The sequence below is a fragment of the Streptomyces sp. NPDC001980 genome, from assembly GCF_040296885.1.
Taxonomy (GTDB): Bacteria; Actinomycetota; Actinomycetes; order Streptomycetales; family Streptomycetaceae; genus Streptomyces.
The window spans coordinates 282,832-393,733 of record NZ_JBEOYD010000003.1 but is presented as its reverse complement, the minus strand read 5'-3'; the positions used below and the strand labels follow the sequence as shown (position 1 = coordinate 393,733).

At 70.5% G+C, this 110,902-nt stretch carries 112 protein-coding genes, 1 tRNA gene and 1 riboswitch (2 of these 114 running past the window's edge); of the genes, 63 read left to right on the top strand and 50 right to left on the bottom strand.

Annotated features, from left to right (window positions below; all coding sequences use genetic code 11):
- Together ABT137_RS06505 and ABT137_RS06500 are read right to left on the bottom strand one after the other, a co-directional pair.
- On the bottom strand, positions 1–140 hold the 5' portion of the coding sequence (locus tag ABT137_RS06505; protein WP_351703398.1) for a DUF7848 domain-containing protein. 94 nt of this gene lie to the left of the window's left edge; the window shows 140 of its 234 coding nt (coding positions 1–140); the start codon lies at positions 138–140; its stop codon lies off the left edge, out of view.
- The gene (locus ABT137_RS06500) at positions 137–505 is read right to left on the bottom strand and encodes a hypothetical protein (RefSeq protein WP_351703395.1); all 369 of its coding nucleotides are present in this window, start codon (positions 503–505) and stop codon (positions 137–139) included. Before ABT137_RS06500 ends, ABT137_RS06505 begins: the two co-directional genes overlap by 4 nt.
- A gap of 176 nt (positions 506–681) precedes the next feature.
- Between ABT137_RS06500 and ABT137_RS06495 the strand changes: the two genes are divergently transcribed.
- Genes ABT137_RS06495 through ABT137_RS06485 form a run of 3 tightly spaced genes read left to right on the top strand, consistent with a single transcriptional unit; the run spans position 682 to position 2,566 of the window.
- Positions 682–1,524 carry a helix-turn-helix domain-containing protein gene (locus ABT137_RS06495; RefSeq protein WP_351703392.1) on the top strand — a complete coding sequence of 281 codons (843 nt, stop codon included), beginning with the start codon at positions 682–684 and terminating at the stop codon, positions 1,522–1,524.
- Positions 1,506–1,787: a DUF397 domain-containing protein gene (locus ABT137_RS06490; RefSeq protein WP_351703389.1), complete on the top strand. Its 282-nt coding sequence runs from the start codon at positions 1,506–1,508 to the stop codon at positions 1,785–1,787. The genes ABT137_RS06495 and ABT137_RS06490 overlap by 19 nt, the downstream gene beginning before the upstream one ends.
- Before the next feature lie 5 nt (positions 1,788–1,792).
- On the top strand, positions 1,793–2,566 hold the full coding sequence (locus ABT137_RS06485; protein WP_351703386.1) for a TIGR03084 family metal-binding protein: 774 nt from the start codon (positions 1,793–1,795) through the stop codon (positions 2,564–2,566).
- Between the two features lie 6 nt (positions 2,567–2,572).
- Here the strand turns inward: ABT137_RS06485 and ABT137_RS06480 are convergent, their stop codons facing one another.
- The gene (locus tag ABT137_RS06480) at positions 2,573–3,421 is read right to left on the bottom strand and encodes a LysR family transcriptional regulator (RefSeq protein ID WP_351703632.1); all 849 of its coding nucleotides are present in this window, start codon (positions 3,419–3,421) and stop codon (positions 2,573–2,575) included.
- A 98-nt stretch (positions 3,422–3,519) separates the two neighbouring features.
- Here ABT137_RS06480 and ABT137_RS06475 point away from each other — a divergent pair, with 98 nt between their 5' ends.
- The 9 genes from ABT137_RS06475 (at position 3,520) to ABT137_RS06435 (ending at position 11,412) form a co-directional block, all read left to right on the top strand.
- Positions 3,520–3,993 (top strand): cupin domain-containing protein, encoded by a 474-nt coding sequence (locus ABT137_RS06475; RefSeq protein WP_351703383.1) that lies wholly within the window; start codon positions 3,520–3,522, stop codon positions 3,991–3,993.
- Positions 3,990–4,349, top strand: a complete 360-nt coding sequence (locus ABT137_RS06470) for a DoxX family protein (RefSeq protein WP_351703380.1) — start codon at positions 3,990–3,992, stop codon at positions 4,347–4,349. The genes ABT137_RS06475 and ABT137_RS06470 overlap by 4 nt, the downstream gene beginning before the upstream one ends.
- Before the next feature lie 251 nt (positions 4,350–4,600).
- Complete coding sequence (locus ABT137_RS06465; protein ID WP_351703377.1) at positions 4,601–5,338, top strand: hypothetical protein; 738 nt, start codon at positions 4,601–4,603, stop codon at positions 5,336–5,338.
- Positions 5,335–6,222 (top strand): hypothetical protein, encoded by an 888-nt coding sequence (locus tag ABT137_RS06460; protein ID WP_351703374.1) that lies wholly within the window; start codon positions 5,335–5,337, stop codon positions 6,220–6,222. The genes ABT137_RS06465 and ABT137_RS06460 overlap by 4 nt, the downstream gene beginning before the upstream one ends.
- Positions 6,219–7,127 (top strand): hypothetical protein, encoded by a 909-nt coding sequence (locus ABT137_RS06455; RefSeq protein ID WP_351703371.1) that lies wholly within the window; start codon positions 6,219–6,221, stop codon positions 7,125–7,127. The genes ABT137_RS06460 and ABT137_RS06455 overlap by 4 nt, the downstream gene beginning before the upstream one ends.
- Positions 7,128–7,359: 232 nt before the next feature.
- Positions 7,360–7,935 (top strand): heme-binding beta-barrel domain-containing protein, encoded by a 576-nt coding sequence (locus ABT137_RS06450; RefSeq protein WP_351703368.1) that lies wholly within the window; start codon positions 7,360–7,362, stop codon positions 7,933–7,935.
- A 34-nt stretch (positions 7,936–7,969) separates the two neighbouring features.
- Positions 7,970–8,446 (top strand): Fur family transcriptional regulator, encoded by a 477-nt coding sequence (locus tag ABT137_RS06445; protein ID WP_351703365.1) that lies wholly within the window; start codon positions 7,970–7,972, stop codon positions 8,444–8,446.
- A gap of 10 nt (positions 8,447–8,456) precedes the next feature.
- On the top strand, positions 8,457–9,422 hold the full coding sequence (gene ygfZ / locus ABT137_RS06440) for a CAF17-like 4Fe-4S cluster assembly/insertion protein YgfZ (RefSeq protein WP_351703362.1): 966 nt from the start codon (positions 8,457–8,459) through the stop codon (positions 9,420–9,422).
- Between the two features lie 169 nt (positions 9,423–9,591).
- A complete protein-coding gene (locus ABT137_RS06435) occupies positions 9,592–11,412 on the top strand; it encodes a helix-turn-helix domain-containing protein (RefSeq protein WP_351703359.1) in 1,821 nt (606 codons plus the stop codon).
- On the opposite strand, the gene dtd is transcribed toward ABT137_RS06435, so the two are convergent.
- The gene (gene dtd / locus ABT137_RS06430; RefSeq protein ID WP_351498148.1) at positions 11,390–11,815 is read right to left on the bottom strand and encodes a D-aminoacyl-tRNA deacylase; all 426 of its coding nucleotides are present in this window, start codon (positions 11,813–11,815) and stop codon (positions 11,390–11,392) included. The genes ABT137_RS06435 and dtd overlap by 23 nt on opposite strands.
- Before the next feature lie 157 nt (positions 11,816–11,972).
- On the opposite strand from dtd, the gene ABT137_RS06425 reads away from it, so the two are divergent.
- The 3 genes from ABT137_RS06425 to ABT137_RS06415 all read left to right on the top strand — a co-directional run bounded on the left by ABT137_RS06425 (position 11,973) and on the right by ABT137_RS06415 (position 15,218).
- Entirely contained in the window at positions 11,973–12,566 is a 594-nt protein-coding gene (locus tag ABT137_RS06425; protein WP_351703356.1) for an RsiG family protein, read from the top strand.
- 132 nt (positions 12,567–12,698) lie between these two features.
- Positions 12,699–13,943: a GNAT family N-acetyltransferase gene (locus tag ABT137_RS06420; RefSeq protein WP_351703353.1), complete on the top strand. Its 1,245-nt coding sequence runs from the start codon at positions 12,699–12,701 to the stop codon at positions 13,941–13,943.
- 354 nt (positions 13,944–14,297) lie between these two features.
- A complete protein-coding gene (locus tag ABT137_RS06415) occupies positions 14,298–15,218 on the top strand; it encodes a winged helix-turn-helix domain-containing protein (protein WP_351703350.1) in 921 nt (306 codons plus the stop codon).
- Between the two features lie 28 nt (positions 15,219–15,246).
- Here ABT137_RS06415 and ABT137_RS06410 read toward each other — a convergent pair whose 3' ends face one another.
- Positions 15,247–15,438, bottom strand: a complete 192-nt coding sequence (locus ABT137_RS06410) for a hypothetical protein (protein WP_351703347.1) — start codon at positions 15,436–15,438, stop codon at positions 15,247–15,249.
- A gap of 144 nt (positions 15,439–15,582) precedes the next feature.
- On the opposite strand from ABT137_RS06410, the gene ABT137_RS06405 reads away from it, so the two are divergent.
- The 8 genes from ABT137_RS06405 to ABT137_RS06370 all read left to right on the top strand — a co-directional run bounded on the left by ABT137_RS06405 (position 15,583) and on the right by ABT137_RS06370 (position 24,783).
- A complete protein-coding gene (locus ABT137_RS06405; protein ID WP_351703344.1) occupies positions 15,583–16,452 on the top strand; it encodes a FadR/GntR family transcriptional regulator in 870 nt (289 codons plus the stop codon).
- A gap of 29 nt (positions 16,453–16,481) precedes the next feature.
- On the top strand, positions 16,482–17,195 hold the full coding sequence (locus tag ABT137_RS06400; RefSeq protein ID WP_351703341.1) for an HAD family hydrolase: 714 nt from the start codon (positions 16,482–16,484) through the stop codon (positions 17,193–17,195).
- 328 nt (positions 17,196–17,523) lie between these two features.
- A complete protein-coding gene (locus ABT137_RS06395; protein WP_351703338.1) occupies positions 17,524–18,414 on the top strand; it encodes a winged helix-turn-helix domain-containing protein in 891 nt (296 codons plus the stop codon).
- A gap of 246 nt (positions 18,415–18,660) precedes the next feature.
- Positions 18,661–20,850, top strand: coding sequence for a phosphotransferase family protein (locus tag ABT137_RS06390; protein ID WP_351703629.1), 2,190 nt, complete (start codon positions 18,661–18,663; stop codon positions 20,848–20,850).
- 23 nt (positions 20,851–20,873) lie between these two features.
- Entirely contained in the window at positions 20,874–21,479 is a 606-nt protein-coding gene (locus ABT137_RS06385; protein WP_351703335.1) for a TetR/AcrR family transcriptional regulator, read from the top strand.
- Positions 21,480–21,575: 96 nt separating this feature from the next.
- The gene (locus ABT137_RS06380) at positions 21,576–23,582 is read left to right on the top strand and encodes a HelD family protein (protein WP_351703332.1); all 2,007 of its coding nucleotides are present in this window, start codon (positions 21,576–21,578) and stop codon (positions 23,580–23,582) included.
- Positions 23,583–23,597: 15 nt separating this feature from the next.
- Entirely contained in the window at positions 23,598–24,074 is a 477-nt protein-coding gene (locus ABT137_RS06375; RefSeq protein WP_351703329.1) for an HAD domain-containing protein, read from the top strand.
- 199 nt (positions 24,075–24,273) lie between these two features.
- A complete protein-coding gene (locus tag ABT137_RS06370) occupies positions 24,274–24,783 on the top strand; it encodes a DUF6817 domain-containing protein (RefSeq protein WP_351703626.1) in 510 nt (169 codons plus the stop codon).
- Between the two features lie 82 nt (positions 24,784–24,865).
- On the opposite strand, the gene ABT137_RS06365 is transcribed toward ABT137_RS06370, so the two are convergent.
- Both ABT137_RS06365 and ABT137_RS06360 read right to left on the bottom strand, forming a co-directional pair.
- A complete protein-coding gene (locus tag ABT137_RS06365) occupies positions 24,866–25,483 on the bottom strand; it encodes an HAD family hydrolase (protein ID WP_351703326.1) in 618 nt (205 codons plus the stop codon).
- Positions 25,484–25,608: 125 nt separating this feature from the next.
- Positions 25,609–26,811, bottom strand: coding sequence for an MFS transporter (locus tag ABT137_RS06360; RefSeq protein WP_351703323.1), 1,203 nt, complete (start codon positions 26,809–26,811; stop codon positions 25,609–25,611).
- A 90-nt stretch (positions 26,812–26,901) separates the two neighbouring features.
- Between ABT137_RS06360 and ABT137_RS06355 the strand changes: the two genes are divergently transcribed.
- From ABT137_RS06355 to ABT137_RS06340, 4 genes are all read left to right on the top strand, one after another.
- Positions 26,902–27,663, top strand: a complete 762-nt coding sequence (locus ABT137_RS06355; RefSeq protein ID WP_351703320.1) for a DeoR/GlpR family DNA-binding transcription regulator — start codon at positions 26,902–26,904, stop codon at positions 27,661–27,663.
- 95 nt (positions 27,664–27,758) lie between these two features.
- Entirely contained in the window at positions 27,759–28,247 is a 489-nt protein-coding gene (locus ABT137_RS06350; RefSeq protein ID WP_351703317.1) for a helix-turn-helix domain-containing protein, read from the top strand.
- A 77-nt stretch (positions 28,248–28,324) separates the two neighbouring features.
- A complete protein-coding gene (locus ABT137_RS06345) occupies positions 28,325–28,957 on the top strand; it encodes a hypothetical protein (protein ID WP_351703314.1) in 633 nt (210 codons plus the stop codon).
- Positions 28,958–29,066: 109 nt separating this feature from the next.
- Positions 29,067–29,417, top strand: a complete 351-nt coding sequence (locus ABT137_RS06340; RefSeq protein WP_351703311.1) for a DUF2516 family protein — start codon at positions 29,067–29,069, stop codon at positions 29,415–29,417.
- A gap of 156 nt (positions 29,418–29,573) precedes the next feature.
- On the opposite strand, the gene ABT137_RS06335 is transcribed toward ABT137_RS06340, so the two are convergent.
- The 3 genes from ABT137_RS06335 to ABT137_RS06325 form a co-directional block, all read right to left on the bottom strand.
- Positions 29,574–30,884, bottom strand: coding sequence for a PP2C family protein-serine/threonine phosphatase (locus ABT137_RS06335; protein WP_351703308.1), 1,311 nt, complete (start codon positions 30,882–30,884; stop codon positions 29,574–29,576).
- A 289-nt stretch (positions 30,885–31,173) separates the two neighbouring features.
- Positions 31,174–32,292 (bottom strand): C40 family peptidase, encoded by a 1,119-nt coding sequence (locus ABT137_RS06330; protein ID WP_351703305.1) that lies wholly within the window; start codon positions 32,290–32,292, stop codon positions 31,174–31,176.
- A gap of 185 nt (positions 32,293–32,477) precedes the next feature.
- Entirely contained in the window at positions 32,478–33,272 is a 795-nt protein-coding gene (locus ABT137_RS06325; RefSeq protein ID WP_351703302.1) for a class I SAM-dependent methyltransferase, read from the bottom strand.
- A 278-nt stretch (positions 33,273–33,550) separates the two neighbouring features.
- Between ABT137_RS06325 and mshA the strand changes: the two genes are divergently transcribed.
- The 3 genes from mshA (at position 33,551) to ABT137_RS06310 (ending at position 37,202) form a co-directional block, all read left to right on the top strand.
- Positions 33,551–34,888 carry a D-inositol-3-phosphate glycosyltransferase gene (gene mshA, locus ABT137_RS06320; protein WP_351703299.1) on the top strand — a complete coding sequence of 446 codons (1,338 nt, stop codon included), beginning with the start codon at positions 33,551–33,553 and terminating at the stop codon, positions 34,886–34,888.
- Entirely contained in the window at positions 34,881–35,390 is a 510-nt protein-coding gene (locus ABT137_RS06315; RefSeq protein ID WP_351703296.1) for a type III secretion system chaperone family protein, read from the top strand. Before mshA ends, ABT137_RS06315 begins: the two co-directional genes overlap by 8 nt.
- A gap of 144 nt (positions 35,391–35,534) precedes the next feature.
- Complete coding sequence (locus ABT137_RS06310) at positions 35,535–37,202, top strand: glycosyl hydrolase family 28-related protein (RefSeq protein WP_351703293.1); 1,668 nt, start codon at positions 35,535–35,537, stop codon at positions 37,200–37,202.
- Here ABT137_RS06310 and ABT137_RS06305 read toward each other — a convergent pair.
- Positions 37,181–37,987, bottom strand: coding sequence for a helix-turn-helix transcriptional regulator (locus tag ABT137_RS06305; RefSeq protein ID WP_351703290.1), 807 nt, complete (start codon positions 37,985–37,987; stop codon positions 37,181–37,183). The genes ABT137_RS06310 and ABT137_RS06305 overlap by 22 nt on opposite strands.
- Between ABT137_RS06305 and ABT137_RS06300 the strand changes: the two genes are divergently transcribed.
- Positions 37,986–38,471 carry a DUF2000 family protein gene (locus ABT137_RS06300; protein ID WP_502984478.1) on the top strand — a complete coding sequence of 162 codons (486 nt, stop codon included), beginning with the start codon at positions 37,986–37,988 and terminating at the stop codon, positions 38,469–38,471. The two genes, ABT137_RS06305 and ABT137_RS06300, sit on opposite strands and share 2 nt — an antisense overlap.
- A 98-nt stretch (positions 38,472–38,569) precedes the next feature.
- The gene (locus ABT137_RS06295; RefSeq protein ID WP_351703284.1) at positions 38,570–39,697 is read left to right on the top strand and encodes a right-handed parallel beta-helix repeat-containing protein; all 1,128 of its coding nucleotides are present in this window, start codon (positions 38,570–38,572) and stop codon (positions 39,695–39,697) included.
- Positions 39,698–39,758: 61 nt separating this feature from the next.
- Here the strand turns inward: ABT137_RS06295 and ABT137_RS06290 are convergent, their stop codons facing one another.
- Entirely contained in the window at positions 39,759–41,015 is a 1,257-nt protein-coding gene (locus ABT137_RS06290; protein ID WP_351703281.1) for an MDR family MFS transporter, read from the bottom strand.
- A gap of 164 nt (positions 41,016–41,179) precedes the next feature.
- Here ABT137_RS06290 and ABT137_RS06285 point away from each other — a divergent pair, with 164 nt between their 5' ends.
- Complete coding sequence (locus ABT137_RS06285) at positions 41,180–41,941, top strand: phosphoglyceromutase (RefSeq protein ID WP_351703278.1); 762 nt, start codon at positions 41,180–41,182, stop codon at positions 41,939–41,941.
- 132 nt (positions 41,942–42,073) lie between these two features.
- Here ABT137_RS06285 and ABT137_RS06280 read toward each other — a convergent pair whose 3' ends face one another.
- Positions 42,074–43,171 (bottom strand): barstar family protein, encoded by a 1,098-nt coding sequence (locus tag ABT137_RS06280; RefSeq protein ID WP_351703275.1) that lies wholly within the window; start codon positions 43,169–43,171, stop codon positions 42,074–42,076.
- A gap of 69 nt (positions 43,172–43,240) precedes the next feature.
- The gene (locus tag ABT137_RS06275; protein WP_351703272.1) at positions 43,241–44,158 is read right to left on the bottom strand and encodes an ADP-ribosylglycohydrolase family protein; all 918 of its coding nucleotides are present in this window, start codon (positions 44,156–44,158) and stop codon (positions 43,241–43,243) included.
- Between the two features lie 148 nt (positions 44,159–44,306).
- On the opposite strand from ABT137_RS06275, the gene ABT137_RS06270 reads away from it, so the two are divergent.
- Entirely contained in the window at positions 44,307–45,491 is a 1,185-nt protein-coding gene (locus ABT137_RS06270; RefSeq protein ID WP_351703269.1) for a CapA family protein, read from the top strand.
- Between the two features lie 217 nt (positions 45,492–45,708).
- Here the strand turns inward: ABT137_RS06270 and ABT137_RS06265 are convergent, their stop codons facing one another.
- The 4 genes from ABT137_RS06265 to ABT137_RS06250 are packed head-to-tail and all read right to left on the bottom strand — an operon-like array spanning position 45,709 to position 47,445.
- Positions 45,709–45,876, bottom strand: a complete 168-nt coding sequence (locus ABT137_RS06265) for a hypothetical protein (RefSeq protein ID WP_351703266.1) — start codon at positions 45,874–45,876, stop codon at positions 45,709–45,711.
- Positions 45,873–46,295: an arsenate reductase ArsC gene (locus ABT137_RS06260; RefSeq protein ID WP_351703263.1), complete on the bottom strand. Its 423-nt coding sequence runs from the start codon at positions 46,293–46,295 to the stop codon at positions 45,873–45,875. The genes ABT137_RS06265 and ABT137_RS06260 overlap by 4 nt, the downstream gene beginning before the upstream one ends.
- 29 nt (positions 46,296–46,324) lie before the next feature.
- Positions 46,325–47,068 carry an aquaporin gene (locus tag ABT137_RS06255; protein WP_351703260.1) on the bottom strand — a complete coding sequence of 248 codons (744 nt, stop codon included), beginning with the start codon at positions 47,066–47,068 and terminating at the stop codon, positions 46,325–46,327.
- Positions 47,065–47,445, bottom strand: coding sequence for an ArsR/SmtB family transcription factor (locus ABT137_RS06250; RefSeq protein ID WP_351703257.1), 381 nt, complete (start codon positions 47,443–47,445; stop codon positions 47,065–47,067). The genes ABT137_RS06255 and ABT137_RS06250 overlap by 4 nt, the downstream gene beginning before the upstream one ends.
- 79 nt (positions 47,446–47,524) lie before the next feature.
- Between ABT137_RS06250 and ABT137_RS06245 the strand changes: the two genes are divergently transcribed.
- Positions 47,525–48,001: an ArsI/CadI family heavy metal resistance metalloenzyme gene (locus tag ABT137_RS06245; protein WP_351703254.1), complete on the top strand. Its 477-nt coding sequence runs from the start codon at positions 47,525–47,527 to the stop codon at positions 47,999–48,001.
- A 270-nt stretch (positions 48,002–48,271) separates the two neighbouring features.
- Here the strand turns inward: ABT137_RS06245 and ABT137_RS06240 are convergent, their stop codons facing one another.
- The 4 genes from ABT137_RS06240 to ABT137_RS06225 form a co-directional block, all read right to left on the bottom strand.
- Complete coding sequence (locus tag ABT137_RS06240; protein WP_351703251.1) at positions 48,272–48,889, bottom strand: DUF6415 family natural product biosynthesis protein; 618 nt, start codon at positions 48,887–48,889, stop codon at positions 48,272–48,274.
- 146 nt (positions 48,890–49,035) lie between these two features.
- The gene (locus ABT137_RS06235) at positions 49,036–50,223 is read right to left on the bottom strand and encodes a helix-turn-helix domain-containing protein (protein ID WP_351703248.1); all 1,188 of its coding nucleotides are present in this window, start codon (positions 50,221–50,223) and stop codon (positions 49,036–49,038) included.
- A gap of 105 nt (positions 50,224–50,328) precedes the next feature.
- Entirely contained in the window at positions 50,329–50,970 is a 642-nt protein-coding gene (locus ABT137_RS06230) for an HAD family hydrolase (RefSeq protein WP_351703245.1), read from the bottom strand.
- Positions 50,971–51,647: 677 nt separating this feature from the next.
- Positions 51,648–53,903 carry a protein kinase domain-containing protein gene (locus tag ABT137_RS06225; RefSeq protein WP_351703242.1) on the bottom strand — a complete coding sequence of 752 codons (2,256 nt, stop codon included), beginning with the start codon at positions 53,901–53,903 and terminating at the stop codon, positions 51,648–51,650.
- Between the two features lie 777 nt (positions 53,904–54,680).
- Between ABT137_RS06225 and ABT137_RS06220 the strand changes: the two genes are divergently transcribed.
- Positions 54,681–55,046, top strand: a complete 366-nt coding sequence (locus tag ABT137_RS06220) for a hypothetical protein (protein WP_351703239.1) — start codon at positions 54,681–54,683, stop codon at positions 55,044–55,046.
- A gap of 1 nt (position 55,047) precedes the next feature.
- Here ABT137_RS06220 and ABT137_RS06215 read toward each other — a convergent pair whose 3' ends face one another.
- Positions 55,048–56,316, bottom strand: a complete 1,269-nt coding sequence (locus tag ABT137_RS06215) for a lanthionine synthetase LanC family protein (protein ID WP_351703236.1) — start codon at positions 56,314–56,316, stop codon at positions 55,048–55,050.
- A gap of 174 nt (positions 56,317–56,490) precedes the next feature.
- Here ABT137_RS06215 and ABT137_RS06210 point away from each other — a divergent pair, with 174 nt between their 5' ends.
- Positions 56,491–57,462 (top strand): alpha/beta fold hydrolase, encoded by a 972-nt coding sequence (locus ABT137_RS06210; RefSeq protein WP_351703234.1) that lies wholly within the window; start codon positions 56,491–56,493, stop codon positions 57,460–57,462.
- 80 nt (positions 57,463–57,542) lie between these two features.
- Here ABT137_RS06210 and ABT137_RS06205 read toward each other — a convergent pair whose 3' ends face one another.
- From ABT137_RS06205 to phoU, 3 genes are all read right to left on the bottom strand, one after another.
- Entirely contained in the window at positions 57,543–57,791 is a 249-nt protein-coding gene (locus tag ABT137_RS06205; protein WP_351703231.1) for an SCO4226 family nickel-binding protein, read from the bottom strand.
- Positions 57,792–57,932: 141 nt separating this feature from the next.
- Positions 57,933–58,088: a hypothetical protein gene (locus ABT137_RS06200; RefSeq protein ID WP_177233040.1), complete on the bottom strand. Its 156-nt coding sequence runs from the start codon at positions 58,086–58,088 to the stop codon at positions 57,933–57,935.
- A gap of 156 nt (positions 58,089–58,244) precedes the next feature.
- Positions 58,245–58,934: a phosphate signaling complex protein PhoU gene (gene phoU / locus ABT137_RS06195; RefSeq protein WP_351703228.1), complete on the bottom strand. Its 690-nt coding sequence runs from the start codon at positions 58,932–58,934 to the stop codon at positions 58,245–58,247.
- A 222-nt stretch (positions 58,935–59,156) separates the two neighbouring features.
- Here phoU and phoR point away from each other — a divergent pair, with 222 nt between their 5' ends.
- A complete protein-coding gene (gene phoR, locus ABT137_RS06190; protein WP_351703225.1) occupies positions 59,157–60,413 on the top strand; it encodes a two-component system sensor histidine kinase PhoR in 1,257 nt (418 codons plus the stop codon).
- Between the two features lie 5 nt (positions 60,414–60,418).
- Entirely contained in the window at positions 60,419–61,090 is a 672-nt protein-coding gene (gene phoP / locus ABT137_RS06185) for a two-component system response regulator PhoP (RefSeq protein WP_018568744.1), read from the top strand.
- A gap of 179 nt (positions 61,091–61,269) precedes the next feature.
- On the opposite strand, the gene ABT137_RS06180 is transcribed toward phoP, so the two are convergent.
- On the bottom strand, positions 61,270–61,953 hold the full coding sequence (locus ABT137_RS06180; RefSeq protein ID WP_351703222.1) for a copper chaperone PCu(A)C: 684 nt from the start codon (positions 61,951–61,953) through the stop codon (positions 61,270–61,272).
- 641 nt (positions 61,954–62,594) lie between these two features.
- Between ABT137_RS06180 and ABT137_RS06175 the strand changes: the two genes are divergently transcribed.
- The 6 genes from ABT137_RS06175 (at position 62,595) to ABT137_RS06150 (ending at position 68,964) form a co-directional block, all read left to right on the top strand.
- A complete protein-coding gene (locus ABT137_RS06175) occupies positions 62,595–63,077 on the top strand; it encodes a CarD family transcriptional regulator (protein ID WP_003953493.1) in 483 nt (160 codons plus the stop codon).
- Positions 63,078–63,350: 273 nt separating this feature from the next.
- Positions 63,351–64,115, top strand: coding sequence for a 2-C-methyl-D-erythritol 4-phosphate cytidylyltransferase (gene ispD, locus ABT137_RS06170; protein WP_351703219.1), 765 nt, complete (start codon positions 63,351–63,353; stop codon positions 64,113–64,115).
- Complete coding sequence (ispF, locus tag ABT137_RS06165; RefSeq protein WP_351703216.1) at positions 64,105–64,596, top strand: 2-C-methyl-D-erythritol 2,4-cyclodiphosphate synthase; 492 nt, start codon at positions 64,105–64,107, stop codon at positions 64,594–64,596. Before ispD ends, ispF begins: the two co-directional genes overlap by 11 nt.
- A 141-nt stretch (positions 64,597–64,737) precedes the next feature.
- On the top strand, positions 64,738–66,135 hold the full coding sequence (cysS, locus tag ABT137_RS06160; protein WP_351703213.1) for a cysteine--tRNA ligase: 1,398 nt from the start codon (positions 64,738–64,740) through the stop codon (positions 66,133–66,135).
- 99 nt (positions 66,136–66,234) lie between these two features.
- Positions 66,235–67,176 carry a 23S rRNA (guanosine(2251)-2'-O)-methyltransferase RlmB gene (rlmB, locus tag ABT137_RS06155; RefSeq protein ID WP_351703210.1) on the top strand — a complete coding sequence of 314 codons (942 nt, stop codon included), beginning with the start codon at positions 66,235–66,237 and terminating at the stop codon, positions 67,174–67,176.
- Between the two features lie 117 nt (positions 67,177–67,293).
- Positions 67,294–68,964, top strand: a complete 1,671-nt coding sequence (locus ABT137_RS06150; RefSeq protein WP_351703207.1) for a DoxX family membrane protein — start codon at positions 67,294–67,296, stop codon at positions 68,962–68,964.
- A gap of 154 nt (positions 68,965–69,118) precedes the next feature.
- Here the strand turns inward: ABT137_RS06150 and ABT137_RS06145 are convergent, their stop codons facing one another.
- From ABT137_RS06145 to ABT137_RS06135, 3 genes are all read right to left on the bottom strand, one after another.
- Positions 69,119–69,850: a nucleotidyltransferase family protein gene (locus tag ABT137_RS06145; RefSeq protein WP_351703204.1), complete on the bottom strand. Its 732-nt coding sequence runs from the start codon at positions 69,848–69,850 to the stop codon at positions 69,119–69,121.
- 84 nt (positions 69,851–69,934) lie between these two features.
- Positions 69,935–70,396 (bottom strand): hypothetical protein, encoded by a 462-nt coding sequence (locus ABT137_RS06140; RefSeq protein WP_351703201.1) that lies wholly within the window; start codon positions 70,394–70,396, stop codon positions 69,935–69,937.
- Between the two features lie 265 nt (positions 70,397–70,661).
- Positions 70,662–71,798: an ABC transporter ATP-binding protein gene (locus ABT137_RS06135; protein WP_093501415.1), complete on the bottom strand. Its 1,137-nt coding sequence runs from the start codon at positions 71,796–71,798 to the stop codon at positions 70,662–70,664.
- 229 nt (positions 71,799–72,027) lie between these two features.
- Between ABT137_RS06135 and ABT137_RS06130 the strand changes: the two genes are divergently transcribed.
- Positions 72,028–72,101: transfer RNA gene (locus ABT137_RS06130), tRNA-Thr, on the top strand.
- A gap of 3 nt (positions 72,102–72,104) precedes the next feature.
- On the opposite strand, the gene ABT137_RS06125 is transcribed toward ABT137_RS06130, so the two are convergent.
- From ABT137_RS06125 to ABT137_RS06115, 3 genes are all read right to left on the bottom strand, one after another.
- Positions 72,105–73,511 carry an NAD(P)/FAD-dependent oxidoreductase gene (locus ABT137_RS06125; RefSeq protein ID WP_351703198.1) on the bottom strand — a complete coding sequence of 469 codons (1,407 nt, stop codon included), beginning with the start codon at positions 73,509–73,511 and terminating at the stop codon, positions 72,105–72,107.
- A gap of 9 nt (positions 73,512–73,520) precedes the next feature.
- Positions 73,521–74,177 (bottom strand): rhomboid-like protein, encoded by a 657-nt coding sequence (locus ABT137_RS06120; protein WP_351703195.1) that lies wholly within the window; start codon positions 74,175–74,177, stop codon positions 73,521–73,523.
- A 171-nt stretch (positions 74,178–74,348) separates the two neighbouring features.
- On the bottom strand, positions 74,349–75,323 hold the full coding sequence (locus ABT137_RS06115; RefSeq protein WP_351703192.1) for a zinc-binding dehydrogenase: 975 nt from the start codon (positions 75,321–75,323) through the stop codon (positions 74,349–74,351).
- A 159-nt stretch (positions 75,324–75,482) separates the two neighbouring features.
- Between ABT137_RS06115 and ABT137_RS06110 the strand changes: the two genes are divergently transcribed.
- Positions 75,483–76,169, top strand: a complete 687-nt coding sequence (locus ABT137_RS06110) for a pentapeptide repeat-containing protein (protein WP_351703189.1) — start codon at positions 75,483–75,485, stop codon at positions 76,167–76,169.
- A gap of 20 nt (positions 76,170–76,189) precedes the next feature.
- On the opposite strand, the gene ABT137_RS06105 is transcribed toward ABT137_RS06110, so the two are convergent.
- The 6 genes from ABT137_RS06105 to ABT137_RS06080 form a co-directional block, all read right to left on the bottom strand.
- Positions 76,190–81,286, bottom strand: a complete 5,097-nt coding sequence (locus ABT137_RS06105) for a hypothetical protein (protein WP_351703186.1) — start codon at positions 81,284–81,286, stop codon at positions 76,190–76,192.
- 238 nt (positions 81,287–81,524) lie between these two features.
- Complete coding sequence (locus tag ABT137_RS06100) at positions 81,525–82,025, bottom strand: hypothetical protein (RefSeq protein WP_351703183.1); 501 nt, start codon at positions 82,023–82,025, stop codon at positions 81,525–81,527.
- A gap of 204 nt (positions 82,026–82,229) precedes the next feature.
- Positions 82,230–82,754 (bottom strand): GNAT family N-acetyltransferase, encoded by a 525-nt coding sequence (locus tag ABT137_RS06095; protein ID WP_351703180.1) that lies wholly within the window; start codon positions 82,752–82,754, stop codon positions 82,230–82,232.
- Positions 82,755–82,773: 19 nt separating this feature from the next.
- Complete coding sequence (locus ABT137_RS06090; RefSeq protein WP_351703177.1) at positions 82,774–83,376, bottom strand: Uma2 family endonuclease; 603 nt, start codon at positions 83,374–83,376, stop codon at positions 82,774–82,776.
- A 49-nt stretch (positions 83,377–83,425) separates the two neighbouring features.
- A complete protein-coding gene (locus ABT137_RS06085) occupies positions 83,426–84,280 on the bottom strand; it encodes a helix-turn-helix domain-containing protein (RefSeq protein WP_351703174.1) in 855 nt (284 codons plus the stop codon).
- A gap of 256 nt (positions 84,281–84,536) precedes the next feature.
- Complete coding sequence (locus ABT137_RS06080; protein ID WP_351703623.1) at positions 84,537–84,911, bottom strand: ATP-binding protein; 375 nt, start codon at positions 84,909–84,911, stop codon at positions 84,537–84,539.
- A 193-nt stretch (positions 84,912–85,104) separates the two neighbouring features.
- Between ABT137_RS06080 and ABT137_RS06075 the strand changes: the two genes are divergently transcribed.
- Both ABT137_RS06075 and ABT137_RS06070 read left to right on the top strand, forming a co-directional pair.
- Positions 85,105–85,962, top strand: a complete 858-nt coding sequence (locus tag ABT137_RS06075; RefSeq protein WP_351703172.1) for a helix-turn-helix domain-containing protein — start codon at positions 85,105–85,107, stop codon at positions 85,960–85,962.
- A complete protein-coding gene (locus ABT137_RS06070) occupies positions 85,959–86,252 on the top strand; it encodes a DUF397 domain-containing protein (protein WP_351703169.1) in 294 nt (97 codons plus the stop codon). The genes ABT137_RS06075 and ABT137_RS06070 overlap by 4 nt, the downstream gene beginning before the upstream one ends.
- Before the next feature lie 76 nt (positions 86,253–86,328).
- Here ABT137_RS06070 and ABT137_RS06065 read toward each other — a convergent pair whose 3' ends face one another.
- Positions 86,329–86,904 (bottom strand): TerD family protein, encoded by a 576-nt coding sequence (locus tag ABT137_RS06065; RefSeq protein ID WP_351703166.1) that lies wholly within the window; start codon positions 86,902–86,904, stop codon positions 86,329–86,331.
- A 182-nt stretch (positions 86,905–87,086) separates the two neighbouring features.
- On the opposite strand from ABT137_RS06065, the gene arfB reads away from it, so the two are divergent.
- From arfB to ABT137_RS06040, 5 genes are all read left to right on the top strand, one after another.
- The gene (gene arfB / locus ABT137_RS06060) at positions 87,087–87,515 is read left to right on the top strand and encodes an alternative ribosome rescue aminoacyl-tRNA hydrolase ArfB (RefSeq protein WP_351703163.1); all 429 of its coding nucleotides are present in this window, start codon (positions 87,087–87,089) and stop codon (positions 87,513–87,515) included.
- A 545-nt stretch (positions 87,516–88,060) separates the two neighbouring features.
- On the top strand, positions 88,061–90,733 hold the full coding sequence (locus ABT137_RS06055) for a nitrate- and nitrite sensing domain-containing protein (RefSeq protein WP_351703160.1): 2,673 nt from the start codon (positions 88,061–88,063) through the stop codon (positions 90,731–90,733).
- On the top strand, positions 90,730–91,161 hold the full coding sequence (locus tag ABT137_RS06050) for a roadblock/LC7 domain-containing protein (RefSeq protein WP_351703157.1): 432 nt from the start codon (positions 90,730–90,732) through the stop codon (positions 91,159–91,161). The genes ABT137_RS06055 and ABT137_RS06050 overlap by 4 nt, the downstream gene beginning before the upstream one ends.
- Positions 91,158–91,556, top strand: coding sequence for a DUF742 domain-containing protein (locus ABT137_RS06045; RefSeq protein ID WP_351703154.1), 399 nt, complete (start codon positions 91,158–91,160; stop codon positions 91,554–91,556). Before ABT137_RS06050 ends, ABT137_RS06045 begins: the two co-directional genes overlap by 4 nt.
- 16 nt (positions 91,557–91,572) lie before the next feature.
- Positions 91,573–92,193, top strand: coding sequence for a GTP-binding protein (locus tag ABT137_RS06040; RefSeq protein ID WP_351703620.1), 621 nt, complete (start codon positions 91,573–91,575; stop codon positions 92,191–92,193).
- 90 nt (positions 92,194–92,283) lie between these two features.
- On the opposite strand, the gene ABT137_RS06035 is transcribed toward ABT137_RS06040, so the two are convergent.
- Complete coding sequence (locus ABT137_RS06035; RefSeq protein ID WP_351703151.1) at positions 92,284–92,748, bottom strand: GNAT family N-acetyltransferase; 465 nt, start codon at positions 92,746–92,748, stop codon at positions 92,284–92,286.
- Positions 92,749–92,812: 64 nt separating this feature from the next.
- The gene (locus tag ABT137_RS06030; protein WP_351703148.1) at positions 92,813–93,331 is read right to left on the bottom strand and encodes a flavin reductase family protein; all 519 of its coding nucleotides are present in this window, start codon (positions 93,329–93,331) and stop codon (positions 92,813–92,815) included.
- A gap of 380 nt (positions 93,332–93,711) precedes the next feature.
- Here ABT137_RS06030 and cdgB point away from each other — a divergent pair, with 380 nt between their 5' ends.
- On the top strand, positions 93,712–95,385 hold the full coding sequence (gene cdgB, locus ABT137_RS06025) for a diguanylate cyclase CdgB (protein ID WP_351703145.1): 1,674 nt from the start codon (positions 93,712–93,714) through the stop codon (positions 95,383–95,385).
- A gap of 118 nt (positions 95,386–95,503) precedes the next feature.
- The gene (locus ABT137_RS06020; RefSeq protein WP_351703142.1) at positions 95,504–96,454 is read left to right on the top strand and encodes a carbohydrate-binding protein; all 951 of its coding nucleotides are present in this window, start codon (positions 95,504–95,506) and stop codon (positions 96,452–96,454) included.
- On the opposite strand, the gene ABT137_RS06015 is transcribed toward ABT137_RS06020, so the two are convergent.
- The 3 genes from ABT137_RS06015 to ABT137_RS06005 all read right to left on the bottom strand — a co-directional run bounded on the left by ABT137_RS06015 (position 96,451) and on the right by ABT137_RS06005 (position 99,653).
- The gene (locus ABT137_RS06015) at positions 96,451–97,380 is read right to left on the bottom strand and encodes a 1-phosphofructokinase family hexose kinase (protein WP_351703139.1); all 930 of its coding nucleotides are present in this window, start codon (positions 97,378–97,380) and stop codon (positions 96,451–96,453) included. The two genes, ABT137_RS06020 and ABT137_RS06015, sit on opposite strands and share 4 nt — an antisense overlap.
- A gap of 105 nt (positions 97,381–97,485) precedes the next feature.
- A complete protein-coding gene (gene nagA, locus ABT137_RS06010; protein ID WP_351703618.1) occupies positions 97,486–98,616 on the bottom strand; it encodes an N-acetylglucosamine-6-phosphate deacetylase in 1,131 nt (376 codons plus the stop codon).
- 95 nt (positions 98,617–98,711) lie between these two features.
- Positions 98,712–99,653, bottom strand: a complete 942-nt coding sequence (locus tag ABT137_RS06005; protein ID WP_351703136.1) for an ROK family protein — start codon at positions 99,651–99,653, stop codon at positions 98,712–98,714.
- A gap of 131 nt (positions 99,654–99,784) precedes the next feature.
- Between ABT137_RS06005 and ABT137_RS06000 the strand changes: the two genes are divergently transcribed.
- The 3 genes from ABT137_RS06000 to otsB all read left to right on the top strand — a co-directional run bounded on the left by ABT137_RS06000 (position 99,785) and on the right by otsB (position 102,247).
- Positions 99,785–101,053, top strand: a complete 1,269-nt coding sequence (locus tag ABT137_RS06000; protein ID WP_502984482.1) for an extracellular solute-binding protein — start codon at positions 99,785–99,787, stop codon at positions 101,051–101,053.
- A gap of 17 nt (positions 101,054–101,070) precedes the next feature.
- Positions 101,071–101,304 (top strand): DUF3263 domain-containing protein, encoded by a 234-nt coding sequence (locus ABT137_RS05995; RefSeq protein WP_351703130.1) that lies wholly within the window; start codon positions 101,071–101,073, stop codon positions 101,302–101,304.
- 91 nt (positions 101,305–101,395) lie between these two features.
- The gene (gene otsB / locus ABT137_RS05990) at positions 101,396–102,247 is read left to right on the top strand and encodes a trehalose-phosphatase (RefSeq protein ID WP_351703127.1); all 852 of its coding nucleotides are present in this window, start codon (positions 101,396–101,398) and stop codon (positions 102,245–102,247) included.
- Between the two features lie 17 nt (positions 102,248–102,264).
- Here otsB and ABT137_RS05985 read toward each other — a convergent pair whose 3' ends face one another.
- From ABT137_RS05985 to ABT137_RS05965, 5 genes are all read right to left on the bottom strand, one after another.
- Positions 102,265–103,326, bottom strand: a complete 1,062-nt coding sequence (locus ABT137_RS05985) for a threonine aldolase family protein (protein ID WP_351703125.1) — start codon at positions 103,324–103,326, stop codon at positions 102,265–102,267.
- Positions 103,327–103,345: 19 nt separating this feature from the next.
- Positions 103,346–103,921, bottom strand: coding sequence for a helix-turn-helix domain-containing protein (locus tag ABT137_RS05980; protein WP_351703122.1), 576 nt, complete (start codon positions 103,919–103,921; stop codon positions 103,346–103,348).
- Positions 103,921–104,643, bottom strand: a complete 723-nt coding sequence (locus ABT137_RS05975) for an alanyl-tRNA editing protein (RefSeq protein ID WP_351703120.1) — start codon at positions 104,641–104,643, stop codon at positions 103,921–103,923. Before ABT137_RS05975 ends, ABT137_RS05980 begins: the two co-directional genes overlap by 1 nt.
- 128 nt (positions 104,644–104,771) lie before the next feature.
- Complete coding sequence (locus ABT137_RS05970) at positions 104,772–106,208, bottom strand: alpha,alpha-trehalose-phosphate synthase (UDP-forming) (protein ID WP_351703118.1); 1,437 nt, start codon at positions 106,206–106,208, stop codon at positions 104,772–104,774.
- Positions 106,209–106,338: 130 nt separating this feature from the next.
- Entirely contained in the window at positions 106,339–107,283 is a 945-nt protein-coding gene (locus tag ABT137_RS05965) for a glucosyl-3-phosphoglycerate synthase (protein ID WP_351703116.1), read from the bottom strand.
- Positions 107,284–107,440: 157 nt separating this feature from the next.
- Positions 107,441–107,602, top strand: a riboswitch (SAM riboswitch).
- Positions 107,603–107,620: 18 nt separating this feature from the next.
- Here ABT137_RS05965 and thrC point away from each other — a divergent pair.
- From thrC to groL, 4 genes are all read left to right on the top strand, one after another.
- Positions 107,621–108,904 carry a threonine synthase gene (gene thrC, locus ABT137_RS05960; RefSeq protein WP_351703114.1) on the top strand — a complete coding sequence of 428 codons (1,284 nt, stop codon included), beginning with the start codon at positions 107,621–107,623 and terminating at the stop codon, positions 108,902–108,904.
- A 42-nt stretch (positions 108,905–108,946) separates the two neighbouring features.
- Positions 108,947–109,222 (top strand): MoaD/ThiS family protein, encoded by a 276-nt coding sequence (locus ABT137_RS05955; RefSeq protein WP_351703111.1) that lies wholly within the window; start codon positions 108,947–108,949, stop codon positions 109,220–109,222.
- Between the two features lie 468 nt (positions 109,223–109,690).
- Entirely contained in the window at positions 109,691–109,897 is a 207-nt protein-coding gene (locus ABT137_RS05950; RefSeq protein ID WP_019057200.1) for a cold-shock protein, read from the top strand.
- Between the two features lie 319 nt (positions 109,898–110,216).
- Positions 110,217–110,902, top strand: the 5' end (the start) of a protein-coding gene (gene groL / locus ABT137_RS05945; RefSeq protein ID WP_351703108.1) for a chaperonin GroEL. The gene runs 937 nt beyond the window's last position; the window shows 686 of its 1,623 coding nt (coding positions 1–686); it begins with the start codon at positions 110,217–110,219; its stop codon lies beyond the right edge, outside the window.

Below are 110,902 nucleotides of genomic sequence, written 5' to 3'. Positions count from 1 at the left end.
TCCGCCGGATGCCCGCGCGCCCCCGACTCGGCCCCGCAGTCCTCCTCGTCGCCCGACACGCACCGCGCCGCGTACTCGGGTGCGGCACCCGCGTCCTGCACGATCACGTACGGCACGTACCGGAAGACACGGCGGGTCACGGGTGCTCCGCCCGCTGGTGCTGCCGCAGCAGCACGTTCGCGTCGGTGGCCGCGCTGTGGTCGTGGGTGGCGCGGGCGGTCTCCCGCCGGTCGTCGAGGTGCGTGCACTCGGCGCAGCCGGGCACGGGCCACGGCGGGCGGCTGAGGTCCTCGGGGTCCGGCGGCACGGCCCAGGTACGGTCGTTCGCCGCCCGTACGCCCGCACTGAGCCGCTCTCTGTCGGTGGCGGGCCGCAGCGTCGACGGATGGGCCTGCCACTCTCTCCCTCCCCCCACGGGACGCAGCATCGCGTACGGCCCCGACTGGTCCCGGTACTCGCCGACCTGGTCGGTGGCGGTGTCGTAGAGCAGGGTTCCGGGCTCCATGGCATTTGCTCCTTTTGTCCAACATCTATACGAAATGCGAGAGTTGGACTACTCTGCGTGTCGAGGCTGCTACGAGGATGGCCGGGAGGTGGGGTCGGCGCGCCGAGGAGGAGCGGTTCTTCCCCGTCTGGCGGCGCTAATTCCACAAATTCCACGGGGAGTCAGGGAGGGGTGCGGTGCCGCAGAGGCGGGTGGTGACGGGGCGCAGTCAGGAGCCGAGGCAGCGGTTCGCGGAGGAGTTGCGGTTGCTGCGGGCGGACAGGGGGGTGAGCTTAAAGGGGCTGGCCGAGGAACTGGGCTGGGACGCGTCCAACTTCGGGAAGATGGAGAGCGGCCGGACTCTGGGGAGCCCGGAGGTCGTGGAGGCGCTGGATCAGTTCTATGGGACGCCTGGGCTGTTGCTGGCCTTGTGGGAGTTGGCGGTTGGGGATCCGTCGCAGTTCAAGGAGCAGTACCGGCGGTACATGGTGTTGGAGGCGGAGGCGGTGAGTCTGTGGCACTACGCCGTGAGTTCACCGCCGGGCCTGCTTCAGACGGCCGGATACGCCCGTGAGGCACTCTCGGTGGGGTGGATCGAGGGTGCCGAACTGGAGCAGCAGGTGGAGGCGCGCGTAGGGCGCCGTCAACTGCTGGAGGGTGACGACCCGCCGATGTTCCGAGTCATCCTGTCTGAGGCCGTGCTGCACACGTCACTGCGCGACTTGAGGGCGTGGCGGGAGCAACTGGAGCACCTGGCAGAAGCCGCCGAGCGCCCGAACATCACGCTTCAGGTGCTGCCGTTCAGCTCTGGACCGCACGGCCTGATGAATACCTCTGTGAAGTTCCTACGGTTGCCGGATGGCCGTACGGTCGCCTACACCGAGAACGACTTACGTGGTGAACTGGTGGAAGAAAACGCCTCAGTTGAGCTGCTACTGCGTAGGTACGATGCGATGCGCGACCTCGCGCTTTCACCGGCCGAGTCACGCGAGTTCATCCTGCGGATGTTGGAGGAAGTGCCGTGCGAGCCGTCGACCTGAGTGGTGTCACGTGGCGCAAGAGCAGCTACAGCAACACGAGTGGCGGCGATTGCGTCGAGGTCTCCGACGATCTCCTGGCCACCGCCTCCTGGCACAAGAGCAGCTACAGCAACACAGCTGGCGGCGAATGCCTCGAAGCAGCCGCCGGTCTCCCCTCCCTCGTCCCCGTCCGTGACAGCAAGGCCCCCTCCCGCGGAACCCTCCTCTTCGAAGCCTCCGCCTGGTCGGCGTTCGTCGACTTCGCCGCCCGCACACGAAAGTGACACCGATGTTGGACTACGGCCTCGACACGTCCGGATTGGATCGCGACCTCGCCCTGCCCGACCTGGTGGCCGAAGGCGACGAGCTCGACGCGCTGGTGTCGGCGCACACCGACTGGTCGCTCCCCACGCCGGCCGAGGGGTGGACGATCGCCCACCAGATCGCTCACCTCGCTTCGGCCGATGCGAACGTACTCATAGCCATACGGACCCCGGACGCCTTCGAGGCCGTGCTGAAGCAGGCGGAAGCCGCAGGCAGCAAGTACGCGGATCTCGACGCGGCCGAGGGCGCGGCCAAACCGAGGTCGGCGCTGCTGGAGGAATGGCGCGCGGGGCGGGCCGAGGTGGCGGCGGCGCTATGTGACATAGCACTGGACCACGGCTTCCCCTGGTACGGCTCACAGCTGACCGCATCGCTCATGGTCCCGCTCCGGCTGATGGAGACCTGGGCGCACGGGCAGGACGTCTACGACACGCTGGGCGTCCCGCACCGCGCCACGGGCCGGCTGCGGCACGTGGCCTCGCTGGGAGTAATAGGACGTGAGCTGTCCTTCTACGCCGCCCAACTGCCCCTGCCGACCGAGCCGTTCCGGGTCGAGCTGACCGGTCCCGACGGCCGGACCTGGGCGTGGGGCCCCGAGGACGCCGCGCAACGGGTTCGGGGCAGCGGCCTCGACTTCTGCCTCCGGGTCACGCACCGCAGGTCCCTCGCCGAGACCGACCTCACCGCGGTCGGCGAAGACGCGCAGAAGTGGCTCGACATCGCTCGCGTCTTCCTCTGAATCCGATCAACCGTAGGCCGCGACCGCCACCCGCACGAACGACCGCAGCAACGGATTCCCGTCCCCCGCGGCCCACGCCACCACCACCCGGCTCGGCGGCATGTCGGTGACCGGTACGACCGTGAGCCCGGCCCCCGGGTCGTGGCCGGCCAGTGTCATGCCCACCGTGCCGTTCCAGAGCACCGCCTGCCGGCATTCCTGGACGGCCCGCACGACCGGCCCCTCCCGCGCCTCCCCGCCGCTCCAGTACGACTGCCACAGCGGGTCCGTGCCCTCCGGGAACCGGAACCACCGCCGGTCGGCGAGGTCGGCCAGCTCCAGGTTCGCCCGGCCGGCCAGCGGATCGTCGGCACGGAGCAGCGCCCCCACCGGATCGGCACGCAACTCCGCCACCACCAGCCCTGTTTCGTCGAACGGCGCGCGGGTGAGAGCGACGTCGACGGCACCGGCGTGCAACCCGCACGTGGGGTCCGTCAGGTCGGTCTCGCGGATGCGGATCTCGACGCCCGGGTGGCGTTCGCGGTACGCGCGGGCCAGGCGCCGTACGCCCGGATCCGTGCTGTCGCCCAGGAGGCCGACGGTCAGAACGGCGGTCCCCGCCGCCGTCGCGACCCGCACGCGCAGCCGGTCGGCCTGGTCGAGGAGCCCGCGGGCCTCGTCCAGCAGGACCGCTCCCACCGGGGTCAGGGCGACCCCGGCCGGCGACCGCTCGAACAGCCGCGCGCCGATCTCGGTCTCCAGCGCCTTGATCGCACGGCTCAGCGGGGGCTGGCTCATATGGAGCCGTGCGGCGGCCCGGCCGAAGTGGAGTTCCTCGGCGACCGCCACGAAATAACGCAGCGTGCGTAGCTCCATCCGCTCCATGCGCTCCATACAGCAACGATACCGATCGGGTATCGGGCCGGCGGAACAGGTCTTGGACAGCCGGACCACCCCGGCCGTCGAATCGGAACATGACGACTCACGACAACACTCCCGCGGTATCCGTCGTCGGCCCCGGCGACGGCGAGGTGCTGATGCTCGGCACCACCCGGATGCGCGTCCTGGAGGACGGCCGTACCACCGGCCACCGCCTCGGCCTCGCCGAGTCCGTCCTCGCGCCGCACACCCCCGGCCCGCCGCAGCACCGGCATGCCCGCCACGACGAGGGGTTCTACGTCATCTCCGGCTCGGTGCGTTTCACCGTCGGGGACGAGGAGTACGACGCCACGGCCGGGACGCTCGTCATGGTGCCGCCCGGTGCCCCGCACACGTTCGCCAACGTCACCGGCGAACCGGCCGTCATGCTCAGCACGTTCACCCCCGACCTGTACGTGCAGTACTTCCGGGACCTGCGGGACCTGTACGCCGGCGGCGAGGCGCCGGGCCCGCGGGCGAGCGCCGAGATCATGAGCCGGTACGCCACCGAGCCGGCCACCGCCTCATGAGCGTCGCGTACTGGATCGTGGCCGGTCTGCTCGCCCTCTTCTACCTCTACGGGGGCGGGCTGAAGGTCGTGGGGAGCAGGGAGCGGCTGCTGCCGATGATGGCGTGGGTGGACGGTACGCCGATGCCGGCCGTGCGGGCGATCGGGAGCGTCGAGGTCCTCGGCGCGGTCGGCCTCGTCCTCCCGCGCCTGACCGGCGTCGCGCCCTGGCTGGGCCTGGCCGCCGCCGTCGGGTTCGTCGTGCTCCAAGTCGGCGCGATCCGGGTTCACCTGCGGATGGGGGACCGCCAAGTGGCCCTCAACCTCACGCTCTTGCTTGCGGCGGGGGCGACTGTCTGGCTCGCGGCGGTGTCCTGATCGTAATTAATCCTTGTACAACTCATTGAGCGGACCATGAGTCTCCTGTGGCGCGCGGATCAAGGAATCCGTGCTCCCGTTGTGCACAGGGGGACGAAATGGACGTACCAGAGACACCGCCGGAACCCCGGCCAGAACCACCGCCAGAAACACCACAAGAAACACCTCAAGAAACATCTCAAGAAATAACGCCGGAAACGATGCCGGAAACGACGCCGGAAACGTCAGCGGAAACGCCGCCGGAATCGCTTTTGGAAGCATCGCCCGAACGTGAGCGAAAGACGACGCGCCGTACCGCCGCGCTGATCGCCGGTGCCGCCGTGCTCGGCGTCGTGGCCGGTTCCTGCGTCGGCTACCTCGTCCAGGCCGACCGTGCGCCCACCGCCCTGCCGTCCCTCTCCCAGCCGTCGGTCGTGCAGGCGAAGGGCGCCGGTCCGGAGCCGCTGTCGGCCGCCGAGGACCGGAAGGTCAAGGTCGACGGCGACCTGCGCAAGCTGCTGCTGAAGAAGCCGAGCGGGGCGCGCAAGGGGCTGTACACGGTGGGGACCGACGGCTGGATGGACCTGACCGAGTACGCGGAGACCTTCGACAAGCCGGCCGGGGCCTTCCGCACCCTGATCGCGCAGGACGATTTCCGGCGCGCGGCCGCCACCACCTGGCGGGAGGGCAGCACCTACAACGTCGAGATCCGGCTGATCCAGTACCGCCAGGAGGAGAGCAGCTCGACGGCCGAGGACGCGGCGGCGGACGCGTACTACTGGGCCGACTCGGGGGCCCGGGACACCGAGAGCTGGCCGGTCCCCGGCACCGGCGACGGCATGGCGTACGTCCACCACAAGCCCGACAGCGGGTACGGCGTGAGCGTGTACTCGGCCGAGGCGCACGCGTGGCGCGGGGACATCGCCATGGAGATCTGGATCAGCGACACGAAGCCGATCTCCAGGACGAAGGTGCTGGATCTGGCGAAGCGGCAGATGGAGCGGCTGTGAGCGAGCAATCCGTGACCCCCGAGCCCACGGCGCCGGAAGCGGCCGTTTCCGAGCAGCCGACGGCCCCCGAGGCCGTTTCCGAGGCCGTTTCCGACGCGCCCCTCCCTGCCCCCGCCCCTGCCCCCGACCTCGCGCCCGCGGCTCCGGCGGCGCGGCCCCGGCGTCGTATCGGCGTCTTCGCAGCCGTCGGCGTCCTCGCCGTGGCCGTCGTCGCGGGTGCCGCCTACACGGTCGTGACCGTGCGTTCCGCGGACCGCGATCCCGGTGCCCCGCTCTGGAGCCTGCCCAAGGAGTCCAAGGGCGCGCGGGCGGCGACGGAGACCGGTCTCCAGGGAATGCTGCTGCCGTACGACAAGGACCGGTACGGGCGGGGCCCGGACCTGGCCGGGTTCGGCTCGGACGTGCGGCTGACCGGCGCCCAGGCCACGGCGCTGCGCAAGGAGTCGATCCAGGACCTGCCGCGTTCGCAGCGCCAGCAGCTGGACCGGCAGATCGACAAGAACCCGGTCAAGGGCATGGTGATGCGCAGCTACGTGTACACCGCCGGGGCCGAGGGCGACGAGTACACGATGGACGTCCAGCTGGCCCAGATGGAGAACCGGGCCACGGTCCGTACCATCGCCACCGCCGAGCGGGAGCTCTTCGACGCGCTGGACATCTTCCGGAAGGGCCCGGAGATCGCGGGGTACAAGGACTCGACCTCGTGCTTCCTGCCACCGGCCGCATCGGACGAGAAGCTCGACACGATGCTCTGCTACGGCTACGTGGGGGACGTCCTGGTCACCGCCACGGCCACCGCGGCCAAGCCGCTGGACACGAAGAGCGCGGCGGACATGCTGCACGCCCAGCTCGAACGGATCAAGGACCCGGGGGCGGCCGTATGACCACCGAGACGAACATGAACGCGGACCCGAGCGCGCACACAGGCCCGGTCACGGGCACGGAAGCGGACCGGGCGGAGGTCGTCGGTGATCTCCCCGCGGTCGCGATACCGGTACCGGCCGCCGCGCAGCCCGCGAAGAAGGACCGCCGGCTGCTGCGGGCCACCCTCCGCTGGGTCGCCGCCGTCGCCGTCTTCGGCGTCGTCGGGACCGGCACGGCGTACGGGATCACGCGGCTCGACCGCACCGACGTACCCGGTCTCGCCACGCACCCCGACGGCCGCTGGGCGTACCCCGTCCTCGTGAAGCCCCCGCTGCCCTCCGGCAGCCCCGGCCCGAACGACGACGCCCGCAACCCGGCCGGCACCCACTACGCCGACCTGCGGAAACTGGTCCTGCCGGCCCCGCAGGGCGCCACCGCCGACGCCTCGCTCAAGGGCACGGACGGCTGGCTGCCGACGAAGGGCTTCCTCGCCGAGTTCGCCACCGCGGACGACCGCGACGAGCTGCGCCAGACGCTCGTAGACAACGGCCTGCGGCACATCACCGCCCGCGGCTGGACCACCCCCGACGGCACGCACACCCGGATCTACCTGCTCCAGTTCGACACGGCCGCCGTCGCGGAGGCGATCCTCAACGGGAAGCTGATGAGCCAGGCGGCGCCGACCTACGCGCTGCGCGACGGCGACCAGTACGAACTCGACGGGAAGTTCCCGGACCCGGCCAGGATCGAGCACGTCCTGCTGGCGCCCTACACGGAGCTCAAGCCGTACGGCGCCCGGCAGGCCCGGCAGGCCTACCTCGCCTCCGGCGACACCGTCGGCGTGATCATCCAGTCCCGCAAGGGCAGCGCGCCCGCCGTCCCCTTCGAGCAGACGGTGACCCTGCAGAGCGAGCTGCTGGACTGACCCCGCAGGGGTACACCTCGCCAAGAGCGCCGGGCCCGGGCCGCGTAAGCTGGGGCCCGGCTCTTGTACCTACGCCCGCCCCCGCTCAAGGAGCACCCGTGGAAGCCTTCTTCGAAACCCTGCTGGTCCTGGTCTGCGTCGGCGTCATCGCCTTCGCCTGGCTGACCGTGAAGAAGCTGTACCAGGGCCAGCGCTGAACCGAGTCCGAGCCCGAGTCTAGGAACCACCACTCATGATCGAGATTCCGTCCGACCTGCACAAGGACCTGGTCCCGCTGGCCTTCCTGCTCGGCAGCTGGGCCGGCGCGGGGGTCCACGACTTCCCGGGTTCGGAGAAGTGCAACTTCGGTCAGGAGGTCACCTTCAGCCACGACGGACGGGACTTCCTGGAGTACCACTCCCACACCTGGGTGCTGGACCACGACGGGAACAAGGTGCGCCCGCTGGAGTCGGAGTCCGGCTTCTGGCGCATCGACGCCCACCGCAAGGTCGAGGTCACGATGGTCCGCGACGACGGCGTGATCGAGATCTGGTACGGCGAGATGGCCGACCAGAAGCCCCAGATCGACCTGGTCACCGACGCCGTCGCCCGGACCGCCGCCTCCGCCCCGTACAGCGGCGGCAAGCGCCTCTACGGCTACGTCAAGAGCGACCTGATGTGGGTCGGCGAGAAGCAGACACCCGAGGTCGAGCTGCGCCCCTACATGTCGGCGCACCTGAAGAAGGTCGTCACCCCGGAGGACGTCGAGCGCTGGGCCAAGGCCCTCCCCGACGACATGCCGGACGACGGCATCGCGTTCTTCAAGTAGTTCTGGAATTCGGAAGTAGTTCTAGACTTTCGGTGTGGTGAGCACCGACTGGAAGAGCGACCTAAGGCAGCGCGGCTACCGGCTGACGCCGCAGCGGCAACTCGTGCTCGAAGCCGTGGACACCCTTGAGCACGCGACCCCCGACGACATCCTCGGTGAGGTGAGGAAGACCGCGTCGGGGGTCAACATCTCGACGGTCTACCGGACCCTGGAGCTCCTGGAGGAGCTCGGGCTGGTCAGCCATGCCCATCTCGGGCACGGTGCGCCGACGTACCACCTCGCCGACCGTCACCACCACATCCACCTGGTCTGCCGCGACTGCGAGAACGTGATCGAGGCGGACGTGGCGGTGGCCGCGGAGTTCACCGCCAAGCTGCGGCGCGACTTCGGCTTCGAGACGGACATGAAACACTTCGCGATCTTCGGGCGTTGCAAGGACTGCACGCTGAAGAGAGCCAAGGCGGCATCCGCCGCGTCCGCGTCAGTCCAGAGTTCAATTACCGAGTCGTAGGCTTAGGCATATGAAGAGCCCCTTGCTGTCCCTGCCCGGCGCGGTGCCCGCCGAGGGCGTGGACGAAGGCGTCGCCGCGCACTACGGCGACCTGTTCCGCGAGCAGCGCGCCCTCGCCGACGGCGCCGGTTTCGTCGACCTCTCCCACCGGGGGGTCGTGGCCGTCACCGGCGAGGACCGCCTCAGCTGGCTGCACCTGCTCCTCACCCAGCACGTCAGCGAGCTGCCCGTCGGTGAGGCCACCGAGGCGCTGATCCTCTCCGCGCACGGCCACATCGAGCACGCGCTGTACCTGGTCGACGACGGTACGACCGTCTGGGCCCACGTCGAACCGGGCACCCAGGAGGCGCTCATCGCCTACCTGGAGTCGATGAAGTTCTTCTACCGGGTGGAGGTCGCCGACCGCACCGCCGACTTCGCGGTCGTCCACCTGCCCGCCGGCTCGATCGCCGAGGCCCCGGAGGGCGCCGTCGTACGCGAGACGGCGTACGGCCGTGATCTCTTCCTGCCCCGGGCCGACCTGGAGGCGTACGCCGAGAAGGCGGGCCCGGCCGCCGGGCTGCTCGCCTACGAGGCGCTGCGCGTCGAGCACCACCGGCCCCGGCTCGGCTTCGAGACCGACCACCGGACCATCCCGCACGAGCTGGGCTGGATCGGTACCGCCGTCCACCTCCAGAAGGGCTGCTACCGCGGCCAGGAGACCGTGGCCCGGGTGCAGAACCTCGGCAAGCCGCCGCGCCGCCTGGTCTTCCTCCACCTGGACGGCAGCGACGTCCACCTGCCGCCGCACGGGACCGAGATCCGGGTGGCCGACGAGGGCGAGGACGGCCGGAAGATCGGCGTCGTGACGACGTCGGTACGCCACTTCGAACTGGGCCCGGTCGCCCTGGCGTTGGTCAAGCGCAACGTCCCGGCGGACGCCCGGCTGGTCGCGGGGGAGACGGCCGCGGCACAGGAAGTGATCGTCGAGCCGTAACCCCGCCGCGCGTTCCTTCTCCGCGACTTCTTTCTCCACAGGCTGTGGATCTACGGAAGCACGCTGCGGGACATGCCGTTGCCACTCCATAATTGGCAACGGGCGGCGACCACTTGGACACGGTGTGCACGTGTTCGATCCGATGCGCGCGTGCCCTCGGGGAGGCGCCGTGACACCGCAGGAGGAGTTCGCCGAGGCGCTGCGCGTCCGCCGGGAGGCCGCCGACCTCTCCCTCGCCGAGCTGGCCCGCCGGGTGCACTACAGCAAGAGCTACCTCAGCCGGGTGGAGAACGGCCTGCGGCCCCCGGGCCGGCCGCTGGCCGAGCGCTGTGACGCCGCCCTGCGGGCCGACGGCGCCCTGCTCGCGCTGCTGCCGCCCGGACCCGAGCAGCACGAGAGACGGGACGAGAGACGGGACGCGGCCGCCCGGTCCGTCCGCGGGACGCGGCGCCGCCCGGAACCCGACCCGGCGCCCTCCCCGGCCGCCCGGCCGAGCGGCTACGGCGCCGCGTTCGACCAGCACGTCCGGCGCGGCGACACCCGTCACCTCCTCGGCGAGATGTACGAGGCGGACCGGCACTACCAGGCCGCCTACGAGGCCGCCGGCGGCGACGAGCTGGCCCGCGCGTACGCCGTCGTCCGCAGCGCCCGCCGCTGGTCGGACCCCGGGCAGGTCGACCGCGACCTGCTCTTCCGCATCGACGCCTGCCTGGCCGCGCTGGCCGGCCGGGAGGACACCCGGGCGGTGGAACTGCGGCTCCAGCTCACCGCCCACCGGGCCAAGAAGCTCGCCATGTCCATCGGCGACGACACCGCGGTCACCGGTGCCGAACCCCGCACCGGCGCCCGGCTGGCCCGCCAGGCGCTGGCGGAACTGCGCGAGCGCGGCCGCAGGACGCCCGGAACACCCGGCGGCGTGGGGGACGAGGCCCGCTGCGAGGTCCTGACCGAGACCCGCTGGGCCCTGTACGACTTCGAGCCCGCCCGCAGCCTGCTCAGCCTCTCCACCGAACTCCGCGACCTCGCCGTGCGGTCCCACTCGGCCTACTTCCAGGGCGAGGCCCTGGTCGCCCTCGCCATCGACCAGCTCCGCACCGGCCGGGTGCCCGCCGCCGAGGCGACCCTCAGCCGCCACCGCGAGTACGCGGCCCGGCACCGCAGCCGGCTGGCGCACTGGCAGCAGGGCACGCTGGACGCCCTCATGAGCCTGTGGCGCGGGGAGTTCGCCGCCGCCGAGGGATGGATCCTCGGGGAGGCCGGGAAGGTCGCGGCGGCGATGGAGTCGGGGCTCTCGATGCCCGCGGACACCCTCAGCCAGACCGTCCTCGGCCAGGAGTACTGGCTGCGCCACGAACAGGGCCGCCTGGCCGAGCTGTTCGCCTCCCCGCGGATGGCCGGCGTCCAGCGCCGCGGCTACTTCCCGGTGTGGCGGGCGGGCCTCGCCCTGGCCCTGTGCGAGACCGGACGGTACGAACAGGCCGCGGACCAGCTCCGGGCGTTCGCCGCCGACGCCGACGGCTTCACCCGGTTCCCGCCGAGCGGCTGGGCCCTGCCCACCGCGGCGACCCTCGCCCTGGTCTGCGCCGCACTGGCGGAGCGCACGGACCGCCGTACCGAGCTGTCGGCGTACGTCCCGCCGCTGCGCGCCCTTCTCGACGCGCACGGCGACGAACTGGTCCTGGCCGGCTGGCCCACCGTCCTGCTGGGGCCCGCCGCCCGCTTCAGCGCCGTACTCGCGCTCGTCGCGGGCGAACCGGAGACCGCGCTCGGCCACCTCGCCCGTGCCGTACGGCCGGCGCAGCGGTACCCGGCGCAGATGGCCCGGCTCCGCCTCGACGAGGCCCGCGCCCGGCTCCGTACCGGCTCGCCCGCCGCCCGGGCCACCGCCCACGGCCTGGCCCGGACCGCGCTCGGCACGGCGGAGGAACTCGGCATGGCGGCGCTGGCCCGGGACTGCCGGGCGCTGCTCACATCTCCAGCAGGACGGTGAACGGGCCGTCGTTCGTCAGCGACACCCGCATCTGCGCCCCGAACCGCCCGGTCGCCACGGTCGCCCCCAGCGCCCGCAGCTGCGCGACCACCTCGTCCACCAGCGGCTCCGCCACCTCGCCGGGCGCCGCCGCGTTCCAGGTCGGCCGCCGCCCCTTGCGCGCGTCGCCGTACAGCGTGAACTGACTGATCACGAGCAGCGGCGCGTCGACGTCACTGCACGACCGCTCGTCCGCCAGCATACGGATCGACCAGAGTTTCCGGGCGAGTTGGGCCGCCTTCTCCTTGGTGTCCTCGTGCGTCACGCCGACGAGCACGCACAGGCCCTCGCCCTCGATCGCGCCCACCGTCTCGCCGTCCACGACGACGCTCGCGCCGTCCACCCGCTGTACCACCGCTCGCATGCGCACCATCATGCCCGGTGCCCACATGCCCCCCACAGGGGCCCATTATTGATCCTTAACGTCCCAACTAGGGCCGTTCGGGGGCACTCGGTCACATTGCGGCCACTTGGGGTGGCACCATGCTTCCACACGCCGGTCGAGGGGACGGTTGAGACGTATGAGCACACCGAGCACCGGGCGACTGAAGACGCAGGGCACGCAGAGCGTGCAGAGCCTGCCCCGGCCGCCCGCACAGCGCGGCGAGGACATCCCGCTGCCCGCGGAACCGCCGGAGCACGACCTGGCCCGCCTGAGCCTGCCCGAACTGCGCGTCCTGCGCCGGGACGCGCAACGCGACGAGGCCGACCTGAGCTACGTACGACGGCTGCTCCAGGGCCGTATCGACATCCTGCGCGCGGAATTGGCCCGCCGCTCCCCGGCGGGCGCGGCCGCCGTCGTGGACCGCCTCCCGGAGATCCTCACGGATGCCCCGGCCCGCCACCGCTCCTCCGCCCGCCACGTCACCCTGGGCACCCCGCACAACGAGGAGTACGACAGGCTGGCGGCCGACATGCTGGCCGAGGTCGAACTCTCCGACCTGGCGGCCCGCACGGACACCGAGCTGACGGCCGCGATGGGCCGCCTGGTCCGCTACGAGCAGGAGGTGTCGCGGCGGAGGCAGCGCCTGCAGCGAACGGCCGACGATTCGAGCGGGGAGATCACCCGCCGCTACCGGGAAGGCGAAGCACAGGTCGACGATCTGCTGACGTGAGCCAGAGCGCCCCTTAAGGGGCGCGGGGCTGTATTCGATGTGTGGCTGCCGCCGCGGGGGCGCGACAAGCCCCCATGCACCCGCACCCGAAAATGAATCGGCACCACGGAATCAAACGCATACCGTGCTGTCATGACTGACGCCGTCGAAGTCCGCCCCATAACCGAACCCGAGCTCGCCGACTGGCACCGCGCCCTGTCCACCGGCTTCCTCCAGCGCCCCACCCTCTCGGCCGAGCAACTCGACGCGCGCCGAAGGCAGTTCGTCCCGGGCAGACTTCTCGGCGCCTTCGACGGCCCCCGCTGCGTCGCCACGTTCCGCTCCTTCGACCAGGAGCTGACCGCGGTCGGCGGCGCGACCCTGCCCGCCGACGCCATCTCCAACGTCACCGTCACCGCCACCCACCGCCGCCGCGGCCTGCTCACCCGCATGATGAGCCAGGACCTGGCCGCGGCGAAGGAGCGCGGAGACGTGGTCGCGACCCTGATCGCGGCCGAGTACCGGATCTACGGCCGCTACGGCTTCGGCCCGGCGACCACGCTGACGGAGTGGACGGTCGAGGTCCCGCGGACCGGCCTGGACCCGCGCTGGGCGCGTCCCGAGGACGGCGGCCGGATCGATCTCGTCGACGGCGAGGACATCCGCAAGCTCGGCCCCGACCTGCACGAACGCGTCCGCCGCAGCACCCCCGGCGCGGTCAGCCGCAGCGAGCTGTGGTGGCAGTTGCGCACCGGCGTGGTCCGCTTCGACGAGGAGTGGAAGGAGCCCTACTTCGCGGTGTACCGCTCGGCGGCCGGCGAGGTGGAGGGCATCGCGGCCTACGACTCGGACGACAACTGGCAGGGCAAGCAGCCCTACGACACCGCCGACGTGCACTGGCTGCTCGGTACGACCCCGGCGGCCGAGCGCGCGCTGTGGCACTACCTGTGCTCGATCGACTGGATCACCCGGGTGAAGAGCGGCTGGCGGTCGCCGGACGACCTGCTGCCGCACTACCTGCCCGACCCGCGCGCCGCACGGATCACCAACCAGGCGGACTGGCTGTGGGTGCGGATCCTGGACGTCGTACGGGCCCTGGAGGCGCGGACGTACGACAGGGCGGGGTCGCTGGTCCTGGAGGTGGCGGACCGGCAGGGGCTGGCCGGCGGCCGGTTCCGGCTGGACGCCTCCCCCGAGGGGGCGTCCTGCACCCCGACCACCGACACCCCCGACCTCGCCCTCGACATCGCCGAGCTGGCGAGCGTCTGGCTCGGTGACCAGTCCGTGGCGCGGTTGCACGCCCTCGGACGGGTCCAGGAAGAGCGAGTGGGCGCCGCCCGGGAGGCCGACGCCCTGTTGCGCGCGTCCGGGCGGCCTTGGTGCCCGGACATCTTCTGAGGCGCTCCTTCCTCCCGGGGACGGTGCCTGAATCACCTTTTTTCACTTGTGACTGTGCTGTGCTGCTCATCCGTAGCGAGCTGTGAAGTTGTGGCTGTGCGGGTCTGCCTGTGTTCGGTTGTCGGTGTTCAGTTGTGACTGTGCTGGTCGTGCTGGCCGCGCGCCCCGACGGCCGGCCCAGGTGGACCGGGCTCCCGGCTCCCCTCCGGAAGGGAACCCGGATGGCCAACCGCCGAGGAAGTATGACCATGTTGCATGAGTTGGTGACCAACTCCACAGTACTTATCTCCACTTGGATGCGACTCATAACCACCTTCCCGTGAACTGCCGAAAGATGGCGGGAAGTTGTACTGTTTGTCCGTGGAGCCGGAACACGCCTCCGTCAATGGACGGAAGAGGTCACAGCGGCCTCAGGCGTCACACCACGCGGTGGCCGACGAGCTGCGCACCCGGATCAGGTCCGGGGTGCTGCGGCCGGGCCAGCGCATGCCCACGCAGGCCAAACTGGCCGACGAGTTCGGCGTCGAGCGCGGGGCGGTGCGACAGGCGCTGCGCATCCTGCAGTCGGAGCATCTGCTCACCAACGTGTCGAAGGGCGCTCCGGCGACGGTGGCCCCGGATTCGGGGCCGCTACGGCTCGCCGTGGGCTCGGCGCCGCCGCCGCAGCCGACCATGGTGGCCCTCACCCCGCGCATAGAGGCGGCCTTCGCAGCCTCACACGTGAGGATCGACGCGCTCTGCCTGACCTCGGTCTCGCTCAACCTCGCGCTCGGCGGGCCGTTGCGGCTCATCCACGCGGGGCGGCTGGAACCGGCCAAGATCGACGTCCGGGTGCTGCTGCCGAGCCGGAACATCGACCTCGCGTTCCCGACGGCGGTGGCGGCCGACGCCTCGGCCGAGGACGCGGTGCACGACCGCTGGCTGGCCCAGCGCAACGCACAGGGCCAGGTGCTGCGGCACAACCTGCTGGCGCTGCGCGCCACGCACGGCATCGACGTGAACGTCACCTTCCGGGCGCTGCCCTTCACCCCGCCGGTCAAGCTGTACCTGCTCAACGGGGCGGAGGCGCTGTTCGCGTACTACACGCTGGGGCGCCACGAGCGGGAGATCGACCACGAGCACCTGCAGACGTACGACGCCGAGGGCACGCGGTCGATGCTCTTCGCCTTCGAACAGGGCGCGGGGCTGCGGGACACCACGTTCGTGGACCAGTCCACACGGTGGTTCGACGCCCTGTGGGAGACGATCAGTTCGGAGCTGCACCTGACGTCCTAGGCCGGCCCCTTGGTTCCTGAAGCGGTTCCTACAGGGCGGGCCCGGCGAGCATCAGGGCGAGCAGGACGGCGCCGGCGGAGCTGAACGCCGGACTCTTGGCCTTGATGCCCACGGTGAGCAACAGCAGGCCGATAATGCCAGTGGCACCGTACTTCGACTGGACGATCTGCTCGAAGCCGACGACGAAGGCGGCGGAGAGGAGAGCGAGGGCGGCAGGCATGGTGGGTCCCCCATCAGTCGGGAAGCAAGGCTTCCGCCAACTCAACCAAGTTGGTGACCAACTCTGATTAAGTTGTCCCCAGTTGGCCGCTACTTATAAACAACCTTCAAACAACTCCCGCCAGATGGATCAAAGTTGTAGCGTTTGGTCGTGACTCAGGAGAACGTGGCAGTGAACGCCGGCAGCACACCTCAGGAGATCGCCGACACCCTGCGGCAGCGCATCCGCTCGGGCGACCTCAAGGCCGGCGACCGTCTGCCCACCCAGGCCGAACTGGCCGAGACGTTCGGCGTGGAGCGGGGGACCGTGCGCCAGGCCGTGCGGGTACTGCAGGACGACGGCTACCTCGTCGACGTCGGCAAGGGCAGCCCGCCGCGCATCGCCGAGCCGCGGCCCGCGGCGCTGGACGAGCCCCAGCCGACGATGGTCGGCCTCGGCCCCCGCATGACGGAGGCGTTCGCCGCCGCGCACGTCCGTATCGACGCCGCCTGCCTGACCGCGCAGAGCCTGCTGCCGGCGCTGGCCGAGCCCCTGCGCATGATCCACGAGGGCCGGATCCGCCCCGAACGCATCGACGTCCGCGTCCTGCTCCCCAGCCGGGACATCCCCCTCGCCTTCCCGACGGCGGTCGACGGCGACGACGACACGGTCCACAACCGCTGGCTCGGCATGCGCAACGCCCAGGGCCACGTCCTCCAGTACAACCTCCAGGGCCTGCGCTCCACCCACAAGATCGACGTGAACGTCACCTTCCGCGCCCTGCCGTTCACCCCGCCGATCAAGCTGTACCTGCTCAACGGCGCGGAGGCGCTGTTCGCGTACTACACGGTCACCCGCCGCGAGGAGCAGACGGAGGACGGCCTGCTCGACATGTACGACGCCGTCGGCTCGGAGTCCCTCCTCTTCTCCTTCGAGAAGCAAACCGGCCAACGGGACGCCGCGTTCGTGGAGCAATCGCAGAAGTGGTTCAACGCCCTCTGGGAAACCATCACGACGGACCTGACACTCTCTTAGTGACTTCTGATACGACGCAGACTGAACTGGTGGCAGCCAAGAGCAAGAACACGACCGAAGAGATCGCGCAACTGGTCAGAAGCGCCCGGGTCGTCCTCTGGGACTTCGACGGGCCGATCTGTCGGCTGTTCGCGGGACACTCGGCGGCGGGCGTGGCCGGCGAACTGGTCGACTGGCTGGCGGGCCGGGGCCTGCACGGCCTGGTCACGGAGACGGAGCGGGACTCCCTCGACCCGCACCTGGTGCTGCGCGCCGTGGACCGCCGGCACCCCGGCAGCGACCTGGTGGCGGAGTTGGAGGAACGTCTCACCAAGGAGGAACTGCGGGCCACGTCGACGGCGATGCCCACGGCGTTCGCGGACATCCTCATCCAGACGTGGCGGGCGCGGGGCGCGCGGATGGCGGTCACCACCAACAACTCCCCCCGGGTGGTCCGCGCCTACCTCGACGACCGCGCCCTGACCTCCTGCTTCGCCCCGCACATCTACGGCCGCACTCAGGACCTGCACCGCCTCAAGCCCGACCCGCACTGCCTCAACCGCGCCCTCAACGCGATGGGCGCCGCCCCCGGCGCGGCCCTGATGATCGGCGACTCGCCCACGGACTTCCAGGCGGCGCGAACGGCCGGCGTCCCGTTTCTGGGCTACGCGCGTAACGCACGGAAAGCCAAGCTTTTGACCGAGGCCGGCGCGGAGTACGTGGTGGGGTCCTTGTGGCCGCTGCTGGAGATACTCCGGCACTAGGTGGCGCCGGGTGGGGGCGTCGGGCGGCGGGCGGCCGGGGGGTGGTGCGCCTGCGGCGCCAGGCCGCCAGGACGCCGATCACGCTCGATACGGAGATGGCCAGTTGCACCAGGTCGTCGATCTGTACCGTGACCCCGAGTACCCGTAACTCCATGGCGCCCGCCCCCTGCAAGCTCTGGTCGACCGTGCAGCACCCGGGCCCACCTGCCTGGTTGCCGGTCAATATCAGGCATGCCCAGGCAGGTTGATCCGTTAACCGGCGGATTCGCACGGCTTCCTGCCTGACGGGTCGGGTTTGCAAGGGGGCCGGGAGAGGAACTCTCGCTGTATGGCGGCCAGGCAGGCACGTGATGGTGGTGGCAAGGCGTTCCGGCAGGTCTCCGCGGCGCTGCGGGCCCGGATGGTGGACGGGACGTACCAGCTGGGTGCCGAACTGCCCGCACAGGGCAGGCTCGCCAAGGAGTTCGGGGTCTCCCGTGACACCGTGCAGCGGGTGGTGCGCGAACTGGGCAACGAGGGGTGGATCGAGTCCCGTCAGGGCAGCCCGGCGCGGGTCGTCAAGGTCCAGCGGGTGCAGTCCACCACGGCCAAGGCCAGCAGGTCACGGCAGGTGATGATGCTGGGGCCGCTGATAAGCGAGGCGTTCGAGCAGCCCGAAGTCTCCCTGGACGTCTTCACGTTGACCTCGGAGTCCCTCGACACCCACATCCGGCTCCAGGCCGAGCGGATCCGGGCCGGCGCCATCGCCCCCGGCAGCATCGTCGTGCGGCTGCTGCTGCCCGATCCTCAGCTCGACCTGCCGTATCCCGTGATCAGGCAGGACAGGAACGACCCACGCCTGCGGGAGCGGCTGCGGGCCATCACCGACCGGCACACGGAATCGCTGCGCACCGCCCTGCGGGACCTGCAGGCCGAGCGGTTGGTGCCGTCCGTCGACTTCCAGATCAGGCATGTGCGGCTGGTGCCTGCCTTCAAGCTCTACGTCATCAACAGGACAGAGGTGCTGCACGCCCTCTACGAGGTCATCAAACGGCCCATCATCCTGGACACCGGCGAGGAGATCGACGCGCTCGACGTGCTGGGACTGGGCGCCATGCTGACGCACCACGTCGCGGACGCCGATCCGAACTCGTCAGGATCGGTCTTCGTGCTGAAGATGCGGTCCTGGTTCGAGTCGGTCTGGGACCTGCTCGCCAGCTCTTCGGTGGACCAAAGGTAAGGGGCAACCGCGGTGCGCTAACATGCCCGCATTATCTGAGCAACCGCTCCGGTTCCTACGTATGAGAAGGTCAAGCACACCGATCTCAGAACGACCTGACGCAGCGGGGCACCAAACCCACCCGTTGTGGCTACTCGATTGCGCCTCTGGTCGTGCGGGCAGTCAGCCGCGTTTACCGTTTGCCGTACTTTCCAGCCAGCGCTAGCAATCCCGGAGCGGCCAGTGGGCGCCCCTTCTGTTCCCTCTATGTCCTCTGAGGAACGCGCCAAACCCGGCGCAGGTCATGCGCTTTGCCAGCAGATCGTGGGCCATGCCGTCGAACACGGCAAGGAACACAGCGGGCACCACAACAGGAACTACGTCCTGCCGTTGGTCGGCCCCGTGGCGCAACTGCTGGGCCGTGAGTCCGGCACATCGGTGACGGTGCGCATGCGGCGTGCCGACGCGCCGCCCGTGGTGATCAGGACCTGGCAGAACGAGGCGGAGATCCTCAGGGCCGTCAGGACCGTGTTGCCGAATGTCCCGCAATGCCTCTTCGAGGGAAACGGGTTCGCCATCCACAGCTATGTGGAAGGAGTGCCACTGTCGAGCGTCTGCGGCAACGGCAAGCCCGTCGACAGACTGCTTGTCGAGGAAATCGCCGAACTCCTCGCGCTGATGACCCAGGTACGCAGAGGTACGCTGCCCGGCCTGCCGGCATCTTGGCCCAGCAAGGGCCAGGACAGCCAGGGATTTCTGCAGACGCTGGCGCACTGCGCGGACCGGCAGATCCGACGGGCCAACCTGCACGCCTTCGGCGGACTGTTCGCGGCGCTGGGCATTCCGGAGGACGCCCTCACCCGGTTCGCGGAGCGGGTGCCGGTGATGGCGCGGCGGCCGTACAGCCTGCTCCACGCGGACCTGCACCGGGACAACCTGATCGTCACCTACGGCGGTCATCCGTCGCTCATCTGCGTCGACTGGGAACTGGCCACCTACGGAGACCCCCTCCACGACCTCGCCACCCACCTGGTGCGCATGCGGTATCCCGACCATCAGTGGTCCGAGGTGGTCGAGGCCTGGGCCGCGGCCATGAGAGGGATCCGGCCCGGAGCGGTCAACGGCGTGGGCAAGGATCTTCAGCACTACGTCGCCTTCGAGCGGGCGCAGTCCGTCTATCCGGACGTGATGCGCGCCGCGACATCACTGGACGAATCGTTCGACCAGAAGGGCCTGGACCAGGCCACGGCAGCCGTGCGCCGTGCTCTGGAGGCGGCCGAGGCACCGCTGATGTTGCGGCACCTGCCCAGCGAAGCCGAGATCGAGCGCGTTCTGTTCAGGTGGCGGATTTCCCGGGGCGAGGCACGCAAGGGGCTTTTCTCCAGATTTGTCACCGTGTCCTGGACGCCGGACAAACGTTTTCCCGAGCATCGGGACTTTCCTTATGCGGCTGTCCAGGGGGCTCTGCATGCCGAGGGTGCCGCGCCGGCCGGCCGAGTTTTCAAGGGAACCGGACACCTGAATTCAGTGGTGCGGGTTCCCGGGATCGAATTCCCTGTCGTCGTGCGGCGCAAGGTGAAAAAGGTGTTCCGTCGCGAACGCAGTTTTCTCAGCGAGCATGCCGTGCTCAGAGCCATCGAACATTCGGGTGTTCCGGTGGCGGCGCCGAGAGTCCTGGCCCTCGGTGAGAGCTACCCGGGGAAGTACCGGAAAGACAGCTTCGCCATTCACACCTACGAAGGGCCGTTCGACATCGACCGGCCCCCGAACCACCCGGTGCACGGACTGCTGCCGCACGAGGCGGACCGGCTCGTCGACCAGCTCAGTGCGCTGAAGGACGTCGACTACACCAAACTCGACCCGGCCGCCGGCGCGGTGGGCTACAGCTTCTACAGCTATCTGAGCGACCAGCTCGTCCTGCTGGTGGAGGGCCTGCCCAAGGAGTCGCAACAACTCGCCAGGCAACTCGGCCTGCCGGATGCCGAACGGCTGCGGCAGATCCTGGCCAGGCACCAGGTGACTGATCGCAGTCCGATCCTCCTGCACGGTGACCTGAATCCCTGGAACCTGGTGCGCCGGGACGACGCCATGGCGCTGACCATCATCGACTGGGAGATGGCGGTCGTCGGCGACCCCCTGTACGACCTGGTCCGGCACATGCATCTCACCCCGACCCGGCCGGAGATCCGGGACCGGATGTTCCGCCGCTGGGAGCGCCTGCTGCCGGACGCCTACACCCATGACTGGCAGCGGGACTGGCGGGTCTACCGGTGGATCGAGATCGTCCGTTCCGCCTACGTGGACCTGGACCGGCTGGTCACCGGGGCGAGCCTGGACGCTCCCAACGTACGCCGGGCCGTGGACTCGTACGCCATGACACTGGCGGCGGCGATCGCTTCCCTGGGCCTGCCGTCCCGGGCGACGGCGAATCCCCATCTTGCGCGCGCCCTCGCCTGACCCCCGCTGCGTAGGCTCGCCCCATGGGTGACATGGGCCTGCGTGAGCGCAAGAAGCGGCGGATGTACGAGGACGTGTCGGACATCGCCGTGCGGCTGTTCCTGGCGAAGGGGTTCGACGCGGTGTCGGTCGCCGAGGTGGCCGCCGCGGCCGGGATCTCCAAGCCGACGCTGTTCCGGTACTTCCCGGCCAAGGAGGACCTGGTCCTGCACCGGATCGCCGACCACGAGACGGAGGCGGCGCGGCTGGTCGCGGGTGCCCGGTCGCCGGTCGGGGTGCTGAGGGCGCACTTCCTCGACGGGCTGGGGCGCAACGACCCGATCACCGGCCTCAACGACCATCCCCAGGTGCTCGCCTTCCACACCCTGCTCAACAGCACCCCCACCCTGGTCGCCCGGCAGTACGCCTACCTGGAGCGGTCGGAGGCCGCGCTCGCCGAGGCGCTCGGCGGCACCCTGGAGGCCCGGCTCGCGGCCGGCCAGATCATCGCCGTACAGCGGATCCTCGCGCAGGACAACTGGCGGCGGATCGCGGCGGGGGAGCGGGTCGAGGACGTGCGGGAGGACGCGGTGCGGGCGGCGGAGCGGGCGTTCGGGCGGCTGGAGCGGGCCATGACCGATACCGGGTGAGCACCTGATCAGCACCGGATGAGGTCCGGATCAGCACCGGATGAGCTCCGGTAAAAAATTTAACCAGGTTGCATTTTCTCGTTTACGCTGTCCCCCATGCAGCAGGAACTCGACCGCGAACGCGCCTACCACGACACCTGCCGAGCCGCCCTCGCCCGCATGGTCGAAGGCGCCGTCGAGCACGTCGTCACCGGCGAGGACGTCTCCGCGTCCGGTGCCGACGCCGAAGTGCTCGGGTACCGGCTGCGCAGCCGGGCCAAGGAAATGCGCGAGCTGCCGGAAGGGCCGCTGTTCTTCGGCAAGCTGGACTTCGGGGCAGGAGAGCACGCCGGGCAGAGCTACCGCATCGGCCGGCTGCGGATCAGCGAGGAGCCGACCGCCCCGCCCCTCGTCGTCGACTGGCGCGCCCCCGTCTCCCGCGCCTTCTACCAGGCAGGCCCCGACGACCCGCAGGGCGTGGCGGTACGCCGGCGGTTCGGCTGGGCGCCCGGCAGCCGCGGCGACTCCGCCGACCTCACGGGGCTGGAGGACGAGCACCTGGGCAGGGGGGAGCCCGGGACCGGGAGCACCTTCCTCACCCGCGAGATCGAACGGCCCCGCGTGGGCCCGATGCGCGACATCGCCGCCACCATCCAGCCCGACCAGGACGACCTGGTCCGCGCCGGCCTCGCCGACTCCGTCTGCGTCCAGGGCGCCCCGGGCACCGGCAAGACCGCCGTCGGCCTGCACCGCGCCGCCTACCTCCTCTACACCCACCCGCAGCGCATCCGCCGCTCCGGCCTCCTGATCCTCGGCCCCAACCGCACCTTCCTCTCCTACATCTCCGAGGTCCTCCCGGCCCTGGGCGAGACCGGCGTACGGCAGACCACCCTGCCGGAGGAGATCGGCCGCCACCCGGTCACCGGCACCGACCCCCACCGCGCCGCCGCGCTCAAGCACGACCCGCGGATGGCCGAGGTCCTGCGCCGCGCGCTGTACGCCCACGTCCGCACGGACGCCGTCACCCCGCTCTCGCTCTCCGACGGCACGTACACCTGGCGGGTCTCCGCCGCCACGCTGACGGAGATCGTGAAGGGGGTACGGGACGAGGAACCGCCGTACGCCGTCGGGCGGGAACGCGTGCGGGGGCGGGCGATGCGGGCCGTACAGCTCCAGGCCGAACGGCGCGCGGGCCCGCAGCCCGCCGCCTGGACCCGGCGCCTGGAACGCTCCCGCGCGATGAGCGCCCACCTCGACACCGTCTGGCCCAAGGTGCGCCCGGAGGAGGTGCTGGCCGAACTCCTCACGGACGGCGGGGTGCTGGCGGCGGCCGCCGAAGGGCTCCTCACCCCGGGCGAACAGCGGGAGCTGCGCTGGGCCCGGCCGCCGCGCTGGTACAGGTCCGCCCGCTGGTCGGCCGCCGACCTGGTCCTCCTCGACGAGGTCGCGGGGCTCGTCGAGCACCCCGAGGGCTACGGCCACATCGTCGTCGACGAGGCACAGGACCTGTCTCCCATGGAGTGCAGGGCGATCGCCCGCCGCGCGGTCTTCGGCTCCCTCACCGTCCTCGGTGACCTGGCCCAGGCCACCACACCCTGGTCGGCGCGGAGCTGGGACTCCGTCCTGGGCCACCTGGGCAAGCCGGAGGCGGCCGTGGTCCCGCTCACTACCGGTTTCCGGGTCCCGGCGGCGGTCGTGGCCCTGACCAACCGGCTGCTGCAGCGCCTCGGCACGGACGTACCCCCGGCCAAGTCCTACCGCGGCGACGGCGAGGTGACGATCCGTCCGACCCGGGACGTGCCCGCGACGACGGTCACCGCGGTGCGGGAGGCCCTGGCCCACGCGGGGTCGGTGGGTGTCGTTGCGGCGGACGCGCAGGTGACCGCCGTACGCGAGGCGCTGACCGCCGCCGGCATCGAACCGGCGGGCCCGGACGAGCTGGGCGCACGGGTGGCCGTGGTCCCGGCGAGCGTCGTCAAGGGCCTGGAGTACGACCACGTGGTGGCCGTGGAACCGGCGGCGGTGGCGGAGGGGGAGGAGCGGGGGCTGCACAGGCTGTACGTGGTCCTGACGAGGGCGGTGTCACGACTGGACGTGGTGCACGCGAGGCCGTTGCCGTTCTGAGGGATCCTGTCCCCGATGCTCCTCTTCCTAGACATCGACGGCACCCTCATCCCCTTCGGCGCCCCCGCCGACCGCCCCTACCCGGTCTACGGGACCGCCCCCACCCCGTCGGCCCCTCTCCTCACCCGCATCGACCCCGCTCTCGGCCCCCGCCTGGGCGCCCTCCGCTGCGACCTCGTGTGGGCCACCACCTGGATGGACGACGCGAACGCCTGCGTCGCCCCCTGGCTGGGCCTGCCCCCGCTGCCCGTCGTGGAGTGGCCGGACGAGGAGGAGCCGTCGGCCCTGCTGCACTGGAAGACCCGGCCGCTGGTGGCGTGGGCGGGCGAGCGGCCGTTCATCTGGCTCGACGACGAACTCACCGAGGCCGACCGTGCCTGGGTCGCCACCCACCATCACCGACCCGCCCTCCTCCACCGCGTCGACCACGAGTTCGGCCTGACGGAGGCGGACTTCACGGTGCTGGAGGACTGGCTGGCCATCCAGGGCTGACGTCCCACCCCCGGTGCGGGGCGGACGCGGCGACGGAATCTGCGACGGAATCCGCGACGGAATCCGCGACGGAATCCGCGACGGTGTCGGTGAAGACCCGGGCGAGTGGGGAGAGCGCGTCCCAGCGGCGGCGCCACCCGCTCTCCCCGCTGCCTCCGATCGGGCCGTCGCGCTCCTCCGCGCACTCGGTGCCGCCGAGATCGCCCATCCCGGCGGCACGCTCCTCCTGCACCTCCAACGCGTTCAGGAGCAACTCGCCGCCTGGGGCGCCCGCCCCGCCCTCCGGCTCGCGGGCCTGTGCCATGCCTTCTACGGCACCGACGGCTTTCCCACCGCCCTGCTGCCCCTCGGCCGCCGCACCGAACTCGCGGCGGTGATCGGCGCGGAGGCCGAGGCGATCGTGTATCTCTACGCCTCGTGCGACCACGGGGCCACCTACCCGACGCTCGCCGACCCCGACGCGGCCGCCCGCGACCGCTTCACCGGAGCTGCCCGTGTTCCCGAACCTCAGGCGCGCCGGGACTTCGCCGAGCTGACGGCCGCCAACGAACTCGATCTCGCCCGCATCGACCCGCCCTTCCGGGAGAAGTGGGGCCCCGGGCTCCTCGCCCTGTTCACCCGCCTCCACCCGCTGCTGAGCCCGCCGGCCCGGTCCGCCTGCCGCGCCGTTCTCGCTCCGGAACCCGGCGAACCCGCCGGGCATGCCTGAGTGCTTCGAGCTCGCTCCGGGGAGAGTGCTCACCCCACCGGGCCCGGTACCCGCTCTCGCCGTGGACCGCAGGTGGTCTTGCTCATCCGGTCGGCAGCCACGCGTCGATGACGGGGGCCAGTCCGTCCTGCCCGGTGAAGACGTGTCCGTTCATGCCGACGGCCTGCGCCGCGCGGACGTTCTCCTCCCGGTCGTCGACGAAGAGGAAGTCCGCGGGTGCGGCCCGGAGCGCGATGACGCAGTGCAGGAATGCGGCCGGGTCCGGCTTGGCTGCCTGGATCTTTCCGGAGAAGGCGATGTGGTCGAGGTCGTGCAGCCAGGGCTGTGCGGCGAGGAAGGCGTCCGCGTGGTCGGCGGGGATGTTGGACAGCAGGGCGGTCTCGGCGCGGCCTCGCAGGGACCGTACGTACGTGACCATGCGGTCGTCGACACGTGACCAGCTGTCGATGTCGGTGAGCCGCAGTTCCTCGACCGTGTCGGCGTCGACGGGGCGGGACAGCGCCCGCAGGACGTCCCTCCAGTACGCGGACGCGGATTGCCGGCCGGCGTCGTAGGACGGCCGACAGGTCCAGTAGGCCGTGGTGAAGGCGGCGACGGATACGCGGCAGCGGGCGGCCATCTTCTCCAGTGCGCCTGGGCGTTGGTGGCGGGCGATGACTCCGAAGAGGTCGAGGAGCACGATACGGCGGCCTGTGGTCATGGTGGTGGGTTCCTCCGGATTCCGGGGGGCCGGTTCAGGGACGGATGCCGCACCGGCGGTCGACGGATGCCGCACTGGCGGTCGACGGATGCCGCACTGGCGGTCGACGGATGCCGCACCGGCGGTCAGTGGCTGACCGGTGCCATGTCGGGTGTGCGGTCGGACCCGGTGCGCAGGACTCCGGCGGCCACGGCGGCGGTCAGGCACAGCAGCGTCAGCAGGACGAAGGCGTGGTTGAGAGCGACGAGGTGGGTGAGCCAGCCGATGACCGCGGGACCGGCGAGCATGCCGACGTAGCCGAGTCCGGCGACACGGGAGACGTTGGCGCCGGCCGCGGCGGGGTCGGCGTGTCCGGCGGCGCTGAACAGCTGGGGGACGCAGCCCGACAGGCCCAGACCGAACAGCGCCCAGCCCACGAAGGCGGCCCACAGCCACGGGGAGAAGGCCACGACCGTGATGCCGACGGCGGCTGTCGCCGCGCCGTGACGCAGGACCGCCCTGGGGCCGAAGCGGGCGGCGAGCCGGTCGGCCAGCAGGCGCCCGATGGTCATCGTCGCCGCGAAGGTGCCGTAGCCGAAGGCGGCGACGCTCGCGGGGACGCCGAGGATGTCTTCGAGGTGCAGGGCGCTCCAGTCGTTCGCGGCTCCCTCGCACAGCATGACCATCAGGGCCAGGGCGGCGAGGACCCAGATGCGCCCGCGGGCGCCGCGGCGCCCGCCGGCCGGCGCGGGCTCGGTCGCTGCCGTCGTGCCGGTGCCGGCCGCGGTGGGTGCGGCCGGCAGCAGGGCGCGGGCCGATACGACGGCGATCACGATGCCCACGACTCCGGTGGCGGTCATGCCCGCGGCCGGGCTCAGACCGGCGGTCGCGGCCCCCGCCGCGACGAACGCGGCGAGGACACCGCCGACGGAGAACGTGGCGTGAAACGCTGACATGACGGGCCGGCCGTACGCCTTCTCCACGTGCACGGCGTGGGCGTTCATGCTCACGTCCAGGCAGCCGTTGCAGAAACCGAAGACGAGCAGGGCGCTCGCCAGCGTCCACGGATCCCGGGCCAGGCCGGGCAGCACGAGGGCCGCACCGCTCAGGACGCCACTGACGGGCACCACGACGCGCGAGCCGAGGCGGTCGGTCAGCCGCCCGGCCACCTGCATCCCGATGAAGGCCCCCAGCCCCAGCAGCACCAGCAGGCCGCCGAGCGTCGCGTGGCTGATGCCCACACGGTCCTCGACCGCGGGAATGTGCACCACCCAGGCGCCCATCAGGGTGCCGCACAGGACGAAGTAGACAAAGGTCGCCACGCGGGCGTCTCGAAGCGAACGATCCATGCTCGCCACCATAACGAACACATTCAATGTTTGAAAAGGCGGGTTACGAACATTCGACATGTTCGCTTCCTGGTGGTGTTCAATCGCGTCATGAGCAACGCAGACCGGCAGGGGTTGATCGCCCAGGCCGTGAGGGACAAGGGCACCGTCACCGTCCAGCAGCTCGCGGAGCTGACCGGGGCCTCGGAGATGACCATCCGGCGCGACCTCGACACCCTGGCCGCGCAACGCGTCCTCCAGCGCGTCCGGGGCGGGGCGCGCACGCTGCTGCTCAGGGGGGAGGAGCCTCCCTTCGCCCTGCGTGCCCATGAGGCCGTCGACGCCAAGCGCCGGATCGCCGCCGAGATCTCCACCCTCGTCGGCGACGGCGAGAGCGTCCTGCTGGACAGCGGCACCACGTGCCTGGAGGTCGCCCGCCTGCTGCGTGAGCGGCCCGTCACCGTGATGCCGCTGTCCCTGCAGGCCATCCACGTGCTCAGCGACCCGCCGGGAGCGGCCGCGCTGATGGTGCCCGGCGGCCGCCCCCGCGCCGCCGAGGGGGCCCTGACCGGCCCTCTCGCCCTCGCCTCCCTGTCGGCGCTGCGCTTCGACACCGCGATCATCGGCTGCTGCGGCCTGAGCGCGGCCGAGGGCCTGACCGCCTACGACCTCGACGACGCCGCCGTGAAGAAGGCCGGCATCGCCTCCGCCCGCCGCGTGATCGTCGCCGCCGACGGCAGCAAGCTCGGCCACACCGCCTACGCCCACGTCGGCCCCGCGAGCCTCCTGCACACCCTCGTCACCGACGCCACGGCATCCGCGGACGAGGTCACGGCACTTGAAAGTGCCGGCACCTTCGTCCGGAGCGTCTGACGAGTTCGACGTGGCGCGGCCATCCGGGTATGGCGCGGCACACTTTTGCAAGCAAGTGCTTGCAATTGTTAGCGAGGGTGGTGCAGGGTGGAGGTATGGCATCGCTGAACGTCGGCAATCTCGGTGAGTATCTGCGTGAACAGCGGCGCAACGCGCAGCTGTCGCTCAGGCAGCTCGCCGATGCCGCCGGGGTGTCCAATCCGTACCTGAGCCAGATCGAGCGCGGGCTGCGCAAGCCGAGCGCGGAGGTGCTCCAGCAGGTCGCCAAGGCCCTGCGGATCTCCGCCGAGACGCTGTACGTCCGCGCCGGAATCCTCGACGCCGAGCGGGATCTGAACGAGGTGGAGACCCGCGCGGTCATCCTCGCCGACCCCACCCTCGACGAGCGGCAGAAGCAGGTGCTGCTGCAGATCTACGAGTCGTTCAGGAAAGAGAACGGCTTCTGGTCGGGCGAGGAACGCACGGGCGACACGGACACCGTCGGCGCCGAGGACCACGACCCCGGCCGCGACACCGGCGACAGTGAGACCGACGACAGCGAGACCGACGACAGCGAGACCGATCCGCGGCGGACGGCCGGATGAGCCGGCCAAGCGCGCCGACCGCCGCGCCGCGGACCACAAAACCCTCAGCCGAACTTTAATACGGGAGGACCATCACCATGGCCATCACCGACGACCTGCGCAAGACCCTCAGCGACCCGACTCCGCTCTACTTCGCCGCCGGCACCGCCGACCTGGCCCTCCAGCAGGCCAAGAAGGTCCCCGGTCTGGTCGAGCAGCTGCGTGCCGAGGCCCCGGCCCGCATCGAGGCGGTCCGCAAGGCCGACCCGAAGGCCGTCCAGGAGAAGGCCGCCGCCCGCGCCAAGGAGGCCGGCGTCAAGGCCAAGGAGGCGCAGGCCAGCCTCCAGTCCAAGGTCAACGACTTCATCGTCTCCCTCGACGGCGACCTCAAGAAGCTCGGCGAGTCCGCCCAGGACTTCGCGCTGCGCCAGGTCGGCGTGGCCGCCGAGTACGCCGTCAAGGCCCGCGAGACCTACGAGAAGGTCGCCGAGCACGGCGAGCAGGCCGTGAAGACCTGGCGCGGCGAGGCCGCCGACGAGATCGAGGACCTGGCCATCGCCGTCGAGGGCAAGCCCGAGGCGGTCGCGGTCAAGGAGGACGAGAAGAAGGCGGACGAGCCGACGGCCGCCGAGGCCAAGCCGGCCGCGGCGAAGAAGGCCCCGGCCGCCAAGAAGACCCCGGCCCCGCGCAAGGCCACCCCGGCCAAGAAGACCACTCCGCCGGCCAAGTAACCGGCGCACGCGTCAGCAGAACGTACGGGCCGGGCACCATGAGGGTGCCCGGCCCGTTCTACGGGTACGGTGGCCGCGTAGGGATCGGGAGAGAGCGGGTGGTGACGGCATGCTGATGCTGGGATTCGCAGGGTTCCTGGGACTGTTGAAGATCGTCCTGATGGCCCTGGCCGCGTTCGGGCTGGTCGACGCCGTGTTCCGGCGCGAGGACGCGTTCCGCGCGGCCAACAAGCAGAACAAGATGTTCTGGCTGATCATCCTGGCCATCGCCCTGGTCGTCAGCTACCTCTTCTCGATCCTCTCCATCCTCCCGATCGCGGGCCTGGTGGGGAGCATCGTCTACCTCGTCGACGTCCGGCCCGCGGTCAAGCAGGTCTCCGGCGGTGGCGGCGGCTGGCGAGGCCGCCGCGGCGGCAGCAGCAGCGACGGCCCGTACGGCCCGTACAACGGCGGCCGCTGACCTTTCGGCCTCGACTGTTCAGGGCGCGCCCGCTACAGCGCGCCCCTTCAGGGGCGCTGGGGGTACCCCCGGCCGAAGGCTGGGGGAGGAACTGCGCGACCAGCCACAACGCACCCGCGCCCGGCCCACCACGGCCGCGCCACACCGCGCAGCCGCTCAAACCCCCCGATCCAGCAGCACAACGGCCACGTCATCCGTCAGCTCGCCCCCATTGAGCTGCCGCACCTCATTGACCGCCGCCCGCAGCAACGCCTCCCCGGTCAGGCCGGAGGCCAGCTGCCGCCGGACCATCTCGACCATCCCCTCCTGCCCCAGCCGCTCGCCGCCCGAGCCCACCCGGCCCTCGATCAGGCCGTCGGTGTAGAGCATCAGGCTCCACTCGGCGCCCAGCTCCACCTGCATCCGCGGCCAGCGGGCACCCTTCAGCAGCCCCAGCGCCGGGCCGTTGTTCTCGTACGGCAGCAGCTCGGCCGGCCGCCCGGGCCGGGCGACCAGCGGCGCCGGATGCCCGGCCAGGCACAGCCCGGCCCGGCGCCCGTCCGGCGCTATGTCGACGGTGCAGAGCGTCGCGAAGATCTCCTCGTCGGAGCGCTCGTGCTCCAGCACCTCCTGCAGCGTGGACAGCAGCTCGTCGCCGCACAGCCCCGCCAGGGTCAGCGCCCGCCAGGCGATCCGCAGCTCCACGCCGAGCGCGGCCTCGTCCGGGCCGTGCCCGCACACGTCACCGATCATCGCGTGCACGGTCCCGTCGGGTGTGCGCACGGTGTCGTAGAAGTCGCCGCCGAGCAGCGCACGGGAGCGGCCGGGCCGGTACCGGGCCGCGAAGCGCAGCGAGGAGCCGTCCAGCAGCGGCGTCGGCAGCAGGCCCCGCTCCAGGCGCCGGTTCTCCTGCGCGCGCAGTCGCCCCTCCGCGAGCTTGCGCTCGGTCGTGAGGGAACGTTTGCGCTCGACGGCGTACCGGATGGCGCGGCTCAGCAGCCGTCCGTCCAGTTCGTCGCGGAAGAGGTAGTCCTGTGCGCCGACGCGCACGGCCTCGGTGCCGCGCTCGGCGTCACCGGAGGCGGTGAGGGCCAGCACGGCGTGCCGGGGCGCGAGCTCCAGCACGTGCTTGAGCACGCCGAGCTCGCCCTCCGTGCCCTTGCCGCCCGGCGCCGGCAGCGCCAGGTCCAGCAGGATGCAGTGGACGTCGTCGGTCAGCAGCCGCTCGGCCTCGGTGAGGTTGCGGGCGGTGCGGACGCGGATCGAGGTGCCGGACGCGTCCTGCAACTCGGGCAGGACCGGTGAACCGGTCGGATCGTCCTCGATCAGCAGCAGGGTGAGAGTGGTGCCGCCGGTGTTCGGGGTGGCGGCTTCCGTGCGGTTGGCCTCTTCCTTGAGGTGGCCGCCGCCCTGTGCGGGCGCGGCGGCCGGCGCCTGACCACTCTCCACGGCCGGGATCGCTCTCTGCCGCGGTACGGGTACGGGCATCGTGTTGGGTTCCTTCCCTCCCCCCGAGGGCATGGCGGGGCGAGGGACCTCGACCCACCCGACGGGGACCATAGCGGTACTGGCCACCGCAACGGAATGGTGTGAGCCGCGTCGCTCTGTCTCAGGCCAGTGTCATATGCCGCGTGCCGTACCGCAGTTGGACAAGAGGGCCGCCCAGCAGGGATGACGAAGGTCACGTGCCACCCGGGTTTGGGCGGGCGTTGCGGTGCACTGGGTCACATGAGCCAGCTCACGAAAGGGACATCGCGCCTAAAAAGCTCGGAGGCGCTCAGGCGTCCGGCCGTACCACCCCGAGGATCGGCATCGACCCCGCGCCGCCGATCGACACCGTACGTCCCGGGCGCGGGGCCTGGATGATCGCGCCGTCCCCGATGTACATCGCGACATGGCTGGCGTCGTCGAAGTAGATGATCAGGTCGCCGGGGCGCATGTCCTTCACGTCGACGTGCCTGAGCTGCTGCCACTGCTCCTCGGAGGTGCGCGGGATCGGCTTCCCTGCGCTCGCCCAGGCCTGTGAGGTCAGCCCGGAGCAGTCGTAGGAGTCCGGGCCCTCGGCGCCCCACACGTACGGCTTGCCGAGCTGCGCGGTGGCGAACGCGACCGCCTTCTTGCCCGTGGCGGACGCCTTGGTGTGGATCTCGTCGAGTATCCCGGTGTCCAGCCAGGCGGTCTGTGCCTTGTAGGCGGACTCCTGCTCCAGCTCGGCGAGACGCTCCCTCTGTTTCTTCTCCAGCGTCGACTCGAGCTTCTCGGCGGCGGCGATCCGCTGCGTGATCTTCTTCTTGGCGGCGGCCTTCGCCTTGCGGCCGGCCTCCAGCCTGTTCCACTGGTCGGCCGCGTCCGCCGCGTACTGCTTCAAGTCCTGCTGGGTCTGGGTCAGTTCCCTGATCAGGCCCTTGGTGGCCCGCTCGCCCTGGAGCACCCGCCCGGCCCCGTCCAGGAACTCGGAGGGGTCGTCGCTCAGCATCAGCTTGGCGGAGTCCGGCAGTCCGCCGGTGCGGTACTGGGCGGCGGCCGCCCGGCCCGCCCGCTCCTTCAGCTCGTCGAGCTTCTGCTGCCCCTTGACGATCTTCTTGGCCAGGCCGACGATCTCGGCGGACTGCTTCCGGGCCGCCTCCTCGGCGGCGTTGTACGCGTCGGTGGCGACGGCCGCGTCGTGGTAGAGCTTGTCCAGCTTGTCCCGCACGGCCTCGAGGTCCTTGTCCGGCGGGACGGTCACGGAGGCGGAGGCGTCGGCGGAGGCCGAGGCGCTGGGGGAGGGTGTCGGACTGGGCGCCGCGAACGCCGTGCCCGGTGCGGCGAGCGCCGTCACCGCGCAGACCACGGTCACCGCCGTCGACAGGATCCCGCGCCCACCCGGCCGGACGGTGTGCTTGTCCGGTCCCATGGCCCGCCCTCCCAAAAAACTGATTAATCGTCAGTAACTTACGATGCGTGGAGGATCGTGCCACGGCGCGCCGCAAAGCGACAGAGGTAACGGCGGGTGGGTTCCTCCCCGGTTTCCCCCCGAGCATGACGATCTTCCCGCCTTTGTGACGAACGACTCACCGAGATCGTTCCCACCCGGCCCCATCAGGTCCTCGGCGCCAACGCTCCCCACGCCACCGTCACTTCGCCCTGCCGCCAGCGCGCCGCCGAGTCCGTCACCGGCCAGTCGGCCGTCAGGTCCCGCACCGTCCGGATCCACCGCTGCCGGGCGCCGTACGACGCGTAGGGCGCGGCCGCCGCCCACGCGCGGTCGAAGTCCCGCAGGAACGCGTGCACCGGCTCGCCCGGCACGTTGCGATGGATGAGCGCCTTCGGCAGCCGTTCGGCGAGGTCGGACGGGCGGTCCAGGGAACCGAGCCGGGTCGCGAAGGTCACTGTCCGCGGCCCCTCCGCCCCGAGCGCGACCCATACGTGCCGCCGCCCGATCTCGTCACAGGTCCCCTCGACCAGCAGCCCGTCGGGCGCCAGCCGCCCGCACAGCCGCCGCCACACCTCGGCGACCTCGCCCTCGTCGTACTGCCGCAGCACGTTGGCCGCGCGGATGAGCAACGGCCGCACGGGGAGCGGGATCTCGAACCCGCCGTGCCGGAAGGAGAGCCCCTCGCGCTCGTACGGCCTGGCCGCGGCGACCCGCGCGGGCTCGATCTCGACCCCGACGACACGCGCGCGTGGCGCGACGGTACGCAGCCGGCCGAGCAACTCGACGGCGGTCCAGGGCGCGGCGCCGTAACCGAGGTCGACGGCAACGGGGTCGACGGCGCGACGCAATGCCCCGCCGTGCGTAGCGGCGATCCACCGGTCCATACGGCGCAGGCGGTTGGGATTGGTGGTCCCGCGCGTCACCGTTCCTACAGGGCGGGAGGCGGCGCGGGCATTCATGCCTACGAGAGTAAAGCGCCCCAAAGGGGCGCGGGGCCGTGTCAATTTGCGGCTACCGCCGCGCGGTCGCGACAAGCCCCCACTCACCCGCACCCGCACCCGCACCCACAACCGCACCACCCCTACGCATCTCATCCTCGAACGGTTGAGCGACCGCAGGCAATGTGTCGGCAAAATCGACCATCCCGGAATGGGAATCCTCCCCTCCGCGTTGCACCCCGTTGGAGGGCAGTGGATGTCCTCCCACCGGCATGCCCGCACCGAGAGAGGACCGCCACGTGAGCCAGTACGTCAGCAGGCTCGGGCGCCGCTCCCCGTCGGCTGCCTCCCGGCTCCGCCGGGCCCGCCGGCCGCGCCGCGTCGCCATGCTCTCCGTGCACACCTCACCGCTCCACCAGCCCGGCACCGGCGACGCCGGCGGCATGAACGTCTACATCGTCGAGCTCGCGCAGCGCCTCGCCGCGATCGACATCGACGTCGAGATCTTCACCCGGGCCACCTCCGGCGGCCTCCCGCCCACCGTCGAACTCGCCCCCGGCGTCCTCGTCCGGCACATCGACGCAGGCCCGTACGAGGGCCTCGCCAAGGAGGACCTCCCGGCCCAGCTGTGCGCCTTCACGCACGGCGTCATGCAGGCCTGGGCCGGCCACCGCCCCGGCTACTACGACCTCGTCCACTCGCACTACTGGCTCTCCGGCCACGTCGGCTGGCTCGCCGCCCAGCGCTGGGGCGTCCCCCTGGTGCACGCCATGCACACCATGGCCAAGGTCAAGAACGCCAACCTCGCCGACGGCGACACCCCCGAACCCGCCGCCCGGGTCATCGGCGAGACCCAGATCGTCTCCGCGGCCGACCGCCTCATCGCGAACACCGCCGAGGAGGCCGACGAACTCGTACGGCACTACAGCGCCGACCCCGCCAAGGTCGCCGTCGTCCACCCCGGCGTGAACCTCGACCGCTTCCGCCCGGCCGACGGACGCAGGGCGGCCCGCGCCCGTCTGGACCTCCCGCAGGACGCCCTGATCCCGCTCTTCGCGGGCCGCATCCAGCCCCTCAAGGCCCCCGACGTGCTGCTCCGCGCCGTGGCCGTGCTCCTCGACGAACGCCCCGAACTCCGCTCCCGGATCGTCGTGCCGATCGTCGGCGGCCCCAGCGGCAGCGGTCTCGCCAAGCCGGAGGGCCTGCAGAAGCTGGCCGCGCGGCTCGGCATCGCGGACGTCGTCCGGTTCCGCCCGCCGGTGGGCCAGGAGCAGCTCGCGGACTGGTTCCGGGCGGCCTCCGTCCTGGTCATGCCCTCCTACAGCGAGTCCTTCGGCCTGGTGGCGATAGAGGCCCAGGCTGCCGGCACCCCCGTCCTCGCCGCCTCGGTCGGCGGCCTGCCGGTGGCCGTACGGGACGGCGAGACCGGCTTCCTGGTGCGCGGTCACGATCCCGCCGACTACGCGCGCGTGCTGCGCCGTTTCGCCGACGACACCTCTCTGGCGGACCGTTTCGGCAGCGCCGCCACCCGGCACGCCCAGTCCTTCGGCTGGGACACGGCGGCCGCCGCCACCGCCGACGTCTACCTGGCCGCGACCCAGTCCCACCGCCGTCGCGTACGCTCGGCCCATGGGTGACGCTTCACAGGACCGGCAGGCCGCGCAGGTCATCGAGGGTGTCCTGAAGGACGCCGAACTGGAGTGGGAGAGCCCCGAGTCCGGCACCTACGTCGTGCAGCTCCCCGGCACCCGCAAGCTGAAGACGACCGTCTCGCTCATCGTCGGCCGCCACTCCCTTTCCCTGAACGCCTTCGTCATCCGGCACCCGGACGAGAACGAACCGGCCGTCCACCGCTGGCTCCTGGAGCGCAACCTCAAGCTGTACGGCGTGGGCTACGCCGTCGACCGCCTCGGCGACGTCTACGTCACTGCCCGCCTGCCCCTCTCCTCCGTCACCGCCCCCGACCTCGACCGGCTGCTCGGCCAGGTCCTGGAGGCCGCGGACGGCGCCTTCAACACCCTCCTGGAGCTGGGTTTCGCCTCCGCGATCCGCAAGGAGTACGCGTGGCGGGTGTCCCGGGGCGAGTCGACGCGGAACCTGGATGCGTTCACGCACCTGATCGAACGTCCCACTGACTGACTTCAGGTCCATACCTGAGGCGCATCCCTGATTAAGGCCTGCATGACTCTTTCGAGGTGCCGGGCCCCCGTGGCATGCTCACCGCCGACGCAGATATGAACGTCGTTCACAACCATGAAAGCCGCCATGGGAAGGACGTACGGAATGAGCACCACGCACCACGACGTGACCGCCGGTATGACCAGACGGACCCTGCTCGCCGGCGCCACGGCGGTGGCCGCGACCGCCGTGACGGGCGGCACGGCCCACGCCTCCGACGACGGCCAGGTCCCCTCCCTCTGGCGGGAGTTCACCCGCACCCCCTTCACCCACCCGCAGATCCCCTACGTCGGCCGGGCCGGAGCGGCCCGCATCCGCCGCCTCCCCGTCGTCGCCGACGTCCGCGCGTACGGTGCCGTCGCCGACGGCGTCACCGACTGCGCCCCCGCGATCAACCGTGCCATCGCCGCTGCCGGACGGGCCGGCGGTGGCACGGTCACCATCCCGCCCGGCACCTTCCGCATCGACGGCCTGATCCACGTCGGCTACGACAACGTGGTGCTGCGCGGCGCCGGCAGCGGCCGTACGACCCTGTACGCGACGAAGAACCTCACCGAGCTGATCGGCCCGTACGGCTCCCGCTACGGCGGCACGAAGTCGGCGTGGTCCTGGGCGGGCGGGCTCATCTGGCTGGCGCCGAAGCCCCGTTGGGACTCCCTGGTCGCGGCGATCAAGGCGCAGGCCTGGCCGTTCGAGGGCTGGACCGGCAACAAGCGCGACGAGTGGGAGCAGCTGACCCCCGTCGAACCGGCCCGGCAGGGCGACCGGACGGTCACCGTCACCGACCCCTCCCGGCTGCGCCCCGGCCGCCTGGTCCTGCTCCGGGTCGCCGACGACACCGCTCACACCCTCCTCCAGCACATGTCCGGCGGCGGCCCGGGACCGGCGTCGTACTACTGGGAGGACAAGACCAAGCTGCTGTCGTACGTCCCCTACGAGTGGCCCGTCCGCGTCACGGCCGTCCGCGGCCGCAGGGTGACCCTGGAACGCCCGCTCCCGCTGGACCTCCGCCCGGAATGGGACCCCCAGTTCACCACCCACGTCCGGGAACTGACCGGCTCCGGTGTCGAGGGCCTCACCCTCGACGTCATGGAGACCCCGCAGTCCCCGCACCTCCTCGACAAGGGCTACAACGGGGTCGTCCTGCAGTGCGCGTACGACTGCTGGGTGGACGACGTCACCGTCCGCAACGTCGACAACGGCTTCGGCCTGGTCGCCGCCTCCGCCTGCACCCTGCGCCGCACCCGGGTCGGCGGCCGGGGCGAGCACCACCCCTACTTCTGCCGCGAGGGCTCGCACGACAACCTGATCGAGGACTTCACCGTCGAGCAGCGCACGGTCCCGGCCCCCGCCGACACCCAACTCCACGGCATCAACGTCGAAGGCCTGTCCTCCTACAACGTCTGGTCGCGCGGCGAGATGCAGATGGGCACCTTCGACTCGCACCGCGGGCTGCCCTTCGCCAACGTCCGCACCGACATCACCGTGAACAACAACGGCCGGCACGGCGGCGACGCCAACGCCGGACCGCTGTTCGGCGCCCGCTTCACCCACTGGAACGTTCGAGTGACCAACGGCCGCGCGGGCCTGATGCGCCTCGACGGCCTGGCCCCGTACTCCGCGACCGTCGGCCTCAACACGGTCACCGACTTCGACCAGATCGACGTACCGGACTTCACCGGCGACCTGCACTCCCGCCTGGAGCTGTACGGCACCTCGGACGCGGTGCGGCCGCGGAACCTGTACGAGGCTCAGCGCGCGCTGTCCCGGTAGCGCCTCGGCGTCACCCCGACCAGCCGTTTGAAGTGCCGGGTGAGATGCGCCTGGTCGTAGAAGCCGGCGGCGGCCGCCGTCTCGCCGGGCGGTACGCCGTCGAGCAGCAGCCGGCGGGCCCGGCCGACCCGGCGGGACATCAGGTACTGGTGCGGGGCGATGCCGTACGCGCCGCTGAACGCCCGTACCAGGTGGGCGGGATGGGCGTGCAGCAGCCGGGCCGCCTCCTCCAGGGCGAGCCCGTCGGCGACCCGCTCGTCGAGGAGTTCGCGCAGGGTACGGGCGAGGGCCGGGTCAGGGGGGTCGGGGGTCACGGGCCGGGGGCGGAGCAGGCTCCGCAGCCGTTCCCCGATGAGGGTGAGCCTGCTCTCGGCCTCCAACTCGTCGCCGGGGCGGACGAGAACGGAGTGCAGCTGGCCGACCCGCTGCCGCAGCAGGGGATCGCGCAGATCGGGCCCGTCGACGGCCGGCCCGATCAGGCCCTCCCCGAGGATGCTCTCGTCCAGGTAGACCACGCGCTTGCGGAAGCCGTCCGCGGTGGCGGGGGAGCCGTTGTGCGGCACGTGCGGCGGCAGCAGGGTCACGGTGTCGGCCGGGGTGCCGTGCTCGTGGCGTTCGAGGTCGTACCGCACGGCCCCGTCGTCCACGATGAGCAGCGTCCAGGCGTCATGGACGTGCATCGGGTACGCGTACTCGGTGAAACGGGCGTGGAAGACCTCGGTGACGCCCGGGACACAGGGGCGCCAGGCGGTTACTTCCTGTGTGACGGACTGCCGGGCGGCCATGCAAAGAACGTACAAGACCCGGACGGACGACGCCCGGCAGTCTCGGGGCATGAGCACTCCCAGTACGGACGCCGTCCGTTTCGACACGAAGATCGCCGTGCTGCTGCGGGACGACCTGGAGCCCTGGCAGCGGCTGAACGTGACCGCGTTCCTGGTCAGCGGCCTGGGCGCGACGCTTCCCGAGGTGGTCGGGGAGCCGTACGAGGACGCCGACGGCGTCGCCTACCTGCCGATGTTCCGGCAGCCGGTGCTGGTCTTCGAGGGCGGCAAGGAGACCCTGAAGGCCGCGCACGAGCGGGCGCTGAGCCGCGCCCTGCCCCGGGCCGTCTTCACCGCGGACCTGTTCTCGACCGGAAACGACCGGGACAACCGGGCGGCGGTACGTGCCGTGCCCACGGCGGAGCTGGACCTGGTGGGGCTCGCGGTGTACGGGCCGCGGAACGGGGTGGACAAGGTGCTGAAGGGGGCGCGGATGCATCCGTGACCCGCCCCTTCGCCCGACAGGAGGAATCCCGTCCGGTGACCAGGTGATCCGATCATCGTCATTGTTGCGGTCGGGGCCGAACGTCGCATGTGACAGTCATGCGATACATCAGATTCTGCGGTGTGGCCGCGGTTGCGGCAGCGATGGTCACGGGGCTGACGAGCGGACCGGCGACTGCCGCGGAGCCGGACCGCGTACCGTGCAGCGGGACGGCGCTGAGCCTTGCCATCGCCACCGCGCGGAACGGCGAGACCATTGATCTCCGTCGCGACTGTACCTACCTCCTGGGCGCCGCTCTGCCGACCATTGGCAAGGACCTCACGATCCGGGGCAATGGCGCGACGATCCTCCGGGACGGGACGACCGCCTCCCCGTTCCGGATCTTCGACATCAACTCGAACGGGAACCTGCGCCTGCAGGACCTCACCGTCCGCGGCGGATATCTGACCTCCACCTCCACCTCCGGGGACGGCGCCGGCATCCGCGTCAACGGCGGCGCGCTCAGGCTGTCGAAGGTCGACGTACTCGACAACACCGCCGTGGCCAACGGCGGCGGCATCGCGGTGGAGTCGGGTGGCTCGGCGGACATCAGAAGCAGCTACGTCGCGTTCAACAACGCGAGCAACGGTGCTGGCCTCTACACCGCGGGGACCGTGACCGTCGAGAACTCCGAGTTCGCCCGCAACCACGCCCGGGCCTCCGGCGGCGGGATCTACCAGTCCGGGGGCAGCATCTTCGTCGGCACGAGCGTGATCCGGCGCAACACCGCGGCCGGGTCCGCGAGCGGCGGCGGCGTCTACATCGCCGGCAGTCAGGTGACGGAGATCGTCGACAGCAAGATCACGAACAATACCGACACGGGCACCGCGGGCGGTGGGATCTACAACAACGGCAACCTGAAGCTGACGAAGTCCGAGGTCAGCGGCAACGTCGTCGGTGGCTTCTCGGGCCAGGGCGGCGGCATCTACAACTCGGGCACGCTCTACCTCAGAGGCACCGACGTCTTCCGCAACAGCGCGAACGGCGGTGGCAGCTCCGTGGGCGGCGGCATCTACATCAACAGCGGAACTGTCACCCTCGACCACAGCACCGTCCGCAACAACGCCTCCACGGTGGCACCCGGCGGCGTCCGCACGACCGTCCCGATCACGCTCAGGGACTCCACCATCACCCGTAACATCCCGACGAACTGTGCCCCGTTGGTGTTCACGGGCTGCACGGACTGAGTCGACGCGGCAGCCGGGCCCCCTGCCCTCGCTCTTCGAGGGTAGGGGGCCCGCCCCGCGCTCAGGCCGCCCGCACCCCCGCGTCCGCCTCCGCCACAGTCGCGGCCACCGGCCGTTCCACCGGCAGCCGCCGCATCAGCAGCCCGTACCCGAGAGCCGCCGCCGTCCCCACGACCGCGCACACCCCCCACAGCCACCGCGCCCCGAACCGGTCGATGACCACCCCGGAGAGCAGCGGCGCGATGAGCGCGGCGGCGGACCAGGACAGCGTGTACATCCCCTGGTACCTGCCCCGCCCGTGCACCGGCGAGAGCCGCACCACCAGCCCCGTCTGGGTCGGCGCGTTGACGATCTCGGCGAGCGTCCACACGCACACGGTGAGCGCGAACACCCCGACCGACCCGGCGAAGGCGGTGAGCCCGAACCCGTACCCGGCGAGGAGGGACGAGACGACGAGCAGGGACCGCGGATCCCGGTGCTGGATGACCCGGGTCACCGGAATCTGCAGTACCACGATGAGGATCCCGTTCACGGCGATGGCCATGCCGTAGTCGGCGGGCGAGAACCCGGCCTCCCCCATCGCCACCGGCAGCCCCACCGATCCCTGCTGGAAGATCAGGGCGACGAGGAACGACAGCCCGACGACGCCCATGTACCGCCTGTCGCGCACCACGGTCAGCAGGCTGACCGCGCGGTCCTCGGCGGCCTCCGCGGCCGCCGGCCGAGGCCGCGACTCGGGCAGCCGGAGGAAGACGAGGACGGCGCAGACGGCGGTCATCCCGGCCTCGATCAGGAACCCGGCGCGGTAGCTCACCTCGGCGATGAACCCGGCCCCCATGGACGACACGGCGAAGCCCAGGTTGATCGCCCAGTAGTTGAGGGAGAAGGCCCGCACCCGGTCCTCCGGCCGCACGATGTCGGCCATCATCGCCTGCACGGCCGGCCGGGAGGCGTTGGAGGCCACGCCGACGAGGAAGGCGACGGCGGCGATGGCGACGGGGTCGCGTACGAACCCGAGCAGCGCGACGGCCGCGGCGGTGGACCCCTGCGCGACGAGCAGCGTCGGCCGTCGCCCGAGCCGGTCGGCCATCACCCCGCCCCCCAGGGACGAGACCACGCCTCCCAGCCCGTGCAGGGAGGCGACGAGCCCGGCGTACGACGCGCTGTACCCCCGGTCGAGAGTCAGGTACAAGGCCATGTACGTGGCCACGAAAGCGCCCAGCCGGTTGACGAGGGTGCTGGTCCACAGCCACCAGAACTCCCGGGGCAGACCGGAGACGGTCTCCCGGACGGCGCGGCGCAGGGCGGCGGACGGCATGGTTCCCCCAGGGCAGATGTAAGTGACACAAGGCGTACCCGGAACTTACTTACACGGTGCTCGCCTGAGCCACTCAATTAACAAATGCAGTCAACTGTCCGCCCCCTGGGACGCCCCGCGGGCGCCCGCCCGCCGCCCCGAATCCGTGGATTACGCTCTGACCCATGGCCGACGCACCGTACAAGCTGATCCTCCTCCGTCACGGCGAGAGCGAGTGGAACGCGAAGAACCTGTTCACCGGCTGGGTGGACGTCAACCTCAACGAGAAGGGCGAGAAGGAGGCAGTCCGCGGCGGTGAACTCCTGAAGGACGCCGACCTGCTCCCCGACGTGGTCCACACGTCCCTCCAGAAGCGAGCGATCCGCACGGCGCAGCTCGCCCTCGAAGCCGCCGACCGCCACTGGATCCCGGTCCACCGCAGCTGGCGCCTGAACGAGCGCCACTACGGCGCCCTCCAGGGCAAGGACAAGGCGGCGACGCTGGCCGAGTTCGGCGAGGAGCAGTTCATGCTCTGGCGCCGCTCGTACGACACCCCGCCCCCGCCGCTCGCCGACGACTCGGAGTTCTCCCAGGCCGCCGACCCCCGCTACGCCTCCATCCCCCCGGAGCTGCGCCCGCGCACGGAGTGCCTCAAGGACGTCGTCGTCCGCATGCTCCCCTACTGGTACGACGGCATCGTCCCCGACCTCCTGGCCGGCCGCACGGTCCTCGTCGCCGCCCACGGCAACAGCCTGCGCGCCCTGGTCAAGCACCTGGACGGCATCTCGGACGCCGACATCGCCGGCCTGAACATCCCCACGGGCATCCCCCTCGCCTACGAACTCGACGCCGACTTCAAGCCGGTGACCCCGGGCGGCCAGTACCTCGACCCGGACGCGGCGGCCGCGGCCATCGAGGCGGTCAAGAACCAGGGCAAGAAGAAGTAACCCTGACTGATCAAGCCCCCTACCAGCGGTTTTGTCCCCGGTAGGGGGTTTTCGGCGCTGTGGCCGACTGTGCCGAAGAGGGTGATTCGGACTTCCGTGCGGTTGAACGTCCAGGCCGTGATCAGCAGCGCCTCACGCCAGGGTGACGTGCATGCCGCCCTCGGTCAGGACACTCAGGACCTCGGCGAAGAGGTCGTAGGAGCGGCCCTCTGGTGTCATGGCCTGCGACAGGTACTCGCGTGCGGTCGCGGCGTCGCGCCAGAGCAGGGTTGCGGGGGCGGTGTAACCGAAGGTGCCGCCCAGACAGTCGTCGAGGGCGGCCGGACAACCGCCGAAGTAGCCACCCGGCCCGTTCACCGACTCGCCGAGCGCCAGGTAGAGGCCTGGTTCGTCGGTGATGTGCCGACCGTCGAGTTCGTAGGCGTGCCCGGCCGGCCGGTCGCGGTGGGAGCGTCGGCAGGCCCGCTCGCGGACGAGATCGAGCCAGGCCCCGCGGCGCCGGGTGTCGAGGCCCACCCAGGCACCCAGGCGGTCCGGCGGCCCGACGAGCCACCGCTCCCAGATGGGCCGGGCGTGGTCGGGAACGGGTGTGAAGAGCTCTCCGTCGAGCTCCAGGTCGATCAGATCTGTCGTGCAGGAGGATGGGCGCCAAGCGCTGACTTTGGTCCACAGCAGCCGATCGGTGAGCGGCTCGCCCTGGTCGTCATGTATCTCCAGGGCAGCCTCCTCCAGGTCCAGCGCCCGCCGGGTGCCCTTCATCAATGCGGTCCGCAGCTGATCACCCGGAGCGAGCCCCCGTAGGACGAGTGGGGGCGCTACGTGTTCGGCCGGCAGGACGCGGACGAATTCCTCGCAGGAGCCGAGCCAGCGGTGCCCGTCGTGTACTCGGACAACACCCGTGTGCCCCTCGGGCGGACCTTCGTAGTCGTCCAGGCCGTCGAGCACAAGACTGTCCGCCCCCGAGAGCTGCCCTGGGCTCTTCGCGTCCTCCAGCAGCCAGGGATCGAGTGAGTCGTCGTCCGGCACCAGCCATACCCGGCTGCCGACCCAGCCCCGTACATCGACGCCGTCCGCCACCCAGCCGAACAGTTCGTACGTCCCGCGCCGAGGCTCCCCGAAGAGGCCGTCCACTGCGTCGCACACGCCCCAGACGTAGCCGTGCTCCGTCTCGGTCAGCGCGTACCGCCCGTGCCCGCGATCCTCTCTGCCCCCACGCACGCTGGCAATCATGCCCAGACCAGGCTCTTGCGGCGAAGTCATTTTCCCTGTCGGTCAAGGGGCTTCAAGCCGCTTCCGCGCTCAGTAACGTGGCGTCTGCACAGGCGGCAGCGGTTCACGGGCTGTGTGCCAGGCGGGCGGGAGAGCGGTGACGCCCGTACGAGCGGCGATCACCCCGCCCGCGATAGCGCAGGTGGTGTCGATGTCCCCGCGCCCGGCGATCGTGAACCACAGGCCCTCGTGCAGGTCGTCAAGGTGTCCGGCCGCGCACCAGAGGGCGTAGGGGACGGTGTCGGGTCCGGACATCCGGTAGCCGGAGCCCAGGACCTCCGCGGCGTGCCGAACCGAGGTACGTGCCGACATCCGGGCCGCGACCCGCACTCCTGACCGGACGTCGCTGTCGGGGAGTTGTGCGGCGACCGCCTGGAGGAAGTCCGGGCGTGCCGGCGCGGGCCCGCCCCGGCTGCGCGTTGCCAGCGCCGCGGCGAGGGCTACCGCCACCGCCCCGGCGACCGCCTCCGGGTGGTGATGCGAGACCACGCTCTGGCGGGCGGCCTGCTCGGCGACGGCGTCGAGGTCGGCGGCGTGCCAGGCGCCCAGCGGGGCGACGCGCATGGCCGCGCCGTTGCCCCAGGAGCCCTGGCCGCCGAATTGTCCGGCGACCACCTCCTGCCAGGGCTCACCCGCGCCGATCCGGCGGAGCACGTCGTGCATCGAGGCTCCGTAGCCGCGGTGCGTGTCGTCGGCGTAGGCCTCGGCGAGGCGCAGGGCGAGGCGGTCCTGGTCGACGGTGCCGCCGCCCGCGGCGAGTTCCCGGACGAGAACGAGTGCCTGGGCGGTGTCGTCGCTCCACCGCCACAGCGGCTCCGGGGGCAGGATCCGTGCCTCCAGGGCTGCCTGGCCTTCGTGGCGCAGGATGCCGAACCAGCGGTCACCGAAGGCATCACCGAAGGCGAGCCCGGACAACGAGTCCAGCGCAGCGGTAGGCAGGTTGATCATCGGAGCAGTATCACAAGGCGACGGCGTCCCCGGCGCTCCGATTTCAGCGCGCGCAGGAAGAAGTGGGCCGTCTGCCGCCTCCCCCTCCGGAACACGCCAGCCGATGACCCTCCGTCAAGGAGGGGCGTCCGCTTCGTAGCATGAGCAAATGATCAGGTTTGTCGGAGGACGCCCCCGGCCGCGGCGCGAGCGGCAGAAGCCGGTGCGTCGGCACCGCCCGTTCGCCCTCGGTCTGGTCGGGGCCGTCGTCGTGGCGGTTGCTGCGGCGTTCGCATTCCGCGCCGACCCCGAGGACGCGGCGTCCACCGGCTCCGCCCAGACCCCCCGACGGACGGCCGGGACCCCTGCGTCCGGGCGACCGGGGCCGCCGCACCACCCTGTCGGCAACGTGCGGATCGCCGCCGTGGGAGACATCGTCATGGGCTCGCTGCCGGACGACCTGCCACCGGATGACGGCGCCTCGTTCTTCGACCCCGTCGACGACCTGCTCACCGGCGACGTGGTGCTCGGGAACCTGGAGGGCACGCTCACCACCGGCGGTGACAGCAAGTGCGACTACATCGAGGGCCCGAACTGCTTCGCGTTCCACGCCCCGCCGTCCTACGGCCGCTGGTTGAAGAAGGCCGGGTTCACGGTCCTGAACACCGCGAACAACCACATCGACGACTTTGGGGCGGAGGGGCGGCGCGACACGTTCGCCGCGCTGCGCTCCGTGAACCTGCCGTTCACCGGCCGCCTGGGCCAGATCACCGTCCAGCGGGTACGCGGCATCAGGGTCGCACTGATCGGGTTCGCTCCCGACCGAGGGGCGAACGACCTCACGGACATCCCAGCCGCACAGCGACTCACCGCCCGCGCCGCAGCGATGGCGGACATCGTGATCGTCACGATGCATGCCGGCGCGGAGGGCTCGGACCGCACCCACGTGGAACCCGGCACCGAGTACTTCCTCGGCGAGGACCGCGGCGACAGCTACCGCTTCAGCCGCGCGGTGATCGACGCCGGCGCCGACCTCGTCGTGGGCAGCGGCCCGCACGTGATGCGGGGGATGGAGTTCTACAAGGGCCGTCTGATCGCCTACAGCCTGGGGAACTTCTCCGGCTACAAGGTGCTCGGCCTCGGCGGCACCCTCTCGACCAGCGGCGTACTGCACGTCACCCTCGGCGCCGACGGCACCTACCTGTCCGGGCGCCTGCGCCCCACCCAGATCGTGGAGCCCGGCACACCGGAGCCGGGCGGCGAGGCGATCGACCTTGTCTCCACCATGTCGGAGGAGGACTTCGGCTCACACGCCGCCCTCATTTCGGCGGACGGGACGATCCAGCGCCCGTAGCCGGGCGTGGCTGTGCCCACCAGAGCGCCACCGCCCAGGGGCGTGCGGTGGTCAGGTACGGCGCTCATGTCCGGCCCCACGAGAGTCAGCGGCGGTGCTCCGGGCCCGCGCACCGGGCATGGACGCGGCTCGGCCGGTTGTCGGCCGTGCCGGATGCTCACGGTTCCGCGATCCGCGACGACCGTGCCTTCGCGGTTCACCCGGTACACGCGCATCGTCATCCTGCTCTGGGGTTCTGCGGGGGCTGTGGCTGGTGTTCCCAGGTGGGTGCGGTCGTCTCGAAGGTGGCGTTGCCCTCGTCGATACCGAGTGGGTAGACCGCCAGGCTCTCGGCGGCATGCGCGGGGCCCATGGCCGTGATGGGCACGCCGGGCGGGACGTTCATGCGCCGGCCGTCGGGGCGATCTCGTCGATCAGGCCGCGGATGCGCTTCTCGATCTCGTCGCGGATGGGCCGTACGGCATCGACGCCCTGCCCGGCCGGGTCCTGGAGCTCCCAGTCGAGGTAGCGCTTGCCGGGGAAGACCGGGCAGGTGTCGCCGCAGCCCATCGTGATGACGACGTCGGAGGCTTGCACGGCCTCGACGGTGAGCACCTTGGGGACCTCGGCCGAGACGTCGATGCCGACCTCTGCCATGGCTTCGACGACGGCCGGGTTGACCGTCGCGGCGGGTGCCGATCCGGCGGAGCGCACCTGCACGCGGTCGCCGGCGAGGTGGGTGAGGAACGCGGCGGCCATCTGGGAGCGCCCGGCGTTGTGGACACAGACGAAGAGCACCGACGGCTGTTCAACAGGGGTGTTCATGGGGAGTGCGCTTTCTGGCGAAGGATGGGTCAGGGGAGTGTGGGGGCGGCGAGTTCGGGTTCGGCCTGGAGGCCGGCGGGGGCGGCCGGTGCGGGTGCCGGCCGTCCGAAGACCGCGACCACCAGGCCCAGCCCCACTGCGGCGCCCACCAGTTGGGCCGCGATGAACGGGCCGAGGGAGGCGGGGGCGATCCCGGCGAACGTGTCGGTGAAGGTCCGGCCGATGGTGACCGCGGGGTTCGCGAACGAGGTGGACGACGTGAACCAGTACGCGGCGCCGATGTAAGAGGCCACGGCCACGGGTGCGTAGCGGGCCTGACCGGTGCGGGCCAGGCCGAAGATCAGCAGGATGAGGCCGGCGGTCGCGACGAGTTCGCCCAGCCAGAGGTGACCGGCGGAGCGGTCGTGGGTGGACCACTGCACGAGCGGCTTGCCGAACATCGCGTCGGCCAGCATCGCGCCCGCGACAGCTCCGGCGACCTGGGCCGGTATGTACGCGGCGACCTCTCGCGCGGCCGGTCCGTCCCCGGTGCGGCGGCCGGTGGCCCAGGCGGCGAGGGTGACGACGGGATTGAAGTGGGCTCCGGAGACCGGGCCCAGGAGCACGATCAGCACACCGAGGCCGAAGACCGTGGCCAGCGAGTTGGCGAGCAGCTGTACGCCGACGTCATGGGTCAGCTCGGTGGCCTGGATGCCGGAGCCGACGACCACCGCGACCAGGGCGGCCGACCCCACCGCCTCGGCGACGACGCGGCGGCTCAGCGGGACGCTCACGCGGTCGCCTCGGCGGCCTGCGACGTCTTCAGGAAGGCGGCGAGCCGGTCGAGGGTGGCGGGCAGCGCCCAGTAGTAGACCCACGTGCCCCGTCGCTCGCAGTCGATCAGACCGGCCTGCCGCAGCAGCTTGAGGTGGTGCGAGATCGTCGGCTGGGACAGGTCGAAGGCCGGAGTCAGGTCGCAGACGCAGACCTCACCGCCCGCCTGCGACGCGATCATCGACAGCAGCCGCAGGCGTACCGGGTCACCCAGCGCCTTGAACAGCTTGGCCAGCTCGGCCGCCTGGTCCTCGTCCAGCGGCGCGGTCACCAGACCGGGGCAGCACGCGCCGTTCTCGTCGCTCTGTCCGAGAACCACAAGCTCTTGCTTCGACATACGTCTATGTTGACAGTCTTCGATCCAGGACGCAAGCTTGAATCGACAGACGTCAATGCAAGCCGATGGGAGCCCAGCCATGTCCCGCGCTCAACTCGCCCTGCGTGTCAGCGACCTCGAAGCGTCGATCACCTTCTACTCGAAGCTGTTCGGCACCGAACCGGCCAAGCGGCGCGAGGGATACGCCAACTTCGCCATCACCGAGCCCCCGCTCAAGCTCGTCCTGATCGAGGGCGGCCCCGGCGAGGAGACCCGGCTCGACCACCTCGGCGTCGAGGTCGAGTCCACCGACCAGGTCAGCGCCGCCACCACTCGGCTCAAGGACGCCGGCCTCGCCACCTTCGAGGAGAACGACACGTCCTGCTGCTACGCCCTCCAGGACAAGGTGTGGGTGCACGGGCCCGGCAGGGAGCCGTGGGAGGTCTACGTGGTCAAGGCCGACGCCGACACGCTCGGTAAGAGCGCCGACCCGGCCGCGACCGGTGACGGCTGCTGCACCGGCCAGGCCGCCGAGGAGACCGCGCCCGCGGCCGCCGGATGTGCCTGCGGGCAGTGAGCCAGACGGTCTGACCGTCCGGCCCCGTCCGCCCCGCCCCAGGTCGATCCGGCGACCACTCACAGAAAGCCTGAGCTCCAGTAGCCTGCGACGATCAGCCGTGGCGCGTCTGGAGGCTTCGTGGAAGCAACCGGCCTCGTCACGCCGCCCACATCTCGACGGACGGGACGATCCAGCGCCCGTAGCCGGGCGTGGGTATGCCCACCGGGGCGCCACCGCCGAGGGTCGTGCGGTGGTCAGGTACGGCGCTCATGTCCGGCCCCACGAGAGTCAGCGGCGGTGCTCCGGGCTCGTGCACCGGGCATGGACGCGGCCCGGCCCTGAACTGATCACGGGACTGAGCGAGTCGTACGGCACCCATCCCTGACTGTGGTCGATCGGCCGGTCGCAGACCAGACAGACGGTGATGCCGGTGAACACGTCGAAGTGATCGCACAGGCCGAGGACGGAGCGGGCCAGCAGCTTGACCCGCGTGATCTCGTCAAGCCGACCCGTGTCGTCGAGCGCGGCGAGTCGCCGACGCGCTTCGCCGACACCTGCAAGGGCAACCTGTGCGGGCACGTCGTCCTTGGGGCGGCCGCTCGCGAGTCGTTCGACGCGAGGGATCAAGAGCCATAGGAACCGGCGGAAGTCCTCGGCGAAAAGCTTCACGGTCTCGCGGCCCATCGGCGTGGGCTGATCAAGGAGCCAGGTCGCCGCGACGCGCATCGAGACGGTGCCGAGTGCGGCCCCTTCACTCGGGGCGGACCGGCTGCCCCGGCAGCGTCGGCAGGTGCATGGCGGCAATGGCGTGTCCGGTGCCGGTTGTCGGCCGTGCCTGACGCTTACGGTTCCGCGATCCTCGACGACCGTGCCTTCGCGGTTCACCCGGTACACGCGCATCGTCATCCTGCTCTGGGGCTCTGCGGGGGCTGTGGCTTGCATGGCATCCCGTTCCGTCCGTCGGTTCCTGGGCGTGCGGACAGAGTGGGGGCAGGCAAGGCGCACAAGTACCCCGGCGAGGGGTACTTCGCGGAGTACTCCGCGTGGTTTGCTCAGGTGGCGGCGCACCACTCGGCGAAGTTCGTGAGGCTCTCGGAGTCCGCGCGCTTCAACCGGCGGAGTGTGGCGGCGTCTTCGCGGACCCAGGGGTGTTCGCGGGTGTGCTGCGGGGCGATCCGGCGGGCGGCCTTCAGCGACTCGAAAGCATGGTCCGTACGCCCGGACCAGAGCTGGGCGCGGGCGAGTTCGATGTAGAAGCCGCTGCGCCGCTCGGCCGGAAGGCCCTCGGGCGGCTCCCACGCATGGCCGATGGCCAGGGCCCGGCCGACATGCTCGTCTCCGAGACTGACGGCGAGCGACACCTCGTGGATGCGGACGGAATCGGGCCCGAACGCGGTGCCGTAGTACACGCCTTCCGATACCTGGTCGGCCAGCGCGCGGGCATCCGCGAGATGAGCCCACGCAGCCGAAGCATCACGGGCGCGGCCGGCGATGACCGCTGCCCGCATGTGAAGTGCACCCCGCATAGCCGCCTGGAGCGGTGTGTCAGGGGCGGGCGCCGCGTCCAGAGCCAGTTGCAGGGCGCGCAGCCCGGACGTATGGGCACGGGCGGCGAAGAACGTCTCCGTCCGCACGTAGGCGACGGAGGATGCGAGCAGCGGATCGTCGGCCTCGGCAACGGCCCATCGCATGAGTTCGACCAGGCGTGCCGACAGATCGCGGGCACCGAATTTGTAGGCGACGGCGTCCGCCGAGCGGTAGGCACTGACCAGGAGTGCGGCCAGCTCCCGCTGCTCGTGCGGGGCGGCCTGGTGGTACGCGCGGGCCAGTTCGCCGAGCAGCTTGGGGACCTTCCGCACGATGCGCGTGTACTGGGCGGCCAGCCGCCAGCGCACGGCTTCCGCGACGGCTGCGTGTAGCTCGTGGAGGGGACGGATCGGTCTGTCGTCGGGAACGTCGTAGGCGGCGATCACGGCCGACAGCGCGGGCAGCGCGTCGTGCACGGCGGTGTGGGCAGGGCCACGATCGGAGCGGAGCCGACTGGGATCGACGCCGAGGGCGTCCGCGATGGCCTCAAGGGTGGAGTCGGTGACACCGCGCTCACCACGCTCGATCTTGCGGATGGTGCCGAGGGAGACGCACGCGACATCGGCGAGCCGTTTCTGCGTCATTTTCGGGCGTACGACGCTTCGGTAGTAGGCGATACGTCGGCCTAAACCGCCGTGGGGAAGTGTGGACATGCGAGCTCCCGTTCTCCTGGCCGTCGCTCCGAACCGTAACGCTGTGAGGACGGAGCGTGGACGGAAACGGGCCCCAGCCGGCGCCCGCCGGCCGTCGCATCGCCCTCAGCCGACGACGATCGACGCGAGCTGACCGAGCGTGTCGATCCGCCAGTCCGCCGCAGCCACCACCCTCGGATCGTCCGCCCACAGATGCCCCCAGGGCCCACGCCTGATGTGCGCCGCCCTCAACCCAGCAGCCTTCGCCGGGAAGATGTCGTTGACCGGGTGATCCCCGACGTACAACGTCGCTTCCGGCCGCGCCCGCGCCACCTCCAGCACCCGCTCGAAGAACTCCGGTTGCGGCTTGGCCGCCCCCCAGTCCCCCGACGTCACGATCAGATCGGCAGGCAGAGCAAGTCCGCGAAGCAACTCACCGGCACGGGAGGTCTGATTCCCGGCGATGACGACCCGGACCCCAAGTCTGCGAAGCTCAGTGAGGGCGGGGCGGACGTCGTCGTACAGATCTGTCTCGTCGAGAACCTCACCGCGTCCCGCCGCCTCCCGAGCGCGGTATTCCGCGGCGACATCGATACCAGGGCGGACGAGCCGCAGGGCATCAGCGTTGTCACGCCCCTGCGTGACAACGGCACCGACGAGAGCGGAAAGGGTATGACGCGGGACCCCGAGCCAGTCGGCCCACGCACACCAGTACCTGTCGTCGCGGGTGATGGTCTCGCCTACGTCGAGCACGACGGTCTCAATCATCCCCGGAAGCCTACGGCCTCGTCCCGAGCGCGAGGTGCCAGGCGCATTGCCGTCCGGAGCCCCGACAAATACCTCGTCTCTGGGAACCGACTGGGCCCTGTGCCACGCCGCCTGAACCGAAACTGCGCGCGGAGCCTGCGTACCGGCGACAGACCGAAACCACGACCGAAAGTCCGCCGGACCCCTCCCAGCCGGTGAGTTGCAACTTTCTCTACTGGTTCGAGCGCCCACTTAATATCGTTCATGTGCGAGCCGTACCGGGGCCGACCTCCGGTCGGTCGTGTTCCCGAACCTGTGGGCGAGACAGTCACACTCGCAAGTGGTCGGACTGGACCCGGTAACCATGTGCGCACGACATCTGACAATAGGGCCTCTTGCTTTTCGCTGGACTCGACAACCGCGAGCTATCAAGAGGCCCTTCTTTCATGCCCCGACGTCGCCCAACTCGCCCGATCCCAGACTTTGCTAAAAGCAGATCGAGCGCAGGAATAGATAGAGAAGGACCAGTTAGCTAGCCACTTTGGGAGAGGCTTCGTAGATCATGGCCCCAATGGCGCGCTTTACCGGGCAGGTTTACAGCTTACCCGACGGGACAAAGACTTACGGGACCATGGTCACTCGCGCCAAAACAGCTCTATTTTAAGGCCGCTCCGCCTACGTGAACGGGGAAGTAAGACCTAACTCTCAAGGGCCTGAAACACTCGGCGAAGCATTTCAGCGAGGTCCAGGGTGTCACTGCGAATCATCCGCTCTGGAAACCACTCCACAAAGACTTCATAGGCTCCACGCTGACCGGGATGACGGGCGGCTCTGCTCCTGTAATCCTGTATAGCCTGATCCACTCGCCTATTGAGAATTCTGCGCATCCTGTCGTTTGAAACATTCTCCAGCGAAACACGCCTGGTCGGAGTGAGGCGCAACACTAGCAAGGGCCTATACTCGCGACCCGCAAGCTTCTCCCGCCATTCAATGGAAGCTTCCCAGGCGCCCGATGCACTAAGGAACGATGTAATCTCCTCCTGCCTTTGTGCTTTTCGAGTGATCTGGAAGGCAAGCTCTTTGGAGTACTGTGCTGTCGTGATTTTGGCATCCAGCTCCGTATGTTGGAGCTCGTTGTGAATCTCGCCTAGACGTCCAACTATCTCAGAAAACTCTTGAACGCGCTGGCGTGGGTCGAATTGGACGCAATCCTCGTACAGCCTCATAAGCTTCGAGGACGACTCGTTCGAGCAAGAACCCTTTATTGAATTATTGAGATTCTCTGCGTTACCTGCCACGTTGAGAGGATCCGGATCGCGATTGATGAAGCAGAAGGCGAGAAGCTGCCCGAATGAGAAAACGTCTAGGGTGGGCTCTCTACTGTGAGCCGCCTTGGGGTCGAATGCGATATACTGTTCAGGAGCGGCATAATAGACTACTCCCATTGCACTCTTTGTGGCCCTCTGGGTTTGCGTACTAAACCAGGCCAGATCGAAATCTGTGAGGTGTGGTAGGTATTCTCCTTCGTTGGTATACCGGCATACGATGTTCTCCGGCTTGATGTCGCGGTGGATCACGCCGTGCAGGTGTGCGTGCTCAATAGCTTCTGCAGACTTCAGCAAAATGGAAATAATTTCCGCTGGAGATAGGAACGTACCTGGCTGCAATTCACGCAAATTGCTACCATTGACATAATCCATCACGAAGCCGGTTGGGCAGTCGCTGTAACGATGCACCTTCACGATTTGAGGATGCGCCAGCAACTCCATGGCGTCATAGCCGTTCCGAAACCGCTTTACTTTCTCGCGGTCATGGAGTTCGTGCGGATGGTAAACCTTATAGGCGTAAAAGCTTTCCTCCGTGTCTAGATCGGCTACTTTCCATACCGAACCAAATCCACCAGCCCCGATCTGCTGGGTGACTACACCCTCCTTCATTCTGGTGTCGACCTCGATCAGGCCGAGTTCGGTTTGGTAACGCGTCAGTGTATCGCGAGCCTGCTTATATCGAGAGCGAGTGGCGAGGCCTTGGATTCTGTCCTTTTCGTCGAACCACTTGGATATCTTTTCCAGCCGGCGACATGAGGCGTAGTGTCCCTCGCTACGCCAAGAATTGATGTCAAAACTGGACTTGAACCTGTTGTAGGAGTCTAGGAAGTCTTGAGCCTCACTCTCGTAGCGCTCATACTCTGAATCTGGAGGGGGAGGGCCGAGTTCCGGCGTAAACCCACTTCCAATCAAAAGGCGACCACGAACCCGGCCCCCAAAAACAGGAAGCTGGTCATGGCCTGAGCTACCCTTCGACATTTCTCGTGATATTACCTCATAAATGCTATGAGCAGTCACGCTACCCGTGTGATCTGCAGCAGCTCCAGTCAGCGCATAAAGGAGGTAGTAGGTAAAAATCCCATGTCCGAGGTTATTTACTTCCCAGGCAGTCTGGCTTTCCGTGCATGCTGCTACAACGGCTGAAGATGATTCGACCTGTCGCACCACTTCCAGGATGTCTGCATTTCTTAGATCCGTGACTCGGATGACGGATCCGCCAGTGCCGGTCAGTGCTCCGCCTGAATGGCAGCAGTCGAGCAGCACGAAAATCTGGGAATCCTGAGTCTCGCTTGGCTCCAAGATTCGGAGAATGTCAGGGAGCGCTACGCCCTCGTCCAAATCCCGGTTGTCGTATGTGACGAGATAGTGGCCGAGATCCGTGGAAGCTCCGTGGCCGGAAAAGTAAAACAGAATCTTGTCGGCCCCAGAGTTCTTGGCGTCAACCAGCCACCGCAAGATGTCTGTCTTTGTAGCTTGCTCATTCTGGAGGAGCGTGACGTTGAATCCGTACTCTTGCATCTGAAGCACAGCCGCAACCTGGTCGGCATCATGGGCGCAGCATGAAAGCTTCGGCCAGCGATCTTTATAGGTGTCAATTCCCACAATCAAAGCAAGTGCCAGCCCCATTACCCCTCCTGTGACGCGCGTCACGTCATCTTATGGCTAGCTGTCTGTGTCTGCACCGAAGTTGGCGCAGTTCGACTAGGCAAGCTCCGTAACGACGGACAGTCTGGTCCAGGGGCGGCCTTGTAAGTCATCGGCCACGGCCAGAGGGCTGGCTGTCACTGTAGGTGGAGGGCGCCTGTGGCAGAACGTACGAGGAACACCGGGCATCAATGCGCCGTCGATCAGACTCAGAGGCCGGGCCCATCACCTTGGTCGGCCCTACAACTATCGCCAGACGACCCGAGCTTCCCAAACTGAGGGCGCCGGTACCGTCGTCACCGGCCGGTCGTCCTGGCTTGCTCTGGTCGACGGCACCGGCAGCGTGGCTGAAGCTGGTGGGGGTGCTGCGAGGCATACGCGGTCGTAGTCGGTCGCGTCCTCGGCGTCGTGGCTGACTGTCGTCGGCTGAGGTTCAGAAAGGCCGCGTCGAAGGAGTCCGCCGTCAATTGAGCACAGCAAAGCTGGGCCGTCCCTGGGTCGTCCGAGGTTGCTCAACAGCGGCCGAGGGCGACCAACGACGACCACCAGGTGTACGAGCCCGCCACTCCCGACCAGCAAAAACCCAGCTCACCAAGATCCCCGACAAGACCCAGCTCACCAAGATCCCCGACAAGACCCAGGGCAAGAAGAAGCAGCCTGTTGGCACGGGTCGAGAAGAACGACTGTGTGGAACAGGTGGCACGGCCACGGGAGTTCCCGAGTGCCGCCACTGTCAGACCCTTCCGGCATGCTCTGCTCATGCTGATTGCGACGAACAATAGGGGCCACGTGGTGAAGCGCCCCTCGAAGCAGGCGATGGACACGATGCTCGCCGACCTACGACAGGGCGACCACATGATCCTTGAGCGGCAGGACGAGGAGCGTGACGGTGACTGGTACATCCAGGTGCTGTTGCGCGACGACAACACCTACCAACTGGAGTACCGGGACGGCGTTCCCGCAGAGCACTATCAAACCCTGACCGCCTCCCAGGAGAAGGCCTGTCAGGCTCTCCGCGACTGGGCGGCCGGCGAGCCGGACTGGCAGGAGGGCTTCGTGTGGAACAACATTGGCGCCATGTTCGCCGCCCCGGTCGTCAAGGCCACGGACCTGCCCACCACCTAGTTCACGTCGTCGGGGGAGGGCTCGTGGGTGGAGCGTGGTCCGGCCAGGTGAACGTGTAGCCGGGGGTGGGCTTCTCGCGGTGCAGGCGGGTGAAGCGCAGGAGTTCGCGGACGATGCCCGCGTTGCCCATGGCCCAGCCGGTGCATGGTTCGAGGGTGGTGGGGGTGGCCCGGTGCTCGATGTTGGACCAGCGGGCGCCGTCGCTGTCGCGGGTCGCGCGGGTGGTGAGGTCCGTGACGAGGAGGCGGGCGAAGTCGTACCCGTCCTGATGCTCGGCGATCCGGTCGCAGGCCAGGGCGAGGACGCCTGCGGTGCCGCAGCAGCGGCCGTTGTTGTCCCAGAAGCCGGGGCGTAGTCGCTCGGGCAGGCCGGAGTGGGTGACGGTGTGCCAGCAGCGGTCGGCGAGGGCGGTCCAGGCCGGGGCGGCGGTGATGTCCCGCAGCAGCCGGAAGACCTGCGCGTCCCCGGCCGGACCGTGGCACCAGCCGTAGCTGAACGGCTCGACCAGCTCGGGGCGGTACTGAGGGGTGGAGTGCCGTACCAGGAAGCCCTCCGGCCCCGCTTCGTCGCGCGACACGACGTCCGCGGCGCCGGCCAGGGCCAGTTCGAGCAGGTCCGTCCGTCCGGTCGCCTCACCGACGCGGGCGAGCGCCAGGACCATGCCGAGGGCGCCGTGGGAGATGTGGTGCAGACGAGCGTCGACACCCGTGCGGTGGGGCCAGTGGACGCCGGCCGGAGTCTGTTCCGCCGTGTGGAGGTAGGGCTCCAGGGCGAGGACGGCCAGTTCGGGGTCGCCGGACAGGAGGGCGCCGAGGCCGATTCCCGCGTTGCCGCCCATCAGTTCGAACAGCTCGCCCCAGCGGGTGCCGTCGAAGCGTGACCGCACGATGTGCAAGGCCCGGTCGGCGGCGGCGCCTGCGGCCGCGTCGCCGAGTTCCTCGTGCACGGTCCGCAGGACGAGCGCCATTCCGGTACGGCCGAAGTAGAGGGAGTCGTCGTCGATGCCGTCGACGGAGTCCGCGAGGCTGCGGGCCGCGCGCAGGGCGGCGTCGGCGTAGGAGTCGTCGTCGAAGTGGCGCCATGCGTCGAGGAGTACGGGGACGATTCCGGCCGTACCGGTGTAGAGCGTGGGGTTGAGGGTGTCGGCCGAGGGTTTCGTGGTCCAGGCCAGGCCGCCCTCGGGGGTCTCCCGCGCCGCCCCGGTCAGCCAGCGCAGCCCGTCCACCGCGAGTTCCTCGACCTCGTCGACCGCTTCCGGTGCCGGCGTCATGGGGCCACTCTCGCATGATCGCCGCGGCGCGCCCAGGGGCCGACGAGCCGCATACGGTCCTGGTTTGCCGAATCGGCAAACGGGCTCGGCGCCTTGACCCGTGGCTTCGCATGATCTGTGGAGGGCCGGCAGGAAAGCCGGCAGACCGGCGATTCAGAAGTGCAAGGAGGACGTATGGCAGCGCAGCATCGGGTGGTCTTCGCGGCCGGACGGCGGATTCATCTTGTCGAGCAGGGGAACGGGCCCCTCGTGCTGCTCGTGCACGGGTTTCCCGAGTGCTGGTACTCCTGGCGGCATCAGCTGCCGGTGCTCGCCGCGGCGGGGTACCGGGCGGTCGCCGTCGACGTGCGGGGGTACGGGCGTTCGTCCGCGCCGGTCGCGCCGGACGCGTACCGGATGGTCGAGCTCGTGGCGGACAACGTCGAGGTCGTACGGGCCCTCGGCGAGGAGTCGGCGGTGGTCGTCGGGCACGACTGGGGTGCGGCCGTCGCCGCGAACTCCGCGCTGCTGAGGCCGGAGGTGTTCCGGGCCGTGGGGCTGCTGAGTGTTCCGTACACGCCGCGTGGCGGGCCGCGGCCCAGTGACGTCTTCGCGGGGATGAGCGGCGGGGACGAGGAGTTCTACGTCTCGTACTTCCAGGAGCCCGGGCGTGCCGAGGCCGAGATCGAACCCGATGTGCGGGGCTGGCTCGCGGGGTTCTACGGCGCGCTGTCCGGCGACACCATGCCCGGACCCGGCGCCCCCGACCCGCACTTCGTCGGCCGAGGGGGCACGCTCCGGGAGCGGTTTCCCGCCGGACGGCTGCCCGCGTGGCTCGGTGAACGGGACCTCGACGTCTACGCGGGGGAGTTCGAGCGCACCGGGCTGACCGGGGCGCTCAACCGGTACCGGAACATGGACCGCGACTGGGAGGATCTCGCGGCCTACGACGGTGCCCCGATCACCCAGCCGTCCCTGTTCGTCGGCGGTGGCCTCGACGCCTCCACGACCTGGCTGGCCGATGCCATCGAGGCGTACCCGGTCACCCTCCCGGGCCTGGTCTCCTCCCACATCCTCGACGGCTGCGGGCACTGGATCCAGCAGGAACGGCCCGACGAGGTCAACCGGCTGCTCGTCGACTGGCTCGCCGCGCTGCCCTCCGCCTGACGCCCGAAGCCCGAAGCCCGAAATACCTGCGGTCACCTGCGGGCACTTGCGGTCACCTGCAGGGCAGCCTGCAGGATGCATCAGATCGACAACGGCACCTGGTGGATCTCGTCCGCCGGATGGCCCGCGCGTTCGTGGACGCGTTTGACCGCCTCGGCCGAGGGTGCGTCGGAGAGGCAGTAGACCTTGCCGGAGGCGGGGTCGGCCCAGGCGCGTTCGAAGTGGACGCCTTCCTCCTTCTCGACGGCGAGGTCGGCCTTGTGGGCCTCCATCAGCTGGTCGGCGGTGATGCCCTTCATCCCGTGGTGGACGTCCATGTACTGCGGCATGGCTGCCGCCTCCTTCGCCTTGTCGGTCCCCCCTCCATGCTGCGCCCGCCGCCGCGGCCCGGCATGCGAAAGGGCCCCGGACCGAGGTCCGGGGCCCTTTCGTCGTAGCTGACGTGCGTTGACGTGTGCTGACGTGTCCGCTCAGCCGCACTGGCAGGGGCTGCCCGACTGGCAGCCGCAGCCGCAGCCCGAGCCGCAGCCGCAGGCGCCGATGACCAGCAGGTTCTTGATCTCGGCGGGCTGGTCGGTCTCGTGCTGCTGCGTGGGGTCGGGCGTGGTGCTGGGGGATTCGGCCATGGATCCCTCCTAGAGGTCCCTAGGTGCCCTGGATGCAGGGCGTGGTGCCTTTGCCCATTCCATGCCCATTTCACTGGGCGCATCAACAGCGCACGGCGGCGCATGGTGGTACCCCGCGCCCGCCCCGCACCTCGCGAGCCCCGCCCGGCCGAGCGGTTACGCCCCCTCGGCGCCCGTCACCGGCTGGATGTCGGGCTGCAGCTCGTCCGCGTGCTCGCCGGTGACCAGGAAGACGACGCGCTTGGCGACGGCGACCGCGTGGTCGGCGTACCGCTCGTAGTAGCGGCCGAGGAGGGTCACGTCGACGGCGGTCTCGATGCCGTGCTTCCAGCGGTCGTCCAGCAGGTGCTGGAAGATCGTGCGGTGCAGCAGGTCCATCTCGTCGTCGTCCTGCTCCAGCTGGAGGGCCAGGTCGACGTCCTTGGTGATGATCACCTCGGCGGCCTTCGCCATCAGGCGCTGCGCGAGCTGGCCCATCTCCAGGATGGTGGCGTGCAGGTCGTGGGGGATGGCATTGGCCGGGTAGCGGAGCCGGGCCAGCTTCGCCACGTGCTGGGCGAGGTCGCCGGAACGCTCCAGGTCGGCGGACATGCGCAGCGAGGTGACGACGATCCGCAGGTCCGTCGCCACCGGCTGCTGGCGAGCGAGCAGGGCTATCGCGCGCGCCTCCAGGTCGTGGTGGAGCTCGTCCACCTTCTGGTCGGCCTCGATGACGCTCTCGGCGAGCTTGAGGTCGCCGTCGAGGATCGCCGTCGTGGCGCGTCCGATCGCCGATCCGACCAGTCGGGCCATGTCGACCAGGCTGTCGCCGATCGAATCGAGTTCCTCGTGGTACGCGTCCCGCATCAGGGTTCCCTCTCGTATGCGTGGTCCAGGGGTTCCGGGGGCCGGGGCCCGTGGCCGAAACCAGCTGCGAACCCCACGCTCCCACGTTCCGGTCCCTACGCGTCCGTTTCTGCCACCCCAAATGAACCAATACTGGCTCCAAGGTGAACTCTGGGCGACGAGTGTTCGAGCTGACACCTCGCGGACTGTGGGGATGTCGTACCCCCTGCTTAACCTGTTTGCATGGACGTGAACGCGGCGGTCGCCGCAGCGGCAGCGATCGCCGGGGTGCTTACCGGTGTCATCGCCATGCTGGCGTTCCGCTGGAGCGAACGCGACCAGAAGCGACCGACCAGGACTTCTCTGCACACCGACCCCGTACTGCCCCCGGGCGTGGACACCGTACTGAGCGTGCTGCGCTCCTCCGCGGTCGTCCTCGACGAGGTCGACACGGTCGTCAAGGCGAGCTCGGCGGCGTACGCCCTCGGACTCGTGCGCGGTGGCAAACTCGCCATCGAGCCGATGCTCGGAATGGCTCGCGACACCCGGCGGGACGGCGAGATACGACAGGTCGAGCTGGACCTCCCGAGGCGGGGGACCGGACGGGGCGAGGCCCTGGCCGTCTCCGCGCGGGTGGCGCCGCTGGGCTCCCGGCTCGTGCTGCTCCTCGTGGAGGACCTCACCGAGGCCCGCCGCATCGAGGCGGTACGACGGGACTTCGTGGCGAATGTCAGCCACGAGCTGAAGACCCCGGTCGGCGCGCTCTCCCTGCTCTCCGAGGCCGTCATGGACGCCTCGGACGATCCGGAGGCCGTGCAGCGCTTCGCCGGTCGCATGCAGATCGAGGCCACGCGCCTGACCAACCTGGTCCAGGAGCTCATCGATCTGTCGAGAGTGCAGAACGACGACCCGCTGGAGGACGCCGAGCCCGTCCGGGTCGACGAACTGGTCGCCGAGGCGATCGACCGGTGCCGGCACCAGGCCGGCACCAAGCAGATCACCATGGCCGCCGGCGGCACCGCCGACCTGCATGTCTGGGGCAACCGCGGCCAGCTCGCCGCCGCCCTCGGCAACCTGGTCGAGAACGCCGTGAACTACTCCCCGGCCCGCACCCGGGTCGGGATAGCCGCCCGCCGGATCAGCGCGACCGGCGGCGACATGATCGAGCTTGCCGTGACCGACCAGGGCATCGGCATCACCGACAAGGACAAGGAGCGCATCTTCGAGCGCTTCTACCGCGTCGACCCGGCCCGCTCGCGGGCCACCGGTGGCACCGGCCTCGGCCTCGCCATCGTCAAGCACGTGGTCGCCTCGCACGGCGGGGAGGTCACGGTGTGGAGCGCCGAAGGCCAGGGCTCCACTTTCACCCTCAGGCTGCCGGAGGCGGGCGTGGCCCGCGATCGCGCATCGCAGCACCCCGACCCCGACCTCGAAGACGAGGCCGGTACCACCGAGTCATCCCCGTACGAACCGCTTCCCGCCCCGGAGGTCCTTCCGTGACCCGAGTGCTCGTCGTCGAGGACGAGGAGTCCTTCTCCGACGCCCTGTCGTACATGCTCCGCAAGGAGGGCTTCGAGGTCGCCGTGGCGGCCACGGGCCCCGACGGACTCGACGAGTTCGAGCGCAACGGCGCCGACCTCGTCCTCCTCGACCTGATGCTGCCCGGCCTGCCGGGCACCGAGGTCTGCCGCCAGCTGCGCGGCCGCTCCAACGTCCCCGTCATCATGGTGACGGCCAAGGACAGCGAGATCGACAAGGTTGTCGGGCTCGAAATAGGAGCCGATGACTACGTCACCAAGCCCTTCTCCTCCCGCGAACTGGTCGCCCGTATCCGGGCCGTCCTGCGCCGCCGCGGCGAGCCGGAGGAGGTCACCCCGGCCGCCCTCGAGGCGGGCCCGGTCCGCATGGACGTCGACCGCCACGTCGTGACGGTCTCCGGCTCCAAGGTCGACCTCCCCCTCAAGGAGTTCGACCTCCTGGAGATGCTCCTGCGCAACGCCGGCCGCGTCCTCACCCGCATGCAGCTCATCGACCGCGTCTGGGGCGCCGACTACGTCGGCGACACCAAGACCCTCGACGTCCACGTGAAGCGCCTGCGCGCCAAGATCGAGCCGGACCCGGGTGCCCCGCGCTACCTGGTGACGGTGCGGGGTCTCGGCTACAAATTTGAGCCGTAAACCGCTGACCTGCCGTTACGGCCGTACGACTGTACGGCCGGCGTTCGGTCACGACGACCGTGCGGCTGACGTTCGGTCACGACCGTGCCGTCAGCGCGCGGTGGCGACCGAACGACGAAGGGCGGCCCCCTCGGGGGTACCGCCCTTCTCGCGTTGCCGGTAGTTCCCGGTAGGGCCGCTCAGCCCGCGTTCGTCGACTCCGAAGCCGAGTCGCTCGGGGTGGCGCTCTCGGACTCCTTGTTCTTCTTGCCCGTCTTGGCGCTCTCGCTCGCCGTCGAGCCAGCGGCCGGGGAACCGGAGCCGGAGGCGGAGGCCGACGAGGAGGCGGACGCGGAGGCCGAGGCGGACGGCACCGCGCTCGGGCCCCAGCCCGTGAAGAAGCTCTCGGCCGGCACGACGAACGCGCGCAGGCTCACGTCACCGGTCTTGCTGAAGGTGAAGGTGATCTTCTGGGCGTTGCCGTCCTGGACCGCCTCACGGCTGCTGCCCAGCACCGCGGAGGCGTTGTCCTTGCCGCCGAGGATCAGCCGGCCGCCACCGGGGATGGTCAGCGGCTGGGTCTTGGTGGCGTGCAGCTCGGCGGTCTTGCCGGTGCCGGCGACGATGATCGACTGCAGCGTCTCCGGCTCGGTGCCGGTGTTGAAGATGGTCGCCGAGACCACGGCCGGGCCGGTCGAGGTGAGGTCGGGCTGGGTGATCACGGTCGCGTTCTGGACCTTGATGTCGCCGACACTCGTCGCCGCGTTGTCCGGCTGGATCTCCAGCGTCTGGGAGTTGTTGCCCGCGCCGCAGGCGGAGAGCGCGGCGACGGAGAAGGCGATGGTGGAGGCGGCGAGGGCGCCGCGTCGAAGGCTGCTGCTCACGGCGGCGGCAACTCCTTGAACGCACGGGCGGCCCCGCTTTATAAAGCCGCCCTAAGTGTCTGTCAGCGGCCTTAGGTTACCGAGCCGTTCCCGCGCGGCTGCACCCGACCCTCCCCAAGCCCCGCGCTTCCCCCGGGCTGGGGGTACGCACGGGCATCCGCAAGTGCCTCTTCGGCCACTTTGGAGCGATGCTCGTCCGGCATTCACATAACCCGTCCGCAACACCGCGCGCAAAATTTCCGTGAAGGAATGCGCGACCGCCGGGAAAATTGATCACGTACTGCTTCGGGTACGGCTTCGCGTACCGTTCAGTCTGTCGTTCGGCGGGCCTCGTGATCAATTCCGGAAACGTCCGGGATCCGGCTCCGGCAACCGAACGGAGTAGCGGAAGTCGTACGCTTGGAAGTGGACATATGGGGACGTTCGGCCGCTCGGGCGGGCGTCCGGATGTGTGTAACGTGCGCGTTTCACCTCGCCCGGAGAGCCGCTCCCACCTGCGAATACCTGCTTCCGGACGGCCTGCGAAGCACGTTCCTGTTGCTGTTGTCAAGCCCCGAGATATGCCCTGACCTGCGAAAACGCCATTCAGAACCGCCGGTTTCCGTGTTACCCTGGATAGCCACGGAAGGGGTACCTGTCACATGACGTTCAAGGTTGGCGACACCGTGGTCTATCCCCATCACGGGGCCGCGCTGATCGAGGCCATCGAAACTCGCCAGATCAAAGGCGTGGACAAGACCTACTTGGTGCTGAAGGTCGCCCAGGGTGACCTGACGGTACGTGTGCCAGCGGACAATGCGGAGTTCGTCGGCGTGCGTGATGTGGTCGGTCAGGACGGGCTGGACCGGGTCTTCGAGGTGCTGCGCGCGCCGTACGCCGAGGAGCCCACGAACTGGTCCCGTCGTTACAAGGCAAACCTGGAGAAGCTCGCCTCCGGCGACGTCATCAAGGTCGCGGAAGTCGTGCGTGACCTGTGGCGTCGTGAGCGCGAGCGCGGACTCTCCGCCGGTGAGAAGCGCATGCTCGCCAAGGCCCGCCAGATCCTGGTGAGCGAGCTCGCCCTCGCGGAGAACACCAACGAGGACAAGGCCGAGGCCCTGCTCGACGAGGTCCTCGCGTCCTGACGCAGACGCTGTCCGGCTCGACACGCTGAAGCTCCGCACACCCGAAATGCCGCGGTGCCCGATGACACTTTCTCTGTCGCCGGGCGCTGCGGCATGTTTGCGTACGCCTTCGGGGAAGCCCCGATACCAGGCCGGGAAACCCCGGATACTAGGCGTGCCGGGCCCGGGCTGCTGGCTCGACCAGTGTCACGGAAGGGTCCGGTCAAGGCGTCGCGCCCGGCACTTCCCAGGCCATACCCACGCCAGGCCCGCACACAAACCTGACAGGAACCGATGTCTGACGATTCGCGTCCTTCGCGTACGGAACCGGGTACCGCACTGCGCACGGCAGCCGTGATTCCCGCCGCCGGCCGGGGCGTACGGCTCGGCCCGGGCGCCCCCAAGGCGCTACGCGCGCTGAACGGCACGCCCATGCTCATCCACGCCGTACGCGCCCTCGCCGCCTCCCGCGCCGTCTCCCTGGTCGTCGTCGTGGCCCCGCCCGACGGCGCGCCCGAGGTCAAGTCCCTCCTCGACGCCCACGCGCTTCCCGACCGCACCGACTTCCTCGTCGTGCCCGGCGGCGAGTCCCGCCAGGAGTCGGTCAGGCTCGGCCTGGACGCGCTCCCCCCGGACTACGACATCGTCCTGGTCCACGACGCCGCCCGCCCCCTCGTCCCCGTCGACACGGTCGACGCGGTGATCCAGGCGGTCCGCGACGGCGCTCCCGCGGTCGTCCCCGCCCTCCCGCTCGCCGACACGGTCAAGGAGGTCGAGCCGGCGACCGCCCCCGGCGACCCCGAGCCGGTGCTCGCCACCCCCGAGCGGGCCCGCCTGCGCGCCGTCCAGACCCCCCAGGGCTTCGACCGTAGGACCCTGGTCCGGGCCCACGAGACGGTCACCGAGAACGTCACCGACGACGCCAGCATGGTCGAGCAGCTCGGCGGCCGGGTCGTGGTCGTCCCCGGCCACGAGGAGGCCTTCAAGGTCACCCGTCCCCTCGACCTGGTCCTCGCGGAGGCGGTCCTGGCCCGCAGGAGGCTGAACGATGGCTTCTGAGGTCGTACTGCCCCGCGTGGGCATCGGCACCGACATCCACGCCTTCGAGGAGGGCCGCGACCTGTGGTGCGCCGGCCTGAAGTGGGAGGGCGAGGGCCCGGGCCTGGCCGGCCATTCGGATGCGGACGTGGTCGCGCACGCGGCGTGCAATGCGTTGTTCTCCGCTGCGGGGCTCGGCGACCTGGGGCAGCACTTCGGCACGGGGCGACCGGAGTGGTCGGGCGCGTCCGGGGTGACGCTGCTGACGGAGGCGGCGCGGATCGTCCGGGACGCCGGTTTCACCATCGGGAACGTCGCCGTGCAGGTCGTAGGACCGCGCCCGAAGATCGGCAAGCGGAGGGACGAGGCCGAGAAGATCCTTTCGGATGCGGCAGGCGCTCCGGTCTCGGTCTCGGGGGCCACGACGGACGGTCTCGGATTTCCCGGCAGAGGAGAGGGCCTCATGGCTGTTGCGACGGCGTTGGTCGTCAAGCAGAGCTGACTGGTCCCGCTTAAGGGGCGCGGGCCGTATCGATGTACGGCTCCGCCGTGGGGCGCGACAAGCCACAGCGCACCCGCACCCGGCCACGGCGCTCCACATACCGGTGCCATCCACTACCCTCGGCCCACTACCCTAGGTCCCGTGACTATTCGCCTGTACGACACCAACGCCCGGCAGATCCGTGACTTCGCCCCGCTCACCGCGGGCTGTGTCTCGATCTACCTCTGTGGTGCCACCGTGCAGGCGGCGCCCCACATCGGGCACATCCGGTCCGGCCTGAACTTCGACATCATGCGCCGCTGGTTCGAATACCGCGGCTACGACGTGACGTTCATCCGGAACGTCACGGACATCGACGACAAGATCATCGCCAAGTCCGCCGACCAGGGCCGCCCCTGGTGGGCGATCGGCTACGAGAACGAGCGCGCGTTCAACGACGGTTACACCGCGCTCGGCTGCCTCCCGCCGACGTACGAGCCCCGCGCGACCGGGCACGTGCCGGAGATGATCGAGATGATGCGCGGGCTGATCGAGCGCGGGCACGCCTACGAGGCCGACGGCAACGTCTACTTCGACGTGCGCTCCTACCCGGACTACCTCCAGCTCTCCAACCAGGAGCTGGACAACCTCCGCCAGCCCGAGGGCGAGGGCGAGACCGGCAAGCGGGACCAGCGGGACTTCGCGCTCTGGAAGGCCGTCAAGCCGGGCGAGCCCAGCTGGGAGACGCCGTGGGGGCGCGGCCGGCCCGGCTGGCACCTGGAGTGCTCGGCGATGGCCCACAAGTACCTCGGCGCGGCCTTCGACATCCACGGCGGCGGCCTCGACCTGATCTTCCCGCACCACGAGAACGAGATCGCCCAGGCCAAGGCGTTCGGCGACGACTTCGCCCAGTACTGGGTGCACAACGCCTGGGTCACCATGAGCGGCGAGAAGATGTCGAAGTCCCTCGGGAACTCGGTGCTCGTCTCGGAGATGGTCAAGCACTGGCGCCCGATCGTGCTGCGCTACTACCTCGGCACCCCGCACTACCGCTCGATGATCGAGTACAGCGAGGAGTCGCTGCGCGAGGCCGAGGCCGCGTTCGCGCGGATCGACGGGTTCGTGCAGCGCGTGGTGGAGCTGGCCGGGGGAGCCGTCGAGCCCTCGGCCGAGGTCCCGCCGGCGTTCGCCGAGGCGATGGACGACGACCTGGGCGTCCCGCAGGCGCTGGCCGTCGTGCACACCACCGTCCGCCAGGGCAACTCCGCCCTCGCCGCCGACGACAAGGAAGCCGCCGTCGCCCGCCTCGCCGAGGTCCGCGCCATGCTCGGCGTCCTCGGTCTCGACCCGCTGGACCCGCACTGGTCCGGCGGGGCCGAGAAGGGCGAGGACCTGCACGGGGTCGTCGACACCCTCGTACGGCTCGTCCTCGACCAGCGTGAGTCCGCCCGCGCCCGCAAGGACTGGGCGACCGCCGACGCCATCCGCGACCAGCTGAACCAGTCCGGCCTCGCGATCGAGGACAGCCCGTCCGGCCCGCGCTGGACCCTCAAGTCCTAGCCGCCCCGGATCTGAAGATCAACTGTGCCGCCCGGCCCCCCGGGCGGCACACTGCATAAGACGTACGTACGAAACGAAGCTCACGGAGACGGGTAACTCATGGCAGCCAACAACCGCCGCATGTCCGGCAAGAAGGGCGCGCAGGTCGGCAGTGGCGGCCAGCGGCGCCGGGGCCTGGAGGGCAAGGGGCCGACCCCGCCCGCCGAGATGCGCAAGGGGCACAAGAAGAACCGCATCGCCACGGCCAAGGCCAAGCAGGTCCAGCGCCGACCGGTGGCGCGCGGCCGGGGCGGCAAGGGCACGTCCGAGATGGTCGTCGGCCGCAACCCGGTCGTCGAGGCGCTGCGCGAGGGCGTCCCGGCCTCCACCCTCTACGTCCAGCAGTTCATCGACAACGACGAGCGGGTCCGCGAGGCCCTCCAGCTCGTGGCCGAGCGCGGCGGCATCAACCTCATGGAGGCCCCGCGCCCCGAGCTGGACCGCATGACGAACGGCCTCAACCACCAGGGCCTGGTCCTCCAGGTCCCGCCGTACGAGTACGCGCACCCCGAGGACCTGGCCGAGGCGGCCTACGACGAGGGCGAGGACCCGCTGATCGTCGCCCTGGACGGGGTCACCGACCCGCGCAACCTGGGCGCGGTCGTCCGCTCGGTCTCGGCCTTCGGCGGCCACGGCGTGGTCGTGCCCGAGCGCCGGGCGGCCGGTATGACGGCCGGTGCCTGGAAGACGTCGGCCGGTACGGCGGCCCGTACGCCGGTGGCCCGCGCCACGAACCTGACCCGGGCCCTGGAGTCGTACAAGAAGGCCGGCATCGTGGTCGTCGGGCTCGCCGCGGACGGCGAGCACGAGATCGGCGACCTGGAGGCCCTGGGCGGCCCGGTCGTCATCGTCGTCGGCAGCGAGGGCAAGGGCCTGTCCCGGCTGGTCGGCGAAACCTGCGACTTCCGGGTCCGGATCCCGATGCCGGGCGGTGCCGAGTCGCTCAACGCGGGTGTGGCGGCCGGGATCGTGCTGTACGAGGCGGCGCGCCGACGCGGGTGAACAAACGTCCGTAACCTCACCTGGGCGGGTTAATTCCGGCGTCCGGGACATCCTTGACGGGGTCCGGACACATCCGGCCGGTCAAAGCAGTGTCCTAACTCCACGTCACTCGGTTAGATGAGTGTGGACACCAGAACACCCCGCACACCCACGGGGGACCGCTCGTCGGGATTCCGCTCCGGATTCGATTCCGGGCTCGACGACGCTCCTGCGCTGAGCATGGTGAAGGTGCCGAGCGATCCGGCGCAGGTCATCGTCAACCACGCGAGTTTCCGCGTGCAGCTGGGCGTATCGACACGGCGTACCCAATCCCCCCGGGTCGCACGGCACTTGAGCGCCACCGAGGACACCGCGCGGATCCCGGTCGTCGGCACGGCGGGCAGAGCGGGGGCGGCACCCGGCCGGCGCCGCCCGGTCGTCTGGAGCGGCAAGTCCGCGCCCGACGACACCGGCGCCCACCGGCTGCTCCAGGCCGTCCGGGGCGGCAGCGTCCGGCACGTCGAGGAGCCCGCCGAACCGGCCGGTGCGACCCGGGTCATCCCGCGCGTCGACGACCGCTACGACGCTCTCGAACAGACCGTCGAGACGCCGATGGTCGGTCACCCGCGCTCCCCGGCCTCCGGCGAGAACCGACTGCTCCCGAACATGCCGGCGGTGGGCAGCGCCTACGACGACCCGGCCTACGGCGACCCGTCCTACGACGAACCGCCCTACGGTGACGACGAGTTCGAGGACTTCGAGGAATTGCGGTCGGGCCGGCGGGCCGGCGAAGGCGACCCGGCCCGGCACGCCTACTACCCCGGCCGCCGGATGAACCTGGGCGTGGTCCTCCTCCCCCTCCGTATCTTCCTCGGCTTCATCTCGATCTACGCCGGCATGGGCAAGCTCTGCGACCCCGTCTACTTCGACGGCGGCAAGCGCGGCTCCATGGTCACCTGGCTCAACACGCTGCACCCCTGGGAGGTCGCCGAGCCGCTGCGCCAGTTCGCCCTTCAGCACCCGGTCGGCTCCGGCCTCGTCATCGCCTTCTTCCAGGTGATCGTCGGTGTCCTGACCGTCCTCGGCTGCTGGCAGCGGGTCGCCGCGGTCGTCGGCGCGCTGCTCTCCGCCGCGCTCATCGTCACCGTCAGCTGGAAGACCGTCCCCGCCTACGACGCCCCCGACATCATCTACCTCGCCGCCTGGTCCCCGCTGATCATCGCGGGCGCCCCCGTCTACTCCGTGGACGGCCGCCTCGCGGGCAGCGCCTGGCGACGGCTCGGCCCGCACTCCGACATCTGGGAGCTGCGTGCCTTCGTTCTCCGTCGCGGCGCCCTGATCACGGGCGTCACCATCGGCCTCACCCTCCTCGTCGGCTCGCTCCTGGGCGGCGCGGTCCGCGACTCCAGCCGGGTGGTCGTCCCCGGGCCCGGCGAGGCGCCCCGCAACAACCTCCCCGGCTCCCCGCTGCCCGACGAGTCGGCCAAGCCCCACCAGAAGACTCCGTCGGCCTCCACGGCTCCCTCCGGGGGCGCCACGGCGAGCCCTTCGCAGGCGGCGACCACCCCGGGTGCCGACCGCACCACGAGCGGCGCCACCACCACGACCCCCAGCGAGACCCAGGGCACCACGGGCCAGGTCCCGCCCCAGCACACCGCTCCCGCGCCGACCACCGCGGGCCCCACCTCCGGCGGCACCGCAACCGGCGGCACCTCCACCACCGGCGGTGGCACCGGCAACAACACCGGTAGCACCGGCGGCGCCTCCTCCTCGGGCCAGCCAGGACTGGTAGGCGGCCTCCTCGGCTGACAGCCGCTGCACACGGACGCAGCCCCGCGCTTCAGAGGCGCGGGGCTGCGGCGTACCAGGCGTACCGAAGGGGCGCGATGTGCCGTCCGCCGACTGCGCGAATAGCCCCCACTCACCCGCAGGCGACGAACCGCCGGTCGCACCCCCTCTTCGGCTAGCGCCCCAGCGCGGCCAGCTCCTTCGCCGCCTCCGTCAGGTCCTTCGCCGTGTCGATGGCTCGCCAGTACGCCCCCTGTGGGATCGGGAACCCGGCCAGCTGCCGGCTCCGCGCCAGGTGCGGGAACGTGGTGCGCTCGTGGTCCCCCCGCTCCGGCAGCATCGCGGCGAACTCGGGAGAGAAGACGTAGACGCCGGCGTTGATCTCGAACGTCGACGGCGGTGCCTCGATGAAGTCCGTGATGTGACCGAAGCCGTCGGTCTGCACGGCGCCCCAGGGGATCCGCGGACGGGCCAGCGCCAGCGTCGCCACCGCGTCCCGCTCCGTGTGGAAGTCGGCCATGTCGCGCAGCGAGAACCGCGTCCAGATGTCGCCGTTCGTGGCGTACCAGGGCCGGTCGGAGTGGGGAAGGCGCGCGGCCGCGTACTTGAGGCCGCCGCCCCGGCCCAGCGGCTCGGTCTCCACCACCGTGGTGACGGAGAGCGGCAGGTCGGCCGTCGCCAGCCACTTCTGCAGGACCTCGGCGAGATGGCCGCAGGAGATCACCACGTCGGTGACGCCCTCCTCGGCGAGCCAGGTCAGTTGGTGGCCGATGATCGGTGTGCCCGTACCCGGGATCTCGACCATCGGCTTGGGCCGGTCGTCGGTGTACGGGCGAAGCCGTGAGCCCTGGCCACCGGCCAGGACCACGGCTTGAGTGGGGCGCAACGCGGCGTTCGGATGGGTCATGCCCGAACTGTACGACGCGCCCCGGAGGCGGCTTCCCGCCGGACGGGCCCGCTTAAGGAGCCGTTACCGAATTCCCACCGGGGTTCAGCTGTGCGCGGCCAGCACGCCCGACGCGAAGGACGTGTCGCAGACCGGGCGGGCGTACGACTGGGCGCGTGAGGCGCCGTACATCCGCACCGCGGCCCGGCCCAGCGCACGGGCGATGGACGTGCAGTGCCGCGCCAGCGACGGGTGGCCGTTGACCGCCTGCTGGAGGTGGGTGAGGACCTGGCCCGGGTTCTTGTCCTGGAGCTCGGTCATCAGCTGCTCGCGCAGTACGTCCTGCGGGGCCTGGGAGACGGCCTTGGAGGAGACGTGCGCGTCGGTCACGTCGGTCGCGGTGAGCACCGAGCTCCGCGGGGACCCGGTCCAGTTGACGCGGGTGACCGCGAGGGTCCCGGAGAGCACCAGGACGACGGGCAGGACAAGGGCGAGAGTGCGGCCGATCCGGCGGGCAGGGCCGCCCCGGTGGCCGCGTCGCGTCTGAAGGGTGGTGGAGTGCTTCACGCGTGTGAGGGTAGCGTGCGGTAATGATTTGGCGACATTTAGTCACCGGTTCGGGGGATGGAGAAGTGCCGTGATTCGGGTACGGGGTTGACGCACACTGGTCGAAAATCACCCGCTTGCCGGGGTAAATCGGGGCAACGAAAAGGGCCCCGCTGCAGGTCGCGGGGCCCTTTCCGTCAACCTGGGTGAATTCACCCTGGTCAGAGGTTTCTCAGCTTGATCGACCGGTCGGATCGCTCAGTCGGATCTCGCTCAGCCGGATCGCTCAGTCGGAGAGCCGCTCGCCCGTGGACGTCGAGAACACGTGGATCTCGCCCGGCCGCGGCACGACGTGCAGCGTGGCGCCCTTCTCCGGGACCGCGCGGCCGCTGACGCGGACGACCAGGTCCTTGAGGTCGTCGCCGACCTTGGCGCTGCCGTAGACGTAGCCGTCGGCGCCGAGCTCCTCGACGACGTTCACGGAGACCGCGAGACCGGCCGGGGCGTCCTCGGTGTCCTTGGACAGCGCGGAGGCGGCCTCGCCGTTGTGCTCGACGACGTCGAAGTGCTCGGGACGGACGCCGACGGTCACCGTGCGGTCGCCCTTGTCGCTGGCGGCCTTGAGCGCCTCGCGGTTGACCGGGACGACGCTGTTGCCGAACTTCACGCCGCCGTCGGTGATCGGGACCTCGACCAGGTTCATGGCCGGGGAGCCGATGAAGCCGGCGACGAAGAGGTTGGCCGGGCGGTCGTACATGTTGCGCGGCGAGTCGACCTGCTGGAGCAGACCGTCCTTGAGGACCGCGACCCGGTCGCCCATCGTCATGGCCTCGACCTGGTCGTGGGTGACGTAGACGGTGGTGATGCCGAGGCGGCGCTGGAGCGACGCGATCTGGGTACGGGTCGAGACGCGGAGCTTGGCGTCCAGGTTGGACAGCGGCTCGTCCATGAGGAAGACCTGCGGCTCACGCACGATGGCGCGGCCCATCGCGACACGCTGGCGCTGACCGCCGGAGAGCGCCTTCGGCTTGCGGTCCAGGTACTCGGTGAGGTCGAGGATCTTCGCGGCCTCCTCGACCTTCTGCCGGATCTCCGCCTTGTTGACGCCGGCGATCTTGAGCGCGAAGCCCATGTTGTCGGCGACGCTCATGTGCGGGTAGAGCGCGTAGTTCTGGAACACCATGGCGATGTCCCGGTCCTTGGGCGGCAGGTGCGTGACGTCGCGGTCGCCGATGCGGATGGCGCCGGCGTTGACGTCCTCCAGGCCCGCGAGCATCCGCAGCGAGGTGGACTTGCCGCAACCCGACGGGCCGACCAGGACGAGGAACTCGCCGTCCTCGATCGCGATGTCGAGGCCGTCGACGGCGGGCTTGGTGGAGCCCGGGTAGATCCGGGTCGCCTTGTCGAACGTGACAGTGGCCATGGCTCAGAGGCCCCCTTCTACCGGCAGGAACGTGCCGGACGATCCGTTGTAGGAAGGTGGTTGGTGTAGTCCACTCGGGTAGTCCACACGAGTGAACTGGATCAGGACGGTACCTGGCGTTCACCCCGTATGTCAGTACCTGGAGCCCTGTGAACTTCGCGGAAATTTTCGACAGGCCCCATCCGGGACCTGGGTACACTGCACTGGCACGCACCCCGGGTGCGCGCACGCCTCCTTAGCTCAGCTGGTCAGAGCGCCGCTCTTGTAAAGCGAAGGTCGTCGGTTCGAATCCGACAGGGGGCTCTCTCAGTGCCGTCCCGCCACCCGGTCCGCCATCCGGGCCAGCCGGGACGAGTCGGTGCTCGGGTGGAGGCGTTCGCGCTGGTCGGCGGCGCGGTAGGTGGCGTACATGCCCTGGACGCCGAGCCAGCGGAAGGGTTCCGGCTCCCACTTGCGGACCTTGTGGTTCACCCACGGCAGTTCGGTCAGGTCGGTGCGGCCGGCCTGGCCGGAGTCGAGCTGGACGAGGTCGCGGAGGGTGCGGGCGGCCAGGTTGGTGGTGGCGACTCCGGAGCCGACGTAGCCGCCCGCCCAGCCGAGCCCCGTCGAACGGTCCAGGGTGACGGTCGCGCACCAGTCCCGCGGCACCCCGAGCACCCCGGACCAGGCGTGCTCGACCGCGACACCCGCCAGGGACGGGAAGAACCGCACGAGGATCTCGCGCAGCGCCTCGACGGTCGCGGCCTGCGTGCGGCCGTCGTTGTCCGTCCGCGACCCGAACCGGTACGGGACCCCGCGCCCGCCGAGCGCGATCCGCCCGTCGGCCGTGCGCTGCGCGTACATGTAGGCGTGCGCCATGTCCCCGAGGGTCTCCCGGCCCTCCCACCCCACCGACGCCCACTGCTCCGCCGTCAGCGGCTCGGTGGCGATCATCGAGGAGTTCATCGGCAGCCAGGTGCGCTTCTGGCCCTTCAGGTTCGCGGTGAAACCCTCGGTGCAGCGCAGGATGTAGGGGGCGCGGACCGTGCCGTACGGCGTGACGGCGTGCTGGGGGCGGATCTCGGTCACCGGGGTGGACTCGTAGATGTCCACGCCGAGTGCCGCCACCGCCGCCACCAGGCCCTTCACCAGCTTCACCGGGTGGAGGCGGGCGCCGTGCGGGGTCCAGGTGCCGCCCACCGCGTCGGCGACGCGGATCCGCTCCCGGGTCTCCCCGGCGCCGTAGAGCTCGCGGTCCTTCTCGCCGTACGACAGCTCGTGCTCGTGGAAGGCCTTCAGGCGGGCCAGCTGGGCCGGGGTGGTGGCGACTTCCAGCACCCCGCCCTTGTGCAGGTCGGCGTCGATCCCCTCGGCCGCGGCGACCGCCACGACCTCGTCGACGGTCTCGTTCATGGCCTTCTGCAGGCGTACGGCGGCCTCCCGGCCGTGCAGCGCGGCGTAGCGGTCGCGGCCGGCGATGCCGTTGTAGAGCCAGCCGCCGTTGCGGCCGGAGGCGCCGTAGCCGCAGAACTTCTGCTCCAGGACGGTGACCCGGAGGAAGGGGGCGGCCTTCTTCAGGTAGTACGCGGTCCACAGACCGGTGTAGCCGCCGCCCACGATCACCACGTCCGCCGAGGCGTCACCGGTGAGCGGCTCCCGTACCGCCGGGAGGCCGTCGTCCGCGTACCAGAAGGAGATGCCGCCGTTGACGACTCCGCTTGCTGAGCTGCTCATGACCGGACGTTAACCCTTGAGCGCGGCCAGTGTCTCCTTCGGATTCCATGCTTTTCCGCGCCCTCTGACCAGCGGATAGCAGCCGAGACCGATCAGCGCGGCGACGAAATGTCCCAGGTCGGTGAAGGTCGGCGACTCGGTCAGCGGCAGTCCGTAGACGAGGAGGGCGGCCGCGAGGTACGCATACCGCCAGGGCGTCGCGATCCGGTACGCCAGCACCGCGATCACCCCGGCCAGTGCGTAACTCACCCCGATGTCCAGGGTGTTGACCGCGGAGTGCGGGACGATGCCGTCGTGGATGCCCTTCAGCAGCGCGCCCTCGCTGATCAGGGTGGCCAGGACGTGCGCGATCACGCACACCGCGAGCCAGCGGACCGTCCCCAGCCAGCGCTCCGCCGGCGCGTGGAAGACGGTGTAGAGGAAGGCGTACGGCACCCAGTGCCCGCCCTCGATCCACATCGCGCTGGCGACCAGCACCCGCACCGGGTTGTCCGACAGCTCCCGGATGTTGGTGGACCGCTGCCGCAGGAACTGGTGCTCGAACTCCGGTGACATGCGGTGCAGCGCGAAGGCCGTCACGAAGAGAATCGCCAGCCAGATGTACGTACCGGGGGCGCTGCGGACGTACGCCCACACCGTGCCGCCGAGTCCCCGGAGAAATCCCATGAGGCGATTCATGCACGACCGCAACGACGGGTGTGTGATTGACATTCCGGATGAGCCGATCGCCCAAGAGCTCGGGGGCCGTGCGGTCGGGTGGCTGCGGCGCCGCGAGCAACCCACCACGACCCGCACTCTGCATCGAGCCGGTCCGCCCACGGCCCTCTCGCGAAGCGATCACGGTTCCAGGACCACCTTTCCGATGGTCGCCCGGGTCTCCAGGGCACGGTGTGCGGTTGCCGCCTCGGCCAGGGGGAAGCGGGTCACGGCGGGGCGCAGCCGGCCCTGGGCGGCCTCGGTGAGGGCGCGGAGTTCGAGGGTGCGGAGCGGGTCGGGGCCGCCGGTCCGGCGGAGCATCGCGGGGCCGAGGACGAACTCCGAGAGCCCTTCGACGACATGCCCGCCGCCGCTCGCGATCCCCTCCGCCGACCAGCCGAAGACGAGGTGCCGGCCGCCCTCGCCGAGCAGGGCGACGGCCTCCCGGGCGACGTCGCCGCCGACGCCGTCGAGGACGACGGTGACCGGTCCGGAGCGGGCGCGGACCTCGGCGGGCCAGCCGGGGTCGGTGTAGTCGAGGGCGAGGTCGGCGCCGTTGGCCCGGACCCGCTCGGTCTTCTCGGGGCCGCCCGCGAGGCCGATCACGGTGGCGCCCGCGTGCTTGGCGGCCTGGACGAGCAGCGTGCCGATGCCGCCGGCGGCCGCCGGGACCAGGACCACCGACTCCGGCCCCGGCTCGGCGAACTGCAGGATGCCGAGGGCCGTACGGCCCGTGCCGATCATGGCCACGGCCTCGGGGAAGCCGAGGTTCTCCGGGATCTCGTGCAGCCGTTCGACCTCGGTGACCGCCAGCTCGGCGTAGCCTCCGGGCGCGAAGCCGAGGTGGGCGACCACGCGCCGCCCGAGCCACAGCCCGTCGACGCCGTCGCCGAGCGCCTCGACCACTCCGGCGACCTCGCGGCCGGGGATCGTCGGCAGCACGGTCGGCCGGGGCGCCGGCCCCTGGTGGCCCTGCCGCAGCGACGTGTCGAGCAGGTGGACACCGGCCGCGGCGACCGCGATCCGCACCTGGCCCGGGCCCGGCACCGGGTCCGTCACCTGCTGGTGGACGAGGTTCTCGGCTGGGCCGAAGGCGTGCAGAACGATGGCGTGCACAGGGACTCCCCAGGTGATGGCCGATCCGGCGGTCCGGCTCTTTGACGCATTCGACTCTTCGACCTCAAGCGCGCTTGAGGTCAAGGGTGGGCCGCTGCCGCTCTGGTTCTGTTCTCGCAGGCCGCGGTGATTGTCAGTGGGGGCCTGCACTATGGGGGCATGGCGAGGACAGCGGCCGGTGGGGCCGGCGGAGGCAGGGTGAAGGGTGCGCGGCGGCCGGAGGTGCGGCTGCCCGAGCTGGAGCCCTGGGGCGGTGGCGAGCTGGAGCCGGACGGGGACTACGACGGGCAGGCGTTCCGGGAGGCGGACTTCGCCGGTCAGGACGGGGCGGGCGCCCGCTTCATGGACTGCGCGCTGACGGACTGCGCCTTCGACGAGACGGGGCTGCGGCACGCGCGCGTGCTGGACACGGTCCTCACCTCGATAAGAGGCGTCGGCACCGATCTGGCCGAGGCGACCCTGCGCGATGTCGAGCTGGTCGACGCCCGGCTGGGCGGCACCCAGTTGCACGGTTCCGTCCTGGAGCGGGTGGTGATCCGCGGCGGCAAGATCGACTATCTCAACCTGCGCACCGCGAAGCTCAGAGACGTGGTCTTCGAGGGCTGCGTCCTGGTGGAACCGGACTTCGGCAACGCCGTGCTGGAGCGGGTGGAGTTCACCGGCTGCACGGTGAAGGGGGCCGACTTCAGGGGGGTGACGATGAAGGACGTCGACCTGCGGGGCGCCGCGTCCCTGGAGATCGCGACCGGGGTGGAGCGGCTGGCCGGGGCGGTGATCAGCATGTCCCAACTGCTGGATCTCGCACCGGTGCTGGCGGCGCAGTTGGGGATCCGGGTGGAGGGGTGAGTCCGGCAGGGCGGTGCTGATCAGTCCTGGGGCGTGGCCGCGGCGGCTGCCTTGCGCAGGCCCAGGTGGTCGTCCGGGTCCTGGAGCCGGTCCGGCTGGGCGGCGAGCATGCGGCGGACCGCCGGTTCCGGCATGCGGATCACCACCGGCCGGGGCAGGGTCAGCTCCCGTACGGCGGTGCCGGTACGGCCGGAGCGGACGCGGTTGGCCACCTGCGCCACCACCCGCACGTCCAGCGTGAACTGCACCAGTACCGAAGCGGACTTGGGCTTGTGCAGCGGCATCGAACCGGACGCGTTCACCGCCGCGTCGGCGGCGCCGCCCGCGCCGCCCGCGTTGCCCATCATCTGGTTGAGGCGGAACTCGTCGGCGTTGAGCAGCCCCGCGCCCGCGAGGCCGCGCGCCGACCGGCCGTGGTCGGCGGAGCTCAGGCCGTCCGTCTGGGTGGGCCGGGGCGCGTCCAGGTGGCTCTGCCCCACCGTCTCGAAGGTCATCTTGTCGCCGACGCCCAGCACCCGCCCGTCCCGCAGCCGCGCGTGCAGGGACGCCCGCAGGTCCTGGCCCGCCACCCCGGTGGCGTGCACCGGCGGCAGTTCCGCCCCGGCCGAGGTCAGCAGCGGCAGCGCCGCGATCAGCCACTCGGTGGAGACGGCCTCCTGCAGGGTGTACGCGGCGGCCTGGCCCTTGGACCGGAAGCGGTCGCCGCCGCCGGCCTCCCGGACCGCGGAGTTGACCAGTTCCCGGACCTGCGGTGTCCCTTGGAAGCCGTTCACCTGGGCCTCCATCGGCAGCCGCACACCGCCGGAGCGCCAGGTGCCGAGCGCGGCCGGGCGAGAGTCGCCCGGGCCGGGAGCCGGGGCCACCGGCCGCTGCCGGGGCGCGGTCAGCCGGCCGAGGGCGGCGAGGTCCTTGTCCAGGACGCGGTGGGTCACCGCCTGGCGGCCCAGCGAGACCAGCGCCAGCCGGCGGTCGCCGCGGTGCAGTTCGAGGGTCGCCTCGATCGGCACCCGCATCTTCGACGACTTCGCGGTCTTCGCCTCCGCGACCGTCTTCATGCCGAGCTGGCCGCGGCTCGCCGTGCCGGAGCGCCGCGAGCCGCCCGTGCCGACGCCGAGGCCCGCCGCACCGCCGGTGCTCTTCAGCTGCCCGGCCCCGCCGTCCGGTTTGCCGGAGCCGGCGAAGATCCCCTCCAGGCCGAGCGACACGCCCTCGTCGTGAGTGGCGGCCTGCTGGGCCACGGCCGCGGTGATGTACTCCATGTCCCGGCCGTCGTCCGCCGCGCCGTCGTAGGCGCCGTCGGCGAGCCGGTTGACCTTGAACACCGCCCAGTACGGGGTCTTGCGGCCGTCGAACAGCTCGACGGTGACCCCGCCGTCCATCGCGCCGGACAGCAGTCCCGCGCTGCCGTCGCGGTCCAGGACGCGCAGCAGGCGTTGCACGTTGTCGTTGCGGTCCGCCAGCTGCTGCCGGGGCAGCAGGTCGTCGGCGAGGCTCTGCTGCCCGCTCTCCGCGAGGCGGGTGCGCAGCCGGGCCAGCAGCGGTACGAAGTTCGGCAGGTTCTCGACCATGCCGAAGCCGAGGGGGAGCCCGCGGGCGAAGGAGGGGGCGGCGGTGCGCGGCGGCGCGGACGTGGTCGACCCGGCCGCATCCGTCTTGGTACGGACCCCTTCCCGGGCCTCGCGCTCGGCGCCCGCCCGGGAGCTCTCGGCCGCCCGGGAACTCTCCGCCGGCCGCTGCCCCGGCTGCCGGGACGACGACGTCATCGGCGCCGGTTCGGGGTCGAGCTTCAGCTGCCGGCGGATGGACGCCGGCAGTTGTGCCTCCGTCAGCCACACCGCCGCCTCGGCCGGCAGGGTGCGGGCGGCCGTCGCCACGTAGGGGCCGCCGCCGGTGACCTTGACCTCGGCGACCATGGTGACGAGCAGGTCGCACTGGACCAGGTAGAGCGGCGCCTTCTTCGGGGTGTGGGCGTTGCGCTCGACCGTGCCGGACAGTGCTGCGGACCGGGCGTCGCCCCGGCTCGTGGTGCGGTTCCCGGACAGGCCCTGGCCCAGCCGCCACTCGACGTCGTTCTCCGAGCCGGTGGCGCCGAACTGCCACGTGCTGGTGGTGCCCTGCCCCTCCTGGCCGGCCGCCTGGTGGCCGCCGAGCACGAAGGTCTCCGTGCCGGGACCCGCGCCCTGGTGCAGGAACTTCGGGTTGGTCAGCGTGAGCCGGGTACCGACGGCCCCGTTCAGCGCGGCGAGCCGGCGCGGGTAGCGCAGGTTCTTCACCACCCACCCGGAGGACGCGGCCTGCCGCAGCGACGCCGTGATGGCCTGCGGCCCGAACCGCTCCTCGATCGCCAGCCGCGGCGCGAGCCCCTCGGTCTGCAGCGCGGGATCCTCGCGGACGCCCTTGTTGCGGGCGGCGGCCTTGGACAGCAGCTGGAAGGCGAGGTCCCGGACGGCCTGGCCGTCGCCGACCGTCTCCACCAGCTGCCAGTCCCGCAGCGGCTGCCCGACGGACGGCCGGGGCACGAGACCGGCCAGGTCGCCGATGCCCTCGGCGGTGACGGCGTGCTCGGGGCGCGGGGCCTGCGCCCGGCGCCGGTCGCCCACCGCGTCCTGCCGCCGCTTGCCCTCCTCGTCGAGGGTGAACTCGGTCGGCGTGACCAGCCGTACGTCCTGCTCGTCCAGATGCAGTCCCCCCAGCTGCCTTGCCTCGGGCGCGTCCCGGCCGGGGGAGCCGGGGGTGAGGGCGCGGCCCAGCTTGCGCTGCCGGGAGGTCATGGTGACGTCGACGTCGAGGCGCAGGGCCGCCCCGAAGGTGCTGGCCTTCTCGGAGCCGTTGGTGAGGACGTCCGTGCGGGTGGTGGGGCCGGCCTGGTTGCGGCGGGTGCCGGTGCTGTGCCTCTCGTAGCGGGCCGAGCCGGTCAGGATGCTGGGGACGATCCTGGCCTGCCCGAGCACCAGACCGCCGATCGAGCGCGAACTGCCGCGTCCGCTCTGCGCGTTGCCGGTGACACCGGAGTGGCTGCGCACCAGCCAGTCGTCGGTGTCGCCGAGATAGCCGGTCTCGCGGAGCGCTCCGCGGACGCGGATCTGCACGTCGTGGGAGTGCAGGGTGGTCTTGCGGCGCAGCCGCACCCGGATGCCGGTCGTGGTCAGCTGGTCCTTGTTGACCCGCAGGTTGGTCTCGGACAGGGCGGCCATCAGCTCGCGGTGGTTGCGCCGCTGGAGCGCGGCCTCCTCCTTGCTCGGGGTCGAAGCCACCGCGGCCGTACCGAAGGCGGGCAGGTAGCCGGCCAGCCGGGGATCGGTCGCGAACAGCTGCTGCACGGCCCGCACCATGGGCTTGGTGTCGAGCTGGCTGAGGGTGACGCTGGAGCCCATGGCGCCGAAGGGGAGGTGCCGTTCGACGTCGACCTCGTTGCCGTTCTCGTCGGTCCGCTTCGGCTTCTCGATGAACTCCTTGTCCTTCTTGTCCTCCTTCTTGCCTTTCTTGTCCTCCTTGGCCTCGGCGCCGGGCGGCAGCGGCAGCCCGAGTGACCGCGCCTCGTCGGCCCGCAGGCTCATCCACACCCGCATCGAGTGCCGGGCGACCCGGGTCCCGGGGCGCAGGATCATCTCGGCCGAGCGCGGCCCCGTGCCCTCCGCGGTGAACTGGACGGTCGCGAGGTAGAGCACCTTGTCGCCGCGTACCTCCGCGCCCTGGCGGCTGGAGACGGTCTGCTCGGCCACGGTGAACCGCGCCTTGCGGGCCCCCGCGACCGGCATGGCCGTACCCCGCAGGACGGCGGCGTTGCCGGTCACTCCGACGCCGATGGCCGGGCCCAGGCCGCCGGTGAGGGCGCGTCCCTTGCCCGCGCTCTCGGTGACCGTGTGCTGGGTCTGCTGGTGGGTGCGCAGCTGGGTCCCGCCGGTGCCCCAGGCGGGGGACATGCCGGTGATCTCGGCGTGCAGGCGGTAGCTGCCGACGCTGCTGCCGTCCTTGGATGCGAGGTCCTCGCCGGTGACGCCGTCGCGCAGCAGCCGGGGCATGTCCTCCAGGACGGTCGCGGTGGAGGTGGCCTCGTAGAGGCGGGAGCGGCCGGGGGCGCCGGGGGCGGTGAGCGAGGGGTGCAGGACGGCGGCGACCGTGTCGAAGAGCCCGCCGCCGCCCTGGTGCGGGGCGGCGGTGTCGGTGACGGCGACCGGGGCCATGGAGTCGGCGAGCGAGACGCGCCGGGCGGTGTCCGCGCCGACGGCCTCCGGGGCGGCGGGCGTCTGGGTGCCGGCCGGGACGAGGTGTTCGGTGGGCACGCGCTGGGTGAGGGCGCCCGAGCCGTGGAAGGTCTGCGCGTGCTGGGTGCCCTGCTTCTTGACCCGTACGCCGTACCGCACCTTGCGCGGTGCCTCGACCGAGCCCTTCTCGCTGCGCAGCACCCGGGGTTCGGCCACGTTGCGCTGGCTGCGGGACTCCCGCGAGGACTGCCAGGGCTGCGCGTTCACCAGGCCGGCGCCGCCCAGCCAGAGCCCCGGTACGACGGGCGCGAGCCCGAAGGCCATGCCGCCGGCGCCCTTGCTGGAACTGCCGCTCGCGGTGGTCGCGACGGTGGTGGCGGTGTTGTGCTGGACGTCGACCTTGGTGTCCTTGCCCTCGGCCTCGTCCACCGCGGCGAGCGGCGCCCCGTCCGGGTCCGGCACGGTGTTCGCGATCAGGTCCTTGGGGTGGAAGACGGGCGGCCGGTCGTCGGGGGCGCGGGAGACGGTGACGGTGACGTCGTACCACTCCTTGCCGGTCCTGCCCTTGACGGCGAAGGCGCGGCCCTGCCCGTAGAACGACTCGGGGCGGCCGGCGAGCTCGGCGCCGATCTCGGCGACCGTGCCGTCGCCGTGCCCGACGACGGCGGCCACCGCGTTCCGTACGAACTCGTGCCCGGTCAGCCCGTACGCCGTGGAGAGCCCGGCGGCCTGGAAGTCCATCAAGTACGGCGGCAGTACGAGACCGGGCTCGGTGCGTTCCTCCTCGACGGGGGCGATGGGCGCCACCGGCCGGCTGCGTACCGCCGGGGGCCGCGCGACGCCCTTGCCCTTCGCGTCCTGCAGCGCCAGCGTGGCGGCTGTGTTCCCCGCCTTTCCCTGGAGGACGCGCATCGTGTGTTCCGTGGGCCCGACAGGCACTGTGGAGTCGACGGGCGCGGCGGTGGCCGGTGCCCGGGAGGCCTCGGAAGAGGCGTCCTTTCCGCTGTCGCCTGCCTTTTGCTGCGTCCGCACGGAGTCAACGTAGGCGTGGCCGGGACGGGGGGAACGTCTTCCGTACCACTTGTCACCCCCGCCTCGGCAGGTGGTCAACCTCCGTACACCGTACGGTCGTTCAACTCCCCCGGGACGGCTACGACACCCTCGGGAAACGGGCCTGGAGCGTCCAGATCGCCGGGTTGTCCGCCAGGCCCTCGTGCATGTCGGTGAGGTCGGCGATCAGGTCGTGCAGGAAATCCCGTGCCTCCCGGCGCAGTTCGGTGTGGGAGAAGGTGAGGGGCGGCTCCTCGGCCGGCATCCAGTCCGCCTCGATGTCCACCCAGCCGAAGCGGCGCTCGAAGAGCATGCGGTCGGTGGACTCGGTGAAGTCGAGTTCCGCGTGCTGGGGCCGGGCGGCCCGGGACCCCGCCGGGTCGCGGTCGATGCGCTCCACGATGTCGCACAGCGCCCACGCGAAGTCCAGCACCGGCACCCATCCCCAGGCTGTGGACAGTTCCCGGTCCGCCTTGGTGTCCGCGAGGTAGACGTCCCCGCAGAACAGGTCGTGACGGAGCGCGTGGACGTCCACGCGCCGGTAGTCCGTCTGGGGCGGGTCCGGGAAGCGGTTGGAGAGGGCGTAGCCGATGTCGAGCACGTGCCGATGGTGTCATGGCGCCGCACCCCTTCTTTCCGCCGCGACGGTGCTCGGCCATGACGGTGTGACTCGGCGGTGCCGGGCTGCCGGTGCCCGCCGCTGGTGTGCCGGCCGGTTGCGGAGTGCGGCGCCGTCGTGGCTGGTCGCGCCCACGCGGCGGTAGCCGCACATTCAATACGGCCCCGCGCCCCTTCGGGGCGCTGGCTAGGCGCCCTTGCCCAGCTCCTTGCGCAAGACCGCGCACGGTCGGCCCTGTTCGCGGTCCGGGCGGTGGCCGGTCACCTCGTATCCGAGGGCGGTCCAGAAGGCGAGCGCCTTCGGGTTGTTCTCCAGGACGGCGAGGCGCACGGCGCCCCGGCCCGCCGCCCGGAACCGTTCCTCGACGCCCCCCGCGATCCGCCGCCCGTACCCCGCCCCCTGCGCCGCCGCGTCCACCATCAGCAGCCCGATCCACGGATCCGGGTCGGCCGGGTCGGGGTGCCGGGCCAGCGTGACGACCACGCCGACCAGCCGCCCCTCGGCCCGCGCGAGCAGCACCTCCGCGTCCGGGTTCGCCAGCTCGTCGGCCAGTGCGGCGGCCACCTGCTCCGGCCGGATGTCGTCCGGGTCCGGGAAGTCGCCGCTGAGCGCGTGGAACTCCCGGTTGGAGGCGTACAGGGCGGTGAGCTCGGTGAGCACCGGCGCCGGGATGTCGTGGTCGGGGGTGAGGGGGACGGGGGCGAGGATCATGCGGGCAACCTATCCGGCCCTACTCACCCGGAGGCGGGTAGCGGGGCAGGCCGTCCGTCGAGATGGTCCAGTCGCCGATGGTGACGTCCTCGCCGTAGACGAAGTCCTTGCGGGTCGCGTAGCGCGGGCCGTCGGGGGTGGGGTGGATGTCGGTGAGGACGGCGCCGGTGCCGGTGCGGGGGTCGAAGATCGCGTAGACGGGGACGCCGATCAGGGGGTAGTCGCGGACCTTGCTGACCCAGTCGTTGTCGGGATTGGAACGGGAGACGATCTCGACAGCGGCGATCAGCGTACGTGGGTCGAAGGACCCGTCTCCCTCCATGTCCACCTCTGCGATCACCATGATGTCGGGGCGACGCATGATCCTTTCCGGTGCCACTTCGACATCGGGCTCGCCCGTGTGGGCCACGATCTCCTCGGGCATGACCTTCTCCAGACGTTTCCGGAGACGCAGCGCGGTGAGTTCGTGCTGCCGGACAGGCGACATCATGTCGAGGACGATTCCTTCCTTGGTGATCTCGAACTTGCCGGGGAGGGTGCCGTCCGTGGACTCCACGAAGTCGCGCATGGCCCGGTACAAGAGGGAGGCGTCCTGCCGTGCGTCGTCCGGTGCGATGGTCATGGCGCTCGCTCCTCGTCTGTGCCCAGGGGCAAGGATCGTCGCTTTCATGCTAGGTCTCCTCCGGGAGATCGGTTCGGCAGTCACGGCAGAGTCCAGGTGCCGGGGAACGGAAGCCCCGGTCGCAGCTGTCGCAGTTGTGGATCCGGGTGGGCGCGGCTGGTGGCGGAGCCGGTGCGCGGAAGGGCGGTGGCGCGGGCAGCCGGTCCGTCAGGCGGTGGGCCAGGAGGGCGGCGGGCCTGTGGAGCGGTTCGGCCGGCAGGTCTGCGGTCAGGGCGTGCCGTACGGCGCTGGGGGCGGCGTCGCGTTCCAGCCAGGCGGCGACGCCCGGCGCCAGATGGTCGGCTTCGACGGCCGACAGCAGCAGCCGGGAGTCGTGGCGGCGGAGGTCCGCGAGTAGGGCCAGGGCCTTCTGGAGGAGCGCGGGGGAGGGGCAGGCCGGGCGGGGTACGGGCGGGAGGGCCTTGCGGGCGGGCTTCTGCGGTGGCTTCGGTGCTACCGACGTTTCGGGCCGACGCGTGCGGCTGCGGTGGCCGGGGTGATTGCAGGAGACCGTGCGGGTGATGATCCGGCCGTCGGGGACCCGCTCCCGCTCGCGCCGCAGATAGCCCTCGGCCTCCAGTTCCCGCAGGGCTGCGCCGATACGGTCCCTGCCCTCTGGGAAACGGACCGCCAGGCTCTTGATGTCGACCTGGGCGCCCTTGGGGAGCGACTGGATGTGCACGCCGAGGCCGATCGCGAGCGCCGAGAGGGTGGGGTGCTGGGCGAGATGGTTGCCGACCACCACGAAGTGGGAGGTGTGGCGGGCGTTGTCGTGCATGAGGCCGCCGGACCCCCGGTTCGGGTGCTTCTTGGCGGCGACACGGGACTCGGCGCACGAGGGCGCGCTAGGGTTTTTCGTATCCATCGGGAAGGTCTGACTTCCTAGGTGGTCAGGCCCTCGCACTGGGATTGCCGTCCCGGCGAGGGCCGAAGTTTTTCTGCGGTTGTTGCGCTGAGCGTAGGGCACGCAACCTGCCTCAAATCCAGCCCACTTGGGCATATTCACTCGCGGGAGTGACTCTGCGCGACGGGCGGGATGGGTGGGGCTTGGTGGGGTTCTTTCTCCCCGATTCGTGCCTTGAGTGGTGACGTCCCTCGCGGCCGAAGCCCGCGTTTCCGGGCTACGGCGACACCCCGATCTCGGCCCACACCGTCTTGCGCGGCGACACCCCCGGTGCCACGCCCCACTTGTCGGCGAGCGCCGCCACGAGGACCAGGCCCCGGCCCGACTCGGCGTCCGGTGCGAGCGGGAGGGTGTGCGGCAGGCGGTCACCGCGGGTGTCCGTGACCTCGATCCGCAGCGTGTCCCCCACGACGTAGAGGAGAAGGCCGAAGTCGCGTCCCGACACCCGCCCGTGCGTCGCCGCGTTCGCCGCCAGCTCCGCCACGATCTGCCGCGCCGGATCCAACGGCAGCCCCCAGGCGCGCAGTTGCTCGGTGGCGAGCAGACGGGCCAGGCGGGCGCCTCGCGGCGTGGGTGAGAACCGCAGGCTCATGTTGCGGACGGGGGTGGAGATTTCATCGTTCACGTCACTCAGCGTGGCCGGGCATGCATACCGTGAACAGTGACGAAGCCCTTGCGTACGGTGACTGTCCGGCGCTTGTCCGGTGCTGTCCTGGCTGTCGGGAGCGTTCGTACGGGTAGGGGCGGTCCGCGGGTACGGGCGTACGGCACAAAGGGGGCGTGGGATGAGCGTGGACGGCGGCGAGGTGACCGAGCCGGGCTGGGAGGTCGACCCGGACGACGACTGGGGTGTGGCGGTCATCGCGACGGTGGGGAGTCAGCTGAAACTGCGGCGGGAGGCGGTGGGGATGCGGGCCGCCGAGTTCGGGGAGGCGGTCGGGTACGGGGAGGACATGGTCTACAAAGTGGAGGGCGGGAAGCGGATCCCCCGCCAGGAGTACCTGAACAGGGCGGACGAGGTCCTGGGCGCGGGCGGGCTGATCTCGGCGACCTGGGAGGACGTGAAGAGGGTCCGGTATCCGAAGAAGGTGCGGGAGCTTGCCAAGTTGGAGGGGCAGGCCGTTGAGATCGGGGTGTATGAGGTCGTCAGCATCAACGGCCTGTTGCAGACGCCCGAGCATGCACGCGCGCTGTTCGAGGCGTGGCAGCCTGCCTATTCGGAGGATGACCTGGAGCGCGTGCTGGCAGCACGTATGGCCAGGCGGTCCATCTTCGAGCGGTCACCAGCCCCGGCGCTCGGCTTCGTCCTTGAAGAGGCAGCGCTTCGGCGGCGCGTCGGCGGCACAATGGTGTGGCGGCAGCAGCTCGAACATCTGCTGGAGGTGGGTCGGTTGCGGAACGTCACCCTTCAGGTGATGCCGACGAACGGTGGGGCTCATCCAGGTCTGGGTGGCAGGGTCGAAATCCTGAAGTTCCCCGACGGGACGGCAGTCGGGCGTTCGGATGGTGCGTTCAACGGCCGAGCAACTTCTGATCCGAAACAGCTCCACATCCTTGAGCTGCGATATGGAACCATCCGGGCGCAGGCTCTACCGCCCCAGGAGTCGCTGGCCCTCATCGAGCACATGCTTGGAGAAACATGATCCGCAAGGCTTCTGCCGGAACCCCCTCCGAGCTGGCGTGGTTCAAGAGCAGCTACAGCAGCGGCCCTGACGGCGACAGCTGCGTCGAAGTCGCCCTGGCGTGGTTCAAGAGCAGCTACAGCGGCGGCACCAACGGCGAATCCTGCCTCGAAATAGCCCCCACCCCCACCACCATCCACATCCGCGACTCCAAGTACACGCACACGCAGACGCCCACCACCCCCGGCCCCCGGCTCGCCCTCGCCCCCTCCGCCTGGGCGGCCTTCGTGTCGTACGTGTCCGCGCACTGATCCGGCGCCGACGCCGGAGCCCCCGGCCGCAACCACCCGGCCAGGGGCTCCCGCACAGCGCAGCGTGCCGCGTGTGTCAGACGTTGACGCCGAAGTCCTGGGCGATGCCCACCAGGCCCGACGCGTAGCCCTGGCCGACCGCGCGGAACTTCCACTCCGCGCCGTTGCGGTACAGCTCGCCGAAGACCATGGCCGTCTCCGTCGCCGCGTCCTCGGAGAGGTCGTAGCGGGCGATCTCGGCGCCGCCGGCCTGGTTGATGATGCGGATGTAGGCGTTGCGGACCTGGCCGAAGTTCTGCGAGCGGGTCTCCGCGTCGTAGATCGAGACCGGGAAGACGATCTTGTCGATGTCGGCGGGCAGGCCGGCCAGGTTGACGTTGATCGCCTCGTCGTCGCCGGCGCCCTCGCCCGTGCGGTTGTCGCCGGTGTGGACGATCGTGTTGTCCGGGGTCTGCTTGTTGTTGAAGAAGACGAAGTGGGCGTCGGAGTAGACCTTGCCCTGGGTGTTGACCGCGATCGCTGAGGCGTCGAGGTCGAAGTCCGTGCCGGTGGTGGTGCGGACGTCCCAGCCGAGGCCCACGGTGACGGCGGTCAGGCCCGGAGCCTCCTTGGTGAGCGAGACGTTGCCACCCTTGGAGAGGCTTACAGCCATGGTCGGGAGTCCTTTCCCTCGTTTCGCGTACGACCGTGCGGCGTACGGGCTTGAAGCTACAGCTACCCGTATGAACGCCACGAGGGGTACCGAAGGTTCCACCTCGCTTTACTTTCTTTGCCAAACGGGTGATGAACGATATTCACGTGACGTGTGCCGGTCAGGCGCGCGACCATAGGGACATGTCCGGTCCTTACGTCATCCGCGGCTCCGTCTCGCTTCCCGAGGCCGAGCTCAACTGGCGTTTCTCGCGGTCCTCCGGGCCGGGCGGCCAGCACGTCAACACCAGTGACTCGCAGGTGGAGCTCCGCTTCGACCTCGCGAACACCGAGGCGCTGCCCCCGGTGTGGAAGGAGCGGGCGCTGGAGCGGCTGGCGGGGCGGCTCGTCGACGGGGTGATCGTCGTACGGGCGTCCGAGCACCGTTCGCAGTGGCGCAACCGCGAGACCGCCGCCGTACGCCTCGCCGCGCTCCTCGCGGAGGCCACCGCGCCGCCGCCCAAGCCGCGCCGGCCGACCCGGATTCCGCGCGGGATCAACGAACGCCGGCTGCGGGAGAAGAAGCAGCGGTCGGAGACCAAGCGGGGGCGGACCGGCCGCGACTGGTCGTAACGCCGATCCCCCTGTCGGCATACGCAGTCGAGAACGAGGACCTGTTCGTCGCGTTCGGCGACGAGGTCACCGCGCTCGCCCGCGAACCGCTCGCCGCCGGTATCCGGACCCGCGCCGGCGAACGCGACCGTCAGCGCATCACCAACGGCAGCTGAGCTGCTGAAATCCCGCCAGGTGGCTGGTTCGTGACTCCACCGCGACGGCTGCCCGGAGCACCGGACGGGCCTCAGGCGGGTCGTCGCCACCTCGGTCATGGCCCTGACGGTCGCTGTCGGCCGTTCGCAGTCGCGGTCGGTCGACGGTTCCGGACCGGCCGGCCGTGACTTCGCTCCGCCATCCGATGGTTCCGTGGGGTAAGACAAAACGCTTACGGACTTCGTTGAATGTGGCTACCATCTGCCACCGTGTCGCCGGACTTTGGCGATTTTTTCCTCATGGATGCACCGAACGGTGGGGGGAGTGTCCCTAAGGTGACCGGATTTGGCAGGTTTGGGGGTAGGCGGGCCAGCAGTATGGCCGCCGAGAACCAGCCATCGGATGCTGCTGTGCCGACGTCGGCCGACTCGCTCTCACGGTCGGCCGGGTCGGGCGGCGGCTCCGGACGACTGCCCCTGCGTACCGTTCTGATCATCCTCGTGGTCGTACCGAGCCTCGCGCTCGCGCCCCTGTGGGGCCTGAGCACGTACCAGCTGGCCACCCGCTGGCAGTCGGAGAAGACCCAGAGCGACCTGACCGCCTCGTTGGGCCGGCCGTCGGCCGTCCTCTTCCAGTCCCTCGAAGAGGAGCGGCGGCTCACCGCGGAGGCGCAGGCCGACCCCGGCGCCACCACCCGCGGCAAGCTGGTCGCCGCGCGCGCGGCGACCGACAAGGCGGTGACCGGCTTCCGCCCGGTGGCGCACGAGAGCACCTCGCACGGGCAGCAGGGACTCGGCACGGCCCTGTCCGGCACCGTGCGCGACCTCGACCGGCTCGCCGCGCAGCGCCAGGCGGTGGACACCGGGTCGGCCGGCAAGAAGACGGCGTTCGACTACTACAGCGGCACCATCGACTCGCTGATCACCGTCTTCACCGCGCTCGGCCACCGGAGCAACGCCGATGCGGCCTTGCTGGCGAACACCTTGGTCGACCTGTACGGCGCCGCCGACAGGATCGGGCGCGAGGACGCCCTGCTCGGCCGTGACTGGACGACCGGGCATCTGAAGGTCGATGAATACGACGTGTTCGTCGATGCCGTCGGCGCTCAGGAGTACCTGCTCCAGCGGGTCGCCCTCAGCCTCACCGGCGCCGAACGCGACGCATACACCAAGATGACGTCCGCCAAGTCGTGGAAGACCCAGCAGAGCCTGGAAGAGCAGGTCATCGTCGCCGGCCCCCACCACTCGCAGGGTGAGCTGGAGCTCGGCCGGATCCACAGCCAATGGCGCGCCTCGGTGGACGCCAACCGCCCACAGCTGCTGAATCTGGTCCTGGTCCGGGTCGCGCACCTCGACAAGGTCTCCGCCGACAGCGTCAGCCGGCTCCAGCAGACCCTGATCATCGTCAGCGCCGTCGGCCTGCTCGCCGTGATCCTGGTCATCCTCACCAGCTGGCGTCTGACCGTCCTCCTGCGCCGGCGCATCTACGCCCTGCGCGAGGAAGCCGTGGAACTCCAGCAGCGGCTGCCCGAGGTGGTGTCCCGGCTGGAGCGCGGCGAGAACGTCGACGTGGACCGCGAGGTCCGGCTGGTCGAGCCCACCCCCGACGAGCTCGGCGAGCTCGGGCGAGCCCTGAACGCGGCCAGCCGGAGCGCCGTGGCCACCGCGGTGCGGCAGGCCGAACAGCACCGCGGCTTCGAGCGGCTGCTCCAGCGGATCGCCCGGCGCACCCAGATCCTCATCGGCCTCCAGCTGCGGAAGCTGGACGAGCTGGAACGCACGCACGAGGACCCCGAGGTGCTGGAGGGCCTGTTCGACCTGGACCACCTCACCGCCCGGCTGCGCCGCTACGAGGAGAACCTGGTCATCCTCGGCGGCGGCCAGCCGCAGCGCCGCTGGCGCAAGCCGGTCCGGCTGCTCGACGTGCTGCGCGCCGCGCAGGGCGAGGTGCAGGACTACCGCCGGATCTCGATCGACGTCGAGGACGAGCCCTGGGTGTCCGAACGGGCGGTGGGCCAGCTGGTGCACATCCTGGCGGAGCTGATGGAGAACGCCGCCGCCTTCTCCAAGCCGCCGACCCCGGTCGAGGTACGGGCCGCGAGGGTCGGCCGGGGCGTCGCCGTCGAGATCGAGGACCGCGGCCTGGGCATGGAGCCCGAGCACTACGCCGCCGCCAACGCGCTGATGGAGGCGCCGCCGCAGCTCGACGTGATGACCCAGGCCGACGACGTACGGCTCGGCCTGTACGTGGTCGCCCGGCTGTCGGCGGGCCTGGGCCTGCGGGTGGAGCTGCGGCCCTCCGCCTTCGGCGGCACCCGGGTGGTCGTGCTGCTGCCGGAACAGGTGGTGGTGGAACAGCCCGGCACGGCGCCCCAGCCGGTCGCGCTCCCCCCGGAGGCCCTGCCCCACCCGCCCGGTCCGTGGCCGCACCCGCACGACGCCGGTAGCGGTCCGCGGGCGCCGTACGAGGGTGGGCAGCTGCCCACCCGCGCCAAGGGACACGCGATGGCGAACGTCACCGCCTCCGTTCCCCGGCCGTCGGACGAGAACGAGGCGTCCCCATCCCCGTCCCCGTCCCCGTCCCCGTCCCCGGCGACCGCGGCGCGGCCGCTGCCCCAGCGGGTCCGCCAGGCCAGCCTGGCGCCCGAGCTCCAGATCCCGGTGAGACCGGCGAAACCGGGGGAGCAGGCGGAACTGGCGGAACTGGCGGAACTGTATGAGCCGGATCTCTGGACGGCGGTCCCTGACCGGCCCGGCCGGTCCGGGGCCACGATCGGCGCGTTCCAGCGGCAGTCCCGGCTGGCCCGCGGGGAGGGCGACTCGGACGACGGCACCGCGGGCGGCGTCGACGGCACCGGTGACAGCGGCGGTAGCGCCACCGGCTACGACATCGGCCGCGGCTACGGCAGCGGCGACAACGACAGCAGCGGCAACCACGACGGCAGCGGCAACCGCGACAGCAGCGGCAACCACGACGGCAGCGGTGACGGTACCGGCTTCGGCGAAGGCAGTGGCGATGGCCACGGTGAAGGGCCCGCCTTGCCCAACCGGTCCGGCTCTCCTAGGACGGATGATCGAGAATGACGCAGCGAACGACGGCCACCGACGTGGATCTGGACTGGCTTCTGGACGGCCTGGTCGACCAGGTCACGGGCACCCGGCACGCCATCGTGCTGTCGGACGACGGCCTGGTGATGAGCCGTTCGCGGACCATCGACCGCTCGGACGCCGAGCGGCTCGCCGCGATCGCCACCGGCCAGCAGAGCCTCGCCCGCGGTGCCGGGCAGCTCTTCGGCGGCGGCCCGGTGCACCAGGTCATCGTCGAGATGGCCGGCCTGTGGCTGTTCGTGATCTCCGCCGGCCGCGGCACCCACCTGGCGGTGACCGCCTCCCAGGAGGTCGACGCCGAGCTGATGAGTGTCGCGATGCACACCCTGGTCCAGCAGGTCGGCAAGCGACTGGGCACCGACGCGCGTACTCCGCCGTCCGATGACGCGGGGAGAGCCGGATGAGGCACTGGACCGAGGGGTTCGACGACGGTGACGCCGACGAGCAACTGGTCCGTCCGTACACGATCACCAGCGGGCGCACGACCCCCGAGCGATCGGACCTGACGCTGGTCACCCTGGTGGCGACGCTGCCCGAGGTCACCACGCAGGCGGCGCTCGCGGTGCGCAGGATGCAGCCGGAGCACCGGACGATCCTCGGGCTCTGCCGGGACCCCAAGGCAGTGGTGGAGGTCGCCGCCAAGCTGGGCCTCCCGGTGTCGTTGACCAAGATCCTCATCGGCGATCTGGTCGACTCCGGTTATATGTGGGCCCGTTCGCCGCAGCCGCTCACCCGGGCCGGCGGCCTTCCCGACATGACGATCCTCGAGGCGGTGAGAGATGGACTACGCAAGCTCTGAGCACGCGTCCGGCCACATGCCCGACCATGTGTCCGGCCGTGCCGCGGACCACACGGCGGGCCGTACGGACACCGCTCCGCTCGCGGTGAAGATCCTGGTCGCCGGCGGGTTCGGCGTCGGGAAGACGACCCTGGTCGGCGCGGTGAGCGAGGTCGCCCCGCTGCACACCGAGGAGTACCTGACCCGGGCCGGCGTCGGCGTGGACGACCTGGAGGGGGTGGACAGCAAGTTCACCACCACCGTCGCGCTGGACTTCGGGCGGATCACCATCAGCAGCGACCTCGTGGTCTACCTGTTCGGCACCCCCGGCCAGGAGCGCTTCTGGTTCATGTGGAACGACCTGGTCAACGGGGCGATGGGCGCGGTGGTCCTGGTCGACACCCGGCGGCTGGAGGTGAGCTTCGCCTCGATCGACTTCTTCGAGAGCCGTGGCATCCCCTTCGTCGTCGGCGTCAACTGCTTCCACGGAGTCCGCGACCGGACCGCGGAGGAGATCCGCGCGGCACTCGCCCTCGACCCCCAGGTGCCGCTGGTGCTCTGCGACGCCCGCGACCGGGGGGACGGCCGCGATGTGCTGCTGGCGCTCGTCGACCACTTGATGGCCGGTCAGTCCGCCACGTCCGGCACGTCCGGGTAGGCACGTCCTGAGACCGAGTGAGCGTCCGGTGCCCACCGCCCTGGCCCCTGGGGGTGGGCACCGGGCACCTCGGCCTGTCCTCCGATCTGCTCAGAGGGCCAGCACCCCCACCGGCTGGTCCCCGCTGGCCTCGCCGGTCTTCCGGAAGCCCAGCCGCAGGTAGAACTCCTCGGGGCCGTCCGGGCCGGCATGCCAGGTGACGTACATCTCCTTGCCGCCCCGGCGGCGGATCTCCGCGGCCACCGCCGCCACCGCGAACCGGCCGTAGCCCCTGCCCTGTTCCGCCGCGTCGATGTTGAGGCGCCACAGGCCGGAGCGGAAGAGGGTGCCGTCGGTGCGCCAGTCGATGTCGAGGAAGGCCATCAGAAAGCCGACCGTGCGGTCTCCGTCGACGATCAGGCGCGGCCAGGCGACCCCCGCGGGATGGACGTACGCCTCGGCGAGGGAGGTGGCAACCGGCTCGACGTTCTGTTCCTGGTCGGGCCGGACGCGAATGCGGAGTGCCGCCGTCACATTTGCGGTGGTCACTTCTTCGAGGCGGGGCAGAGAAGGCATCCGCGCACTCTAGAAGGCCCATTCGGTAACCGCTCGCGGAAATTGCAAAACCGACCGTGCGGTCTCATCCCAACTGTCGGTACCGCCCCCGGAAATACATCAGCGGTCCGCCTTCCCCGCTCGGCAGTTCGGCGGCGAGGACGCGGCCGATGACGAGGGTGTGGTCGCCGGCCGTGACGCGCTGTTCGGTGCGGCATTCCAGGGTCGCGAGGGCGCCGCCGACCAGCGGGGCGCCGCTGGCCTCGCCGCGGACGTACGGGATGTCCTCGAAGAGCAGGCGGTCGCTGATGCGGCCCTTCATCGCGAAGCGGCCGGCGATGTGGCGCTGGCTCTCGGTGAGCACGGAGACCGCCCACTGCGGCTGCTCGTCGAGGAGGTCGTCCATCCGGGAGCCCTCACGCAGGCTGACCAGCACCAACGGCGGGTCGAGCGACACCGACATGAACGCGGTGGCGGTCATGCCGACGTCCTCGCCGACCGGCGCCAGCGGGTCGTCCGGGTCCAGCGGCGGCTCCTGAGCGGTCACCAGGACCACGCCGGCGGCGAGCCGGGAGAGGGCGGCCTTGAACGCTTCGTTGCTCACCCCCACAGCATGCCCGGTGGCTTCTGCGGCGGCGGGGGAGGGAGTCTTCAGCACGCCGGAAACGCTAGTGTCGGACCCGGTACGGTCACATCGGCCATCGGCCCGAGCCGGGTCCTAGGACCAACGGCGGGGTGCGGAGCGGTGAAAGGCCGTAACGTGCATCATGTGCGCACAGTCGCAAAGGTTGTGTTCAGTAAACGCACAGGGAAAACGCGGAAACTCCACGCAATTGTTCATGTTCTCCTGTGACTTGAGTCACAAGGGGCATTAATTGTTGACCCTGTGTACCGAGTGGGCAGCGCGCTGTGATTCAGTGGCGGGGAAAAGTAGCGCCGAAGCAGACCCTTGATTCGCTGCGAGGTCTCGGGGGGAGGGCGAGCATGGAGACCGAGTCGGAGCCCTACGTCCGTCTTGCGTCCCTGCGACAGCTGCACCAGGTCATGGCCGAGATGAACACGGCCCGCAGCCTGGCGGACACACTGCAGACCGTCGCCGACGGCGTGATCACCGCTCTCAACTACGAGATGGCGTGCATCAACCTCGTACGCCCCGCCGAGGGCGATCTCGTGGTCGCCGCCTTCTCCGGGAACTCCGCCGCCGAGGCCCTGATCACCGGCCGTGTCGGCTCCCGTGAGTCCTGGGAGCGGCGGCTGAACATGGGCGAGAAGTGGGGCGACCTCGTCTTCATACCGCACACCGAGGGCTGGGTCCTCGACGACGACGACGTCCCGCAGTGGTACACCGACGGCCCCGCGCCGCGCTTCGAGGACGAGTGGCACCCCTCCGACCGGCTCTTCGCCCCCATGTACACGCCCGGCATATCGGGCAGCTCCTGCGGCGAACTGCTCGGTGTGATCTCCGTCGACCGCCCGCGCAACGGCCGCCACCCGGGCGCCTGGGGCCGCGAGGCCCTGCAGATGTACGCCTTCCAGGCCGCGATCGCGATCAGCAACGCGCGTCTACGTGCGAATATGCAGCGGGCACTGGTCAGGCTGGAGCGCGAGCAGCAGGCGCTGCGGGCCAGCGAGGAGAGCTTCCGGCAGGCCTTCGAGTACGCCCCCTCCGGCATGGCGATAGCCGAGATGGGCGGCGACCAGCACGGCCGCATACTGCGCAGCAACGACGCCCTGTGCCGCCTCCTGGGCCGCCCCGCCTCCGCGATGCGCCGCTACTCCTTCTCCGACCTGGTCCACCCCGAGGACATCGGCACGCTCCTCCGCACCTCCGCGGAAGGCGGCCGCGCCGAACTCCGCCTCGGCCGCCGTGACGGCACCTACGTCTGGGTCTCGCTCCGCAACTCCGTCGTCGCCGACGCCGCCGACGGCCCCCGCTTCCTCCTCACCCACGTCGAGGACATAGAGGAACGCAAGCGCCGCGAGCTCCAGCTCGCCCACCGCGCCTCCCACGACTCCCTCACCGGCCTCCCGAACTCCGCCGAGCTGCGCTCCCGGCTCTCCTCCCGGCTCTGCCGGCGCGCCGGACACGCCGGGGAGCTGGAATCCCTGGACGCGGCCTACGGCCACCCCGCCTACGACGCCAACGGCCACGGCTTCGACTTCGCGGGCGCGGCGGGCGGAGCGATCGGCTCGGCGTCGTACGACGGCTACGACCACCACGTGCACACCGTCGCCCCCGAGGAGGGCCGCGACGACGGCGCCAAGGGGCTCGCGGTGCTCTTCTGCGACCTCGACGGTTTCAAGTCGATCAACGACCGGTTCGGCCACAACGCGGGCGACGCCGTCCTGATCGAGGTCGCCCGCAGGCTCACCCGGGGCGTCCGGGACGGCGACACCGTGGCCCGCCTCGGCGGCGACGAGTTCGTGATCCTCGCCGACGGCCTCGGCAAGGCCGACGCCCAGGACCTCGCCGTACGCCTGCGCAACGAGATCATCCAGCCGATCCGCGCCGAGGGCCGGGCCGTCCGGGTGGGCGCCAGTTTCGGCATCGGATGGGCGCACTGCGGCATGACGGCGGACGAAGTCCTGAAATCCGCCGACGAGCGGATGTACGTAGAGAAACGATCTCGTCCCAAAGCACATCGCCGTGCCGGATGATCTGCAGGTCATCGGGCTGATGCGATCCGGGTCACCCGTTTGGCTCAGCCGGACCGGGTAGGCTCGACATTCAATACCTGTATTGCATCCGCCCGCACCTGTTGAGGAGTACCAAGGGATGACGCCCGGCGACAACGGCGCGAGCACGCCCGAGGACGACGACCCGTTCGGCTACCTCTATGCCGATGGTCAGGCCAGAGGGGCCCAGCCGCCGTCCGGCTCCGGTGGCTACGGCTACCCGCATCAGGTCAGCAGAGTGCGCTCGGTCGGCGAGCGTTCGTACGGCGGCCAGCAGCAGGCGCCGCAGTCGCAGTACGGCGGCCAGACCATCCCGCAGCAGCCGGGCGGCTACGGCCAGCAGCCGAACGCGGCCTACCAGGCCCCGGAGACCTTCCCGGGCGGCGCCCCGACCACCCACCAGGCCCCGCCGTCCCCCGGCCGCGGCCGCGGCCCGAACACCAAGGGCCTCCTCATCGGCGCCGTCGCGGTCGTCGCCGCCGTCGTCATCGGCATCAGCCTCGCGATGATGAACGGCAACGGCGACGACAACAAGGCAAGCGGCGGCGCCTCCACCTCCCCGAACCAGTCCCAGAGCGCGTCCCCGAGCCCGTCGAGCTCGAGCTCGGTGTCGGCGTCCGGCGACATCGCGCCGGTCGACGCGAAGACCTTCCGCCTGGACGGCGGCGCAAGCACGGCCTCGGACGTCAAGGGCGCGAAGGCCCAGGGCGGCATCTACGTCACCAACTTCAGCCAGACAGGCGCCGGCGTCACCTGGACGGTCAACGGCATCCCGTCGGACGGCCTCTACACCGTCTACGCGCACTACAGCGCCGTACAGGACCAGAGCATGACGCTGTCCATCAACGGCAAGACGTTCGGCAGCAAGTTTCCCCTGAACAACTACACGGGCCAGAGCGACCCGACCAAGGCCTGGACGACCAGCTACACGTACCCCACCCTCACCAAGGGCACCAACGTCATCTCCCTGTCCTGCCAGAGCGGCGACAGTTGCGACGTCCTGCTGGACCAGATGTGGCTGAGGCAGGGCAAGCACACGAACAAGGACTAACCGGCCGCAGGCCCACCGGTCACCGTGACCTGGCCGAGCAGCTTCTCGTACGCCACGCGGTCGAACTCCCCGGCCGCCGGGGCCCGTACCGTCGCTGTCGACAGGGCCACCGCGCGGGCCAGCTGGTCCGGCCAGGGGAGTTGTTCGACCAGGCCCGACAGCAGGCCGGCGACCGCCGAGTCGCCCGCGCCGGTCGGGTTGCCGTGTTCGTGGGTGGGTGGGGTGGCGCGCCAGCGGCCCTCTGGGGTGACTGCCAGCAGGCCCTGTGCGCCCAGTGAGGCGACGACCGTGCGGGCGCCGCGTCGGCGGGCGTCCTGGGTGGCGCGGGTCGGGTCGTGGGAGCCGGTGAGTTCGGCCAGTTCGTCGGCGTTCGGCTTGACCAGGTCCGGGCGGGCCGCGACTCCGCGCCGCAGTGGCTCTCCGCTGGTGTCGAGGAGGACGGGGACGGCGGCGGCCCGCGCGGTCCTTATCAGCCCGGCGTATGCCCCCACCGGAACGCCCGGCGGCAGGCTGCCGCACAGCGCCACCGCCGAGGCTCCGGTGAGCAGTTCCTCGTAGTGGTCGAGGAAGGCGCCCCACTCGGCGGGGGCTATCTGCGGACCGGGCTCGTTCAACTGGGTCGTGTCGCCCGTCAGTTCGTCCACGATCGCGATGGTGCGGCGGGTCGGACCGGTGACCGGGAGCAGTGCGTCCCGCACGCCCGGGGCGTCCGTGAGGTGCTCCCGTACGGCCCGCCCGGTCGCCCCGCCCGCGAATCCGGTCACCGTCGTCTCGTGGCCGAGGGCCGCCAGCACCCGGGCCACGTTGACCCCCTTGCCGCCCGGCCGTTCCGTCACGGCGGAGACGCGGTGCGAGGAGTGCGGGCGCAGGGTGCCGACCCGGTAGGTGATGTCCAGGGCGGTGTTCAGTGTGACGGTGAGGATCACCGGGCGACCTCCCTCGCACTTGCCCGTGCCGTCGGTTGGGGGCCTCGATCATGCCAAAGAGACGGCGACCGGCCTAGGGTCGCCGTCTCTCAACAGGGGGAGGGATCAGGACAGTTCGGGTGCGATCACCCACGCGCCCTGTCGCATCACGCCCTTCAGCGTGAAGTCCGAGTCCAGGACGAGCAGGTCCGCGTCCTTGCCGGGCTCCAGGGAGCCGACGCGGTCGGAGAGGCCCAGCAGCCGTGCCGGGTTGGCGGACAGGGCGGCGACGGCGTGCTCGACGGGGAGCTTGTCGACGGTGACCGCCCGCCGCAGCGCGCGGTCCAGCGTCAGCGTGGAGCCGGCGATGGCACCGCCGTCCACCAGCCGGGCCACCCCGTCGGTGACCTCGACCTCCAGGGGGCCGAGGAGGAAGCGGCCGTCACCGCTGCCGGCCGCGTCCATCGCGTCCGTGATGAACGCGACCCGGTCCGGCCCCGCGTGGTGGAAGGCGAGTTGCAGGGCGGCGGGGTGCAGGTGCGTGCCGTCGTTGATCAGCTCGACCGTCACCCGCTCGTCCTCCAGGAGCGCGGCGATCGGGCCGGGCGCGCGGTGGCCGATCTGCGGCATCGCGTTGTACAGGTGGGTGGCGACCGTCGCGCCCGCGTCGATCGCCTCCAGCGTCTGCTCGTACGTCGCGTCCGTGTGGCCGACGGCGGCGATCACGCCGTGCTCCGCGAGCAGCCGTACCGACTCGATGCCGCCGGGGAGCTCGGTGGCGAGCGTGACCATCTTCGCGTGCCCGCGCGCCGCGTCGACCAGCTTGCGGACCTCCGCCGGGTCCGGGTGGCGCAGCAGCGCCTCGGAGTGCGCGCCCTTGCGGCACGGGGAGATGAAGGGGCCCTCGAAGTGGATGCCGGCGATCTCGCCCTGCTCGGCGAGCTCGGAGAGGAGACCGGCCTGGCGGGCGAGGACGTCCATGTCGTCGGTGACGGTGGAGGCGACCAGGGTGGTCGTGCCGTGCGCGCGGTGCGTGTGGACGCCGGTGAGGACCTGTTCGGCGGTGCCGGAGCTGAAGGAGGCTCCGCCGCCGCCGTGGTTGTGGATGTCCACGAAGCCTGGCAGGAGCCAGTGGCCGGTGAGGTCGATGAGGTGGGCGTTCTCTGGGGCGTCGGCGGCGATTTTCGTGCCGTCGACGGCGAGTCGGCCGTTTTCGACTACTCCGGTGGGGAGGACCACCCGGGCACCGGAGAGGATCAGTCCGTGGTCTGCGGGCTGCGGGTCCGTGGGGGCTGGTCGCGCAGTTCCCCGCGCCCCTGAAGGGGCGCTGTCGTGCGGCTCGGTCGCAGCCATCAGGGGGTTACCTCCGGAGTAGTGGTCGTAGTCAACAGGTCCTGGGCGAGCAGGCCCGCCCCCAAACAACCGGCCGTGTCCCCCAGCTCGGCCGGGACGATCGCCGGCAGCTTCTGGAACGTCACCCGGCGCTCCACCGCCTCCCGCAGCGGCTCGAACAGCACGTCCCCCGCCTCCGCCAGGCCGCCGCCGATGATGAGGACCCGTGGGTCCAGCAGGGTGAGGGCCGTGACCAGGCCGTCGGCCAGGGCGGCCACCGCCTCGCCCCACACCCGGACGGCGTTCGGGTCGCCGGACGTGACCGCCTTCGCGCAGTCCGCCGCGTCCGCGTCCGGGTCGCCGCCGGCCTTCGCCCAGGCCTCGCTCACCGCGGCCGCCGACGCGTACCGCTCCAGGCAGCCGCGCTGCCCGCACGGACAGGGGGCACCCTGCGGCCGTACGACGACATGGCCGATCTCGCCCGCGAAGCCGTGCGCGCCCGACTCCACCCGGCCGTCCAGGCCGAAGCCGCCGGCGATCCCGGTGCCGAGGGCCACGAAGAAGAAGCGGTCCGCGCCCCGGCCCGCGCCGAGCCGGCCCTCGGCCAGGCCGCCGGTGCGCACGTCGTGGCCGAGGGCGACCGGGATGCCGAGGCGGTCGGCGAGGAGGGCGCGCAGCGGGACGTCGCGCCAGCCGAGGTTGGCCGCGTAGACCGCGACGCCGGCCCGTTCGTCCACGATTCCGGGGACCGCGAGGCCGGCCGCGGACGCCGGCTCGCCGAGGTGCTGCTCGCCGTACGCCTTCAGCTCGGCGGCGAAGTCGAGGATGGCGGTGACGACGGCGTCGGGGCCGCGGTCCCGGCCGGTCGCCCGGCGGTCCCGGTGGAGCAGCTCGCCGTCCGGGCCGACCAACGCGGCCTTCATTCCGGTGCCGCCCACGTCCAGGGCGATGACATGTCTCACGGGAACAGTGTGGCCCGTCGACCCGCAAGAGGTCTAGTCCACTTGCGTGGTGTAGACCTTATAGGTCCACATATTGAACGGCGAGACAGTAAGAAACAGGGGTAGTACACGTGCGGCGGCGTAGGGCAGGAATGATCGCGGTGGTGTCCGCAACGGGCATGACGGCGGTCCTCGGTGGGTGCGGGACGACGGGATCCTCGGACGTCACCCTCAGACTCGTCGCCGCCGACTACGGAGACTCCGCCGTCAACAGCTCCCAGAAGTACTGGGACAAGCTGGCCAAGGCGTACGAGGCCCAGCACTCCGACGTGAAGGTCGACGTCACCGTCTACTCGTGGAACGACGTCGACCGCAAGGTCAAGGACATGGTCGCCGCCGACAAGGCCCCCGACCTGGCGCAGATCGGCTCGTACGCCGACTACGCGGCCGCCGGCAAGCTGTACGAGGCCGGTGACCTGCTCTCCATCCCGGTCCAGGCCGACTTCCCGTCCCAGCTCGCCGAGGCGGGCCAGTGGAACCACGCGCAGTACGGCATACCGTTCGCCGCGTCTACGCGCGTCCTCTTCTACAACAAGACCCTCTTCTCCCAGGCCGGCATCACGACCCCGCCCACCACCTGGGACGAGCTCGCGGCCGACGCGAAGGCGCTCAAGGCGGACGGCGTGAAGTACCCGTACGCGCTGCCGCTCGGGCCCGAGGAAGCGCAGGCGGAGACCATGCAGTGGCTGCTCAGCGGCGGCAGCGGCTACACCGACGACACCGGCACGTACACGATCGACTCCTCCCAGAACATCGACACCCTCACCTGGCTCAAGGACGAGCTGGTCGGCAAGGGCCTGACCGGTCCGGTGGCCCCGGGCAAGCTGAACCGCGCGGCCGCGTTCGCCGCCTTCGCCGACGGCCAGGTCGGCATGCTCAACGGCCACCCCACGCTGATCAAGCAGGCCGAGAAGAAGGGCGTGAAGTTCGGCACGGTCCCGATGCCCGCCCGCGCCGGCCAGAGCACCAGCACCGCGTCGATGGGCGTCGCCGACTGGATGGCGGCGTTCAGGCAGAACGGCCACGCCGAGCAGGTCGGCGACTTCCTGAACTACGTCTACAGCGAGAAGAACGTCCTCGCCTTCTCCCGCGAGTACGGCCTGCTGCCCGTCACCACGTCCGCGTCCCAGGCGATGACCGACTCCACGCAGGCCGAGGACAAGCAGCTGCGCCCCTTCCTGGAGCAGCTGCCCACCTCGGAGCTCTATCCCGCGGGCAAGACCTCCTGGGCCGCGATCAGCGCCGACCTCAAGAAGCAGATCGGTACGGCGGTGAGCCCGACCGGCAACCCGACCGGCGTCCTCACCCGGATCCAGGCAGAGGCGGCGACGGCCGACAGCCGTACGAGCGGGACCGGCTGAGCGTTACGGTTCTCGCCATGGACCGGCATCAACTGGGCGAGCGCGAGCAGGCCGTGCTCGCCATCGAACGCCGGGGCTTTCCGAGCCCCGGCGCGAAGGAACGCGCGATACGCGAGGAACTGGACCTGGCTCCGGTGCGCTACTACCAGCTCCTGAACGCCCTGCTGGACGACGAGCGGGCGCTGGCCCACGATCCGGTGACGGTGAACAGGCTGCGGAGGGTAAGGGACGCGCGGCGGTCGGAGCGCTGAGCATTCCGTAGACGTGGATCTGCGGGCCGGTGGGGGCTGGTCGCGCAGTTCCCCGCGCCCCTGAAGGGGCGCTGCCGATACTGTCAGCTGTATGGGAACCCACATCACGGAACCCCTCCCGACGCCGCGCACCCCGGCCGGTCGTGACGGCCTCGCCGCTCTTCTCTCGCAGCCCCGCACCGCTCTCGTCGGACTCGACTTCGACGGCACCCTCGCGCCGATCGTCGCCGACCCCGAGCAGGCCCGGGCCCACCCGGACGCCGTACCGGTGCTGGCCGCGCTCGCCCCGAAGGTGGCCGCCGTCGCCGTCGTCACCGGCCGCCCGGCCGAGGTGGCCGTCCGCTACGGCGGCTTCGCGGACGTGCCCGGCCTGGAACACCTCGTCGTCCTCGGCCACTACGGCGCCGAACGCTGGGACGCGGCGACCGGCGAGCTCACCGCACCGCCCCCGCACCCCGGCATCGCCGCCGTCCGCGCCGAACTCCCCGCCCTCCTCGACCGCGCCGGAGCCTCGGACGGTACCTGGATCGAGGAGAAGGGCCGGGCGATCGCGGTCCACACCCGCCGCGCCGCCGACCCCCAGGCCACCTTCGAAACCCTCCGCACCCCGCTCACCGACCTCGCCACCCGGCACGCCCTGATCGTCGAACCGGGCCGCCTGGTCCTGGAACTCCGCCCCCCGGGCATGGACAAGGGCGTGGCCCTGAGCGAGTACGCGAGGCACATCTCCGCGGGCGCGGTCCTGTACGCGGGTGACGACCTGGGCGACATCCCGGCCTTCGCCGCCGTGGAGAAACTCCGCGAGGAGGGCGTCCCGGGCCTGTTGGTGTGCAGCGGCAGCACGGAGGTGACCGAGCTGGCGGACCGGGCGGACGTGGTGACGGACGGCCCGGAGGGAGTCGTACGACTGCTGAGGAGTCTGGCCGCCCTGAGTGCCCCGTAGGCCCCGTTTCCGGTCCTTCAGCGGGTGTGGCGGTGGACCGCGTCGATGAGCTGGTCGATGTCTTCGGGGGTGTGGGAGAACGCGGTGACGAAGCGGACGATGCCCGGTTCCCAGCGGTCGTGGTAGAAGGCGTAGCCCTCGGCGAGGAGTCCTTCGGTGACGTGCTGGGGGAGGCGGCAGAAGACGATGTTGGCCTGGGGTGTGGCCAGCAGGCCGGTGCCGGGGATGGCCTTGAGGCCTTCGCCGAGCCGGGCGGCCATGGCGTTGGCCTGGCGGGCGTTGTGCAGCCACAGGCCGTCGGTGAGGTAGGCGTCGAGCTGGGCCGTCTGGAAGCGCATCTTCGAGGTGAGCTGGCCGGCGCGCTTGGTGCGGAAGGCGAGCTCGGTGGCGAGCGCGGGGTCGAAGGAGACGATGGCGTCGGCGGTCATCCCGCCGTTCTTGGTGGCGCCGAAGGACAGGACGTCGATGCCGGCCTGCCAGGTCATCTCGGCGGGGGTGGCGCCGATGTGGTCCAGGGCGTTGGCGAAGCGGGCGCCGTCCATGTGGACGCGCAGCCCGGCATCCTTGGCGATGGCGGACAGCCGGCGGATCTCCTCAAGGGTGTAGACGCTGCCGCTCTCGGTGGCCTGGCTGATGCTCACCACGGACGGCTGCACGCTGTGCACGTCACCGGCCCGGCGGCGCACGGCCTGCTGGAGTGCGTCGGGGTCGATCTTGCTGTCGGGGCCGGGGACGCCGACGAGTTTGGCGCCGTGGGTGAAGAACTCCGGGGCGCCGCACTCGTCGTGGTTGATGTGGCTGCCGGGGTGCGAGAGCACGCTGCCCCAGGGCGGGGTGAGGGCGGCCAGGCTCAGGCCGTTGGCGGCGGATCCGGTGGAGACGGGGAAGACGTCGACGTCCCGTTCGAAGATCTCACCCAGCCTGCGGCGGGCGCTGTCGGTGACGGGGTCGTTGCCGTAGGGCAGGACCTGGCCGGCGACCGCGTCGGCGACGGCCCGGGCTATCTGCGGGGATGCCCCGGCCATGTTGTCGCTGATGAAGGCACGGCCGGAGGGGGTGGTGGCGGTGGTGGGGCTCATGAGGGGGTCTTCCTCGGTCTCAGCTGCTGATGGGGGAGGCGAAGACGACGGTGATGTCCACTTCCTCGGCGCCGGTGCGGTAGAAGTGCGGGGCGTCCCCGGCGAAGGCGAGCATGTCGCCGGGGCCCAGGTCCTGCGGGGCGTCGACGGGGCCGGCGGTGACGTACCCGGTGGCGATGAGCAGGTGCTCGATCGTGCCGGTGGCGTGCGGGACGCCTGCCAGCTCCGTCTCGGGCGGGATGCGCAGCCGCCAGATCTCCAGGCTGTTGCCGCTGCTGATACGGCGCAGCAGTTCCCGGGAGACCTCGCCCGGTTCGGCGGGCGTGGCCGGACGGAAGACCGGCCCGGTGTCGGCGTCGCGCGCCAGCAGGTCGGCGATCGGGATGCGCAGGGCGATCGCGATCGCGTCCAGGGTGTCGATGGTCGGATTGCCGTTGCCGGCCTCCAGCTGCGACAGCGTGGCCTTGCTCAGCCCGGCGCGCCGGGCCATCTCCGCGGCGCTCATACCGCGCTGCTGGCGGCGCAGCCGGATCTTCGCGCCGACCGCGGCCGCGGTACTGCTCACCGGCTGCCGGCCGGACGGCGGGGGTGTCATCAGCGGCTCCTGTGCGTCGCGGTGTAGGACACGCGGACGCGGCCCTTCTTCACCTTCAGCGTGGGCAGGACCACCTCGGCCAGATCGCCGAGGCTGCGCACGTGCGTGCCCCCGCACGGCGCGCGGTGCAGGGTGTCCAGGTGCACCACGCGCCGTCCCTCGCCCTCGTAGCGCGCGAGGACGGGCAGATCGTCGGCGATCGCGGTGGCGACGGCGGCCCGCAGCGCGGCGGTCGCCTCCTCCCGTCCCTCCGGATCGGCCAGCCGGGTGTCCGGCCGCGGCGTCCGGAACTCGATCCGGGCCTGGCCGGGGAAGTGGTTGCTCGCGACCATCTCCCACCCCTGCGTCCGCCCGGCGGCCTCGACCAGGTGCCCGGCCGTGTGCAGCGCGGCGTGTGCCATCCGGGCGTGCAGGTCGATCCGCGCCCGGACCTGCTGCCCGACGGCGACGGACGGCAGAGTGCCGCCCTCGGGAGCCATGGCGATGACGAGCCCCGACTCGTGGTCCCGGACCGGGATGATCTCCGCGCTCTCCAGCCACCCCCGGTCCGCAGGCTGGCCCCCTCCCTGCGGATGGAACAGGCAGTGCTCGACGGCCGCCCACGGCAGTCCGTCTCTCTCGCCGACGGCGATCACCCGGGTGTCCACCTGTTCCAGGTAGGTGTCGTCGAGGTAGGTGGCGATTTGTGCGGCTACCCGAACGGTCTCAACTGAATGAACCATGCGTTCACTATAACGAACTCACTCGGAATGGCGAACCCCTCGTTCGTTATAGTGAACGATGGGTCGTGGCAACGTCGAGCAGCAGGGCCGCTGAGCGCTCCGGTCTCAGGATCCCGGAGGCGGAGAACTCACCCGCCCAGCGCCCCCAGCTGATCCAGGAACCACTGCGCGGGCGGCAGTGCGGTGGCGCCCGCGGCCAACCGCTTGCAGCGCTCCGTCCGCTCCTCCACCGGCATCGTCAGCGCCCGCTGCAGGGCCTCCGCCGTCCCCCCGATGTCATAGGGGTTCACCACCACCGCGTCCTCGCCCAGCTCCTCGTACGCCCCCGCCTCCCGCGACAGGACCAGGACGCACCCCTCGTCCGACACCACGGGAATCTCCTTGGCGACCAGGTTCATCCCGTCCCGGATGGGGTTGACGAGCGCCACGTCGGCCAGCCGGTACGCCGCCAGGGACCGCGCGAAGTCGTCCTTCACATGCAGCACCACCGGCGTCCAACCCGCGGTCCCGTACGCCGAGTTGATGTCGTCCGCCACCCGCTGCACCTCGGCCGTGTAGTCGCGGTACACCGCGAGGTCCTGCCGCGACGGATACGCGAACGCGACATGCACCACCCGCTCGCGCCACTCGGGGTGGTCGTCGAGCAGCTGCCGGTACGCCAGCAGCCCCCGCACGATGTTCTTCGACAGCTCCGTCCGGTCGACGCGGACGATGGCCTTCCGCCCCTCGCCGATCTCCTCGCGCAGCGCCCGCATCCGCTCGTCCACGTCCGGCTCGTGCGACCGCTTCCGCAGGAAGTCCGCGTCGGCCCCCAGCCCGTGCACCCCGATCCGGGTCCCGCCGGACGACGGATCGGCGGCCGGAATCCCCGGACCCAGCACCGCGTGACAGCAGTCGACGAACGCGTCCGCCCACCGCCGGGTCAGGAACGCCGCGTGGTCGGCGCCCAGGATCCCGCTCAGCAGCTCCGCCGCGATGTCGTCGGGGAGGAGGCGGAAGTAGTCCGGCGGTGCCCAGGGGGTGTGGGAGAAGTGGCCGATCCGCAGGTCGGGGCGGAGGCGGCGGAGCATGCGCGGGGCGAGTGCCAGGTGGTAGTCCTGGATGACCACCACCGCACCCTCGCCCGCCTCCTGCGACAGGGCCTCCGCGAACGCCCGGTTGTAGGCCTGGTACGAACCCCACTGCCGCCGGAACTCCGCGTCGAAGACGGGCTCCAGCGGGGTCTGGTACAGCATGTGGTGGACGAACCAGAGGACCGAGTTCGCGATGCCGTTGTACGCGTCGGCGAACACGTCGGCGTCGATGTCGAGCATCCGGACCTGCTGCCCGCCGGTGTCCGAGGCCGGCAGCCTGCCGCCCTCGGCCCGCCGCACCGCCTCCCGGTCGCCGTCGCCCAGCGCCGCGCACACCCACACCGCGTTCGCGTCCGGCCCGATGGCCGACAGCCCTGAGACCAGTCCGCCGCCGCCCCTCTTGGCGTGCAGCGAACCGTCTTCGCGCAGGTCGTACGAGACCGGGCCGCGGTTCGAGGCGACCAGCACCTCGGCACCGCCGGTGGAAGCCATGGGGGAAGCCATACGCGTCAACCTAGCCCGGCCCGTAAACGCTCAAACGTACGGCCGCGCCCGACGCGCCGCCGTATACGGCCGTACGGCGAAGTCACGCCATCCGGCGCACGGCTGCCGCACGGCGACCTCACGCCACCTTGCGCTCGGCGTACTCCGTGATCTCCACCATCGGCGGCCGCTCCTCCGTGTCCACGGAGTACGTGCGCGGCTCGAAGCCGTCCTCGCCCCGTTCGAACTGGGTGAGGGAGGGGCGGATCAGGTGGCCGCGGGCCAGCCGCAGCTGGGCCGTGCGGTAGATCGCGGCGGACATCCGGCCGAGGGCCTGGCCGTCCTGGTGGCGGTGCTTGCGGACGCCGACGTCGACCTGCGCCAGCGCGTCGAGCCCCACCAGGTGCAGGGCGTCGACCAGCATGCCCAGCTCCACGCCGTAGCCGACCGGGAAGGGGAGCTGTTCGAGCAGCGAGCGGCGGGCCGCGTACTCGCCGCCGAGCGGCTGGACGAAGCCGGCCAGTTGCGGCCAGTGCATGTTCAGCAGCGGACGGGCCATCAGCTCGGTGACCCGGCCGCCCTGTCCGGCGGCGCCGCCGAGCGGGCGGTCGTACATCGCCTTGACCAGGTCGACGTCCGGGTCGGTGAGGAGGGGGCCGACGATCCCGGTGACGAAGTCGGAGGAGAAGTCCCGCAGGTCGGCGTCGATGAAGCAGACGATGTCCCCGGAGGTGACCAGGAGAGAGCGCCAGAGGACCTCGCCCTTGCCGGGGACGGCGGGGATGCGGGGCAGGATCGCGTCCCGGTGGACGACACGGGCGCCGGCCGCCGCGGCGACGGCCGCCGTGCGGTCGGTGGAGCCGGAGTCGACGACCACGATCTCGTCGACGAGCGGCACCTGCTGCATGAGGTCGTGGCGGATGATCGCGACGATGTCGCCGACGGTCTCCTCCTCGTTGAGCGCGGGCAGCACGACGCTGACCGTCTGTCCGGAGGACCGTTTGGCGGCCATGACCCGGTGCAGCGGACGATCGGTTACGGACCAGGAGCGGGTGGCCAGCCAGCGCTCGACTTCTTCCAGCACGGTCAGCGGCTCCTCACTGTCACGGTCACACGACGAGGTGTGATCCATCTCGCGGTTCGGACGACTCTCTCAACTGTCCTGGCCTTCGGTTACAGTCTTGAACAACGCCGATGACCATCGCATGTCCTGGGGTCACCCGGCGTTGACAACCGCATACCGCTCATCCAGAGGGGCAGAGGGAAACGGCCCGTTGAAGCCCCGGCAACCCTCCAGTCGGTACTCGTAGATCGCCGATCAGTGTCGATCGCTCGCGAGGCTCCCGGCTAGGGAAGGTGCCAAATCCGTCTCACGACGAGATGCGTCGTGAGGAAGATGAGGAGAAAGGGCCTCGCCTCACATGGCTGTGCAGACTGTTGCAAGCACCACGGATTCCACCGTCGACCTCGGCCCCGCCGTTGCCCTCAGCTGCCGCGAGTGCGGTCACCGGGTGCCGCTCGGCCCGTTGTTCGCCTGCGAGGAGTGTTTCGGCCCGCTGGAGATCGCGTACGACTTCTCGGCCTACGACACCGAGGAACTCCGCAAGACGATCGAAGCGGGTCCCGCGAACATCTGGCGCTACGCGCCGCTGCTGCCCGTCCCCGCGGACGTGGCGACCAAGCCGAACATCAACCCCGGCTGGACGAAGCTCGTCCAGGCCGACAACCTGGCCCGTGAGCTCGGGGTGACCGGCGGGCTGTACGTGAAGGACGACTCCGGCAACCCGACGCACTCCTTCAAGGACCGCGTCGTCGCCCAGGCCGTCGAGGCCGCCCGCGCCTTCGGCTACACCACCCTCTCCTGCTCCTCCACCGGCAACCTGGCCGGCGCGGTCGGTGCCGCCGCCGCCCGGGCCGGCTTCCGCTCCTGCGTGTTCATCCCGCACGACCTGGAGCAGGGCAAGATCGTCATGGCCGCGATCTACGGCGGCGAGCTCGTCGGCATCGAGGGCAACTACGACGACGTGAACCGTTTCTGCTCCGAGCTGATCGGCGACCCGGCCGGCGAGGGCTGGGGCTTCGTCAACGTCAACCTGCGGCCGTACTACGCGGAGGGCTCCAAGACCCTGGCGTACGAGATCTGCGAGCAGCTCGGCTGGCGGATCCCGGACCAGCTCGTCGTCCCGATCGCCTCCGGCTCGCAGCTCACGAAGATCGACAAGGGTCTGCAGGAGCTGATCAAGCTCGGTCTCGTCGAGGACAAGCCGTACAAGATCTTCGGTGCCCAGGCCGAGGGGTGCTCGCCGGTGTCGGTGGCCTACAAGGAGGGCCACGACGTGGTCCGCCCGCAGAAGCCGAACACCATCGCCAAGTCCCTCGCCATCGGCAACCCGGCCGACGGGCCGTACGTCCTCGACATCGCGCGGCGCACCGGCGGTGCCGTGGAGGACGTGACCGACGAGCAGGTCGTCGACGCCATCAAGCTGCTCGCGCGGACCGAGGGAATCTTCGCGGAAACCGCCGGCGGGGTGACGGTTGGAGTCACCAAAAAGCTCATTGAGAATGGGTTGATTGATCCGGCGAAGTCGGTCGTTGTACTCAACACCGGTGATGGACTGAAGACGCTGGACGCGGTGGCGGGGACCGGGCTCACCGCGACCATTCGCCCTAATCTGGAGTCTTTCCGCGAGGCCGGGCTCGCCTGAGTCCCCGAGAAATAGGGCGTTGCCCAGACCGGAGGTAAAAACGTGAGCGTCACCGTTCGCATCCCCACCATCCTGCGCACCTACACCGGTGGTCAGGCCGAAGTCGCCGCCGAAGGGGCCACCCTCGGCGAGGTCATCTCGGACCTGGAGAAGAAGCACACCGGTATCTCCGCGCGTGTTCTCGACGACCAGGGCAAGCTGCGCCGGTTCGTCAACGTGTACGTCAACGACGACGACGTGCGGTTCGAGCAGGGCCTGGAGACCGTCACCCCGGACGGCGCCGGCGTCTCCATCATCCCGGCCGTCGCCGGCGGCTGACCTGCTGACCTGCATGACAGGCTGATCGAATGACCGAACATTACCTTCGGTAACGCCGATCACCGACTGTTCATCTGATTGCCCCCTCCGTGAGAGAAGCGGAGGGGGCAATTCTGTGTGGTTGAGCGCGGTACAGTTGGGGAACACGGTCCCGATCTCCAGGTCGGGAGCCCCGTATTCGATACCGCGAGCCCAGCAAGAAGTAGCCAAAGTGTGCGGGTTATATGCGGCTTTTGTGGCCTTTATGGGGCCCGACTTGCCCTGAATTCGGCCGAATTCTTGCTACATTCCGGACCCCTTCCGTCCAGAATTCTCGTCCGATTGACCTGTTGCAGACGGCAGTTGGACAGATACATTCAGCCGCGGTCGACGCGTTCCGGCGCACGCCCCCAACCAATGGGGGGTGAGGTCTGACCCGGATCCGCGAAGTGTGGATCTGTGCAAGGGCCAGTAATAGGGGAGTTAGGCATGGCTCAGGGCACCGTCAAGTGGTTCAACGCGGAGAAGGGGTACGGCTTCATCGCGGTCGACGGTGGTGCGGATGTTTTCGTCCACTACAGCGCGATTCAGATGGACGGCTACCGCACCCTGGAAGAGGGTCAGCGGGTCGATTTCGAGATCTCGCAGGGCCAGAAGGGGCCGCAGGCGGACATGGTCCGGCTGGCGACCAGCTGAAGCACGCGCCGACTGACAGCGACGTTCTTCTGTACTTCTTCGAAGGGCTCGTGCCTCCCGGGGCACGGGCCCTTCGGCATGTCCAGGGCCCTCGGTCCTCATGTCCTGGGCCCCAGTCCGCGAGAGCCGCTTGCACTCGCCTAGGCCGAGTGCTAATCATTGGCGTTAGCACTCTGAAGGTGAGAGTGACAACGAAGGACCGGGTCGGTGAGGCCCGCAGGCCGGGTGGGGCAAGGAACCCACGGGTCGGCGAGCCGTCCGTCGCGGGCGCGGGCGCGGTCCTGAAGACTCACCCCCAGTCCTGGAGGGACCACTTCACATGGCCAAGATCATCGCGTTCGACGAGGAGGCGCGGCGCGGCCTTGAGCGCGGTATGAACCAGCTCGCCGACGCCGTCAAGGTCACCCTCGGCCCCAAGGGCCGCAACGTCGTCCTTGAGAAGAAGTGGGGCGCCCCCACGATCACCAACGATGGTGTGTCCATCGCCAAGGAGATCGAGCTGGAGGACCCGTACGAGAAGATCGGCGCCGAGCTGGTCAAGGAAGTCGCCAAGAAGACGGACGACGTCGCCGGTGACGGTACGACCACCGCGACCGTCCTCGCCCAGGCCCTGGTCCGCGAGGGCCTGCGCAACGTGGCCGCCGGTGCCAACCCGATGGCTCTGAAGCGCGGTATCGAGAAGGCCGTCGAGGCCGTCTCCGGTGCCCTCCTGGAGCAGGCGAAGGACGTCGAGACCAAGGAGCAGATCGCCTCCACGGCCTCCATCTCCGCCGCCGACACCCAGATCGGCGAGCTCATCGCCGAGGCCATGGACAAGGTCGGCAAGGAAGGCGTCATCACCGTCGAGGAGTCCCAGACCTTCGGTCTGGAGCTGGAGCTCACCGAGGGTATGCGCTTCGACAAGGGCTACATCTCGGCGTACTTCGCCACCGACATGGAGCGTATGGAGGCGTCCCTCGACGACCCGTACATCCTGATCGCCAACTCGAAGATCGGCTCCGTCAA

Coding starts and splice junctions, on each gene's coding strand:
- ABT137_RS06500 (WP_351703395.1), bottom strand. CDS start 505: ATGGAGCCCGGAACCCTGCTCTACGACACCGCCACCGACCAGGTCGGC.
- ABT137_RS06485 (WP_351703386.1), top strand. CDS start 1,793: ATGTTGGACTACGGCCTCGACACGTCCGGATTGGATCGCGACCTCGCC.
- ABT137_RS06480 (WP_351703632.1), bottom strand. CDS start 3,421: ATGGAGCTACGCACGCTGCGTTATTTCGTGGCGGTCGCCGAGGAACTC.
- ABT137_RS06475 (WP_351703383.1), top strand. CDS start 3,520: ATGACGACTCACGACAACACTCCCGCGGTATCCGTCGTCGGCCCCGGC.
- ABT137_RS06470 (WP_351703380.1), top strand. CDS start 3,990: ATGAGCGTCGCGTACTGGATCGTGGCCGGTCTGCTCGCCCTCTTCTAC.
- ABT137_RS06455 (WP_351703371.1), top strand. CDS start 6,219: ATGACCACCGAGACGAACATGAACGCGGACCCGAGCGCGCACACAGGC.
- ABT137_RS06450 (WP_351703368.1), top strand. CDS start 7,360: ATGATCGAGATTCCGTCCGACCTGCACAAGGACCTGGTCCCGCTGGCC.
- ygfZ (WP_351703362.1), top strand. CDS start 8,457: ATGAAGAGCCCCTTGCTGTCCCTGCCCGGCGCGGTGCCCGCCGAGGGC.
- dtd (WP_351498148.1), bottom strand. CDS start 11,815: ATGCGAGCGGTGGTACAGCGGGTGGACGGCGCGAGCGTCGTCGTGGAC.
- ABT137_RS06425 (WP_351703356.1), top strand. CDS start 11,973: ATGAGCACACCGAGCACCGGGCGACTGAAGACGCAGGGCACGCAGAGC.
- ABT137_RS06420 (WP_351703353.1), top strand. CDS start 12,699: ATGACTGACGCCGTCGAAGTCCGCCCCATAACCGAACCCGAGCTCGCC.
- ABT137_RS06410 (WP_351703347.1), bottom strand. CDS start 15,438: ATGCCTGCCGCCCTCGCTCTCCTCTCCGCCGCCTTCGTCGTCGGCTTC.
- ABT137_RS06395 (WP_351703338.1), top strand. CDS start 17,524: ATGGCGGCCAGGCAGGCACGTGATGGTGGTGGCAAGGCGTTCCGGCAG.
- ABT137_RS06390 (WP_351703629.1), top strand. CDS start 18,661: ATGTCCTCTGAGGAACGCGCCAAACCCGGCGCAGGTCATGCGCTTTGC.
- ABT137_RS06385 (WP_351703335.1), top strand. CDS start 20,874: ATGGGTGACATGGGCCTGCGTGAGCGCAAGAAGCGGCGGATGTACGAG.
- ABT137_RS06380 (WP_351703332.1), top strand. CDS start 21,576: ATGCAGCAGGAACTCGACCGCGAACGCGCCTACCACGACACCTGCCGA.
- ABT137_RS06375 (WP_351703329.1), top strand. CDS start 23,598: ATGCTCCTCTTCCTAGACATCGACGGCACCCTCATCCCCTTCGGCGCC.
- ABT137_RS06365 (WP_351703326.1), bottom strand. CDS start 25,483: ATGACCACAGGCCGCCGTATCGTGCTCCTCGACCTCTTCGGAGTCATC.
- ABT137_RS06360 (WP_351703323.1), bottom strand. CDS start 26,811: ATGGATCGTTCGCTTCGAGACGCCCGCGTGGCGACCTTTGTCTACTTC.
- ABT137_RS06355 (WP_351703320.1), top strand. CDS start 26,902: ATGAGCAACGCAGACCGGCAGGGGTTGATCGCCCAGGCCGTGAGGGAC.
- ABT137_RS06350 (WP_351703317.1), top strand. CDS start 27,759: ATGGCATCGCTGAACGTCGGCAATCTCGGTGAGTATCTGCGTGAACAG.
- ABT137_RS06345 (WP_351703314.1), top strand. CDS start 28,325: ATGGCCATCACCGACGACCTGCGCAAGACCCTCAGCGACCCGACTCCG.
- ABT137_RS06340 (WP_351703311.1), top strand. CDS start 29,067: ATGCTGATGCTGGGATTCGCAGGGTTCCTGGGACTGTTGAAGATCGTC.
- ABT137_RS06335 (WP_351703308.1), bottom strand. CDS start 30,884: ATGCCCGTACCCGTACCGCGGCAGAGAGCGATCCCGGCCGTGGAGAGT.
- ABT137_RS06330 (WP_351703305.1), bottom strand. CDS start 32,292: ATGGGACCGGACAAGCACACCGTCCGGCCGGGTGGGCGCGGGATCCTG.
- ABT137_RS06325 (WP_351703302.1), bottom strand. CDS start 33,272: ATGAATGCCCGCGCCGCCTCCCGCCCTGTAGGAACGGTGACGCGCGGG.
- ABT137_RS06315 (WP_351703296.1), top strand. CDS start 34,881: ATGGGTGACGCTTCACAGGACCGGCAGGCCGCGCAGGTCATCGAGGGT.
- ABT137_RS06310 (WP_351703293.1), top strand. CDS start 35,535: ATGAGCACCACGCACCACGACGTGACCGCCGGTATGACCAGACGGACC.
- ABT137_RS06300 (WP_502984478.1), top strand. CDS start 37,986: ATGCAAAGAACGTACAAGACCCGGACGGACGACGCCCGGCAGTCTCGG.
- ABT137_RS06305 (WP_351703290.1), bottom strand. CDS start 37,987: ATGGCCGCCCGGCAGTCCGTCACACAGGAAGTAACCGCCTGGCGCCCC.
- ABT137_RS06295 (WP_351703284.1), top strand. CDS start 38,570: ATGCGATACATCAGATTCTGCGGTGTGGCCGCGGTTGCGGCAGCGATG.
- ABT137_RS06290 (WP_351703281.1), bottom strand. CDS start 41,015: ATGCCGTCCGCCGCCCTGCGCCGCGCCGTCCGGGAGACCGTCTCCGGT.
- ABT137_RS06285 (WP_351703278.1), top strand. CDS start 41,180: ATGGCCGACGCACCGTACAAGCTGATCCTCCTCCGTCACGGCGAGAGC.
- ABT137_RS06280 (WP_351703275.1), bottom strand. CDS start 43,171: ATGATTGCCAGCGTGCGTGGGGGCAGAGAGGATCGCGGGCACGGGCGG.
- ABT137_RS06275 (WP_351703272.1), bottom strand. CDS start 44,158: ATGATCAACCTGCCTACCGCTGCGCTGGACTCGTTGTCCGGGCTCGCC.
- ABT137_RS06270 (WP_351703269.1), top strand. CDS start 44,307: ATGATCAGGTTTGTCGGAGGACGCCCCCGGCCGCGGCGCGAGCGGCAG.
- ABT137_RS06265 (WP_351703266.1), bottom strand. CDS start 45,876: ATGAACGTCCCGCCCGGCGTGCCCATCACGGCCATGGGCCCCGCGCAT.
- ABT137_RS06260 (WP_351703263.1), bottom strand. CDS start 46,295: ATGAACACCCCTGTTGAACAGCCGTCGGTGCTCTTCGTCTGTGTCCAC.
- ABT137_RS06250 (WP_351703257.1), bottom strand. CDS start 47,445: ATGTCGAAGCAAGAGCTTGTGGTTCTCGGACAGAGCGACGAGAACGGC.
- ABT137_RS06245 (WP_351703254.1), top strand. CDS start 47,525: ATGTCCCGCGCTCAACTCGCCCTGCGTGTCAGCGACCTCGAAGCGTCG.
- ABT137_RS06240 (WP_351703251.1), bottom strand. CDS start 48,889: ATGACGATGCGCGTGTACCGGGTGAACCGCGAAGGCACGGTCGTCGAG.
- ABT137_RS06235 (WP_351703248.1), bottom strand. CDS start 50,223: ATGTCCACACTTCCCCACGGCGGTTTAGGCCGACGTATCGCCTACTAC.
- ABT137_RS06230 (WP_351703245.1), bottom strand. CDS start 50,970: ATGATTGAGACCGTCGTGCTCGACGTAGGCGAGACCATCACCCGCGAC.
- ABT137_RS06225 (WP_351703242.1), bottom strand. CDS start 53,903: ATGGGGCTGGCACTTGCTTTGATTGTGGGAATTGACACCTATAAAGAT.
- ABT137_RS06220 (WP_351703239.1), top strand. CDS start 54,681: ATGCTGATTGCGACGAACAATAGGGGCCACGTGGTGAAGCGCCCCTCG.
- ABT137_RS06215 (WP_351703236.1), bottom strand. CDS start 56,316: ATGACGCCGGCACCGGAAGCGGTCGACGAGGTCGAGGAACTCGCGGTG.
- ABT137_RS06210 (WP_351703234.1), top strand. CDS start 56,491: ATGGCAGCGCAGCATCGGGTGGTCTTCGCGGCCGGACGGCGGATTCAT.
- ABT137_RS06205 (WP_351703231.1), bottom strand. CDS start 57,791: ATGCCGCAGTACATGGACGTCCACCACGGGATGAAGGGCATCACCGCC.
- ABT137_RS06200 (WP_177233040.1), bottom strand. CDS start 58,088: ATGGCCGAATCCCCCAGCACCACGCCCGACCCCACGCAGCAGCACGAG.
- phoU (WP_351703228.1), bottom strand. CDS start 58,934: ATGCGGGACGCGTACCACGAGGAACTCGATTCGATCGGCGACAGCCTG.
- phoR (WP_351703225.1), top strand. CDS start 59,157: ATGGACGTGAACGCGGCGGTCGCCGCAGCGGCAGCGATCGCCGGGGTG.
- ABT137_RS06175 (WP_003953493.1), top strand. CDS start 62,595: ATGACGTTCAAGGTTGGCGACACCGTGGTCTATCCCCATCACGGGGCC.
- ispD (WP_351703219.1), top strand. CDS start 63,351: ATGTCTGACGATTCGCGTCCTTCGCGTACGGAACCGGGTACCGCACTG.
- ispF (WP_351703216.1), top strand. CDS start 64,105: ATGGCTTCTGAGGTCGTACTGCCCCGCGTGGGCATCGGCACCGACATC.
- rlmB (WP_351703210.1), top strand. CDS start 66,235: ATGGCAGCCAACAACCGCCGCATGTCCGGCAAGAAGGGCGCGCAGGTC.
- ABT137_RS06150 (WP_351703207.1), top strand. CDS start 67,294: ATGAGTGTGGACACCAGAACACCCCGCACACCCACGGGGGACCGCTCG.
- ABT137_RS06145 (WP_351703204.1), bottom strand. CDS start 69,850: ATGACCCATCCGAACGCCGCGTTGCGCCCCACTCAAGCCGTGGTCCTG.
- ABT137_RS06135 (WP_093501415.1), bottom strand. CDS start 71,798: ATGGCCACTGTCACGTTCGACAAGGCGACCCGGATCTACCCGGGCTCC.
- ABT137_RS06125 (WP_351703198.1), bottom strand. CDS start 73,511: ATGAGCAGCTCAGCAAGCGGAGTCGTCAACGGCGGCATCTCCTTCTGG.
- ABT137_RS06120 (WP_351703195.1), bottom strand. CDS start 74,177: ATGGGATTTCTCCGGGGACTCGGCGGCACGGTGTGGGCGTACGTCCGC.
- ABT137_RS06110 (WP_351703189.1), top strand. CDS start 75,483: ATGGCGAGGACAGCGGCCGGTGGGGCCGGCGGAGGCAGGGTGAAGGGT.
- ABT137_RS06105 (WP_351703186.1), bottom strand. CDS start 81,286: ATGCGCGTCCTCCAGGGAAAGGCGGGGAACACAGCCGCCACGCTGGCG.
- ABT137_RS06095 (WP_351703180.1), bottom strand. CDS start 82,754: ATGATCCTCGCCCCCGTCCCCCTCACCCCCGACCACGACATCCCGGCG.
- ABT137_RS06090 (WP_351703177.1), bottom strand. CDS start 83,376: ATGACCATCGCACCGGACGACGCACGGCAGGACGCCTCCCTCTTGTAC.
- ABT137_RS06085 (WP_351703174.1), bottom strand. CDS start 84,280: ATGGATACGAAAAACCCTAGCGCGCCCTCGTGCGCCGAGTCCCGTGTC.
- ABT137_RS06080 (WP_351703623.1), bottom strand. CDS start 84,911: ATGAGCCTGCGGTTCTCACCCACGCCGCGAGGCGCCCGCCTGGCCCGT.
- ABT137_RS06075 (WP_351703172.1), top strand. CDS start 85,105: ATGAGCGTGGACGGCGGCGAGGTGACCGAGCCGGGCTGGGAGGTCGAC.
- ABT137_RS06070 (WP_351703169.1), top strand. CDS start 85,959: ATGATCCGCAAGGCTTCTGCCGGAACCCCCTCCGAGCTGGCGTGGTTC.
- ABT137_RS06065 (WP_351703166.1), bottom strand. CDS start 86,904: ATGGCTGTAAGCCTCTCCAAGGGTGGCAACGTCTCGCTCACCAAGGAG.
- arfB (WP_351703163.1), top strand. CDS start 87,087: ATGTCCGGTCCTTACGTCATCCGCGGCTCCGTCTCGCTTCCCGAGGCC.
- ABT137_RS06050 (WP_351703157.1), top strand. CDS start 90,730: ATGACGCAGCGAACGACGGCCACCGACGTGGATCTGGACTGGCTTCTG.
- ABT137_RS06045 (WP_351703154.1), top strand. CDS start 91,158: ATGAGGCACTGGACCGAGGGGTTCGACGACGGTGACGCCGACGAGCAA.
- ABT137_RS06040 (WP_351703620.1), top strand. CDS start 91,573: ATGCCCGACCATGTGTCCGGCCGTGCCGCGGACCACACGGCGGGCCGT.
- ABT137_RS06035 (WP_351703151.1), bottom strand. CDS start 92,748: ATGCCTTCTCTGCCCCGCCTCGAAGAAGTGACCACCGCAAATGTGACG.
- cdgB (WP_351703145.1), top strand. CDS start 93,712: ATGGAGACCGAGTCGGAGCCCTACGTCCGTCTTGCGTCCCTGCGACAG.
- ABT137_RS06020 (WP_351703142.1), top strand. CDS start 95,504: ATGACGCCCGGCGACAACGGCGCGAGCACGCCCGAGGACGACGACCCG.
- ABT137_RS06000 (WP_502984482.1), top strand. CDS start 99,785: ATGATCGCGGTGGTGTCCGCAACGGGCATGACGGCGGTCCTCGGTGGG.
- ABT137_RS05995 (WP_351703130.1), top strand. CDS start 101,071: ATGGACCGGCATCAACTGGGCGAGCGCGAGCAGGCCGTGCTCGCCATC.
- otsB (WP_351703127.1), top strand. CDS start 101,396: ATGGGAACCCACATCACGGAACCCCTCCCGACGCCGCGCACCCCGGCC.
- ABT137_RS05985 (WP_351703125.1), bottom strand. CDS start 103,326: ATGAGCCCCACCACCGCCACCACCCCCTCCGGCCGTGCCTTCATCAGC.
- ABT137_RS05980 (WP_351703122.1), bottom strand. CDS start 103,921: ATGACACCCCCGCCGTCCGGCCGGCAGCCGGTGAGCAGTACCGCGGCC.
- ABT137_RS05975 (WP_351703120.1), bottom strand. CDS start 104,643: ATGGTTCATTCAGTTGAGACCGTTCGGGTAGCCGCACAAATCGCCACC.
- ABT137_RS05970 (WP_351703118.1), bottom strand. CDS start 106,208: ATGGCTTCCACCGGCGGTGCCGAGGTGCTGGTCGCCTCGAACCGCGGC.
- thrC (WP_351703114.1), top strand. CDS start 107,621: ATGGCTGTGCAGACTGTTGCAAGCACCACGGATTCCACCGTCGACCTC.
- ABT137_RS05950 (WP_019057200.1), top strand. CDS start 109,691: ATGGCTCAGGGCACCGTCAAGTGGTTCAACGCGGAGAAGGGGTACGGC.